The sequence below is a fragment of the Streptomyces sp. CA-106110 genome, assembly GCF_050936285.1.
Classification (GTDB): domain Bacteria; phylum Actinomycetota; class Actinomycetes; order Streptomycetales; family Streptomycetaceae; genus Streptomyces.
This window is the reverse complement of the sequence record NZ_JBNJNB010000001.1, coordinates 6198702-6314044: the sequence shown is the minus strand read 5'-3', so window position 1 is coordinate 6314044 and position 115343 is coordinate 6198702. Positions and strand designations below refer to the sequence as shown.

General features: G+C 68.5%; 102 protein-coding genes, 3 tRNA genes and 2 pseudogenes (2 of these 107 cut by a window edge). 58 read left to right on the top strand and 49 right to left on the bottom strand.

Features of this window, described 5'->3' with window-relative positions; genetic code table 11:
* The 5 genes from ACQEXA_RS29095 to ACQEXA_RS29075 all read left to right on the top strand — a co-directional run.
* Window positions 1–239: the final stretch of a copper resistance CopC/CopD family protein gene (locus ACQEXA_RS29095; RefSeq protein ID WP_433134646.1), read on the top strand. It extends 1813 nt beyond the left edge of the window; the window shows 239 of its 2052 coding nt (coding positions 1814–2052); the start codon falls outside the window, past its left edge; the stop codon is at window positions 237–239.
* An 8-nt stretch (window positions 240–247) separates the two neighbouring features.
* Window positions 248–1612 carry an iron uptake transporter deferrochelatase/peroxidase subunit gene (gene efeB / locus ACQEXA_RS29090; RefSeq protein ID WP_432929991.1) on the top strand — a complete coding sequence of 455 codons (1365 nt, stop codon included), beginning with the start codon at window positions 248–250 and terminating at the stop codon, window positions 1610–1612.
* Window positions 1613–1759: 147 nt separating this feature from the next.
* The gene (pheA, locus tag ACQEXA_RS29085; protein WP_432929993.1) at window positions 1760–2692 is read left to right on the top strand and encodes a prephenate dehydratase; all 933 of its coding nucleotides are present in this window, start codon (window positions 1760–1762) and stop codon (window positions 2690–2692) included.
* A 533-nt stretch (window positions 2693–3225) separates the two neighbouring features.
* A complete protein-coding gene (serS, locus tag ACQEXA_RS29080) occupies window positions 3226–4503 on the top strand; it encodes a serine--tRNA ligase (protein WP_432929995.1) in 1278 nt (425 codons plus the stop codon).
* Window positions 4500–5309, top strand: a complete 810-nt coding sequence (locus tag ACQEXA_RS29075) for an HAD family hydrolase (RefSeq protein WP_432929997.1) — start codon at window positions 4500–4502, stop codon at window positions 5307–5309. The genes serS and ACQEXA_RS29075 overlap by 4 nt, the downstream gene beginning before the upstream one ends.
* 189 nt (window positions 5310–5498) lie before the next feature.
* Here ACQEXA_RS29075 and ACQEXA_RS29070 read toward each other — a convergent pair.
* From ACQEXA_RS29070 to ACQEXA_RS29045, 6 genes are all read right to left on the bottom strand, one after another.
* Window positions 5499–5584: transfer RNA gene (locus ACQEXA_RS29070), tRNA-Ser, on the bottom strand.
* Window positions 5585–5859: 275 nt separating this feature from the next.
* Complete coding sequence (locus tag ACQEXA_RS29065; RefSeq protein WP_432929999.1) at window positions 5860–6099, bottom strand: hypothetical protein; 240 nt, start codon at window positions 6097–6099, stop codon at window positions 5860–5862.
* A 199-nt stretch (window positions 6100–6298) separates the two neighbouring features.
* Window positions 6299–7018: an ABC transporter permease subunit gene (locus ACQEXA_RS29060; protein ID WP_432930001.1), complete on the bottom strand. Its 720-nt coding sequence runs from the start codon at window positions 7016–7018 to the stop codon at window positions 6299–6301.
* 10 nt (window positions 7019–7028) lie between these two features.
* Window positions 7029–7940: an ABC transporter ATP-binding protein gene (locus tag ACQEXA_RS29055; protein WP_360990876.1), complete on the bottom strand. Its 912-nt coding sequence runs from the start codon at window positions 7938–7940 to the stop codon at window positions 7029–7031.
* The gene (locus tag ACQEXA_RS29050) at window positions 7937–8845 is read right to left on the bottom strand and encodes an ABC transporter permease (RefSeq protein WP_432930004.1); all 909 of its coding nucleotides are present in this window, start codon (window positions 8843–8845) and stop codon (window positions 7937–7939) included. Before ACQEXA_RS29050 ends, ACQEXA_RS29055 begins: the two co-directional genes overlap by 4 nt.
* Window positions 8835–9797, bottom strand: coding sequence for an ABC transporter ATP-binding protein (locus tag ACQEXA_RS29045; RefSeq protein ID WP_359390739.1), 963 nt, complete (start codon window positions 9795–9797; stop codon window positions 8835–8837). Before ACQEXA_RS29045 ends, ACQEXA_RS29050 begins: the two co-directional genes overlap by 11 nt.
* A 252-nt stretch (window positions 9798–10049) precedes the next feature.
* Between ACQEXA_RS29045 and ACQEXA_RS29040 the strand changes: the two genes are divergently transcribed.
* The 5 genes from ACQEXA_RS29040 to ACQEXA_RS29020 all read left to right on the top strand — a co-directional run bounded on the left by ACQEXA_RS29040 (window position 10050) and on the right by ACQEXA_RS29020 (window position 15012).
* Window positions 10050–10178 carry a hypothetical protein gene (locus ACQEXA_RS29040; RefSeq protein ID WP_432930006.1) on the top strand — a complete coding sequence of 43 codons (129 nt, stop codon included), beginning with the start codon at window positions 10050–10052 and terminating at the stop codon, window positions 10176–10178.
* Complete coding sequence (locus tag ACQEXA_RS29035) at window positions 10175–11929, top strand: SDR family oxidoreductase (protein WP_432930008.1); 1755 nt, start codon at window positions 10175–10177, stop codon at window positions 11927–11929. Before ACQEXA_RS29040 ends, ACQEXA_RS29035 begins: the two co-directional genes overlap by 4 nt.
* 547 nt (window positions 11930–12476) lie before the next feature.
* The gene (locus ACQEXA_RS29030) at window positions 12477–13037 is read left to right on the top strand and encodes an RNA 2'-phosphotransferase (RefSeq protein ID WP_432930010.1); all 561 of its coding nucleotides are present in this window, start codon (window positions 12477–12479) and stop codon (window positions 13035–13037) included.
* A 78-nt stretch (window positions 13038–13115) separates the two neighbouring features.
* Window positions 13116–14018, top strand: a complete 903-nt coding sequence (locus ACQEXA_RS29025; protein ID WP_432930012.1) for an LLM class flavin-dependent oxidoreductase — start codon at window positions 13116–13118, stop codon at window positions 14016–14018.
* 94 nt (window positions 14019–14112) lie between these two features.
* On the top strand, window positions 14113–15012 hold the full coding sequence (locus ACQEXA_RS29020; RefSeq protein ID WP_432930014.1) for a Cof-type HAD-IIB family hydrolase: 900 nt from the start codon (window positions 14113–14115) through the stop codon (window positions 15010–15012).
* A gap of 56 nt (window positions 15013–15068) precedes the next feature.
* Here the strand turns inward: ACQEXA_RS29020 and ACQEXA_RS29015 are convergent, their stop codons facing one another.
* From ACQEXA_RS29015 to hisC, 5 genes are all read right to left on the bottom strand, one after another.
* Complete coding sequence (locus ACQEXA_RS29015; protein WP_432930015.1) at window positions 15069–16163, bottom strand: M23 family metallopeptidase; 1095 nt, start codon at window positions 16161–16163, stop codon at window positions 15069–15071.
* Between the two features lie 143 nt (window positions 16164–16306).
* Window positions 16307–19849 carry a thiol reductant ABC exporter subunit CydD gene (gene cydD / locus ACQEXA_RS29010; RefSeq protein ID WP_433134644.1) on the bottom strand — a complete coding sequence of 1181 codons (3543 nt, stop codon included), beginning with the start codon at window positions 19847–19849 and terminating at the stop codon, window positions 16307–16309.
* A 55-nt stretch (window positions 19850–19904) separates the two neighbouring features.
* On the bottom strand, window positions 19905–20924 hold the full coding sequence (gene cydB / locus ACQEXA_RS29005; protein WP_432930017.1) for a cytochrome d ubiquinol oxidase subunit II: 1020 nt from the start codon (window positions 20922–20924) through the stop codon (window positions 19905–19907).
* A 20-nt stretch (window positions 20925–20944) separates the two neighbouring features.
* Window positions 20945–22453 carry a cytochrome ubiquinol oxidase subunit I gene (locus ACQEXA_RS29000; protein WP_432930019.1) on the bottom strand — a complete coding sequence of 503 codons (1509 nt, stop codon included), beginning with the start codon at window positions 22451–22453 and terminating at the stop codon, window positions 20945–20947.
* A gap of 300 nt (window positions 22454–22753) precedes the next feature.
* A complete protein-coding gene (gene hisC / locus ACQEXA_RS28995) occupies window positions 22754–23839 on the bottom strand; it encodes a histidinol-phosphate transaminase (protein WP_432930021.1) in 1086 nt (361 codons plus the stop codon).
* Window positions 23840–24294: 455 nt separating this feature from the next.
* Here hisC and ACQEXA_RS28990 point away from each other — a divergent pair, with 455 nt between their 5' ends.
* The 3 genes from ACQEXA_RS28990 (at window position 24295) to ACQEXA_RS28980 (ending at window position 27802) form a co-directional block, all read left to right on the top strand.
* Window positions 24295–25407, top strand: coding sequence for a LacI family DNA-binding transcriptional regulator (locus tag ACQEXA_RS28990; RefSeq protein ID WP_359390640.1), 1113 nt, complete (start codon window positions 24295–24297; stop codon window positions 25405–25407).
* A gap of 244 nt (window positions 25408–25651) precedes the next feature.
* The gene (locus ACQEXA_RS28985; protein WP_432930023.1) at window positions 25652–26743 is read left to right on the top strand and encodes a metallophosphoesterase; all 1092 of its coding nucleotides are present in this window, start codon (window positions 25652–25654) and stop codon (window positions 26741–26743) included.
* 192 nt (window positions 26744–26935) lie between these two features.
* The gene (locus ACQEXA_RS28980; RefSeq protein WP_432930025.1) at window positions 26936–27802 is read left to right on the top strand and encodes a hypothetical protein; all 867 of its coding nucleotides are present in this window, start codon (window positions 26936–26938) and stop codon (window positions 27800–27802) included.
* 130 nt (window positions 27803–27932) lie between these two features.
* On the opposite strand, the gene thiC is transcribed toward ACQEXA_RS28980, so the two are convergent.
* Window positions 27933–29735, bottom strand: a complete 1803-nt coding sequence (gene thiC / locus ACQEXA_RS28975; protein ID WP_432930027.1) for a phosphomethylpyrimidine synthase ThiC — start codon at window positions 29733–29735, stop codon at window positions 27933–27935.
* A gap of 229 nt (window positions 29736–29964) precedes the next feature.
* On the opposite strand from thiC, the gene ACQEXA_RS28970 reads away from it, so the two are divergent.
* Entirely contained in the window at window positions 29965–31407 is a 1443-nt protein-coding gene (locus ACQEXA_RS28970) for a YibE/F family protein (protein WP_432939337.1), read from the top strand.
* A gap of 188 nt (window positions 31408–31595) precedes the next feature.
* Here ACQEXA_RS28970 and ACQEXA_RS28965 read toward each other — a convergent pair whose 3' ends face one another.
* From ACQEXA_RS28965 to ACQEXA_RS28950, 4 genes are all read right to left on the bottom strand, one after another.
* Window positions 31596–32033, bottom strand: a complete 438-nt coding sequence (locus ACQEXA_RS28965) for an SsgA family sporulation/cell division regulator (RefSeq protein WP_432930029.1) — start codon at window positions 32031–32033, stop codon at window positions 31596–31598.
* 100 nt (window positions 32034–32133) lie between these two features.
* Window positions 32134–32991, bottom strand: a complete 858-nt coding sequence (locus ACQEXA_RS28960) for an IclR family transcriptional regulator (RefSeq protein WP_432930030.1) — start codon at window positions 32989–32991, stop codon at window positions 32134–32136.
* Between the two features lie 264 nt (window positions 32992–33255).
* Window positions 33256–33468 (bottom strand): DUF5326 family protein, encoded by a 213-nt coding sequence (locus ACQEXA_RS28955; protein ID WP_359390620.1) that lies wholly within the window; start codon window positions 33466–33468, stop codon window positions 33256–33258.
* A gap of 165 nt (window positions 33469–33633) precedes the next feature.
* Window positions 33634–33951 (bottom strand): cupin domain-containing protein, encoded by a 318-nt coding sequence (locus ACQEXA_RS28950; RefSeq protein WP_433131520.1) that lies wholly within the window; start codon window positions 33949–33951, stop codon window positions 33634–33636.
* Window positions 33952–34010: 59 nt separating this feature from the next.
* On the opposite strand from ACQEXA_RS28950, the gene ACQEXA_RS28945 reads away from it, so the two are divergent.
* The 5 genes from ACQEXA_RS28945 (at window position 34011) to ACQEXA_RS28925 (ending at window position 37851) form a co-directional block, all read left to right on the top strand.
* Window positions 34011–34388 (top strand): phage holin family protein, encoded by a 378-nt coding sequence (locus tag ACQEXA_RS28945; protein WP_359390615.1) that lies wholly within the window; start codon window positions 34011–34013, stop codon window positions 34386–34388.
* 9 nt (window positions 34389–34397) lie between these two features.
* Window positions 34398–34889 carry a low molecular weight protein-tyrosine-phosphatase gene (locus tag ACQEXA_RS28940; protein WP_432930035.1) on the top strand — a complete coding sequence of 164 codons (492 nt, stop codon included), beginning with the start codon at window positions 34398–34400 and terminating at the stop codon, window positions 34887–34889.
* A complete protein-coding gene (locus ACQEXA_RS28935; protein ID WP_433131518.1) occupies window positions 34886–36040 on the top strand; it encodes a cystathionine gamma-lyase in 1155 nt (384 codons plus the stop codon). Before ACQEXA_RS28940 ends, ACQEXA_RS28935 begins: the two co-directional genes overlap by 4 nt.
* Before the next feature lie 259 nt (window positions 36041–36299).
* A complete protein-coding gene (locus ACQEXA_RS28930) occupies window positions 36300–37205 on the top strand; it encodes a LysR family transcriptional regulator (protein WP_432930039.1) in 906 nt (301 codons plus the stop codon).
* Between the two features lie 163 nt (window positions 37206–37368).
* Entirely contained in the window at window positions 37369–37851 is a 483-nt protein-coding gene (locus ACQEXA_RS28925) for an NUDIX domain-containing protein (RefSeq protein ID WP_432930040.1), read from the top strand.
* Window positions 37852–37885: 34 nt separating this feature from the next.
* Here the strand turns inward: ACQEXA_RS28925 and ACQEXA_RS28920 are convergent, their stop codons facing one another.
* Window positions 37886–39328 (bottom strand): globin domain-containing protein, encoded by a 1443-nt coding sequence (locus tag ACQEXA_RS28920; RefSeq protein WP_432930042.1) that lies wholly within the window; start codon window positions 39326–39328, stop codon window positions 37886–37888.
* 703 nt (window positions 39329–40031) lie between these two features.
* Between ACQEXA_RS28920 and ACQEXA_RS28915 the strand changes: the two genes are divergently transcribed.
* Window positions 40032–40901: a GNAT family N-acetyltransferase gene (locus ACQEXA_RS28915; protein ID WP_433131516.1), complete on the top strand. Its 870-nt coding sequence runs from the start codon at window positions 40032–40034 to the stop codon at window positions 40899–40901.
* A 76-nt stretch (window positions 40902–40977) separates the two neighbouring features.
* On the opposite strand, the gene ACQEXA_RS28910 is transcribed toward ACQEXA_RS28915, so the two are convergent.
* On the bottom strand, window positions 40978–42189 hold the full coding sequence (locus ACQEXA_RS28910; protein WP_432930046.1) for an MFS transporter: 1212 nt from the start codon (window positions 42187–42189) through the stop codon (window positions 40978–40980).
* A gap of 163 nt (window positions 42190–42352) precedes the next feature.
* Between ACQEXA_RS28910 and ACQEXA_RS28905 the strand changes: the two genes are divergently transcribed.
* Together ACQEXA_RS28905 and ACQEXA_RS28900 are read left to right on the top strand one after the other, a co-directional pair.
* Entirely contained in the window at window positions 42353–42811 is a 459-nt protein-coding gene (locus ACQEXA_RS28905; RefSeq protein WP_432930048.1) for a MarR family winged helix-turn-helix transcriptional regulator, read from the top strand.
* A 55-nt stretch (window positions 42812–42866) separates the two neighbouring features.
* On the top strand, window positions 42867–43319 hold the full coding sequence (locus ACQEXA_RS28900; protein WP_432930050.1) for an N-acetyltransferase family protein: 453 nt from the start codon (window positions 42867–42869) through the stop codon (window positions 43317–43319).
* A gap of 66 nt (window positions 43320–43385) precedes the next feature.
* Here ACQEXA_RS28900 and ACQEXA_RS28895 read toward each other — a convergent pair whose 3' ends face one another.
* Both ACQEXA_RS28895 and dnaB read right to left on the bottom strand, forming a co-directional pair.
* Window positions 43386–44771 carry a serine hydrolase domain-containing protein gene (locus ACQEXA_RS28895; RefSeq protein WP_432930052.1) on the bottom strand — a complete coding sequence of 462 codons (1386 nt, stop codon included), beginning with the start codon at window positions 44769–44771 and terminating at the stop codon, window positions 43386–43388.
* A 72-nt stretch (window positions 44772–44843) separates the two neighbouring features.
* Window positions 44844–46319 (bottom strand): replicative DNA helicase, encoded by a 1476-nt coding sequence (gene dnaB, locus ACQEXA_RS28890; protein WP_432930075.1) that lies wholly within the window; start codon window positions 46317–46319, stop codon window positions 44844–44846.
* A gap of 458 nt (window positions 46320–46777) precedes the next feature.
* Here dnaB and ACQEXA_RS28885 point away from each other — a divergent pair, with 458 nt between their 5' ends.
* A complete protein-coding gene (locus ACQEXA_RS28885) occupies window positions 46778–48115 on the top strand; it encodes an MATE family efflux transporter (RefSeq protein ID WP_433131514.1) in 1338 nt (445 codons plus the stop codon).
* Between the two features lie 156 nt (window positions 48116–48271).
* Here ACQEXA_RS28885 and rplI read toward each other — a convergent pair whose 3' ends face one another.
* The 4 genes from rplI to rpsF form a co-directional block, all read right to left on the bottom strand.
* Window positions 48272–48718: a 50S ribosomal protein L9 gene (rplI, locus tag ACQEXA_RS28880; RefSeq protein WP_433131512.1), complete on the bottom strand. Its 447-nt coding sequence runs from the start codon at window positions 48716–48718 to the stop codon at window positions 48272–48274.
* Window positions 48719–48736: 18 nt separating this feature from the next.
* The gene (gene rpsR, locus ACQEXA_RS28875; RefSeq protein ID WP_003949403.1) at window positions 48737–48973 is read right to left on the bottom strand and encodes a 30S ribosomal protein S18; all 237 of its coding nucleotides are present in this window, start codon (window positions 48971–48973) and stop codon (window positions 48737–48739) included.
* Between the two features lie 81 nt (window positions 48974–49054).
* Window positions 49055–49642, bottom strand: coding sequence for a single-stranded DNA-binding protein (locus tag ACQEXA_RS28870; RefSeq protein ID WP_402422864.1), 588 nt, complete (start codon window positions 49640–49642; stop codon window positions 49055–49057).
* Between the two features lie 77 nt (window positions 49643–49719).
* On the bottom strand, window positions 49720–50010 hold the full coding sequence (gene rpsF / locus ACQEXA_RS28865; RefSeq protein ID WP_359390571.1) for a 30S ribosomal protein S6: 291 nt from the start codon (window positions 50008–50010) through the stop codon (window positions 49720–49722).
* Window positions 50011–50273: 263 nt separating this feature from the next.
* Between rpsF and ACQEXA_RS28860 the strand changes: the two genes are divergently transcribed.
* The 3 genes from ACQEXA_RS28860 to ACQEXA_RS28850 all read left to right on the top strand — a co-directional run bounded on the left by ACQEXA_RS28860 (window position 50274) and on the right by ACQEXA_RS28850 (window position 53032).
* Window positions 50274–50591, top strand: a complete 318-nt coding sequence (locus ACQEXA_RS28860; RefSeq protein ID WP_433131510.1) for a hypothetical protein — start codon at window positions 50274–50276, stop codon at window positions 50589–50591.
* Window positions 50592–50754: 163 nt separating this feature from the next.
* Window positions 50755–51873, top strand: a complete 1119-nt coding sequence (gene femX / locus ACQEXA_RS28855; RefSeq protein WP_359390565.1) for a peptidoglycan bridge formation glycyltransferase FemX — start codon at window positions 50755–50757, stop codon at window positions 51871–51873.
* Between the two features lie 127 nt (window positions 51874–52000).
* Entirely contained in the window at window positions 52001–53032 is a 1032-nt protein-coding gene (locus tag ACQEXA_RS28850; protein WP_432930083.1) for an alanine racemase, read from the top strand.
* 93 nt (window positions 53033–53125) lie between these two features.
* Here the strand turns inward: ACQEXA_RS28850 and ACQEXA_RS28845 are convergent, their stop codons facing one another.
* Together ACQEXA_RS28845 and ACQEXA_RS28840 are read right to left on the bottom strand one after the other, a co-directional pair.
* Complete coding sequence (locus ACQEXA_RS28845) at window positions 53126–54634, bottom strand: glycosyltransferase family 87 protein (RefSeq protein ID WP_433131508.1); 1509 nt, start codon at window positions 54632–54634, stop codon at window positions 53126–53128.
* A 128-nt stretch (window positions 54635–54762) separates the two neighbouring features.
* A complete protein-coding gene (locus ACQEXA_RS28840) occupies window positions 54763–57420 on the bottom strand; it encodes a transglycosylase domain-containing protein (protein ID WP_432930086.1) in 2658 nt (885 codons plus the stop codon).
* Window positions 57421–57794: 374 nt separating this feature from the next.
* On the opposite strand from ACQEXA_RS28840, the gene ACQEXA_RS28835 reads away from it, so the two are divergent.
* From ACQEXA_RS28835 to ACQEXA_RS28820, 4 genes are all read left to right on the top strand, one after another.
* Window positions 57795–58475, top strand: a complete 681-nt coding sequence (locus tag ACQEXA_RS28835) for a PadR family transcriptional regulator (protein WP_433131506.1) — start codon at window positions 57795–57797, stop codon at window positions 58473–58475.
* Window positions 58476–58519: 44 nt separating this feature from the next.
* A complete protein-coding gene (locus tag ACQEXA_RS28830) occupies window positions 58520–59602 on the top strand; it encodes an inositol-3-phosphate synthase (protein WP_432930091.1) in 1083 nt (360 codons plus the stop codon).
* 97 nt (window positions 59603–59699) lie between these two features.
* Window positions 59700–60962, top strand: coding sequence for an MFS transporter (locus tag ACQEXA_RS28825; protein ID WP_432930093.1), 1263 nt, complete (start codon window positions 59700–59702; stop codon window positions 60960–60962).
* A 116-nt stretch (window positions 60963–61078) separates the two neighbouring features.
* On the top strand, window positions 61079–61606 hold the full coding sequence (locus tag ACQEXA_RS28820) for an LppU/SCO3897 family protein (protein WP_432930095.1): 528 nt from the start codon (window positions 61079–61081) through the stop codon (window positions 61604–61606).
* 105 nt (window positions 61607–61711) lie between these two features.
* Here the strand turns inward: ACQEXA_RS28820 and ACQEXA_RS28815 are convergent, their stop codons facing one another.
* A complete protein-coding gene (locus ACQEXA_RS28815) occupies window positions 61712–63154 on the bottom strand; it encodes a CCA tRNA nucleotidyltransferase (RefSeq protein ID WP_432930097.1) in 1443 nt (480 codons plus the stop codon).
* 222 nt (window positions 63155–63376) lie between these two features.
* Between ACQEXA_RS28815 and ACQEXA_RS28810 the strand changes: the two are divergent.
* From ACQEXA_RS28810 to trxA, 7 genes and pseudogenes are all read left to right on the top strand, one after another.
* Window positions 63377–65822: pseudogene (locus tag ACQEXA_RS28810) on the top strand (DUF6049 family protein).
* Between the two features lie 46 nt (window positions 65823–65868).
* Window positions 65869–68178, top strand: a complete 2310-nt coding sequence (gene murJ, locus ACQEXA_RS28805; protein WP_433131504.1) for a murein biosynthesis integral membrane protein MurJ — start codon at window positions 65869–65871, stop codon at window positions 68176–68178.
* A 118-nt stretch (window positions 68179–68296) separates the two neighbouring features.
* The gene (locus tag ACQEXA_RS28800) at window positions 68297–70021 is read left to right on the top strand and encodes a protein kinase family protein (RefSeq protein WP_432930101.1); all 1725 of its coding nucleotides are present in this window, start codon (window positions 68297–68299) and stop codon (window positions 70019–70021) included.
* A gap of 280 nt (window positions 70022–70301) precedes the next feature.
* On the top strand, window positions 70302–71015 hold the full coding sequence (gene sigM, locus ACQEXA_RS28795) for an RNA polymerase sigma factor SigM (RefSeq protein ID WP_432930103.1): 714 nt from the start codon (window positions 70302–70304) through the stop codon (window positions 71013–71015).
* Window positions 71012–71944 (top strand): anti-sigma factor family protein, encoded by a 933-nt coding sequence (locus tag ACQEXA_RS28790; protein WP_432930105.1) that lies wholly within the window; start codon window positions 71012–71014, stop codon window positions 71942–71944. The genes sigM and ACQEXA_RS28790 overlap by 4 nt, the downstream gene beginning before the upstream one ends.
* Window positions 71945–72158: 214 nt before the next feature.
* On the top strand, window positions 72159–73130 hold the full coding sequence (gene trxB, locus ACQEXA_RS28785) for a thioredoxin-disulfide reductase (RefSeq protein ID WP_432930107.1): 972 nt from the start codon (window positions 72159–72161) through the stop codon (window positions 73128–73130).
* 42 nt (window positions 73131–73172) lie between these two features.
* Window positions 73173–73505, top strand: coding sequence for a thioredoxin (gene trxA, locus ACQEXA_RS28780; RefSeq protein ID WP_359390522.1), 333 nt, complete (start codon window positions 73173–73175; stop codon window positions 73503–73505).
* Between the two features lie 128 nt (window positions 73506–73633).
* Here trxA and ACQEXA_RS28775 read toward each other — a convergent pair whose 3' ends face one another.
* From ACQEXA_RS28775 to rpmH, 9 genes are all read right to left on the bottom strand, one after another.
* Window positions 73634–74251: a GNAT family N-acetyltransferase gene (locus tag ACQEXA_RS28775; RefSeq protein ID WP_432930109.1), complete on the bottom strand. Its 618-nt coding sequence runs from the start codon at window positions 74249–74251 to the stop codon at window positions 73634–73636.
* A 322-nt stretch (window positions 74252–74573) separates the two neighbouring features.
* The gene (locus ACQEXA_RS28770; RefSeq protein ID WP_432930111.1) at window positions 74574–75725 is read right to left on the bottom strand and encodes a ParB/RepB/Spo0J family partition protein; all 1152 of its coding nucleotides are present in this window, start codon (window positions 75723–75725) and stop codon (window positions 74574–74576) included.
* Complete coding sequence (locus ACQEXA_RS28765) at window positions 75722–76795, bottom strand: ParA family protein (RefSeq protein WP_432939339.1); 1074 nt, start codon at window positions 76793–76795, stop codon at window positions 75722–75724. Before ACQEXA_RS28765 ends, ACQEXA_RS28770 begins: the two co-directional genes overlap by 4 nt.
* 414 nt (window positions 76796–77209) lie before the next feature.
* Window positions 77210–77926 carry a 16S rRNA (guanine(527)-N(7))-methyltransferase RsmG gene (gene rsmG / locus ACQEXA_RS28760; RefSeq protein WP_432930114.1) on the bottom strand — a complete coding sequence of 239 codons (717 nt, stop codon included), beginning with the start codon at window positions 77924–77926 and terminating at the stop codon, window positions 77210–77212.
* A 164-nt stretch (window positions 77927–78090) separates the two neighbouring features.
* Complete coding sequence (locus tag ACQEXA_RS28755) at window positions 78091–78603, bottom strand: protein jag (protein ID WP_432930115.1); 513 nt, start codon at window positions 78601–78603, stop codon at window positions 78091–78093.
* A 15-nt stretch (window positions 78604–78618) separates the two neighbouring features.
* Window positions 78619–80016, bottom strand: coding sequence for a membrane protein insertase YidC (gene yidC, locus ACQEXA_RS28750; RefSeq protein ID WP_433131502.1), 1398 nt, complete (start codon window positions 80014–80016; stop codon window positions 78619–78621).
* Between the two features lie 3 nt (window positions 80017–80019).
* A complete protein-coding gene (gene yidD / locus ACQEXA_RS28745) occupies window positions 80020–80373 on the bottom strand; it encodes a membrane protein insertion efficiency factor YidD (protein WP_432930119.1) in 354 nt (117 codons plus the stop codon).
* On the bottom strand, window positions 80370–80744 hold the full coding sequence (gene rnpA, locus ACQEXA_RS28740; protein WP_359390501.1) for a ribonuclease P protein component: 375 nt from the start codon (window positions 80742–80744) through the stop codon (window positions 80370–80372). The genes yidD and rnpA overlap by 4 nt, the downstream gene beginning before the upstream one ends.
* Window positions 80745–80762: 18 nt before the next feature.
* On the bottom strand, window positions 80763–80900 hold the full coding sequence (gene rpmH, locus ACQEXA_RS28735; RefSeq protein ID WP_003956500.1) for a 50S ribosomal protein L34: 138 nt from the start codon (window positions 80898–80900) through the stop codon (window positions 80763–80765).
* 414 nt (window positions 80901–81314) lie between these two features.
* On the opposite strand from rpmH, the gene dnaA reads away from it, so the two are divergent.
* From dnaA to ACQEXA_RS28690, 9 genes are all read left to right on the top strand, one after another.
* Window positions 81315–83180: a chromosomal replication initiator protein DnaA gene (gene dnaA / locus ACQEXA_RS28730; protein WP_432930122.1), complete on the top strand. Its 1866-nt coding sequence runs from the start codon at window positions 81315–81317 to the stop codon at window positions 83178–83180.
* Between the two features lie 1103 nt (window positions 83181–84283).
* Entirely contained in the window at window positions 84284–85414 is a 1131-nt protein-coding gene (gene dnaN / locus ACQEXA_RS28725) for a DNA polymerase III subunit beta (RefSeq protein ID WP_432930124.1), read from the top strand.
* A gap of 166 nt (window positions 85415–85580) precedes the next feature.
* On the top strand, window positions 85581–86456 hold the full coding sequence (gene gnd, locus ACQEXA_RS28720; protein ID WP_432930126.1) for a phosphogluconate dehydrogenase (NAD(+)-dependent, decarboxylating): 876 nt from the start codon (window positions 85581–85583) through the stop codon (window positions 86454–86456).
* A gap of 52 nt (window positions 86457–86508) precedes the next feature.
* A complete protein-coding gene (gene recF, locus ACQEXA_RS28715; RefSeq protein WP_432930128.1) occupies window positions 86509–87630 on the top strand; it encodes a DNA replication/repair protein RecF in 1122 nt (373 codons plus the stop codon).
* Entirely contained in the window at window positions 87627–88160 is a 534-nt protein-coding gene (locus ACQEXA_RS28710) for a DUF721 domain-containing protein (RefSeq protein WP_432930130.1), read from the top strand. The genes recF and ACQEXA_RS28710 overlap by 4 nt, the downstream gene beginning before the upstream one ends.
* A 362-nt stretch (window positions 88161–88522) precedes the next feature.
* A complete protein-coding gene (gene gyrB / locus ACQEXA_RS28705) occupies window positions 88523–90607 on the top strand; it encodes a DNA topoisomerase (ATP-hydrolyzing) subunit B (RefSeq protein ID WP_433131500.1) in 2085 nt (694 codons plus the stop codon).
* A gap of 42 nt (window positions 90608–90649) precedes the next feature.
* Window positions 90650–93244, top strand: coding sequence for a DNA gyrase subunit A (gene gyrA / locus ACQEXA_RS28700; RefSeq protein ID WP_432930134.1), 2595 nt, complete (start codon window positions 90650–90652; stop codon window positions 93242–93244).
* Window positions 93245–93262: 18 nt separating this feature from the next.
* The gene (locus tag ACQEXA_RS28695; RefSeq protein WP_432930136.1) at window positions 93263–93997 is read left to right on the top strand and encodes a DUF3566 domain-containing protein; all 735 of its coding nucleotides are present in this window, start codon (window positions 93263–93265) and stop codon (window positions 93995–93997) included.
* A 306-nt stretch (window positions 93998–94303) separates the two neighbouring features.
* A tRNA-Ile gene (locus ACQEXA_RS28690) sits at window positions 94304–94380 on the top strand.
* A gap of 69 nt (window positions 94381–94449) precedes the next feature.
* On the opposite strand, the gene ACQEXA_RS28685 is transcribed toward ACQEXA_RS28690, so the two are convergent.
* Genes ACQEXA_RS28685 through ACQEXA_RS28660 form a run of 6 tightly spaced genes read right to left on the bottom strand, consistent with a single transcriptional unit; the run spans window position 94450 to window position 98086 of the window.
* A complete protein-coding gene (locus tag ACQEXA_RS28685; protein ID WP_433131498.1) occupies window positions 94450–95607 on the bottom strand; it encodes a tyrosine-type recombinase/integrase in 1158 nt (385 codons plus the stop codon).
* Window positions 95607–95795 carry a helix-turn-helix domain-containing protein gene (locus ACQEXA_RS28680; protein WP_432930140.1) on the bottom strand — a complete coding sequence of 63 codons (189 nt, stop codon included), beginning with the start codon at window positions 95793–95795 and terminating at the stop codon, window positions 95607–95609. The genes ACQEXA_RS28685 and ACQEXA_RS28680 overlap by 1 nt, the downstream gene beginning before the upstream one ends.
* On the bottom strand, window positions 95792–97186 hold the full coding sequence (gene repSA / locus ACQEXA_RS28675; protein WP_433134642.1) for a replication initiator protein RepSA: 1395 nt from the start codon (window positions 97184–97186) through the stop codon (window positions 95792–95794). The genes ACQEXA_RS28680 and repSA overlap by 4 nt, the downstream gene beginning before the upstream one ends.
* Before the next feature lie 26 nt (window positions 97187–97212).
* Complete coding sequence (locus tag ACQEXA_RS28670; protein WP_433131496.1) at window positions 97213–97416, bottom strand: hypothetical protein; 204 nt, start codon at window positions 97414–97416, stop codon at window positions 97213–97215.
* Complete coding sequence (locus tag ACQEXA_RS28665) at window positions 97413–97814, bottom strand: XRE family transcriptional regulator (RefSeq protein ID WP_433131494.1); 402 nt, start codon at window positions 97812–97814, stop codon at window positions 97413–97415. The genes ACQEXA_RS28670 and ACQEXA_RS28665 overlap by 4 nt, the downstream gene beginning before the upstream one ends.
* Window positions 97811–98086: a hypothetical protein gene (locus ACQEXA_RS28660; protein WP_433131492.1), complete on the bottom strand. Its 276-nt coding sequence runs from the start codon at window positions 98084–98086 to the stop codon at window positions 97811–97813. Before ACQEXA_RS28660 ends, ACQEXA_RS28665 begins: the two co-directional genes overlap by 4 nt.
* Window positions 98087–98262: 176 nt before the next feature.
* Here ACQEXA_RS28660 and ACQEXA_RS28655 point away from each other — a divergent pair, with 176 nt between their 5' ends.
* Both ACQEXA_RS28655 and ACQEXA_RS28650 read left to right on the top strand, forming a co-directional pair.
* A complete protein-coding gene (locus tag ACQEXA_RS28655) occupies window positions 98263–98628 on the top strand; it encodes a GntR family transcriptional regulator (protein WP_433131490.1) in 366 nt (121 codons plus the stop codon).
* A gap of 155 nt (window positions 98629–98783) precedes the next feature.
* Window positions 98784–100016 (top strand): XRE family transcriptional regulator, encoded by a 1233-nt coding sequence (locus ACQEXA_RS28650; RefSeq protein WP_433131488.1) that lies wholly within the window; start codon window positions 98784–98786, stop codon window positions 100014–100016.
* 339 nt (window positions 100017–100355) lie between these two features.
* Here ACQEXA_RS28650 and ACQEXA_RS28645 read toward each other — a convergent pair whose 3' ends face one another.
* Window positions 100356–100610, bottom strand: a complete 255-nt coding sequence (locus ACQEXA_RS28645; protein ID WP_433131486.1) for a hypothetical protein — start codon at window positions 100608–100610, stop codon at window positions 100356–100358.
* Window positions 100611–101197: 587 nt separating this feature from the next.
* On the opposite strand from ACQEXA_RS28645, the gene ACQEXA_RS28640 reads away from it, so the two are divergent.
* Together ACQEXA_RS28640 and ACQEXA_RS28635 are read left to right on the top strand one after the other, a co-directional pair.
* Window positions 101198–102373 (top strand): hypothetical protein, encoded by a 1176-nt coding sequence (locus tag ACQEXA_RS28640; protein WP_433131484.1) that lies wholly within the window; start codon window positions 101198–101200, stop codon window positions 102371–102373.
* A gap of 181 nt (window positions 102374–102554) precedes the next feature.
* Window positions 102555–102806, top strand: coding sequence for a hypothetical protein (locus ACQEXA_RS28635; protein WP_433131482.1), 252 nt, complete (start codon window positions 102555–102557; stop codon window positions 102804–102806).
* Between the two features lie 63 nt (window positions 102807–102869).
* Here the strand turns inward: ACQEXA_RS28635 and ACQEXA_RS28630 are convergent.
* Window positions 102870–103103, bottom strand: a pseudogene (locus tag ACQEXA_RS28630) (hypothetical protein); the annotation flags it as partial.
* A 589-nt stretch (window positions 103104–103692) separates the two neighbouring features.
* Here ACQEXA_RS28630 and ACQEXA_RS28625 point away from each other — a divergent pair.
* Window positions 103693–104046, top strand: a complete 354-nt coding sequence (locus ACQEXA_RS28625) for a VOC family protein (RefSeq protein WP_432930151.1) — start codon at window positions 103693–103695, stop codon at window positions 104044–104046.
* A 443-nt stretch (window positions 104047–104489) separates the two neighbouring features.
* Here the strand turns inward: ACQEXA_RS28625 and ACQEXA_RS28620 are convergent, their stop codons facing one another.
* Window positions 104490–104816, bottom strand: a complete 327-nt coding sequence (locus ACQEXA_RS28620) for a PH domain-containing protein (protein WP_432920489.1) — start codon at window positions 104814–104816, stop codon at window positions 104490–104492.
* Window positions 104817–104904: 88 nt separating this feature from the next.
* On the opposite strand from ACQEXA_RS28620, the gene ACQEXA_RS28615 reads away from it, so the two are divergent.
* Window positions 104905–106071 (top strand): IS630 family transposase, encoded by a 1167-nt coding sequence (locus tag ACQEXA_RS28615; RefSeq protein ID WP_433128100.1) that lies wholly within the window; start codon window positions 104905–104907, stop codon window positions 106069–106071.
* A 479-nt stretch (window positions 106072–106550) separates the two neighbouring features.
* The gene (locus tag ACQEXA_RS28610) at window positions 106551–107372 is read left to right on the top strand and encodes a hypothetical protein (protein WP_433131480.1); all 822 of its coding nucleotides are present in this window, start codon (window positions 106551–106553) and stop codon (window positions 107370–107372) included.
* 347 nt (window positions 107373–107719) lie between these two features.
* Here ACQEXA_RS28610 and ACQEXA_RS28605 read toward each other — a convergent pair whose 3' ends face one another.
* Window positions 107720–108118: a DUF6344 domain-containing protein gene (locus ACQEXA_RS28605; protein ID WP_432930154.1), complete on the bottom strand. Its 399-nt coding sequence runs from the start codon at window positions 108116–108118 to the stop codon at window positions 107720–107722.
* Between the two features lie 336 nt (window positions 108119–108454).
* On the opposite strand from ACQEXA_RS28605, the gene ACQEXA_RS28600 reads away from it, so the two are divergent.
* Together ACQEXA_RS28600 and ACQEXA_RS28595 are read left to right on the top strand one after the other, a co-directional pair.
* Entirely contained in the window at window positions 108455–108583 is a 129-nt protein-coding gene (locus ACQEXA_RS28600) for a DLW-39 family protein (RefSeq protein WP_003999697.1), read from the top strand.
* A gap of 201 nt (window positions 108584–108784) precedes the next feature.
* A complete protein-coding gene (locus tag ACQEXA_RS28595; protein WP_433131478.1) occupies window positions 108785–110257 on the top strand; it encodes a hypothetical protein in 1473 nt (490 codons plus the stop codon).
* Between the two features lie 7 nt (window positions 110258–110264).
* Here ACQEXA_RS28595 and ACQEXA_RS28590 read toward each other — a convergent pair whose 3' ends face one another.
* Both ACQEXA_RS28590 and ACQEXA_RS28585 read right to left on the bottom strand, forming a co-directional pair.
* A complete protein-coding gene (locus ACQEXA_RS28590) occupies window positions 110265–111989 on the bottom strand; it encodes a protein kinase domain-containing protein (protein WP_433131476.1) in 1725 nt (574 codons plus the stop codon).
* 86 nt (window positions 111990–112075) lie between these two features.
* A complete protein-coding gene (locus ACQEXA_RS28585; RefSeq protein WP_432930160.1) occupies window positions 112076–112624 on the bottom strand; it encodes a helix-turn-helix domain-containing protein in 549 nt (182 codons plus the stop codon).
* A gap of 181 nt (window positions 112625–112805) precedes the next feature.
* Between ACQEXA_RS28585 and ACQEXA_RS28580 the strand changes: the two genes are divergently transcribed.
* Together ACQEXA_RS28580 and ACQEXA_RS28575 are read left to right on the top strand one after the other, a co-directional pair.
* Window positions 112806–112878: transfer RNA gene (locus ACQEXA_RS28580), tRNA-Ala, on the top strand.
* An 858-nt stretch (window positions 112879–113736) separates the two neighbouring features.
* Window positions 113737–113952 carry an acyl-CoA carboxylase subunit epsilon gene (locus ACQEXA_RS28575; RefSeq protein ID WP_432930162.1) on the top strand — a complete coding sequence of 72 codons (216 nt, stop codon included), beginning with the start codon at window positions 113737–113739 and terminating at the stop codon, window positions 113950–113952.
* 118 nt (window positions 113953–114070) lie between these two features.
* Here the strand turns inward: ACQEXA_RS28575 and ACQEXA_RS28570 are convergent, their stop codons facing one another.
* Window positions 114071–114781 carry a DUF5324 family protein gene (locus ACQEXA_RS28570; protein WP_432930164.1) on the bottom strand — a complete coding sequence of 237 codons (711 nt, stop codon included), beginning with the start codon at window positions 114779–114781 and terminating at the stop codon, window positions 114071–114073.
* Between the two features lie 451 nt (window positions 114782–115232).
* Between ACQEXA_RS28570 and ACQEXA_RS28565 the strand changes: the two genes are divergently transcribed.
* Window positions 115233–115343 carry the start of a peptidylprolyl isomerase gene (locus ACQEXA_RS28565; RefSeq protein ID WP_359390448.1) on the top strand. The gene runs 423 nt beyond the window's last position, so 111 of the gene's 534 nt are visible here — the first part of the coding sequence; its start codon is at window positions 115233–115235; its stop codon lies beyond the right edge, outside the window.

Sequence of the window (115343 nt, the reverse complement as noted above, 5' to 3'; positions counted from 1 at the left end):
ACCTCTACATGGTGCGTCCCGACGGCAAGCCCTTCGACGTCCCCGAAGTGAAGGTGGCCTTCACTCTCGAGTCCAAGAACATCGGCCCGCTGCCCGTCGCGGCCGACCACATCACCATCGGCCACTGGTCCGCGATCGGCGTGCAGATCCCCATGGCGGGCGACTGGAAGATCGCGGTGACCGTGCGGACGTCCGACATCGACCAAGTGACCGTCACCAAGAACGCGAAGATCGGCTGAGACACACCATGGCTGACCAGTCCACACCGGAAGCGCCCGCCGAGGCCGTTCCGCCCCAGAAGGGGAAGGCCGGTTCCGGCGGGAAGCGCGCCCTCGACAAGCCCGCTCCCGGCCCACGCGGCCCCGGGGATGCCGTGCCCGGCGACGCCCCCTCGCACGGGGTGATCTCGCGGCGGCGGCTCCTCGGCACGGCGGGTGCCACCGGGCTCGCGCTGGGTGCGGCGGGCGGGGCGGCCGGTTACGCCGCCGCACCGTCCGAGAAGGCCACGCCGCTGGCCTCGCTCGGCTCGGACCGGGCGATGTTTCACGGGAAACATCAGCCCGGCATCACCGAGGCCCTCCAGGCCCGCGGCCACCTCGTCACCTTCGACCTGGCCGCCGGCGCGGGGCGCCGGGAGGCCGCAGCTCTGCTGCGCCGCTGGTCGGCCACCGCGGAGCGGCTGATGGCGGGCGAGGCGGCCGACCACGGCGACACGGACGTCGCCCGGGACGCCGGCCCGTCCTCCCTGACGATCACCTTCGGCTTCGGGAACAGCTTCTTCTCCCGTACGGGACTGGAGAAACAGCGCCCCTCGGCCCTGGACCCGCTGCCCGACTTCTCCTCCGACCACCTCGACAAGTCCCGCAGCGACGGGGACCTGTGGGTCCAGATCGGAGCCAACGACGCGCTCGTCGCCTTCCATGCGCTGCGTGCGATCCAGAAGGACGCCGGCAGCGCGGCCCGGCTGCGCTGGCAGATGAACGGATTCAACCGCTCCCCGGGCGCGACCGCGCACCCCATGACGGCCCGCAATCTGATGGGCCAGATCGACGGCACACGCAATCCGAAGCCGACCGACGCGGACTTCGACCACCGGATCTTCCTGCCCTCGTCCGGCGACCCGGCATGGATGGCGAACGGCTCGTACGCCGTCGTGCGCCGGATCCGCATGCTCCTGGACGACTGGGAGAAGCTCTCGGTCAAGGCCCAGGAGGATGTCATCGGGCGCCGCAAGTCCGATGGGGCGCCGCTGAGCGGCGGTGGTGAGACGACCGAGATGGACCTGGAGAAAGCCGGCGCGGACGGCAATCCGGTCGTCCCCATGAACGCGCACGCGCGTATCACGCGGCCCGATCAGAACGGAGGCGCAGCGATGGTGCGGCGGCCGTTCTCCTACCACGACGGTTTCGGCCCGGACGGTGCGCCGGACGCGGGGCTGCTGTTCATCTGCTGGCAGGCGGACCCGCTGCGCGGCTTCGTCCCGGTGCAGCGCAAGCTCGACCGGGGGGACGCGCTCTCCCAGTTCATCCGTCACGAGGCGAGCGGCCTGTTCGCGGTGCCGGGCGGCGCCGCGCCAGGGGAGTACGTGGGCCAGCGGCTGCTCGAGGGGTGACCCGGCGCGGCGCTTCCTTCACGGCAGGGCGGCCTCGGCGGTCCGCGGGGCCTCCGGCCGCCTCACCCCGTCGGGAGGGTCCCCCGGGAGGGGCGGCCGTGTCACGACGGTGAGCCGGGTTCCGCCGCGGCCCATTAGGGTGAGGTCATGCCAGCCAGCTATGCGTATCTCGGTCCCGAGGGCACCTTCACCGAGGTCGCCCTGCGTACTCTGCCCGAGGCCGCGACCCGGGAGCTCGTCCCGATGGTGTCGGTCCCGGCGGCGCTCGACGCCGTCCGCAACGGCGAGGCCGAGGCCGCCTTCGTACCGATCGAGAACTCGGTGGAGGGCGGCATCACCACCACGCTCGACGAGCTGGTCGCGGGCGAGCCGCTGATGATCTACCGCGAGGTGCTGCTCTCGATCACCTTCGCGCTGCTGGTCCGGCCCGGTACGAGGCTCTCCGAGATCAAGACGGTCACCGCGCACCCGGCTGCCCAGCCGCAGGTGCGCAACTGGCTGAAGGCCAATCTCCCGGACGCCGTCTGGGAGTCGGCCGCGTCGAACGCAGACGGCGCCCGACTGGTCCAGGAGGGCCGCTACGACGCCGCGTTCGCGGGCGAGTTCGCCGCCGCACGCTATGGCCTCAAGGCCCTGGAGACCGGCATTCACGACGCGGAGAACGCCCAGACGCGGTTCGTGCTCGTCGGCCGGCCTGCGCGGCCGGCGGCGCCGACAGGCGCGGACAAGACGTCCGTCGTGCTGTGGCAGCGCGACGACCACCCCGGCGGGCTGCGGGATCTGCTCGGTGAGTTCGCCGTGCGGGGCGTCAACCTGATGCTGCTCCAGTCCCGCCCGACCGGTGCCGGCATCGGGAACTACTGCTTCTGCATCGATGCGGAAGGCCACATCTCGGATCGCCGGGTGGCCGAGGCGCTGATGGGACTCAAGCGGATCTGTCTGCAGGTGCGGTACCTCGGTTCGTACCCGCGCGCGGACATCAAACCGGACGACGTCCGGACCCCGCTGCCCGGGACGTCGGACGACGAGTTCATGACGGCGGCGGACTGGGTGGCGCGCTGTCAGGACGGCCGCTTCTAGACGGTCGGGACCAGGAGTTCGGTCCTACCTGCAGATTTTCGTTGTCCACAGAAGTTATCCACAGGTTGGCATCTCGATCTGGGGACAAGTCGACAGCGTGGCGTCCGTCAGTCGACAAATCTCTCTACGGATCGCCTTTCGTCCACCCGCGCGTCCGCAACAGTTGTCCACCTGTTTCTTTCGATCACCGCTTTCGAGTGACCTTTTTGAACCCAAAAGGGCAGCTCGTTCGGTTTTGGGCTGGGAATTCTCCTCGCTGGGCGGGCCATTCGGAATGATCACTTCCGAAATCCACAGATCTTCCGCACAGCCTGTGGATAACTCCATGGGGCTGTGGACACCTGTGGACAAGCGCACGCCAAATCCCATGCACCCCAAGGGAATCGAGTCAACGCTCCGCGACCGAAGTGCCCCTTTTGGGCGAGCGGCGCCCCTTTTCTTGACACACAGTGTAATTGACCAATAACGGGACATGACCTGCGGATCCGAATACAGAGTCGTGAGCCGTAACTCCGCACCGGTAGCCTTGAGGGGTGATTGACCTTCGCCTGCTCCGTGAGGACCCCGACCGTGTTCGCGCCTCCCAGCGCGCCCGTGGAGAGGACGTCGCGCTCGTCGACGCCCTGCTCTCTGCCGACGAACGGCGCAGGTCGTCCGGTGTCCGCTTCGACGAGCTCCGTTCCGAGCAGAAGTCGCTCGGCAAGCTGATCCCCAAGGCCTCCGCCGACGAGAAGGCCGAGCTGCTGGAGAAGGCGAGCCGGCTGGCCGCCGACGTCAAGGCGGCCGACGCCGAGCAGCACGAGGCCGACGAGGAGACCAAGCGGCTCCTGCTCCAGCTCGGCAACCTGGTGCACCCCGACGTCCCGGTCGGCGGCGAGGAGGACTTCGTCGTCCTGGAGACGCACGGCACCATCCGCGACTTCGGCGCCGAAGGCTTCGAGCCCAAGGACCACCTGGAGCTCGGCGAGGCGCTCGGCGCGATCGACGTGGAGCGCGGCGCGAAGGTCTCCGGCTCGCGCTTCTACTACCTGACGGGTGTCGGCGCCCTGCTGGAGCTGGCGCTCGTGAACGCGGCGATGGCGAAGGCCGTGGAGGCCGGGTTCACTCCGATGCTGACCCCCGCCTTGGTCCGCCCGCGTGCCATGGAGGGCACCGGCTTCCTCGGCCAGGCCGCGGAGAACGTGTACCACCTGGAGAAGGACGACTTCTACCTGGTCGGCACCTCCGAGGTCCCGCTCGCCGCGTACCACATGGACGAGATCGTGGACGCGGAGCAGCTACCGCTGCGCTACGCGGGCTTCTCGCCGTGCTTCCGCCGCGAGGCCGGCACGTACGGCAAGGACACGCGGGGCATCTTCCGCGTGCACCAGTTCGACAAGGTCGAGATGTTCTCGTACGTGGACCCCGAGGACGCCGAGAACGAGCACAAGCGGCTCCTGGAGTGGGAGAAGGAGTGGCTCGCCGCTCTTGAGCTGCCGTTCCAGGTGATCGACGTGGCGACGGGCGACCTGGGCGCGTCCGCCTCGCGTAAGTACGACTGCGAGGCCTGGATCCCCACCCAGGGCAAGTACCGCGAGCTGACCTCGACCTCCAACTGCGACAGCTTCCAGGCACGCCGGCTCTCGGTCCGTATGCGGGACGGCAAGAAGGTGCAGCCGCTCGCGACGCTGAACGGCACGCTGTGCGCCGTACCCCGCACGATCGTGGCCATCCTGGAGAACCACCAGCTGGCCGACGGCTCGGTACGGGTCCCGGAGATCCTGCGCCCGTACCTGGGCGGCCGGGAGCTGCTGGAGCCCGTGGGCAAGTGAGCACGGCAGAGGTCGCGGGTTTCCCCTACCAGCTGATAGCCACCGATCTCGACGGGACGCTGCTGCGCCCCGACGGGACGGTCTCGCAGCGCACGCGTGAGGCGCTCGCCGCGGCGGGCGCGGCGCATATCGTCGTCACCGGGCGCGCGGTGCCCTGGACGCGTCACATCCTCGATGACCTCGGCTACCGGGGCCTCGCGGTGTGCGGCCAGGGAGCGCAGGTGTACGACGCGGGAGAGCACCGGCTGCTGACGTCGGTGACGCTGGACCGGCGGATCGCGACCCTGGCGCTGGCGAAGATCGAGGCCGAGGTGGGCCCGCTGCTGCTGGCCGCCAGCCGGGACGGCCTGGACGGGGAGGTCCTGGTGAGCCCCGGGTACCGGGTCCATGAGGGGCCGCTTCCGTACCAGCCGATCAGGGACCCAGAAGACCTGTGGTCGGCGCCGCTGAACAAGGTGTACCTCCAGCACCCGAGGCTGGGCGACGACGAGCTGGCCGAGGCGGCGCGGCAGGCCGCGGGCGGCCTGGTCGGGGTGACCATGGCGGGCGAGGGGATCGTGGAGATCCTCCCCCTGGGCCTGACCAAGGCGACGGGACTGTCGCTGGCGGCGCGCCGCCTCAGGGTGACGGCCGCTGACACGATCGCCTTCGGCGACATGCCGAACGATGTCCCGATGTTCACCTGGGCGGCGCACGGCGTGGCCATGGCCAACGCGCACGAGGAGCTCAAGGCGGTCGCGGACGAGGTGACGCTGTCCAATGAAGAGGACGGCATAGCCGTGGTGCTGGAACGGTTGCTCGGATAGCGGGGGAACGCGAAGGCGTGCACGGCGTACGCCGACCGGAAACCCGATCCGAAACCCCATCTGCAACCCGGTCCGGGAACTTCGGCCAGGGAGAACCGTCTGGGGAACCTGCTCGGAAACCGGTCAGGGCAGCCGCTCGGAACCCGGCCAGGACCTTGGAACTTGTCTGGTCGCACTCATGACATCTCGCGGAGGATGCGCGGATCGAACGCGCGCGGGGACTGACCCCGACCACGGCTTAGCAAGCCGGTGCCTTGCCACTCGGCCAATCCTCCGGGTGGGCGGCCCGCGCGAACGTGTCGCGCGCTCGAAGCGGCCGCCCCGGGCAGCTCCCCGTGGGGGCGGGGCTCGACGGAGGGGTAACTACTCCGGAGCCCGCCGCGGGCCGCCCTGCGGGGAGCCCGGCGAACTGTCGTGCATGGACATCACCCGGCTCCTCTCCCAGAACGTGGCGCCGGATCGTCCGGCGTCGTGGACGTCATCACTGTGCCCGTCCGCCGGATCGGGCGCCACTGAATAAAACCCGCCGGCCGCAGGGCGTGCGGGGCCGCTACCGGCGCCGCCACTTACGACGGCGCGCCTTGCTGAAGAACCAGCCGGCGGGCGGCTGGTCGGAGCGCCACGGCTGGGGATCGGGCGCCTGGTCGCGCCACCGCGCGGCGAGCATCCGGGCGCGTCCCGAAGGCTCGGTGGTCGGCGCGGACCGTATGAAGTCCTCGTCGAACACGACACCGTCGAATATGTCTCCGGCCTCGCCCGCCCCGTTTCCGTCTGGTGCCTGCGCTGCCATCCCCGTTCCTTTCCACTGTGTATCCCCTTTGCCCAAGTGTGCCCGGGCAGGCGTGAAACCGCCGTCAAAAAAACCTTCGAACAAGGCAAGAACGACGGCGAGCAAGAACGGCGGCAGGAACGACCGCCGGAAGACGAGACGGCTCCGGTGAAGGCACGGCCGCTTTCGGGACGCACCTCCACCGGAGCTCGGCCCGGGGTTACTCCTCGCCCGTCAGCGTCAGCTTCCGCAGCTTCTGGCCCGCGTACCAGGTGGCGGCGACGGTCACCGCGATCAGCAGCGCCGTCGCGGTGGGCAGCCCCACGTCCGAGGTGACGAGGGAACTGTCGGAGACCTTGTGGGCCACGGCGAGCGCCCACTGCTGAACACTGAGCGTGCGCGCCCCGGAGACCAGCGAGCCGAAGAGTGCCTCCCAGACCAGCGCGTAGACCAGCCCGAAGACCACCGCGTGCCGGCTCACTGTGCCGAGCAGCAGGAACAGCGCGGCGTACGCGATGGAGGCGACCAGCGCGGCGACGGTGTACGCGACCGCGATCTGCTGTCCGTTGCCGTTCAGGATCATCCCGGCGACGAACGTCGGCAGCGCCGAGAACGCCATGGTGACGGCGATCGCCACGATCAGCTTGGTGAAGATGATCGTGGGCCGCTTCACCGGCTTGGCCAGCAGGTACACCACCGAGCCGTCGTCGATCTCCGGCCCGATCGCGCCGGTGCCGGCGATGACGCCGATGATCGGCACCATCGTGGTGAGCGCGAATCCGCCGAGGACGTCATGCGCCACCTGGTCGTCGGCGCCGGTCAGCGACCGGACGACCGCGGAGATCACGACGAGCAGCAGGGGCAGTGCGCCGAGGATGAGGGCCCGGCGGCGGCCGAGCAGGCCCCGGTAGGTGAGCCGGGCGACTGTGGGGTCGTACATCTTCGGCCTCCTACGCCGCGACCAGGTACGAGAAGACGGACTCGAGGGACTCGTCCGACGGTGACACGGTGAGCAGCCGGATGCCGTGATCACGGGCGACCCTCGGCAGCAGGGCCGTGAACCGGCCGAAGTCGACCGCCTGGATGCGCAGCGCACCCTCGGTGAGGTCGACCTCGATACCCGACGTCGACGGGTCGGCGATCAGCGCGGCCGCCAGCGCGCGATCGTCACTGGAACGCACCAGATAGCGGTGCGGGCGGTCGGTCATCAGGCGGCGGATCTTGCGGAAGTCGCCGCTCGCCGCGTGCCGTCCGGCGACGATCACCTCGATGTGCGAGGCGAGTTGCTCGACCTCTTCGAGGATGTGGGACGAGAACAGCACCGTGCGGCCCTCGGCACCCATGCGCTTCAGCAGCTCCATGAGCTGCATCCGCTGGCGCGGGTCCATGCCGTTGAACGGCTCGTCGAGCAGCAGCAGGGACGGATCGTGCACGAGGGCGGACGCCATCTTCACGCGCTGGCGCATGCCCTTGGAGTACGTCGAGATCTTCCGGTCCTGCGCGTACTCCATCTCCACCGTGGCGAGGGCCCGCGCGGCGGCCTTCGCGCCGAGGCCGTGCAACTCGGCGTTGGCGACGACGAATTCCTGGCCGGTGAGGAAGTCGTACATCGCCTCACGCTCGGGGACGATGCCGATGTGCCGGTAGATCTGCTCATTGCCCCACACGGGCTGTCCGTCGAGGGTGACGGTGCCGGTGGAGGGGGCGAGGAAGCCGCCCATCATGTTGATCAGGGTCGACTTTCCGGCGCCGTTCGGGCCGAGCAGGCCGGTCACCCCGGGGCCGACGTTCATGGTGACGTCGTTGACGGCGACCACGTTGCCGAACCAGCGCGAGACGTGGTCGATGGAGAGCGTGGTCACAGTCCGGCCTTTCGGTAGCGGCGCGTCAGCAGGCCGTAGCTGCCCGCGATGAGTCCGAGGACGACGAGGAGGAAGACGACGCCCTGCGCGGCCGAGGGTCCTTCCCCTCCGGGGTAGGAGGAGGTCGCCCCCAGGAAGGCCGTCTGCACGCCGTCGATGAGCGTGACGGGCGAGAACAGTCCCATCCAGACGATGGCGTCGGAGCCGGCCGACTGCACGTGCGCGATGGTTTGGATCGTGAAGACGGCCCCGTACGAGATGGTGAGCACGGCGATGACGGCCGCGATGCCGAACCCGCGCCGGGGGGTGGCCGCGGCGATGACCAGGCCGATGCCGGAGAACAGCAGGGAGAGCAGGGCCACGGAGACCAGTCCTTCCGCGAATCCCTTCGTCTGATGGCCGAAGTCCAGCTTGGCGAGCAGTGCGCCCACGTACAGGACGAGCAGCGGCGTGGCCGTCAGGATGAACATCGCCGAGGCCAGGGCCGCGTACTTGGCGCGCACGTAGTCGGCGGTCTCGATGGGCCGCGAGAAATACAGGGGCACGGTCTTGAAGCGCAGATCCCGGGAGACCGACTGGGGCGCCTGCGAGGCGACGTACAGGCCGATGAGAGCCTGCATGATGATCGCGTAGCGCGTGTACTCGACGGGCAGGTCCTTCGCCTTGGTGGCCACCGCGACCGCCACCATGATCAGGGCCGGTGCGCACATCACCACGAACAGCAGCATCGGCAGCACTTTGGACTTCACCGAGCGGCCGAGGCCGTAGGCGCCGCGCAGGGACTGCGAGTACAGCGAACGGCGCGCGTAGGCACGGCCCAGGCGCGGACCGTCGTACGTGCGGTAGCCGATGTTGTGGATCCGGGTCTGCTCGGCCTCACGGGCCGTGGGCTGCTCAACCGCCATGGCCGACCGCCTCCTTCCGCTGCTCGTCGCTGTCCTTGAAGACCTCGGCGATCTGGTGCCTGCGCTGCTCCATGCGGACCAGGCCGAGACCCAGCTCCGCGACGACGTCCCTGACCGTGTCGTACGTCTGCTCGCCCTCCGCGGTCAGCAGCAGGATGTGCCCGGCGCCCGGCAGACCGCTGCCCTCGTGGGTGGTCACCCCGCGCGCCAGGAGAGCGTCGCGGACCGCGCCGGTGCCGTCCGGGTGCTCGTCGGTGTCGGTGACCTCGACCGCGAGTGTCGTCGTGGTCTGGGTGAAGTCCCGGGTGGAGCTGGACCGCAGGAGCTTGCCGCCGTCGATGACGACGACGTGGTCGCAGGTGCGTTCCAGCTCGCCGAGCAGGTGGGAGGTGACCAGGACCGAGATGCCGAAGTCCGTGTGGACCCGGCGGATCAGGCCGAGCATCTCGTCGCGGCCGACCGGGTCGAGACCGTTGGTCGGCTCGTCCAGGAAGACCAGCTGCGGGTCGTGGACAAGGGCCTGAGCGAGCTTGACGCGCTGCTTCATGCCGGTCGAGTAGCCGCCGATGGGGCGATAGCGCTCCTCGTACAGACCGACGTGGCGCAGGGTGTCCGCGGTGCGCTCACGGGCGGCCGCCGGGGGCAGCCCGGACATCCGCGCCATGTGGACGACGAACTCGGTGGCCGACACGTCGGGCGGCAGGCAGTCGTGCTCCGGCATGTACCCGACGCGCTCACGGATGGCGCCGCCCTTGGTGGCGACATCGAGTCCGAGCACTTCGGCGCGGCCCTCGGTGGCGGGGGACAGACCCAGCAGGATCTTGATCAATGTGGACTTGCCGGCTCCATTGGCACCGACGAGCCCCGTCACACCGGGTCCGACGTCCACGGAGAGCCGGTCAAGCGCGGTCACCCTCGGGAACCGCTTGCTCAGGCTTTCGGTCGCGATCACAGTCACGTACCCGACGGTAGTGACACGCACCACGCCCGTCGTCAGACCCCAGAGCAGTATTCGTGTCCGACTCCAGTCGTACAGGTCCTTAGGGGTCACCCTGAGGTCGAACACCCACCGGGTTTTCCACAGGCCGAGACGGTGCTATTGACGACTTCTCTAACAACTGCGAGATTCGCCGGTGTCACGTTACGGGCACGTAGCGCAGTCGTCGCCGCTGCCGGGAGGCGGTGGCATGGCGAGGGCGATGCCGTGACAACGGAGGTGTCGGCCGAACGCCGCGCCGATCTGCGGGAGTTCCGAACGGTGCGGCGACTCGCGACCGAGTACGCGGAGGAGGAGTGCCTCATGGCCGGCCAGGGGTGGGTGGTGGGCAGGTGACGCTCGCAGGGGCGCGCGAACGCCGGGTGCGCACGGGCGGAATCGAGCTGTGCGTCGCGGAGTTGGGGGACCCGGGCCGGCCCACGGTCATGCTCGTGCACGGGTATCCGGACAGCAAGGAGGTGTGGTCGGAGGTGGCCACCCGCCTCGCCTGCCGTTTCCACGTCGTGCTGTACGACGTCCGGGGCCACGGCAGGTCGACGGCGCCGATGCCGCTGCGCGGCGGTTTCACGCTGGAGAAGCTGACGGACGACTTCCTGGCGGTCGCGGACGCCGTGAGCCCCGGCAGGCCGGTGCACCTCGTCGGGCACGACTGGGGTTCGGTGCAGTCCTGGGAGTTCGTCACGGTCAGGCGCACCGAGGGCCGGATCGCGTCCTTCACGTCGATGTCCGGACCGTCCCTGGATCACTTCGGGCACTGGATCAGGCAGCGGATGAGCCGTCCCACCCCGCGCCGGGTGGGCCAGCTGCTGGGTCAGGGGGCCAGGTCCTGGTACGTGTACCTGCTGCACACGCCCGTGCTCCCGGAACTGGCCTGGCGCGGCCCCCTGGGCAGACGCTGGCCGAGGATCCTGCAGCGAGCTGAGCGGCTGCCGGGCGGCGACTACCCCACCCCGTCGCTGCCCTCGGACGCCGCCCACGGCGCCTGGCTCTACCGCGACAACGTACGGTCCCGGCTGAGCCACCCCCGCACCGACGCCTACGCGCACGCGCCCGTGCAGCTCATCACCCCCCTCGGCGACGCGTTCCTGTCGGAGCGGCTCTACGACGAACTCGAGCGGTGGGCCCCGCAGCTCACCCGCCGCACATCGCCCGCGAAGCACTGGATCCCGCGCACACGGCCCGATCAAGTCGCCGGCTGGATCACGGACTTCGTGACCGCCGTCGAGAACGGACGGCCCGCGCCGGCGGCCCGCGGACGGTACGCGGACCGCTTCGGCGGGCAGCTGGTCCTGGTGACCGGAGCGGCCGGCGGCATCGGACGGGCCACCGCGCTCGCGTTCGCCGAGGCCGGCGCCCGAGTGGTGGCCGTCGACCGGGACGGGGAGGGCGCGGCCCGCACGGCCGGGCAGGCCCGGCAGGGCGGGGCGGCCGCGGCATGGGCCGAAACGGCCGACGTCTCCGACGAGCAGGCCATGGAGAAGCTCGCCGAGAAGGTCGCCACCGAGTACGGCGTGGTGGACGTGCTGGTGAACAACGCGGGGATCGGTCTGGCCGGCTCCTTCTTCGACACGACCGCGGACGACTGGCGCAAGGTCCTCGATGTCAACCTGTGGGGCGTCATCCACGGCTGCCGACTCTTCGGGAAGCAGATGGCCGACCGCGGGCAGGGCGGTCACATCGTCAACATCGCTTCTGCGGCCGCCTATTTGCCCTCCAAGACGCTTCCCGCGTACAGCACGTCCAAGGCGGCGGTCCTGATGCTCAGCGAGTGCCTGCGTGCGGAGCTCGCTGCACAGGGCATCGGGGTGTCGGCCATCTGCCCCGGGCTCGTCAACACCAACATCACATCGACCGCGCGGTTCACCGGCGTTGACGCGTCGGAGGAGAAGCGGCGGCAGGAGAGGGCGGCGCGCTGGTACGGGTTGCGGGGCTACCCACCGGAGAAGGTCGCCGACGCGGTCCTGCGCGCGGTCGTCCGCGACCTGGCCGTGGTTCCTGTGACTCCTGAGGCACGAGGTGCGCATCTGATGTCCCGCTTCACACCGAGGGCACTGCGCGCGTTCGGAAGGATGAACCTGCCTTTGTGAGCGCTCGGTTGGTCATGGGGTGGGCTGTTTCGCCTTTTTGGTCGTGATAATTGGGCTATTTGACCGGCTCTGACAGCAAATGGCTTACGGACGCCATATTTGACTACCCGTTTGCGGCGAGTTACCCGTCCTCTGCGTCTTGCGCTGTCCACTTCGGGAAGATCACCTGAGTCGACGGTGGGTGCGTGGGACAGTGACATCAGTCCATCCTTGTGGGGGCGATGATTGACGACTCATCAGTTCTTCAGCGCCCTACCGCCGCCTCCCGAACACCAGCGCACAAGCACCCGCAGGCTGCCCCACGTTGATCAGTGTGACCTCGCATCACCAGCCAGGACATCAGCTGAACTATGGCCTCACGCAACCCTCTTGCCCCAGGGGGCCACAGACAGCCTAAATGAGGGCAGAGTTGGCTAACCATCCTCAGTCCGGCGTCAGTTGTCCACAGAACTGCCAAGTAGCCTGTGGATAACCCCACTTGCTTGTGGATCAAACATCGGCGTCAAAATCAAGTGCGTGATCCACGTCTCTGCCGCACGCTGGAGAGATGAACGAAGGGAACGACGAGAGACGCACCGTGAAGGTGTCGAAGTACCTCTCGAAACACCTGCGACACCAGCCGGAGCGGATCGGGCTCACGCTCGACGAGGGCGGCTGGGTGGAGATCGACACGCTGCTCGCCGCGACGGCCGCGCACGGCTTCCGGATCACACGGGACGAGCTGGAGCACGTGGTCGCCGACAACGACAAGCAGCGCTTCGCCGTCGAAGGCACCCGGATCCGCGCCAGCCAGGGACACAGCGTCGAGGTGGACCTGGGGCTTCCTCCGGCGACCCCGCCTCCGTTCCTCTACCACGGGACCGTGGCGCGCTATCTGGACGCCATCCGCGCAGAGGGTCTCCGGCCGATGAACCGCCACGACGTGCACCTCTCGCCGGACCGCGAGACCGCCACCCGGGTCGGCGCCCGCCGCGGCCGTCCCGTCGTCCTCACCGTGGACGCCGACGCCATGCACCGCGACGGCCACGTCTTCCACGTCAGCGCCAACGGAGTCTGGCTCACCAAGGCCGTACCGCCGCAGTACCTGCGCTTCCCCGGAACCCACTGACCTTTCACCTGTGATTTCCGGGGTCCTGCCGATCATGCCCGGGACACGACCACCCGGACCTCCCCTTACGCTCGATGCATGAGTCTGCGTCTGAGCACCGTGATCCTGCCGTACCTCCGCTGGCACGAGGGCGGGCGTTCCGCGTGGCAGCGTGCCGAGGAGCTCGGTTTCCACACCGCGTACACCTATGACCACCTGTCGTGGCGGTCCTTCCGCGACGGCCCGTGGTTCGGCGCCGTGCCGACACTGACGGCCGCGGCCGCCGTCACCGAGCGCCTCCGCCTCGGCACCCTGGTGACCTCGCCGAACTTCCGGCACCCGGTCACCCTCGCCAAGGAGCTGATCTCCCTCGACGACATCTCCGGCGGACGGATCACGCTGGGCATCGGCGCGGGCGGCACCGGCTTCGACGCCACCGCCCTCGGCCAGGAGCCCTGGACGCCACGCGAGCGCGCCGACCGGTTCGGCGAGTTCGTCCCGCTGCTCGACCGGCTGCTCACCGAGGACTCCGTCTCGTACGAGGGCACCCACTACTCCGCGCTCGAGGCGCGCAACATCCCCGGCTGCGTCCAGCGCCCCCGGCTGCCGTTCGCGGTGGCCGCGACGGGGCCTCGCGGGCTGAAGCTCGCCGCGCGCCACGGTCAGGCCTGGGTGACCACCGGTGACCCGAAGCTGTTCGAGACGGGCACCCCCGAGCAGTCGGTGCAGGCCCTGCGGGCGCAGGCCGAGAAGCTGGCCGAGGCGTGCGCCGTGGTCGGCCGTGATGTGACGGAGCTCGACAAGGTCCTGCTCACCGGCTTCACCCCGGACCGCGGCCGCCCGCTGGAGTCCCTCGACGCGTTCGTCGACTTCGCCGGCCGGCACCGCGAACTGGGCTTCACCGACATCGTGATCCACTGGCCGATCCCCGACTCCGACTTCGCCTCCGATGTGAAGGTCTTCGAGCGGATCGCCATGGAGGCCCCGGCGCAGCTGCGTTGACCTGCCCGGGTGTGACGCCGCTGGTGAGCAGCGTCACACCCGTCTGTGCGGCCCCTCTCAGGACCCTGTGGGCATATGCGCGAGAATGGGGCCCGTGACCTCAGCGACCAGACAGCCCGAGATCCCGGCCTCCGCAGTTCCGCCCCGGCTCATCGCGACCGATCTCGACGGCACTCTGCTGCGCGACGACAAGTCGGTCTCCGAGCGCACGGTCGCCGCGCTGGCCGCCGCCGAGGCGGCCGGCATCGAGGTGTTCTTCGTCACGGGCCGCCCGGCTCGCTGGATGGACGTCGTCAGCGACCACGTCCACGGCCACGGACTGGCCATCTGCGGCAACGGCGCCGCCGTGGTGGACCTGCACGGCGGCCCGGGCGCCCACCGCTTCGTCAAGGTCCGGGAGCTGCCCCGGGAGAACGCGGTCGACGCCGTAGGACTGCTGCGGGACGCCGCACCCGGGACTGTCTACGCCATCGAGCAGACGTACGGCTTCTACCAGGAGCCGGGGTACCCGAAGCTCCACGTGGAGGTTCCGGATCTGCTCGCGTCCGCCGAGGAACTGCTCGCCCCGGACGCCCCCGGCGCGCACCAGCCGGTGCTCAAGGTCCTCGCCTACCACCCGGAACTGGACCCCGACGCCTTCCTCACCCTGGCGCGGATCGCCGTCGGAGACCGTGCCACCATCACCCGGTCCAGCCCCAGCTCGCTGCTGGAGATCAGCGGTCCAGGAGTGTCCAAGGCCAGCACCCTCGCGCTGTGCTGCGCCGAGCGCGGCATATCCCACGAAGAGGTCATCGCCTTCGGCGACATGCCGAACGACGTGGAGATGCTCACCTGGGCCGGCCAGTCGTACGCCATGGGCAACGCGCACCCGGACGTGATGGCCGCCGCCTCCGGGCGTACGGTCGCGAACAACGAGGACGGGGTGGCCGTGATCATCGAACGGATCCTCGCGGACCGGTTGCGGGAGACGGCCAAGGACGCCCTGAATCACTGACGGGCGGCTCGGCGAAAGGTGCCTGGCGGAGTTCGCCGAGCACACACCTCAACGCCTCACGTCGCGGGTGATCCCAGGCGAGACGCGCCTGACAGCTTCACGCCCCGGGCCGCCAGCCACGGCACCGGATCGACGACCGAGGCCAGCTCCGGGGTGGCCCGCACCTCGAAGTGCAGATGCGGTCCGGTCGAGTTGCCCGTCGTACCCGACTGGGCGATCCGCTGCCCGGCGGCCACTCGGTCGCCCGGTTCGACGGCGACGGCAGCGAGATGGGCGTACTGCGTGCAGTAGCCGCCCGGATGCGCGATCACGACTTCCATGCCGAACGCGCCCCCGCACGTCACCCGCAGCACCTTCCCGGCCCCGACCGCCCGCACCGGCGTCCCGATGGGCACCGCGAAGTCCTGGCCGGTGTGCCGGTGCGCCCAGTGCTGACCGCCGTTGCCGAAGCCCGCGGAGAGCCGATATGTCTCCACCGGCGTCACCCATGGGCGTCCGAGCCTGCCGCGGGGCTGGTCCAGGTGGACAGCACCCCGGCACGTCCTCGCGGCCGCGGCCGCGTTGGCCTGACTCTGCAGTACCCAGCGTGCCTGTTCCAATTGCGCCTCCAGAGTTCGCTTCCGCGCGGCGAGTTCGCCGTTCCGTTTCTGCAGCGCCCGCCACTGCGCCGACGCCCGTGCCCGGTCCGCGGTGAGGCGGGTCTCCGCCAGACGGCTCCTGGCGACCGCGTCCGCGACCACCAGGTCCACCCGTCCGGGCACTTCGTGCCCCTGCGTCAGTTCCTTAGTGCCGTCCGGGAGCGGGGTCTGCGGGACATAGGACAGTCCTCCGCTCTTGCGGTACTGGTCTCGCGCGATCCGGCCGAGGTCCTTGTGCAGGGCCGCGATCAAGGTGCGCTCCCGGACGATGAGTTTGTCGTCCCGCCCCGCTATGGAGTGCTGTTTCTCGGCCTCACGGCGTCCGGTCTCGTACTGTCGGGCCACCACGGCCGTGTCGTCGTACAGCCGTGCCACCCGGGCACTGGCACTGGCACTGGTATCCGCTCCACCACCCCCCGTCCCGCTCTCGGCCGCGGCCGACCTCGCCGGTAAGGCCGCGACGGTGCACAGCAGAAGGGGAATGAGCAGGCGAGAACAATGAGATGAATGCATGTCAATGATCGTCGCCCGTGTCGCGGCCGCCGTCCTGTCGACGTCCTACGGCTGGAGGAAGGGACGGCCACGGATGGCTCAGCGGCGTCCCCCGGCCGAGGGGCCGCCACTGCTCCGTCCGCCATGCCCGCGGGTGTTGGTTCCTAGGCGCCCGCCAAGGCCGGCGCCGACGGACCCGCGTGACCCGTCCGGTCCGCCAGCAGATCCCCCCGCGCTTCCCGCTCCACCATCTCGCGCAGCGGCCCCTCCGTCGCCGCGAGCCGCGCATACGGGCCTCGCTGGACCACCCGCCCCTCCGCGAGCACGATCACCTCGTCGACCGCCTCGAGACCGGCGAGCCGATGGGTGATCAGCAGCGTGGTACGGCCCTGGGTGGCGGCCAGCAGGTCCGCGGTGAGTGTGTCCGCCGTCGGCAGGTCGAGGTGTTCCGCCGGCTCGTCCAGGACGAGGACGGGGAAGTCGGCGAGCAGCGCCCGCGCCAGCGCGAGCCGTTGCTGCTGGCCGCCGGACAGCCGCGCGCCGTGCTCGCCGATCAGGGTGTCGAGGCCGTCGGGCAGTCCCTCGGCCCACTCCAGGAGTCGCGCCCGCTCAAGGGCTTCGCGCAGTTCCTGCTCACTCGCGTTCCTCCGCGCCAGCAGGAGGTTCTCCCGCACCGAGCTGTCGAAGAGGTGGGCGTCCTGGGCGCACAGCCCCACCAGGCGCCGCACATCGTCGCCGTCGAGCGCGGACGCATCGGTGCCGCCCAGTTTGTAGGAGCCGGCGTCCGCGTCCAGGAACCGGAGCAGTATCTGCGCCAGCGTCGTCTTGCCCGCGCCCGACGGGCCGACCACGGCGACCCTGCGGCCCTGTTCGAGGGTGAGGTCGAACCCGCTGAGCGCGTCCCGCCGCTGCCCGTCGTGACGGGCCGTCAGCCTGTCGAGGACGAGCGGGAAGGGCGAGGACGGTGCCTGCAGCGGCCGGTCCGGTTCCCGTACGGGTTCGGGGGCGTCCAGGACCTCGAAGATGCGCTCAGCGCTCCTGTGCACCCGCTGCCGGTGCTGCACCGCGAGCGGTAGCCCGAGGACGGCCTCGAAGGCGGCCAGCGGGGTCAGGACCACGACGGCCATGGCCACGCCGCCGAGCCGTGCGTCGGCCACGGCCTGCGCGCCCACGAGTGCGGCGGCCGCGAGGGTCAGCCCGGTGACGAGCGCGGTGAGCCCGTCGCCGAGCGCGGTGGCGGTGGCGGCACGGGAGGCGATGCGGGTGAGCACGCCGTCGGCCCGTCGCGCTTCGGCGGTCCGCCCGGGCAGCGCACCCGCGACGGTCAGCTCGGCCGTCCCGGTGAGCAGGTCGGTCACCCTGGTCGCCAACTCGCCCCGGGCGGGCGCCAGTCTCCGCTCGGCGCGACGGGCCACGGCACCTGTCAGCAGGGGTACGCCGACTCCGGCAGCCAGGAGGCCGACGGCCAGGACGGCGCCGGCCTCGGGGAGCAGCCAGGCGGTGAAGCCGACGGAGCAGGCGGACACCACGAACGCGGCGCCCGCGGGCAGCAGCCAGCGCAGCCAGTAGTCCTGCAGGGCGTCCACGTCGGCGACGAGCCGCGAGAGCAGGTCTCCGCGCCGGGTCGTCCGCAGCCCGGCCGGTGCCAGCCGCTCGAGCCGCCGGTAGACCGCGACCCGCGTGTCGGCCAGCATCCGCAGTACCGCGTCGTGCGACACGAGCCGCTCCGCGTAGCGGAAGACCGCTCGGCCGATCCCGAACGTCCGCGTGGCCGTCACCGCCACCATCAGATACAGCACGGGAGGCTGTTGGGACGCCCGCGAGATGAGCCATCCGGAGGTGGCCATCAGCCCCACGGCGCTGCCCAGCGCCAGACTGCCGAGCAGCAGCGCGAGGGCGAGCCGTCCGCGCCGAGGACCGGCCATGGCACGGACCCGGGTGAGCACACGGCCATGCCGCGCCGGAGCTACGGCGGGCGTCCGCTCGTCGAGGGCTTGGGCCGGGTCCTCCGCCTGGCGGGGCCGGGGGACGGCCGCGATCCGTGCGTGAGCGCCCGTGGTGACGGGCTCCTCCGCGTCGAGCCGGACGACCCGGTCCGCCACCTCGAGCAGCGCCGGGCGATGCACGACCAGCAGTACCGTCCGTCCGACGGCCAGGCGGCGGACCGCCTCCACGATGTCCGCCTCGGTCGCCCCGTCCAGGGACGCCGTCGGTTCGTCCAGCAGCAGCACCGGCCGGTCCGCGAGGAACGCCCGGGCCAGGGCGAGCCGTTGCCGCTGGCCGGCGGACAGCCCCCACCCGTCCTCACCGAGCACCGTGGCCGCACCGGCCGGCAGCGCGTCCACGAACTCCAGCGCCCCGGCGTCGGCCAGCGCCTCCCGTACCGCCGCGTCGTCCGCATCCGGCCGGGCCAGCCGTACGTTCTCGGCGATGGTGCCCGCGTACAGGTGCGGTCGCTGCGGCACCCAGGCGATCCCCGAGCGCCACTGCTCCAGGTCGGCCGAGGCAAGATCGACTCCCGCGACCCGTACACGCCCCTTCGTGGGCGCCACGAACCCGAGCAGAACGTTGAGCAGCGTCGACTTTCCGGCACCGCTCGGCCCGACGAGGGCGACCGTCTCTCTGGGTGCCACCGTCAACGACACCCCGGACACCGCGTCCGACGACCGCCCGGGGAACCGTACGGTCACATCGTCGAAGACGACCTCCCCGTCCGGCACGCGCTGCGTTCCGAACGGCGGTACGGGCGTCTCCAGTACCGCGAAGATCTCCTCGGCGGCGGAGAGCCCCTCAGCCGCAGCGTGGTACTGCGCACCCACCTGCCGCAGCGGGAGATAGGCCTCCGGGGCGAGCACAAGAATGACCAGGCCGATGTACAGGTCCATGTCCCCGTGGACGAGCCGCATGCCGATCGTCACCGCGACGAGCGCCACGGAGATCGTGGCGAGCAGCTCCAGCGCGAAGGACGACAGGAACGCGATCCGCAACGTCCGCATGGTCGCCTGCCGGTACTCGCCGGTGATCCGTTTGATGGACTCGGCCTGAGCTTTGGCCCGGCCGAACACCTTGAGGGTCGGCAGTCCGGCGACGACATCGAGGAAGTGCCCGGAAAGCCGTGACAGGAGCCGCCACTGACGGTCCATCTGGGACTGGGTGGCCCAGCCGATCAGCATCATGAAGAGCGGGATGAGCGGCAGCGTGCCGACGATGATCGCGGCCGACACCCAGTCCTCGGTGACGATCCGCGCGAGGACCGCGACAGGCACGACGACCGCGAGCCCCAACTGGGGCAGATAGCGTGAGAAGTAGTCATCGAGGGCGTCGACCCCCCGTGTGGCCAAGGCGACCAGCGATCCGGTCCGCTGCTCACCCAGCCACCCGGGGCCAAGAGCTCCGGCCCTGGCAAGCAACCGCCCCCGCAGCTCGGACTTCACTGCCGCGCTGGCCCGGTGGGCGGCGAGTTCGACGAGCCATGAGACCACCGCCCGGCCGACCGCCATAGCCACCAGGAGGGTCAGGGGCGTGCGCAGTTCGGTGACCGAGTGGTGGTGCTGGAAAGCACCGACCACCACCTCGGCGATCAGCATGGCCTGAGCGATGACCAGAGCCGCTCCGGCGGCACCCAGCCCGATGATCGCCATGAGGAAGAAGCGTGTGGTGCGGGCGTAGCGGAGCAGTCGCGGATCGATCGGTTTCACGTGAAACATGCCTTTCCGGTCGGGGGAGTGGCGTTCCATGTGAAACGCCCCTCCCCACCAGAACTCAGTGCACGGCTCCGGCAGCGGCGTCGGCGGCGATGTGGTGCGTACCGATGCGCTTACGGAAGACCCAGTACGTCCATCCCTGGTAGAGCAGGACCAGCGGCGTGGCGATCCCGGCGCACCAGGTCATGATCTTCAGGGTGTAGGGGCTCGATGAGGCATTGGTCACCGTCAGGCTCCAGTCCGCATTGAGCGTGGACGGCATGACGTTCGGAAAGAGCGTCAGGAAGAGCATCGCCACGGCGGCCACGATGGTGATGCCGGAGAACGCGAACGACCATCCCTCGCGGCCGGCCTGGTTCGCCGCGAGCGCCGCCAGGAGCGCGACCACCGCCACGATCATCGCGACCAGGCTCTTGCCGTCACCCTGGTCGATCTGGGCCCAGGAGAGGAAAAGCAGCGCCAGCACGGCGGTCACCAGACCGACCCGCAGGGCCAGCTTCCGGGCCCGCTCCCGGATGTCGCCGAGGGTCTTGAGTGCGGTGAACACCGCGCCGTGGAAGGTGAACAGGGTCAGCGTCACCAGACCGCCGAGGAGTGCGAACGGGTTGAGCAGATCCCAGACGTTCCCCACGTACTCGAGATGCTGGTCGATCTTCACGCCCCGCACGATGTTGCCGAAGGCCACACCCCACAGGAACGCGGGGATCAGCGAGGTCCAGAAGATCGCGGTCTCCCAGTTGCGCTGCCAGTTCTCCTCGGGCCGCTTCACCCGGTACTCGAAGGCGACACCGCGCACGATGAGACAGACCAGGATAACCAGCAGTGGCAGATAGAACCCTGAGAAGAGGGTGGCGTACCACTCGGGGAAGGCGGCGAAGGTGGCGCCGCCCGCAGTGAGCAGCCAGACCTCGTTGCCGTCCCAGACCGGCCCGATGGTGTTGATCAGCACCCGCCGCTCGGGCCGGTTGCGGGCCAGCAGCTTGGTGAGGATGCCGACCCCGAAGTCGAAGCCCTCCAGGAAGAAGTAGCCGGTCCACAGGACCGCGATCAGAACGAACCAGACGTCGTGAAGATGCATGATGTGAGCGCTCCCTCGGCCTAGTACGAGAAGGCCATCGGCTTGTCGGCGTCCTGGGAGTCGCCGCCGATCCTGGTGGGCGGGTTGAGATCGGACTCGGTGAGCTCCGGCGGTCCGGCCTTGACGTACTTCACCAGCAGCTTGACCTCGATGACCGCCAGTACCGCGTAGAGCAGGGTGAACACGGTCATCGAGGTGATGACCTCGCCCTGGGAGACACCGGGGGAGACCGCGTCACGGGTGCGCAACACGCCGAAGACGACCCACGGCTGACGTCCCATCTCGGTGAATATCCAGCCCCAGGAGTTCGCGATCAGCGGGAAGGCCAGGGTCCAGACGGCGATACGCCAGCACCACGGGGTGAGCTTCGGGCCGAGTGCCTTCTTGCGGAAGAGGACCAGATGCGGCACCTCGTCCTCACCGACCCGCAGATGCGTGGGCAGCATGAACTTCTTGCGGGTGAGCCAGAGGCCGGCCAGCCCGATGACGAAGGACGTCATACCGAAGCCGATCATCCAGCGGAACCCCCAGAAGGTGACGGGGATGACGGGCCGGTAGTCGCCCGGGCCGTACTTCTGCTGCTCGGCCTTGTTGGTGTCGTTGATGCCGGGGACATAGGAGCTGAAGTTGTCGTCGGCGAGGAAGGACAGAAGCCCCGGGACGGACAGTTCGACGGTGTTGTGCCCCTTGCTGACGTCTCCGTAGGCGAAGATCGAGAAGGGCGCAGGGCTCTCGCCGTCCCACAGGGCCTCGGCGGCGGCCATCTTCATGGGCTGCTGCTTGAACATGACCTTGCCGAGGAGGTCGCCGCTGACCGCGGTGAGCATGCCGGCGATGACGACGGTGACCAGGCCCAGCCGCAGCGAGGTCTTCATCACGGCCACGTGCTTCTTGCGCAGCAGGTGGAAGGAGGCGATGCCGACCATGAAGGCGCCGCCCGTGAGGAAGGCCGCGGACAGGGTGTGGAAGACCTGAGTGAGCGCGGTGTTCTGGGTCAGGACGTGCCAGAAGTCGGTGAGTTCGGCCCGCCCCCTCTGCTTGTTGATCCGGTAGCCGACGGGGTGCTGCATCCAGGAGTTGGCCGCGAGGATGAAGTACGCCGACAGGACGGTGCCTATGGAGACCATCCATATACAGGCGAGGTGGAGCCGCTTCGGCAGCTTGTCCCAGCCGAAGATCCACAACCCGATGAAGGTGGACTCGAAGAAGAAGGCGATGAGGGCTTCGAACGCGAGGGGGGCGCCGAAGATGTCGCCGACGAAGCGCGAGTAGTCGGACCAGTTCATGCCGAACTGGAACTCCTGGACGATGCCGGTGACGACACCCATCGCGATGTTGATCAGGAAGAGCTTGCCCCAGAACTTCGTGGCCCTGAGGTACTTCTGCTTCTCCGTACGCACCCAGGCGGTCTGCAGTCCGGCCGTCAGCGCGGCCAGCGAGATGGTCATCGGAACGAACAGGAAGTGGTAGACGGTGGTGATACCGAACTGCCATCGCGCCAGAGTCTCCGGTGCCAAAGCCATGTCCACGTCGTCTTCTCCCTTACATCGCCGTGGTCAAGCGGCAGTTTGTCCAGTTTGTCCCACACATCACGGAACAATCAGGACGAGCTTGTGAACGCGTTCACATTCACAAGCAATTATGGCGCATAGGGGTTCGAGACCGGATGGGCGGGGGGTCCCTAAGAAGCTGGACGCAGGGTCCTCAAGCCGGGACCGTCGGGCCCCTGGCGTACTTCGGCCATGCTCCGGAGGTTCCGGGCACGCCTCGCGCACCCTCGCCCATGCGGGCCGGCGAGGGTGCGCGAGGCCGCGATGGCGGCTACTGCTCTACTGCTCCCGGGGGAAGCCTTCCGCGACCTTCAGGAAGATGTCGTTCGCCTCTTCCTCGCCGATCGTCACGCGCACCCCTTCACCCGAGAAGGGCCGCACCACCACGCCGGCCTGCTCGCAGGCGGTCGCGAAGGCCGTCGTCCGCTCCCCCAGACGCAGCCACAGGAAGTTCGCCTGGGCCTCGGGCACCGTCCAGCCCTGGGCGCGCAGTGCCTCCACCACGCGGCTGCGCTCGCACACCAGCGAGCCGACCCGGCCGAGCAGTTCGTCCTCCATGCGCAGTGACGCGATCGCCGCCTCCTGCGCCAGCTGACTGACTCCGAACGGCACCGCCGTCTTGCGCAGCGCCGCGGCGACCGGCTCATGAGCGATGGCGAAGCCGACGCGCAGTCCCGCGAGTCCGTACGCCTTGGAGAAGGTGCGCAGCACGCAGACGTTCGGCCGCTTGCGGTACAGCTCGACGCCGTCGGGCACCTGGATGTCGCGGATGAACTCCCGGTACGCCTCGTCGAGCACCACCAGCACATCGTCCGGCACACGGTCGAGGAAGCGCTCGAGCTCGTCCCGTCGCACCACCGTGCCGGTCGGGTTGTTGGGGTTGCAGACGAAGATCAGCCGGGTCCGGTCGGTGATCGCGTCGGCCATCGCGTCCAGGTCGTGCACATCGCCCGGGGTCAGGGGCACCTGAATCGAGGTGGCACCGCTGATCTGGGTGATGATCGGATACGCCTCGAAGGACCGCCAGGCGTAGATCACCTCGTCACCCGGGCCGCTCGTCGCCTGCAGCAGCTGCTGGGCGACACCCACCGAGCCCGTACCGGTCGCGAGGTGGGTCTGCGGCACCCCGAAGCGCTCGGACAGCTCGGCCATCAGGCCCGAGCACGCCATGTCCGGGTAACGGTTGAAGGAATGGGCCGCCGCGGTCACGGCCTCCATCACGCCGGGCAGCGGGGGGTAGGGATTCTCGTTCGAGGACAGCTTGTAGGCCACCGGCCCCTCGGCCGCGGCCGCGGCGGGCTTGCCGGGCTTGTAGGTGGGGATACCCTCCAGCTCGGCACGCAGCTTCGGGCTCGTCTCGCTCACCGCAGTCCTCCTCGCGCACATCACCGGCTCCATGACCGCCACCGGCGTCCAATGCTTCTCACCTTATGAGGATTCGGCGCCGCTGCGAACGGGCTGTGGACAACAGTCTCCGCCACCTTCCGCGTCACCGTCGGAGCCCGGCCGCATCGGCGTACGAACCCGGGCGCATCACCGCAGGATGGCGCACGCTTCGGGGGGCGCGTCGCCTCCGCGTATGACACGCCGGTGGCTCACTCCGTGGCGCGCATCCCTCGTGCAGGTGAGTTGAGACCTCTTCGAAATATGGCGACCTCGGCAGGCCCATGCGTGCAGACAAGGCACGTATTGGGGATGGATCGTTCAAATCCCTTTACATCTAAGGCACTTGACTCTATTGACCATGCAGAAACGTGTCTGTCAACGGGTGCATATGCGTCCGCACTACCCCACCGCATGAGCCCTACTATCGGCTCGCCATGACAGCAGCAGGGAAGCACCAGGTGAGCCGGGCGGAAACCTCCCGCCGCGGAAGCCGGCCGGGCCGGGCGGGCATCAGAGACGTGGCCGCCGCCGCCGGGGTCTCCATCACGACCGTCTCCGACGCCCTCAACGGCAAGGGCCGGCTGCCGGACGCCACCCGACGCCATGTCCGCGAGGTCGCGGACCGGCTCGGGTATCGCCCCTCGGCCGCGGCCCGCACCCTCCGTACGGGCAAGTCCGGCCTGATCGGCCTGACGGTGACGACGTACGGGGATGAACCTTTCACCTTCACCGAATTCGCGTACTTCGCGGAGATGGCCAGAGCAGCGACCTCGGCCGCGCTCGCCCGGGGCTACGCCCTGGTCATCCTGCCCGCGACATCGCGCCACGACGTGTGGTCGAACGTCGCCCTCGACGGCACGGTCGTCATCGACCCCTCCGACCAGGACCCGGTGGTCAGCGAGTTGGTCCGGCAGGGGTTACCCGTCGTCTCCGACGGCCGGCCGGCCGGCTCCCTGCCGGTCACCGCCTGGGTCGACAACGACCACGAGGCCGCGGTCCTCGGCATCCTCGACCATCTGGCCGAGGCCGGCGCCCGCCGGATCGGACTGCTGACCGGGACCACCACGGACACCTACACGCATCTGTCCACGACCGCGTACCTGAACTGGTGCGAGCGCGTCGGGCAGGACCCGGTCTACGAGGCCTACCCGGCCCACGACCCGTGCGCGGGCGCCGTGGCCGCCGACCGGTTACTGGCCCGCCCCGACCGCCCCGACGCGGTCTACGGACTCTTCGACCCGAACGGCACCGACCTGCTGGCCGCCGCCCGCCGGTACGGGCTGCGCGTCCCCGACGACCTGCTGCTCGTGTGCTGCAGCGAGTCCGCGGTGTACGCCAACACCGAGCCGCCCGTGACGACGCTCTCGCTGAAGCCGCGCCGGATCGGCACGGCCGTGATCCAGCTCCTCATCGATGCCATCGAGGGTGTCCAGTCCGACCAGCCGGTCGAGCAGGTGATACCGACGGAGCTGATCGTCCGTACGTCGTCCGAGCGGCGGCCGCCCCGTACGACGGTCAGCCCGCCCCGGTCGCCCGAGCACGGGTGACCCGGTGATGATCCGCGGGCGGCGCGCAGGTTGCCCGCGGACGGCCGACGGCCGGGACCCCGCCCGGGGAAACCTCCGCCCATTTGGGGCGAATGCCGCGGTGAACTGGAGCCTTCCCGGATTCACCACCCCTGGGTCATCACATGGCGCGACCCGCATTCCTATGATGGGCGCACGACAGCGCGGGCCGCTGCGACCAGGCAGTCCGAAGCGGTGCAGATGCGGCGGGATGGTGGAGGGGTCGATGACTCAGGGGGCCGGTCAGGGACCCGAGGTGGAGCGCACGGCGACGATGCGCGACTTCCGGGTGCCCGCGTACGTCCACGAGACCGGTCCGTATGCGCAGAGCACGTCCCCCGGCGAGCTCGCCCAGCCCGTCGCCGCGCCCGAGGGACACGCCCACGAGTACTCCGACGCCTACACGCCCACCGAGCGGGACCTCCCGGTCATCGACCGCGGTGCCACCCTGCTGAGCGCCGACCCCGCGTCCGCACCCGCGCCGCAGCCCACCGACGGTCCCGGTCCGCTCTTCGTCGTCGGGGACGTCCACGGCTACCTCGACCAGCTCGTGGCGGCACTCCAGGAGAAGGGCCTCATCGACGCCGCGGGCAACTGGTCCGCGGGCACGGCGCGCCTGTGGTTCCTGGGCGACTTCACCGACCGCGGGCCCGACGGCATCGGCGTCATCGACCTCGTGATGCGGCTGTCCGCGGAGGCGGCCGCAGCCGGCGGCTACTGCAAGGCGCTCATGGGCAACCACGAGCTGCTGCTGCTCGGCGCCAAGCGGTTCGGCGACACCTCGGTCAGCTCCGGCGCCGGGACCGCCACCTTCCAGGCGGCCTGGCTGCTCAACGGGGGCCAGAAGACGGACATGGACCGCCTGCAGGACCACCACCTCCAGTGGATGGCGCGTCTGGACGCGGTCGAGGAGGTCGACGGACATCTTCTGGTCCACTCGGACACCACCGCCTACCTCGACTACGGCGACTCCATCGAAGCGGTCAACGACACCGTCCACGAAACGCTCACGCGCAACGACGCGGACGAGGTGTGGGACCTGTTCCGGAAGTTCACCAAGCGCTTCTCCTTCCGCGACGAGGGCGGCGCCGACGCCGTGCGGTCCCTGTTGGAGACATACGGCGGCAGGCGCATCGTCCACGGCCACAGCCCCATTCCGTACCTGCTGGGCGAGGTCGGCTCGGAAGAGGGCGAGGACGCCACCGGTCCGGTGGTCGAAGGCCCGCACGTCTATGCCGACGGGCTGGCGATCGCGATGGACGGCGGAGTGACCATGGCCGGAAAGCTGCTCGTCCAGCAACTTCCCCTGAACGCATAGGCGTTCACCGGGCACGCGTCCGCCGCCCGTGACCCCTCGAAGGTCGCGCGACCCAGGGCCAATTTCTGGAAACCCCCTGTCACCGTGTGCCGTCGCCGCTCTACCATCGCCTTATCCGTAGCAGGCTCCCCTCCGTTTCTGCCCGACGGCTCGTCAGCATGCCGAGTCCCAAGCCCTACGGAGCATCGGGGGATGCACATGAACAGCGTTCCGCAGCACCTGCTGAGCGAGGACCGCCAAGACTATGAGCGGGTCCTCGATGAGGCGCTGCGCTCCGCACCACACCGCCCGGAACTGGCCGCTGTGGGACAGCGGCTCAACCCTGAACAACTGCGCACCATGGCGCTGAACGCCACCGCATTCATCACCGCGGCGGCGACAGCCGAGTACCACCGCTATGTGAAGGTCCGCGAGGAACTGCGCCGGCCGGCGCCGTCCACCCCGTCCGTCCATGAGAACACCGCCGGTTCCGTGGATCCGGAGATGGACGGCCTGGGGCTCGCGGCCAGTGTGGGAGAGGCCGCCGCGAGCGCCGGAGCCGGTGCCGTCGCCACGGTCCTCGCTCCCTTCCTCGCCGGTGCCGCCGCGGCGATCTTCCTGCTCGTGGGTTACATCCTCAAGGTGGTCGACCCCGACCAGGCGTTCGCACGGACCCTCCTGACCACCGGGTGGGTCTTCGGCGCGGTCACCGCGGCGGCGATCCTGATCGCCGCGGTCGGCTTGCTGCTCACCGCTCTGCGCAACAGTTCCTCGGAAAGGGAGGAGGTGGCACGGAGCGAGTTGACGGTGGAAGTGGCCAGGGCTCGAGAAGCCTGGCACGAGGCCCTGCTGGAGCGCGGCATCCTGCCGTTCCTCCGTGATGCGCTCGCCGACCCGGGGGCGGCCGCGATGAGCCGGAAGGCACCGGAAACGGCCCCCAGCCGCATCCCGCATCTCGGCTATGACCGTCCGGGGTTCAGCAGTCCCGACGGCGGTCCGGCCGCGGGGCCACGTCCCAGCTTCACCAGCCCGGACTTCACCAGCCCAGACTTCGGGGGGCCCGAACATCAGCCGGAGTGACGGCCACCGGCCGACGGCCCGCCGGCAGCAGCGGCGAGCGTGGCCACTGGCCCCCTCCGGCCCGCACCGCCCGCCGAAGTCCGGCCCGCGCTCCATAGCGCGGGCCGGATCTTGCATCCGGGCCGGAGCATCAGTCGGCGAGCGGGAGGTAGACCCGGTTGCCGTGGGCTGCGAACTCCTCGGACTTGGCCTTCATGCCCGCGAGAGCGGCTTCGTCGTAGTCGGGTTCGGCCGCGATGGCGCCGTACTTCTCGGTGATGGTTCGGCTGATCTTCATCGAGCAGAACTTCGGCCCGCACATCGAGCAGAAGTGGGCCGTCTTGGCCGGCTCGGCCGGGAGGGTCTCGTCATGGAACGCGCGGGCCGTGTCCGGGTCGAGGGCCAGATTGAACTGGTCCTCCCAGCGGAACTCGAAGCGGGCGTCGGACAGCGCGTCGTCCCAGTCCTGAGCGCCCGGGTGCCCCTTGGCGAGATCCGCGGCATGAGCGGCGATCTTGTAGGTGATGACACCCGTCTTGACGTCGTCGCGGTTGGGCAGGCCCAAGTGCTCCTTGGGTGTGACGTAGCAGAGCATGGCCGTGCCCCACCAGGCGATCATCGCGGCACCGATGCCGGAGGTGATGTGGTCGTACGCCGGGGCGATGTCCGTCGTCAGCGGCCCGAGCGTGTAGAACGGTGCCTCGTCGCAGATCTCCTGCTGAAGCTCGATGTTCTCCTTGATCTTGTGCATCGGCACATGGCCCGGGCCCTCGATCATCGTCTGTACGTCGAAGCGCCGGGCGATCCGGTTGAGTTCCCCCAGAGTGCGCAGTTCAGCGAACTGCGCCGCGTCGTTGGCGTCCGCGATCGAGCCCGGCCGCAGGCCGTCTCCCAGCGAGTACGTGACGTCGTAGGCCGCGAGAATCTCGCAGAGCTCCTCGAAGTTCTCGTACAGGAACGACTCCTTGTGGTGCGCCAGGCACCACGCGGCCATGATCGAGCCGCCCCGCGACACGATGCCGGTCGTGCGGTTCGCGGTCAGCGGCACGTACGGCAGCCGTACGCCCGCGTGCACCGTCATGTAGTCCACGCCTTGCTCGGCCTGCTCGATGACCGTGTCCTTGTAGATCTCCCAGGTCAGCTCCTCCGCTTTCCCGTCGACCTTCTCGAGGGCCTGGTACAGCGGCACCGTGCCGATCGGCACGGGGGAGTTGCGCAGCACCCACTCGCGCGTGGTGTGGATGTTGCGGCCTGTGGACAGATCCATGACCGTGTCCGCGCCCCAGTGGGTCGCCCAGGTCATCTTCTCGACCTCTTCCTCGATGGAAGACGTCACCGCGGAGTTGCCGATGTTGGCATTGACCTTCACCAGGAACCGCTTGCCGATGATCATCGGCTCGGTCTCCGGATGGTTGACGTTGGCGGGGAGAACCGCACGTCCCGCCGCGATCTCCTCACGGACGACCTCGGGCGACACGTTCTCCCGGATCGCCACGAACTCCATCTCGGGCGTGATCTCGCCACGTCGCGCATAGGCCAGTTGCGTGACCGCCGTGCCGGCCCGGCCGCGGCGGGGCTGACGCGGACGGCCCGGGAAGACCGCGTCGAGGTTGCGCAGCCCGCCCCGCGGCGCGGTGTGCTTGATCCCGTCGTCCTCGGGACGGACCGGGCGACCCGCGTACTCCTCGGTGTCGCCACGGCCGATGATCCAGTTCTCCCGCAGCGGCGCCAGCCCCCTGCGGACGTCCGTCTCCATGAGTGGATCGGTGTATGGGCCGGAGGTGTCGTACAGGGCGACCGACTGCCCATTGGTGAGGTGCACCTGACGGACCGGCACTTGAAGATCAGGGCGTGAACCCCCGACATACGCCTTGTGCCATCCGATGGACCTTCCGGCCTCCGGTGACGGTTCCCCCTGATCGGAGGCAGGCGTGTGTACGTCCTTGTTGGCCATAAGACCTACTCCCTACGCCGGCATTACCCGGTAACAGGTTCAGCGGTCGACGCAGCGGTTTCCGCCCGGCGATGTTCCACGTGAAACATCGCGTCAACGGAGGTCAGCGCCCTCTCAGCCCGGTGCTCCGAGCTCCCGCGTGTGCAAAGGTCCTCTCACGCTAGCGTCTAATTGCACGGGCTGCACAGTGCGCCTCACGCCTTCTTGCGATGATCGGTCGGTGACCACGATGCAGCATCCGCCCTCCTATCCGCCTCCCGGACCACCCCACAACCATGGCTCCGGCGAGACCCACGGCCATGGCCCCGGAGGCGGTCACGGCTCCGGCGAGGGACCCGGGGACGGTCATGGAGGTGGCCACGGACCTGGATCCGGCGACGGCCACGGCCATTCGCATGGGCACAGTCATGGGCCCGCGGCTCCCGTCTCCCGGCATCTGCGCAGGGTCATCGCCGCGATCCTCATTCCCTTCACCGCGGCGGTCATCGTGGGCCTGGTGGTGCTGTGGCCGGGCGGCGTGCCCTCGCACAAGCGCACCGGCGTCGGCTTCGACCGGCAGACCCAGCAGGCCACGGTGACCAGGGTCGTGGACGTGGACTGCAAGTCCGTGAACGCCTCGGGCGACACCCCGACCGGTGACACCTCCACCGCCGAGGGCTCCTCCGCGGTGCAGGAATCGAGCGACACCTGCAAGAAGGCAACGGTTCGCGTCGACACCGGCAATGACATCGGTCGTACCTTCACGGAGATCGTCCAGCCGGACCAGTCGCGCCAACTGCATGAGGGCGAGAAGGTCGTGGTGGCGTACGAACCATCCGCTCCGAAGGACCTGCAGTATTCGGTCACCGATGTGAACCGCAAGTTCCCCATGGCTCTGCTCGCGGGCATCTTCGCCGTCGCCGTGGTGGTCGTGGGCCGGTTGCGTGGTGTCATGGCGCTCATCGCGCTGGCCGTGAGCTTTATGTTCCTGAACCTCTTCGTCCTGCCGGCGATCCTTCAGGGGTCGAATCCGCTGCTCGTGGCCGTGGTCGGGGCGAGCGCCATCATGCTCGTCGCTCTGTATATGTGCCATGGACTCTCGGCCCGTACGTCCGTGGCGGTGCTCGGCACGCTGATCTCGCTGTCACTCATCGGCCTGCTGGGCTCGGAGTTCATCGACTGGGCCGCGCTGACCGGCAACACGGACGACAACACCGGTCTGATCCACGGCCTGTATCCGCACATCGACATGAGTGGTCTGCTGCTCGCCGGCGTCATCATCGGCTCACTCGGTGTCCTCGACGATGTGACCGTGACGCAGACGTCGGCCGTCTGGGAACTGCATGAGGCGAATCCGTCGATGGGCTGGCGTGGCCTGTACCGCGCGGGCATCCGCATCGGGCGCGACCACATCGCCTCGGTCGTCAACACGCTGGTCCTGGCGTACGCGGGCGCTGCCCTCCCGCTGCTGCTGCTCTTCTCGATCGCGCAGAGCAGTGTGGTGTCGGTCGCCAACAGCGAACTGGTCGCCGAGGAGATCGTGCGCACCCTTGTGGGCTCGATCGGACTGGTCGCCTCGGTACCGGTCACCACGGCCCTGGCCGCCCTTGTCGTCTCCGCCGACCGCCAGGAGGCCGTCGCACCGGCCATGGCAGCGGCTCGTGGCGGCAGGGGACGCCGCCGCAAGCGCTGAGTCCGCCCAAGCCGTGCGAGGGTCGCAGCGGTGTTGTCGCGTCCACGGCCCGTGCGGGCGACTCCGCGGCCCTGTCACTCCCGCCCCTCGCGAAGGGGCGCCAAGAGCCCGTCACGGCGCCGGGGAACCGTTACGGCACCTGCTGCGCCCCGCGTCCACGAGGAACCGTTACAGCGCCGCAGGCGGCTTCAACCCGCGCTCTGCTCCTCGGCCAGAATCCGGTCGAGAGCCTCGTCCAGATGCGCGTCGAAGTCGGCCAGCGAGCCTTCCTGCCCGAGCGGCACCAGCTTGTCGGTGCGATCGAGGAAGGCCACGAGCGGCACCGCGCCCGAGCGGAACACAGCCCGGTCCGTGCCCACTTGGAGCCGGATCAGCACATCGCCGAAGGTGTCCGGCTCGGCGGGGGCGATGTGCACATCTCCGTCGCCACACGGCCTGCCCACCCCGTCGACCAGCAACTCGCGTCCGAAGACCCACGTCACGGGCGCGTCGCCGGGCAAGTGGAAGGTAAGCCGTACGGCATACGGATCAGACGTCTCATAGGACAACTCCACCGGAATGCGGAAGGAGAGCTCCTCCGAGACGAGAAAGCTCATCATGACCTCTGCCTGTACCGACTCACGCATCGCCTACCCCGTCAATAGCCGTGGACTGGCCAGGAATGATCCCCCTGACACATGCAGGAAGTTTGCTGAACGTGTATGGCAGATCACAAGGAGTGAGTTTTCAGATGCTGATAGAGAAGGTCAGTCTCCCTGGAAGCCGTCCGATCTCGGCCTGCAACTGAAGTGCCGCCGGCAGCAACCGGTCGGCCTGGTGCGAGGGCAGGGAGATGGCAACAGCCGCCGCCGTCGTCCCGGCGGTGAGGGGAATCGCGGCGCAAGCCGTCCCGAGCGCGTACTCCTGGCGCTCGATGACGGGGTCCATCCGCCCCAGAAGTTCCAGTCTCCGCAGGAAAGTTCGCTCGTCGCGCACGGTGTAGCGGGTGATCGACTGCACGGGGTAGCGGTCGAGGTGGTCCCGCCGGGCCTCTTCGTCGAGCTGCGCGAGCAGGCACTGGCCGAGCGCATGGGCGTGGGCGGTCTCACGGAAGTCGGCCCACTCGGCGACGGCCGGACTGCCCGGGCTGTCGGCGACGCTGAGGACGTCGATCTCTCCGTCGCGATAGACCGCGTAGTAAACAGGAGCACCGATCGAATCACGCCATTGTGCGAGCGCGTCGTCCATGGCGCTGCGACGTTTCTGCTGGGCCGCACTGCCGCTCAGCCGCTCGGCGGCGTCACCGAGGAAGAACAGACCCTTGTCCCGGCGCAGATAGCCTTCGTGGGTCAGGGTGCGCAGCAGGTGGTAGGCCGTGGGGAGGGCCAGGCCGACCTCGCGGGCCAGCTGCTTGGCGGGGGCTCCGTGCTCACGGTCGGCGACGGCCTCCAGCAGCCGCATCGCCCGCTGCACCGAACCGATGAGAGTGGTGGACTGCGGTTGCACGGGCGGGAGACGCTCCTCCGCCGGTGATGCGCGCCGCTGCGCGGGCGGGGCGAGCGGCGCGGGTGAGTAGTCTGCGCGTGCGGTGCCAACCGTGGCCAAGGATCACTCCCGGAGCGCGAGGAGGGCCTCCCGTGCGGGGACACGGGAGGGGATGCGCCGCGCGCGGGGCCTGCCGCGCGTCGAACTCCGGACTCTAACGCTCCAACGGTGCCCTGGGACGGCCTCACCGAGGAAACTTCCCCCGCCCGAGCGAACCTCAGATTCCTGTTACCGGCCGTCTGTTCCGGTCTGCCCACCCCGGCACGTGTCCGGCGGCGATCCGTACCGTTGCCCGCCCCGCCCGCTCGGCATGCTCCGGTCTGCTCACCAGTCGCCGCGCGACGACGAGCCCGACAGGAACTTCCGCACGATGTAGATCAGGCCGCCGACCAGTGCGACGAAGAGCAGCACCTTGAACAGCAGCCCGATGACGAAGCCGATGACGGACGCGATCAGGCCGCCGAAGACAACCAGGGCGATGACCGGCACCGCGATCCACTTCACCCACCACGGCAAACCCGCGAAGATCTCTCGCATCGCCTTGTCCTTGTCTCTCCGCCCGTTGCCCCACGCACAGTTCGGGGGCCCTGCTTCCGGGATCCTTGTCCTGCTCTCGATGCTAGGGCCGCCGAGGGCCGGAGCGGAGGCCTGGTGTCCCCCGTCCTCCCCTGACCGTTCCCCTAGGGAACCCTGAGACCGGCCTCAGCTCTCGGGGGGAGAGAACTCCACCAGAACCCTCAGGTCCTCGGTGATGTGATGGAACTTGTGTGCGACGCCGGCGGGCACATAGACGACGCTGCCGCGTGCGACCGGCGTGGTCTCCATGCCCACGGTGATCGAGGCACGTCCGCTGACCACGAAGTACACCTCGTCCTGCTGATGCGGCTTCTGCGAGTCCAGGTCGCCCGCATCGAGTGCGTACAGGCCCACGGACATGTTCCGCTCCCGGAGGAACTGCAGATAGGCACCGTCGTTGGCAGCCCGCTCCGCCTCCAGTTCGTCCAGCCGGAATGCCTTCATCGCAGTTGACCGCCCTTGCTCGCTACTCGCCGGTGATCCCGTCTGCCACGATCAGACACATGAAGAATTTCGTAGTCAAGACGATCGCCAACGCCGGGGCCCTCGCCGTCGCCGTGTGGCTGCTCGACAAGATCACCCTGACCGGTAACAGCACCGGCAAGAAGATAGGCACGCTGATCGTGGTGGCGCTGATCTTCGGCCTGGTCAACTTCCTGGTCAAGCCGATCTTGAAGGTGCTGACCTTCCCGCTGTTCATCCTGACGCTCGGCCTGATCACCCTGGTGGTCAACGCCCTGATGCTGCTGCTTACCTCGTGGGTGGCGGGCAAGCTGGATCTGAGTTTCCATGTCGAGGGCTTCTGGACCGCCGTCCTCGGCGGCCTGATCATCTCGATCGTCTCCTGGGCGCTGCACGTGGTGCTGCCCGACAAGGACTGAGTGAACCTTATGACCTTTTCCGTCTGCTTTGTCTGTACCGGCAACATCTGCCGGTCGCCGATGGCCGAGTCCGTCTTCCGTGCGCGGGTGGAGGAGGCCGGTCTCGACGACCAGATCCAGGTCGACAGCGCCGGCACGGGCGGCTGGCATGAGGGGGACCCGGCCGATCCGCGGACGGTCGCCGTCCTGGAGGAACAAGGCTATGGCAGCGATCACATCGCCCGGCAGTTCCAGCCCTCCTGGTTCTCCCGTCTCGACCTCGTGATCGCCCTGGACACCGGCCACCTCAAGGCCCTGCGCCGTCTCGCGCCCACCCCGCAGGACGCCGCGAAGATCCGGCTGCTGCGCTCGTACGACCCGGCCGCCGACGACGACCTCGACGTACCGGATCCCTATTACGGGGGGATGGACGGATTCGAGGCGTGTCTTGAGATGGTGGAAGCGGCGAGCACCGGTCTGCTCGCCGCGGTACGCGAGAACTTGGAGGGACGGGCAGCATGACATCAGGGGATTTCGGCACATCCGGCGCGGGAATCGGTGACGGCACCCGCGCGGTACGGGCGGGACTGCCGGAGCCGGTCAAGTACGAGCCGACTCTGCCCGGGCCCGTCTTCGCGGCGCACTTCCACCTGCCCGGCGAGCCGACCGGCCCGTACACCTACGGACGTGACGAGAACCCCACGTGGACCCATCTGGAACGGGCCATCGGCGAGCTGGAGGCGCCCGGCGAGGACGGCGTCGAAACGCTCGCCTTCGCCTCCGGCATGGCGGCGATCTCGGCGGTCCTCTTCTCCCAGCTGCGCGCCGGCGACACCGTCGTGCTGCCGGCGGACGGCTACCAGGTGCTGCCGCTGGTGCGCGAGCAGCTGACCGCGTACGGCATCGAGGTGCGTACCGCACCGACCGGCGGCGATGCCCAGCTCGACGTCCTCGACGGCGCGAAACTGCTGTGGGTGGAGACCCCCTCGAACCCGGGGCTCGACGTCTGCGACGTGCGGCGCCTCGTGGCGGCGGCCCACGCGCAGGGGACGCTCGTCGCCGTCGACAACACCCTGGCGACACCCCTCGGCCAGCGCCCGCTGGAGCTGGGTGCCGACTTCTCCGTGGCCAGCGGCACCAAGATGCTCACCGGGCACGGGGACCTGCTGCTCGGGTACGTGGTGTCCCGGAACGCGGGGCTGATGGCCTCCGTGCGCCGCTGGCGCAAGATCGTCGGGGCGATCCCCGGTCCGATGGAGGCCTGGCTCGCCCACCGCTCGCTGGCCACCCTGCACCTGCGCGCCGACCGCCAGACCGCCAACGCGCTCGCGGTCGCCGAAGCACTGCGCGCCCGCGCCGAAGTGACCGGTCTGCGCTATCCGGGGCTGCCCGACGATCCGTCGCACAAGACCGCGGCGCAGCAGATGCGGCGTTTCGGGTGCGTGGTGTCGTTCTCGCTGCCCACACGGGCGCATGCCGATCGTTTTCTGGACGCACTGCGCCTCGTCGACGACGCGACGAGCTTCGGAGGCGTACGGTCGACCGCGGAGCAGCGTGGACGCTGGGGCGGTGACGCGGTGCCCGAGGGCTTCATCCGTCTCTCGGCCGGCGCCGAGGATCCTGAGGACCTGGTGGCCGATGTGCTGCGGGCGCTCGACGAGTCGGCGGGATGACCGGTTCCTGAGCGGCATCCACTGCTTCGGCTACGTACATACACGGAGGCGACGGGCCGCCCCCGAAACCTCGTATACGGACGACGGACGGTCCGAGCCTCCCCCCTCGTGGCTCGGACCGTCCCGGTTCTGCGCGCGAAGAACCGTGCGAACAAGGCTAGTTGACTCTGTGTCAGTGTCCAATCACAGTAGCGACAGAGACCTATCGACTTATTTATAGTTGGGCCCGGTCGCGGGTGTGGGGAGGCAAGGTAGCACCATGGATCTGGCCCTGCTGCGCACCTTCGTGACCGTGCACCGGGCCGGCTCGTTCACCCGTGCCGCAGCCCTGCTCGGCCTCTCCCAGCCGGCGGTCACGTCCCAGATCCGCACCCTGGAACGGCAGCTGGGGCGTCCTCTCTTCCTGCGCCAGGCCCGCGGTGTGACTCCCACGACCATCGGCGACGAACTCGCGCACAAGGCCGCGCCCCATCTCGACGCCCTGGTGGAGATCACCGAGACCGGACTCGACGAGCAGTCCTCACCGCGCACCCTCCATCTCGCCGGACCGCCCGAGTTCACCGCCGAGCGTGCCCTGCCCGCGCTCGCGGCACTGGCCGAGGACAGCCAGGGGATCGCCCTGCGCGCCACCTTCGGAAACGCGGACGAGACTCTCGAGGGTCTTGCCGCCGGACGCCACGATCTGGCCATCAGCACGGCCCGACCGCGCGGGGCCCTGCTCACGGCGACCCCGCTGTGCGACGAGGAGCACGTTCTGGTCGCGGCGCCGCGCTGGGCCTCCCGCACCGGCGGCCCCGGAACACCACGCCACACGGACGCACACGGGCTGGAGAACCTCCCGGTGGTCGAGGTGCACGAGTCACTGCCGTTCGTCTCCCGCTACTGGGCCTCCGTCTTCGACTCCCGCCCGACCGCCTCCGGCACAGTCATCGTCCCCGATCTGCGTGCGGTCCTCGCCTGCACCACCACGGGTGCCGGGCTCGCCGTGCTGCCGCGCTACCTCTGTGCCGCGGCGCTGGAGCGCGGTGATGTGGTGGCACTCCATGAGCCGGCCGTCCCTCCACTACGGACGTACTTCCTGGTCGTCCGCACGGGGACGCTGGCCATGCCGCACATCGCCCGAGCCCATGAGTGGCTGCTGCGGACGGCGGCCGACTGGGGATGAGGCCGACCAGGAGCGAAGGCGATACGAACCCTGCGAACGGAAGCGACGGGGCCGGCCCCTGGGCCAGATCCGCCAGGCGACGCCACCGTGTGTTCACATCTGGTTCCACCTCGTGTGGGCTCCACGATGTTTCACGTGGAACGGGTTGGGCCACATTCCACCCATGACCGTTCGCCCCGTGGTCAAACGCACCGCCCGCGCCATCCTGCTCGATGGCGACGACCTGATTCTCATCAAGCGCACCAAGCCCGGAGTCGATCCCTACTGGGTGACACCGGGCGGCGGGGTCGAGCCGTCGGACGCGACCGTCGTCGACGCGCTCCACCGCGAAGTACACGAGGAACTCGGCGCTAAGATCAGCGACGTGGTGCCCTGCTTCGTGGACACCGTCGAGCACATCGGCGAAGACGGCGGCGCGACCGGAGTCAAGGTCCAGCACTTCTTCGTCTGCCGCCTGGAGTCCATGGACGAGCGTCTGCGGCACGGACCCGAGATCGAGGAGCCCGCCGGCGAGTACGAGATCGTACGGGTGCCCTTCACCAGGGTCGGCATCGCGTCCGTCCATCTGGTGCCGCTGTCCCTGCGCCACTACCTCGACGGCAACATCGAGGGCGTACGTGCCATGCACGCACCCGACCTGGGCTGATCTCCGGACCGAGAACGGCACTCCCGTCCGGCACTCAGCGTTCGGCCACGGCCAGTTCGTCCACGGAGTCATGGCGGATGCGCTCGGACGGGATACCGATGTTCCGGAGCGCGTCCACACCACTGCGGATCATTCCGGGCGGGCCGGAGAGATAGGCGTCGTACTCGTGCCAGGGCCCGTACTCGCGAATGACGTCCGGTAGCTGGACATGCGCCAGTGCGTCGACGACCGGACGGACCGAGAGCCAGGGATGGCTCTGCTGCAACCGCAGCATGGTGTCGATGTCGTACAGGTCGTGGTCGGTGCGGGCACCGTAGAAGACCTCCACGGGGCGCCGATCGCCGTGCCCGGCGACATCCTCCACCAAGGCCTTGATGGGCGCGATGCCGGTGCCGCCACCGAGGCAGAGCAGTCCGTTGTCCTTGGTGTGGTCGACGGTCATCGTGCCCGCGGGCGGGCCGAGACGAATGACGTCACCGGGCCGGGCGCGGTGCACCAGCGCATTGGAGACCCAGCCCGCCGGGACCGCCTTCACATGGAACGAGAGCAGTCCGTCGGAGCGCGGCGCCGAGGCGAAGGAGTAGTGCCGCCATATCCGCGGCCACCACGGGGTCTCCACGCTCGTGTACTGCCCGGCCAGGAACGGGTAGGGCTGGTCGGGGCGCATCGTGATCACCGCGACGTCCGGGGTGCGGAGATCGTGTGACACGACCTCCGCGTGCCACCAGGCCGGGGCGCGCAACTCGTCCGCCGCCGCCGCGTCGATCATCACCTGGGAGATCGTCGTGTACGCCCGCACCCAGGCGGCCTCGCTCTCCCTGTCCCAGATCGCGGAGGCGTACTTGCTCAGCGCGCCGATGAGGCATTCGCCGACCGCCGGGTAGTGCTCGGGCCGCGTGCCGTACTTGCGGTGGCCGCGGCCCAGGTTCTGCAGATAGGCGACGAGGACCTCGGTGTTGTCGATGTGCTCGGCAGCGGTCAGCAGTGCTGTGAGCAGCCGGTCCCGCTGGGTGTCCATCGCGGCGGGGAACAGCGACCGCAGGTCGGGATAGCGCACGAAGAGAAGTGCGTAGAAGTACGAGGTGACCTTGTCCGCGATGGGCCCGATCTCCGACATGGTCCGCCGGATCAGCACGGCGTCCGGAGACGCCTGAGGCTCCGGGGCAGAGGGCTGGACGGGGGTGCGGGGCTCGGGGCGGATCCCTTGATGGGCGGGTTCCGGCTCGCTGTGCCGGTGCTCCGGGGTGCTCGCCGTCGGCTGTATTCGTCCCTGGTGGGTACCGTCGCCGACGGGCGAACGGCCGACGGGGCGCATCGCTGCGAGACGGCCGCCCTCCGGCGTCGGGGGCTCCCCGCCCGGAGGCATCGGGGGCTGGCTGTGGGGTGTGAACCAGCCGCCCCCGCCGCTGTCGCCGGAGGTGCCGTTGTCGGCCGACGCGGTGGTCGGAGCGTTCATGGTGTGCCTCGCCTCGAACATCTTCCGGTCGGTCTGCGCACTTCCCCGGTCGGAGGGTGTTTCCTTCCCCCCGCCGACAGCCCTGCTTTCCCCGTTCGGTCGCTTTGACGTCCAATGCGGCACAGTCAACCCGGAAACCGCTGCGTACGGACAAGTAAGGGGGGAGTGTGACATAGGCCGCAGTAACCTCACCGCAGCTTTCCACCCAGCCTTCGCGCCCGGTCGTTCAGCGGGAAATGCGGGTCTTGGATCTCTCCGTCTCGTTAGGCTGCATTGGCTTGCGTTCGCGCCCTGCGGAACGTGCGCACATCACACCGGAGGCGAACCGGACTCGACCATACCGGTCGCCGTGCCATGCACAAGTCCCCCCTCGGTCCGCCATGAAGTGTCGGTCGAGCGAACCGGAATCTGCGTCAATTACCGGGCACGGCATACTCATTCACCAGCATCCCGGAGATCCTGCTCGGCTCCTTGATGCGATGAAGTCTCGCCAAGTGCGAGAACGTCTGCGCTCTCCCTTTCTCACCGTCGCATGACTCATCCCCGTCGTCTGAGTCATGACGAGTCATCAGTCCATTACCGATCAGTCGTGATCAGGTCATTGCCGTTTCACGTGAAACATCTGATCCGGTCCTGTGCGCTCCGGCATGACATAGCTAAAAGCGTGTGCGTTCGACCGCAAAATGGTGGACGCCGGTGCCCCGAGTCGGACAGCCTGACCTGCGTGTCGACACCTCCCCTCGCCGCTCTGCCCATCCGCCGTCTGACGCCCCGCGATCTCATCGCCTGCGCCGACTTGTCCGAGGACCGGGGCTGGCCCCGCGAGGAACACAAGTGGGGGCTGCTCCTTGCCGCCAGCAGGGGGTACGGCATCGACGACCCCGCTGGCGGGCTCGTCAGCGCCTGTGTCGTGACCGAGTACGGGTCTCGCCACCGTCCGGACCTCTGCGCCATTGGTATGGTGCTCGTCGCCCAGCGCCACGCGCGCCAGGGCATCGGCCGTCGACTGATGCGGCACGTGGTGGCCGAGACGGACACGACCACCCCGCTGACGCTGTACGCGACTCCGTACGGTCGCCCCCTCTACGAGGAACTCGGCTTCAAGGTCACCGGCAGCTCCGAGATGGTGCGTGGCCCCTTCCGGGCCGGAGGCCCTCCGCCGACCGTCGCCACCCGTCCGGCCACTGGGGAAGACCTGGCCCATCTGGTCCGGCTCGATGAGGAAGTGTTCGGCGTCGACCGCACGCATGTGATCACACGGCTGCCGGCTTTCGCGGATCAGTTGCATGTCGCCGAGGAGGGCGGGCGGATCATCGGGTACGCGGCCCTCTGGCCCAACATGGACACCCATGTCGTGGGCCCTCTCATCGCCCGCGACACAGAGACGGCGAAGGCACTCGTCACATCGCTCGCCGCCTGCACCGACCGGCCGCTGCGCACCGACGTCGACGTACGCCACGAGGGCCTGCTCACCTGGCTGAAGGAGTGCGGGCTCACCTCCGTGAGCTTCAACGCGGTCATGACGTACGGCGTCCCGGACCTGCCCGGTGACTGGACGCGGCGCTTCGCTCCGGTGACGGTGGCCGCGGGCTGAGTCCGCAGTGATGCGAAACGCGTGCTTCCGGAGTCTCGGAGACACGCGTTCGCGTCAACGGCCGTGAGCGGCCCGCTCAGCGGTGCACGGCCAGGTGAGGTTCGCCGGAGACGGCACCCTCCGCCGCAGGCCCGCCAGGAGCCGTCTGCCGGCGCTCCAGCGCGGCCGAGAAGAACGCCAGCAGTAGAGCGGACCCGGCGAGCGCCGCGCCCACCCAGTTGGGAGCGGTGTACCCGAGGCCGGCGGCGATCACGATGCCGCCGAGCCAGGCGGACAGGGCGTTGCCGAGGTTGAAGGCGCCGATGTTCGCGGCCGAGGCGAGGGTCGGAGCTCCATGGGCGTGGTCCAGGACCCGCTTCTGCAGCGGAGGGACCGTCGCGAAGCCCAGGGCGCCGATCAGCACGATGGTGGGCGCGGCCAGGACCTTGCTGTGCGCGGTGAGGGTGAACAGCGCCAGCACGAGGGCCAGGCCGCCGAGCGACACGTACAGCATCGGCATCAGGGCACGGTCCGCGTACTTGCCGCCGATGAGGTTGCCGCCGACCATACCGAGGCCGAAGAGAACCAGCAGCCAGGTGACCGAGCCCTCCGCGAAGCCGGTGACGTGGGTCATCATCGGCGCGATGTAGGTGATGGCCGCGAAGACACCGCCGAAGCCGAGGACGGTCATCGCCATCGCCAGCAACACCTGCGCGTTCTTGAAGGCGGCCAGCTCATGGCGCAGGTGCACACCTGCCGGCTTGGGCATATCGGGTACGAGCTTCGCGACACCGAGCAGTCCGACCACGCCGAGCCCGGCGACGAGGCCGAAGGTGACCCGCCAGCCGACGGACTGACCGACGAACGTGCCGACGGGGACGCCGATGACATTGGCGACGGTCAGACCGCTGAACATCATGGATATGGCCCCGGCCTTCTTCTCCGGGGCGACCAGCTCGGCGGCGACCACCGAGCCGATGCCGAAGAACGCGCCGTGGGCCAGGGAGGCGACCACCCGGCCCGCCAGCATCAGACCGAAGGTCGGGGCCATCGCCGAGAGCAGGTTGCCGAGCCCGAACAGGCCCATCAGCAGCATCAGCATCCGCTTGCGGGAGACCTTGGTGCCGAGCGCGGTCATGATCGGGGCGCCGAACATCACGCCGAGGGCATAGCCGGTCACCAGCAGTCCGGCAGTGGGAATGGAGACTCCGAAGGAGCCCGCGACCTCGGGCAGCACGCCCATGATCACAAACTCCGTGGTTCCGATCCCGAAGGCCCCGATCGCGAGGGCCAGAAGCGCGAGAGGCATAGGGAAGACCTTCCAAGCGATTGCATGAGCGCCTTGCGTGCTCTCACAATAATTGCAGACGCTTGATATATGCAAACGCGGTCTATTGCGCACGTGGTCTATCCTGGGTGGATACCACCTCTGGGACGGGTGGATACGACCTCTGGGACGGAGGAAAGACGCCATGACAGCGACGGACCCTGCGCTCACCGCCCTTGCCCAGGGCTGGTGCGCCCTCTCCTTGCTGCACGGGAGGATCGAGGCCCGTATTGAGCGCGCCCTGCAGAGCAAGCACGGGCTCAGCGTGCGGGAGTACTCCCTACTGGACGTGCTCAGCCGCCAGCACGACGGCGAGGGGGGACATCTGCAGATGAAGCAGGTGGCCGACGCGGTGGTCCTCAGCCAGAGCGCGACGACCCGGCTCGTCACCAGGCTTGAGGACCGCGGCCTGCTGGAGCGCTACCTCTGTCCGACCGACCGTCGTGGCATCTACACCGACGTCACCGCCGCCGGCCTTCAACTGCTCGAGGCGGCCCGTCCCACCAATGACGCCGCTCTGCGGGAGGCTCTGGACGACGCGGCCGAGAACCCCGAGCTGGCGCCCCTGGTCCGCGCGGTCGAGTCATTGCACGTATCTGCGTAGGTTGCGCCAGCGCCCTGGACACGCGGCAGCCAGGGCACCTGCATAGGGTGCGAGCATGGGAGACCTTGAGATACGCCCCTGCGTCGCGGAAGACATTCCATCGGTCGTCGCCATGCTGGCCGACGACCCGCTCGGTGCTCAGCGCGAGTCGCCGGACGATCTGGCGCCGTATCTGAGCGCGCTGGAGCGGGTGAGCAGCGATCCGAACCAGCACCTTGTGGTCGGCGAACGGGACGGACGTGTCGTCGGCACCCTTCAGCTCACGATCATCCCCGGACTGTCCCGCAGGGGTGCGACCCGGTCGATCATCGAGGCCGTACGCATCCACTCCGACGAACGCGGCAGTGGACTCGGCACGCAGCTCATCGAGTGGGCGATCGACGAATCCCGGCGCCAGGGCTGTCAGTTGGTCCAGCTGACCTCCGATGCCACCCGCACCGACGCCCACCGCTTCTACAAGCGTCTGGGCTTCGAGGCCTCGCACATGGGCTTCAAGCTGGTGCTCTGACAGGGCCGTTCAGGACGCAGGGGCGCGTTTCACGTGAAACACACCCCTGCGGCGCCACAGCGGCGTCTAGCCGATGCCGTTCCACCCCTCCGGGTCCACGCCCCCGGGCACGGGAGCGCCCTCGTCGTATGGCTGGCGTGTGAACACGAACGAGCCGAGGTCCAAGTGGCTCACGGATCCGTCCGTTCGCCGTACTGGCCGCAGAACCTCTCCCGCGTAGTAGCCGTCAAGCCCGGTCCACGTCCCGTCACCGTTGGACCGCAACTGTGAGCGGCGGCCCACTCCGGACAGCGGTTCCAGCGCGACACCTCCGTCGGCCATGAGCCGCAAGATGAAACCCTGCGTTCCCCAGTACCACTGGCCCGTCAACTCCAGTACGGCCGGATCGACCTCCGGCAGCGGCCGCCATGGCTCGGGGATCCTGGGTTCCGCCTCGGCCACGATGCCGATCAGATCGGCGGCGACGGCGGTCACCTGCGGACCCGATGTGCAGTTGGCCAGCACCACGGCCGCCATGTCGTCCTCGACGCTGAAGGTGAGGTTGGCGAGGAACCCGGGCAGCGAGCCCGAGTGCCCCGCGAGAAGCCGGCCGTCCCGGTGCTGGAGCTGCACACCGAGGCCATAGCCGGTACCGGCCGCCAGGTCCGCGGTCTCGGCCGGAGCAGCGGGTGTCCGCATCTCCTGTACGGACTGCGCGCTCAGCACCCGGTCGTCGCCACGGGACAGGAAGACGGCGAAGCGGGCCAGATCGTCGGTGGTCGACCAGAGTTGGCCGGCCGGTGCCATCCGCCCGAGGTCCTCGGCGGGCTCGGGGAGCATTACGTCCGCCCAGGGGTGCACGGCCCATCCGCCCGCGTGCGGTGCCCGTGATCGGCCACTTGTCCGGCGCAGCCCCAGAGGTTCGAGCACCTCACGCCGCAGCACGTCCTCCCAGGCGGCTCCGCGCACCTCCTCGACCAGGGCGCCGAGCAGCGTGTAGCCGGGGTTGGAGTAGTGAAATCTACGGCCGACGGGATGCCTCAGCGGCTGCTCGCCCAGCACGTCCACGAGCTCGGGGCGCAGCGAACCGGGCGTGCGCTCCCACCACGGCGCGGGCGACTCGGCCGCCAGGCCTCCCGTATGGGCCAGCAGTTCGGCGATGGTCGCCTCCCCCGCGCCGGTGCCGGGCAGGTACTTCTCCAGCGGGTCGCCGAGATCCACGAGGCCCTCGTCACGGAGCCGCAGCACAAGGACCGCGGTGAAGGTCTTGGTGATGGATCCGATCCGGTACTGCACGTTCTCGTCCGGGGCGTGGCCGTCCACGGAGGTGCGCGCGCCGTGCCACACCGCCTGCCCGTCCCGGACGACCGCGGCGACCAGCGACGGCGCCCGTCCCTCGGACTGCGCGACCGCGATGCGGTGCGACAGGGCCCGGCGCGTGGCAGGAAGCAGCTCTGCTTGAGATGTCGTCATGGCTACAGTCCACCTGGCCCGGGATTCCGCGTCGAGTGCATATGTGCGGCAGCACCGACGACGGAGAGCGGATCAGGTCTGCGCCATGTCCACAAAACGGGAGTAATGCCCCTGGAAGGCCACGGTGATGGTCGCCGTGGGGCCGTTACGGTGCTTGCCGACGATGATGTCCGCCTCGCCGGCGCGCGGTGACTCCTTCTCGTACGCGTCCTCGCGATGCAAGAGGATCACCATGTCAGCGTCCTGCTCGATCGACCCGGACTCACGCAGGTCCGACACCATGGGCTTCTTGTCCGTCCGCTGCTCGGGGCCACGGTTGAGCTGCGAGAGCGCGATGACAGGCAGCTCCAGCTCCTTGGCGAGCAGTTTCAGGTTTCGCGACATCTCCGAGACCTCCTGCTGCCGGCTCTCGGACCGCTTGGAGCCGGACTGCATGAGCTGCAGATAGTCGATCACGACCAGCTTCAGGTCGTTCCGCTGTTTGAGGCGGCGGCACTTGGCGCGGATCTCCATCATCGACAGGTTCGGCGAGTCGTCGATGTACAGGGGAGCGGCCGAGACGTCCGGCATACGCCGTGCGAGACGGGTCCAGTCCTCGTCCGTCATCGTGCCGGACCGCATGTGGTGCAGGGCCACACGAGCCTCGGCGGACAGCAGACGCATCGCGATCTCGTTGCGGCCCATTTCGAGCGAGAAGATCACGCTGGGCAGGTTGTGCTTGATGGACGCCGCCCGCGCGAAGTCCAGCGCCAGCGTCGACTTACCCATGGCGGGACGGGCGGCGATGATGATCATCTGACCGGGATGCAGACCGTTGGTGAGCTGATCGAGATCGGTGAAGCCGGTCGGCACGCCGGTCATCTCCCCCGATCGGGAGCCGATCGCCTCGATCTCGTCGAGCGCGCCCTCCATGATCTCGCTGAGGGGCAGATAGTCCTCGGCCGTGCGCTGCTCGGTGACCGCGAAGATCTCGGCCTGGGCGCTGTTGACGATCTCGTCGATGTCGCCGTCGGCCGCGTATCCCATCTGGGTGATCCGCGTGCCGGCCTCGACCAGGCGGCGCAGGACCGCGCGCTCGTGCACGATCTGCGCGTAGTACTCGGCGTTCGCCGCGGTGGGCACCGTCTGCACCAGGGTGTGCAGATAGGAGGCGCCGCCGACCTTGGTGATCTCACCGCGTTTGGTCAGCTCGGCGGCGACCGTGATGGGGTCGGCCGGCTCGCCCTTGGCGTACAGGTCGAGGATCGCCTGATAGATCGTCTCGTGCGCGGGCCGGTAGAAGTCATGGCCCTTGAGGAGCTCGACGACGTCCGCGATCGCGTCCTTGGACAGAAGCATGCCGCCGAGGACGGACTGCTCGGCGTCCAGGTCCTGCGGAGGCACGCGTTCGAAGGAGGAGCCGCCACCGTCCCACGCACCGCTGTCCGGCCCGCGTTCGTGCTGCTCGTCGCGACCGGGGCCGCCGTCTCGGCCGCGGCGGGAGGCGGGGACACGATCGCCGATACCGCTGTCGGCCCAGGGGTCGTCCAAGGGCTCGGAAATGCTCACGAGCCGCCTCCTCCCGTCCGCCCCGCGGACCTCGCCGTGCCTCTCTTTTCTAGGGCACGGCACTGACAAATCGAGAGGCCCGGCTCCGTTCAGACGCGTCGGTTTTGCACGTTTTCCGAGGCCGGAGGAGAGAGCGGGCGCCGGACCACGGTAGGCCCGTCGGCACCTTCAGCCAATCTGGTTATCCACAGGCCATGTGGACGAGCGCCCGGATGCTGTGGAGAACTCCGCAAAACCTGTGCACAACCCGGTGGACAAGCCTGTGAACAAGCACTCGGGTGCTTCGCTCAAACGCCTCTGACCTGCGTCTTTCCCGTCCACCGGCTGTGTAGAAGAAAAACTTCCCCAGCAGGGTCAAGATCCCCGCGAACGGTACACAGCGCCGTGTCCCACCGTAACCAAAGTAAGGGGCGCAATTGCTTTGTATCTCTTACCTGTGGACGACTAGATTGGTGGCCATGACACAGGCTCCCGCAGCATCCCGCGCCGTCCGACGCCGACCCGACCGGGAGATCCTCGGACTGGCTGTTCCGGCCTTCGGCGCACTGGTCGCGGAGCCCCTTTTCGTGATGGCCGACAGCGCCATCGTCGGTCATCTCGGTACCGCCCAACTGGCCGGCCTCGGCATCGCCTCCGCCCTTCTGACCACCGCGGTGAGCGTGTTCGTCTTCCTCGCGTACGCCACCACGGCCGCCGTCGCCCGCCGGGTCGGCGCGGGAGACCTGCGGGCAGCCATCCGCCAGGGCGTGGACGGCATCTGGCTGGCGCTGCTGCTGGGGGCGGCCCTCATCGTCGTCGTTCTGCCCACGGTCCCCGGAATCGTGGACCTCTTCGGCGCCTCGCAGACCGCCGCTCCCTACGCGACGACCTATCTGCGGATATCCGCCCTGGGCATCCCGGCGATGCTCATCGTGCTCGCGGCGACCGGTGTCCTGCGCGGACTCCAGGACACCAGGACACCGCTGTACGTCGCCGTCGCGGGCTTCGTCGCGAATGCCGCCCTCAACGCGGGGCTCGTCTATGGCGCCGACCTGGGGATCGCGGGCTCGGCCTGGGGCACCGTCATCGCCCAGTGCGGCATGGCTGCCGTGTATCTGCGTGTCGTCGTCCGGGGCGCTCGTCGCCACGGCGCCTCGCTGCGACCGGACTCGGCCGGGATACGTGCGAGTGCGCAGGCGGGTGTTCCCCTGTTGGTCCGTACGCTCTCGCTGCGGGCCGTCTTGATGATCGCCACTGCTGTCGCCGCCCGGCTCGGGGACGCCGACATAGCCGCGCACCAGATCATCCTGTCGCTGTGGAGTCTGCTCGCCTTCGCCCTCGATGCGATCGCCATCGCCGGGCAGGCCATCATCGGGCGCTACCTCGGCGCGAACGATCCGCAGGGAGCCCATGAAGCGTGTCGGCGCATGGTGCAGTGGGGTCTCGTCGTCGGGGTGGTGCTGGGACTGCTGGTCCTTGCCACCCGTCCGCTCTTCCTGCCTCTTTTCACCAGTGACGCGGGCGTCCATCGTGCGGCCCTGCCCGCTCTGGTACTCGTGGCTGTCTCACAGCCCATCTGCGGCGTCGTCTTCGTACTGGACGGCGTACTGATGGGAGCGGGCGACGGGCCCTATCTCGCCTGGGCGATGTTGCTGACGCTGGCGGTCTTCGCTCCCGTGGCTCTCTTCGTCCCGGTCCTCGGCGGGGGACTCACCGCCCTGTGGGCGGCGATGACGCTGATGATGACCGTGCGGCTGCTCACCCTGTGGCTGCGCTCCCGCTCGGGCCGCTGGATCGTGACGGGTGCGACCCGCTGACGCCGGCCGAGCCGACCACCGTGGCTTGATCCGTTTCACGTGAAACACACCGCCGTGGGCACCGCCCCGCACGCGTGTTGCATTGCCTCAAGAGCCATGAAGAAGGGCCGCACCCCGGGGGGTACGGCCCTTCTCTCAGCTGTGCCGAGTACGGCGTCAGGCCGAGATGACCTCGATGTTGACCTTGGCGGCAACCTCGGGGTGCAGACGCACGGACGTCTCGTGAGAGCCCAGCGTCTTGATCGGCGAGCCCAGCTCGATGCGGCGCTTGTCGACCTCGGGGCCACCGGAGGCCTTGATCGCCGAGGCGATGTCGGCCGGAGTGACGGAACCGAACAGTCGGCCGGAGTCGCCGGAGCGGACGGCCAGGCGGACCTTCACACCCTCGAGCTGAGACTTGACCTGGTTGGCCTGCTCGATGGTCTGGATCTCGTGGATCTTGCGAGCACGACGGATCTGCTCGACGTCCTTCTCGCCACCCTTGGTCCAGCGGATCGCGAACTTCCGCGGGATCAGGTAGTTGCGAGCGTAACCGTCCTTGACGTCGACGACTTCGCCCGCGACACCGAGGCCGGAGACCTCGTGGGTCAGGATGATCTTCATTGGTCGGTCACCCTTCCCTTAGCGCGCGGTGGACGTGTAGGGCAGCAGCGCCATCTCACGGCTGTTCTTGACGGCCGTGGCGACGTCACGCTGGTGCTGCGTGCAGTTGCCGGTCACGCGGCGGGCACGGATCTTGCCGCGGTCGGAAATGAACTTCCGCAGCATGTTCGTGTCCTTGTAGTCCACGTACGTGACCTTGTCCTTGCAGAAAGCGCAGACCTTCTTCTTCGGCTTGCGCACAGGCGGCTTCGCCATGGTGTTTCTCCTGTGTGATCAAGAAGTGTGGGGTACGGCCCACCCTCGACCGGTCCAGGTCCGGGGACCCGGAACCAAGGCCTAGAAGGGGGGCTCGTCTGAGTAGCCGCCACCGCCGCCAGAGCCGCCGGAGCCGCCGCCCCAGCCGCCACCGCCCTGGCCACCGGCAGGAGCGCCGGTCGCCCACGGGTCGTCGGCCGGAGCGCCGCCCTGCTGACCGCCGCCGGGGCCGCCGCCCCAGCCGCCGCCACCCTGGCCGCCACCGCCGCCGTAACCACCCTGGCCACCCTGGCCACCGCGGCCGGCGGCGGTCTTGGTGACCTTGGCCGTCGCGTTGCGCAGGCTCGCGCCGACCTCGTCGACGTCCAGCTCGTAGACCGTGCGCTTGACGCCCTCACGGTCCTCGTAGGACCGCTGCTTCAGCCGGCCCTGCACGATGACGCGCATGCCTCGCTGGAGCGACTCGGCGACGTTCTCCGCCGCCTGACGCCAGACCGAGCAGGTCAGGAACAGGCTCTCGCCGTCCTTCCACTCGTTCGTCTGGCGGTCGAAGGTGCGGGGAGTGGACGCGACGCGGAACTTCGCGACCGCCGCACCGGACGGGGTGAAGCGCAGCTCGGGGTCATCGACAAGGTTGCCGACGACCGTGATGACGGTCTCGCCTGCCATTGGGGGAACCTCTCGGCGGGTTTGCTGCTGGCTGCTTGTGCTGCTACTCGAATCCCGGGATCAGCTGAGCGGGAGGCTCAGTGGGTCTCGGGACGGAGGACCTTGGTCCGGAGGACCGACTCGTTCAGGTTCATCTGGCGGTCGAGCTCCTTGACGACCGCAGGCTCGGCCTGCAGGTCGAGGACCGAGTAGATGCCCTCGGGCTTCTTCTTGATCTCGTAGGCGAGACGGCGACGACCCCAGGTGTCGACCTTCTCGACCTTTCCGCCACCGTCACGGACGACGGAGAGGAAGTTCTCGATCAGCGGGGAGACAGCGCGCTCCTCGAGATCGGGGTCGAGGATGACCATCACCTCGTAGTGACGCATGTGGAACCCACCTCCTTTGGACTCAGCGGCCACGGTCGTTCCGTGGCAGGAGGGTTGTGATGCGTACGCAACGGTATCGGCCGCCACTGACAATCGGGGCCAGTCGACGGTTGACCCGGCTCGGCCTGGGCAGACACCGGTGCAGACGCTACAGAGTACCCGCACACGAGCTTCCGGTTGAAATCCGACCGCGTAGCCCGTCAATCTGTACACATCGGGTGTGTAAGGCGCTACGATGCGCCGCCTTCCGCAGGAGGTGCCCCATGGCACAGGTATTGCGACCCAACACCACCGGTTCTCTCTTCGCCACGGACGGAAAGGCCCATCCCCTCCAGGACACACTTCTTGTGGTGACCCTGGTGCTCGGTATCACGGCCTTCGTCACGGCGATGTTCCACAGCCTGCATCTGATCAGCTCCTGGACCGGCCTGGTGGGGATCATCACCGGTGCCTACGGACAGTTCGTCTCCATCACGACCCGGCAGCGCTTCGGGTTGATCCTGGGCCTCGGGGCCTCGGCTATCGGACTCTTCCTCGGCATGGCCCACGGCGGGCTCTTCGGCGGGATCGTCGGCGGTTGAGCGCGGGGTCGTCCGACGGCTCCTGGCAGGGCCGTCGGACGACCCGGATGGGCACACAGGTTCCGTACGGCCATTCGGGGCGGCGACAGGGCGCAGTAGGCTTCGGCGCGAGAGCCGGAGCCCCTGTACCCATGGGGACACACCAGCCCGAGGAGCGCCCCGAATGAGCCTGACCCTGAGGACGATCAGCCGCGAGCAGCATCTGGCGTACATCCAGAGCCTGCCGTCGGCGAGCCACATGCAGGTCCCGGCCTGGGCAGACGTCAAGGCGGAGTGGCGGTCGGAGAACCTCGGCTGGTTCGACAAGAACGGCGAACTGGTGGGCGCGGGACTGGTGCTCTACCGCCAGCTGCCGAAGCTCAAGCGCTACCTCGCGTACCTGCCCGAGGGTCCGGTCATCAACTGGTTCGCGCCGAATCTGGACGACTGGATCCGGCCGATGCTGGCCCACCTCAAGCAGCAGGGCGCCTTCTCGGTGAAGATGGGCCCGCCGGTCATCATCCGGCGCTGGGAGGCCACCTCCATCAAGCAGGGCATTCAGGACCCGGACGTGAAGCGCCTGCGCGACATCGAGGCGGACTTCATCGAGCCGCGCGCCTTCGAGGTGGCCGACAAGCTACGCCGTATGGGCTGGCAGCAGGGCGAGGACGGCGGAGCCGGCTTCGGCGACGTGCAGCCCCGCTACGTCTTCCAGGTGCCGCTCGCCAACCGTTCCCTGGAAGAGGTCCACAAGAACTTCAACCAGCTGTGGCGCCGCAACATCAAGAAGGCCGAGAAGGCCGGTGTCGAGGTTGTCCAGGGCGGTTACCACGACCTCGAGGAATGGCAGCGGCTCTACGAGATCACGGCCGTGCGCGACCACTTCCGGCCCCGCCCGCTGTCGTACTTCCAGCGCATGTGGACGGCCCTCAACACCGAGGACCCCAACCGCATGCGGCTCTACTTCGCGCGGCACAACGGCGTGAACCTCTCGGCGGCGACGATGCTGATCGTCGGCGGGCACGTCTGGTACTCCTACGGGGCGTCCGACAACATCGGCCGTGAGGTCCGTCCCTCGAACGCGATGCAGTGGCGGATGCTCCGCGACGCCTATGCGCTCGGTGCCACCGTCTACGACCTGCGCGGCATCTCCGACTCGCTGGACGAGACCGACCACCTCTTCGGTCTCATCCAGTTCAAGGTGGGCACCGGCGGTCAGGCGGCCGAGTACCTCGGCGAGTGGGATTTCCCCCTCAACAAGCTGCTGCACAAGGCGCTCGACATCTACATGTCGCGCCGCTGAGGCCGTAGTTCCCGTGCCGGGGCGCCCGTGCGGCCCGGCATGATCCCCGTCGGTCCGGCGGATCCGTCACAATTCCCTTTCAGACCTCTGACACACCCCAGCCACGAGAAAGGTTCCGGGACCGGCCATGGCGCTCACGCTCTACGTCGACACCGCGCGCTGGCGGGCACACCACAAGCACGTGCAGGAGCAGTTCCCGGGGCTCGTCCCCGTCTGCAAGGGCAACGGCTACGGCTTCGGCCACGAGCGGCTGGCGGAGGAGGCCACGCGGCTGGGCTCCGACGTGCTCGCCGTGGGCACGACGTACGAGGCGGCCCGGATCAAGGACTGGTTCGGCGGTGACCTGCTGGTGCTGACGCCCTTCCGGCGGGGCGAGGAGCCCGTACCGCTGCCCGACCGGGTCATCCGCTCGGTGTCGTCCGTCGACGGCGTGTACGGGCTCGTGGGCGCCCGTGTGGTGATCGAGGTGATGTCCTCGATGAAGCGGCACGGCGTCAGCGAGCAGGACCTGCCGCAGTTGCACTCCGCCATCGAGAACGTCCGCCTCGAGGGCTTCGCCATCCACCTCCCGCTCGACCGCACCGATGGCTCCGACGCCGTCGAGGAGGTCATCGGCTGGATGGACCGGCTGCGCGCGGCCCGGCTGCCGCTGCACACGATGTTCGTCAGCCACCTCAAGGCCGAGGAGCTGGTCCGGCTGCAGCAGCAGTTCCCGCAGACGCGCTTCCGGGCCCGTATCGGCACCCGGCTGTGGCTGGGGGACTACGAGGCCACCGAGTACCGCGGGGCGGTCCTGGACGTCACACGCGTCTCCAAGGGAGAGCGCTTCGGGTACCGGCAGCAGAAAGCGGCCTCGGACGGCTACCTGGTCGTCGTAGCGGGGGGAACGTCGCACGGTGTGGGTCTGGAGGCCCCCAAGGCCCTGCACGGCGTCATGCCGCGCGCCAAGGGTGTCGCCCGCGCCGGCCTCGCGACGGTGAACCGGAACCTCTCGCCCTTCGTCTGGGCGGGCAAGCAGCGCTGGTTCGCCGAGCCCCCGCACATGCAGGTCTCGATCCTGTTCGTTCCCGCGGATGCGACGGAGCCCAAGGTCGGTGACGAGCTGGTGGCGCATCTGCGGCACACCACCACGCAGTTCGACCGGCTCGTCGACCGCTGAACGGCACAGCCTGAAGCGCCCAGCAGCTACGACAGGGGCCGCACACGGATTCCGTGTGCGGCCCCTGTCGTAGCACCTCTGCGTCCCGTTCGCTCAGGGCGAACACTTGCCCGTGGGCTCGACAGACTGGCTGCCCCACTCCACGTGCGGCCCGTCGAAGTGCGCCGCGTGCCGCGGCGGATGAGCGGCGGCTCCCAGTACGAACGCATCCGGCGCCCCGTCCAGGACACCGCCCGACGGGTCGTCGTCGCCGGCCTTGCGCACGACGTCCCGTTCCGGCATGAGGATGTCGCGGACGACGACGGCGCACAGGTAGAGCGTCCCCAGCAGATGGACGACGATGGCCACTTGGTACCCGTCCGTCGGTAGACCCTTGTGGGCATCTCCACTGGTGGTGTATGCGAGGTATGTCCAGATCCCGAGGAAGTACGCCACCTCGCAGGCCTGCCAGATCAGGAAGTCACGCCAGCGCGGGCGGGCCAGTGCGGCGAGGGGGACCAGCCACAGTACGTACTGGGGCGAGTAGACCTTGTTGGTGAGGATGAACGCCGCGACGATCAGGAAGGCAAGCTGCGCGAAACGCGGGCGCCGCGGGGCCGTGAGCGTCATCGCGGTGATACCCGCACAGGCCAACAGCATCGTGATCATCGCGCTGGTGTTGGCCGTGTCCTTGGTGATCTCGATGTTCATCCAGCGCGAGATGAACAGAAAGACGGAACCGAAGTCGACGCCCCGCTCACGGCTGAAGCTGTAGAACTTCAACCAGCCCTCGGGAGCCAGGAACATCACCGGCAGATTGACCACGAGCCAGGCCCCCACGGCCCCCAGCACGGCGGTCGCGTACTCACGCCACTTGCCAGCTCGCCAGCACAGCAGAAGAAGCGGCCCGAGCACCAGGAACGGATAGAACTTGGCTGCCGTGGCGAGACCGACCAGAACCCCGAAAGCCAGCGCCCGGCCCCGCGACCACATCAGCATCGCGGCGGCCAGCAGGGCCACGGCGAGCAGATCCCAGTTGATGGTGGCCGTCAACGCGAAGGCGGGCGCGAGGGCCACCAGGAGGCCGTCCCAGGGGCGGCGCCGGTGAATACGCGCGGTGCACACGGCGATGACCACGGCGCACACCATGAGCATCCCCGCGTTGACCATCCAGTAGGTCTGCTCCCGGGCCTGCAGGGCGCCGCTGCCCGGGGTCAGCCATGAAGCGACCTCCATGAACACACCGGTGAGCACTGGGTACTCGAGGTAGCTCATGTCGCCGGGAAGCTTGTCGAAGTAGGGCACGAGCCCATCGGCGAAACCGCGCCCCTGGTAGAGGTGCGGGATGTCCGAGTAGCAGGCGTGGGTGTACTGCGAACTGGCGCCGAAGAACCAGCCGCTGTCGTAGCAGGGCAGCTTCTGGACCATACCGAGGGCGAACATGCCGATCATGACGAGCGCCACGACCCGCACGGGAGTCCACCAGGACGTCCCGAGCAGCGCGCGCCGTCCGACAGGACCGCCGATCAGCTCGCTGCCGGCCGCGGCGACCGCGTCCTCCCGGGTCGGCCGCACGACGTCCGGCTCGTGGACGCTGGCTCGCGTCGTCTCTGCACTGGGCATGGGGCTCATCCTGCCGCATCCGGCTAGGAAAACGGCGAGGGCCGCCACACCTGCCCGGTGTGACGGCCCACTCCGGCCGATGTTTCACGTGAAACGGAGCGTTTCACGTGAAACACATGGAGTGACGACTAGCCGTTCGTTCCTGCGAAGAGGCCGCCGTTGCCGTTGCCTCGACTGCCTCCGGGGCTGGTCGACCCCGTGGGCGACGGCGTCACTCCGCCCGTGCCGCCGGTGCCGGTACCGCCGTTGTTGCCACAGCCCCAGCCGAACTTGCCGCAAGTGTCGCTCGGCGTCGGCGTGGGCGAGATCAGCGACTCACTCGGCGTCGGGGTCGGCGTCGGGCTGTCCGTAACGCTCTGCGTGGGCGTCGGCGTCACGCTCGGGCTCGGGGTGTCGTTGATGACCGTACCGATGGGCTCGGGCGTCGGGAACTGCACCGAAGGCTGGCCCTGGAGCGCCTGCTCCATGTAGTCGTGCCAGATCTCGGCCGGGAACGAGGCACCGTGGATCTTCTTCTGACCGCCCGTTCCATACATCTTCAGGAAGGTGCGGTTCTTGTTCGCCGCGTTGTCGTCCATGCGGTACATGCCGATCGCGGTCGACAGCTGCGGGGTGTATCCCACGAACCAAGCAGACTTGTTGTCGTCTGTCGTACCGGTCTTGCCGGCCACGTCGCGGCCGGTAAGCCGCGCCGCTGTACCGGTGCCCTTGTCGACCACGGTCTTCAGGACGTCGGTCACGTTGTCGGCGACCTTCGAAGTGAAGGCGTCCTTGGTCTTCTTGACGTGCTGGAAGACCGTTCCGTCCTTGCTGCTGACCTTGTCGACCGAGTAGGGGTCGTTCTGCTGACCGCTGGCCGCGAAGGTCGCGTAGGCACCTGCCATACGGATCGCGCTCGGGTCAGAGGTACCAATGGAGAACGAGGGGAAGCTGGAACTGGCCAGGCTGGACTTCAGGATGCCGGCGTCCAGGGCCGACTGCTCGACCTTGTCCAGGCCGACGTCCATGCCGAGCTGGACGTAGACGGAGTTGACCGAGTACTGCATCGCCTCACGCAGGTCGATCTTGTAGTCAGGCGCTTTTCCGACCGACTCGTTGCCGTCGTTGGTCTGCAGCCACTCCTTGTTGTCCTTGTCAGTCCAGACCGTCCCGTCGTATTTCTTGATCTTGAGCTTGTTCTTGCCGCTGTACAGGCTCTTCGGAGAGGCGACCGTACGCTCGTCCTGCGCCTGCTCCTCTCCGAGATTCTTGTTGCGCACCCCCCACTCCATCGCGGCCGCCAGCACGAAGGGCTTGAACGTCGAACCCACCTGGGCGCCGGTCGAGTCGGCATTGTTGGTGAAGTGCTTGGTCGCGTCCTCACCGCCGTAGATCGCCTTGATGGCGCCGGAGGCGGGTTCCACGGAAGCGCCGCCGAACTGGACAAAGGTGTCCGTATTCGGGCGCTCCTTCGGTTTGATGTTCTTGTCCTGGACGTTCTTGACCGCGTCGTGGAGCTCCTTGACCTTCGTCTTGTCGAAGGTCGTGTAGATCTGGAGTCCGCCCTGCTGCAGCTTCTGCTGGGTGATGTGGGTCTGGTCGCTGTGGGTGACCAGGTAGCTGTTGGCCAGATCGACGAGATAACCCGTCTGACCGCTCAGCCGGGTGTTCGACCGCGGGTTGTCGACATGGGGCAGGGTCTTGTACTTGGCCCGCTCCGTGGCGCTCAGATGGCCGTACTGAACCATCTTGTCGAGGGTGTCCTGCATTTGCAGCGTGGCCCGCCGCTGGTTGGCCTCAGCATTCGCGGACGGGTCGATGGATGGGTTACCCGCCGGGTCGTAGTACGTGGCGCCCTTCAGCATCGCCGCGAGGAAGGCGCACTCGCCCGGGTTCAGCTTGATGGCCTGCTTGTTGAAGTACGCACGTGCGGCCGCCTCGATGCCGTAGGCGTTCCGGCCGTAGTACGCGGAGTTCAGGTAGCCGGCCAGGATGTCGTCCTTCTTGACGGTGGCGCCCACCTTGATGGAGATGAAGATCTCCTTGAACTTCCGGGTGATCGTCTGAGACTGGTCGTCCAGCCTCGCGTTCTTCACGTACTGCTGGGTGATGGTGGAGCCGCCCTGGGTCTGACCGCCCGTGGCCATGTTGAAGACGGCGCGCGCGATGCCGTTCGGGTCGATGCCGCTGTCGGTGTAGAAGGTCTTGTTCTCCTGGGAGATGACGGCATACCGCATCGCCTGGGGGATCTGCGAGAGGTTGACGATCTGGCGGTTCGTCTCACCGCCCGTGGCCACCATCTGGGTGCCGTCCGACCAGTAGTAGACGTTGTTCTGCGCGGTCGCGGTCTGCGCGACGTTCGGGACGCTCACCATCGCGTACCCGATGCCCGCGACCGCCACCAGGCCTCCTATGAAGCCGATGAACATCCCGGTCACCAGCTTCCACGACGGCACCCAGCGCGCGGCTCCGTACTTGCCCGCCCGCGGGTAGTCGATGAGGCGCTTCTTGGCGGGAGGAGCGCCTCGCCCTCTGCCGCGCCCGGGTCCGTTCGGGCCGCCGGGGTTTCGTCCGGGGCCGTCGGGCGCTCTGCGCCGACCGCCCCCACCACTTCTCTGTGCCGCCCGCCGGGCCTCGGCACGGCCACCGTACGGGCGTTCTTCACCCCCCGCTCCATAGGAGTCGGAAGGGGACCCGGTGGCGCCTCGCGGTGCCGCGCGGCGGCTGGAGGGCGCCGGCTGGCCGCGTCGGGCCGCGGCACGTCCGCCTTCCTGCGGCTGCTGCGGTTTGCGACGGTGCTCGCTCATCGAACGATTACTCCTCGGGCAGGCGCATCCTGACGCGCCTGGAAACGGCGGCTGGTTTCCGGTCCCCCCGAAGTACGGATGCGGTCGTTTTGTCATTCACCCGTACTGCACCAAGGACGAGGACGTCCCCCGGCGTCACTCGGTTCCCGGTGATGTGCATGCCGCACAGACTACGCACCGCCAAAACCCCCCTAGCTCCGAAGTTCATCCCAAAACAGGCAACTTGCCTCCTACGAATTGGTGATGTGACCCCGTTCACCGTGCCCCCTCTTGTCGCATCGCGAGGCGCGTTCTATCGTCTTGATGTATCGAGCCGATACATCAGCTCGACATAAAGGCCGTGCGGACAAGACAGTGACCGAGAGGAGGCGCGGATGAGCCGGCGTTCCGGGATCCTCGAGTTCGCCGTTCTCGGCCTGCTCCGCGAGTCCCCGATGCACGGCTATGAGCTGCGCAAGCGACTCAATACGTCACTGGGCGTATTCCGCGCGTTCAGCTACGGGACGCTCTACCCGTGCCTCAAGACGCTGGTCGCCAACGGCTGGTTGATCGAGGAGTCGGGCGGCGGCCCCGACGACGCCCTCGCCGCTCCGCTCGCGGGGCGCCGCGCCAAGATCGTCTACCGGTTGACGGCGCAAGGTAAGGAGCACTTCGAGGAACTGCTCTCGCAGACGGGTCCCGACGCATACGAAGACGAGCACTTCGCCGCTCGTTTCGCCTTCTTCGGACAGACCTCCCGTGACGTGCGCATGCGCGTCCTCGAGGGCCGCCGCAGCCGACTGGAGGAGCGCCTGGAGAAGATGCGCGCCTCGCTGGCACGCACCCGGGAGCGCCTCGACGACTACACCCTTGAGCTCCAGCGCCACGGAATGGAGTCCGTGGAGCGCGAAGTGCGCTGGCTGAACGAGCTCATCGAGAGCGAGCGGGCTGGCCGGGACCTCAGGGGGTCCGCTGCCGACGGCTCTGCTCCGAACAGCACATCGGGAGAGACGGGCGGCCTGCCCCGGCACCGGGACAGCACCCGGCCGGATCCGTCCGACGACACCACCACGTGAGGTCCATTCGGGGCTTCACCCAGTACACACAGGGAGCAACCGGAATGGGTTCGGTTCGCGTAGCCATCGTCGGCGTGGGCAACTGCGCCGCGTCGCTGGTGCAGGGAGTCGAGTACTACAAGGACGCCGACCCGGCGTCCAAGGTCCCGGGTCTGATGCACGTCCAGTTCGGCGACTACCACGTCCGTGACGTCGAGTTCGTCGTCGCCTTCGACGTGGACGCCAAGAAGGTCGGTCTCGACCTGGCGGACGCCATCGGCGCCTCGGAGAACAACACCATCAAGATCTGCGACGTGCCGTCCACCGGTGTGACGGTCCAGCGCGGCCACACTCTCGACGGTCTCGGCAAGTACTACCGCGCCACCATCGAGGAGTCCGCCGAGGCCCCGGTCGACATCGTCCAGGTCCTCAAGGACAAGCAGGTCGACGTCCTCGTCTGCTACCTGCCGGTCGGCTCCGAGGCCGCCGCGAAGTTCTACGCCCAGTGCGCCATCGACGCCAAGGTCGCCTTCGTCAACGCCCTTCCGGTCTTCATCGCCGGCACCAAGGAGTGGGCCGACAAGTTCACCGAGGCGGGTGTCCCGATCGTCGGTGACGACATCAAGTCCCAGGTCGGCGCCACCATCACGCACCGCGTCATGGCGAAGCTGTTCGAGGACCGGGGTGTCATCCTGGACCGCACGATGCAGCTGAACGTCGGCGGCAACATGGACTTCAAGAACATGCTCGAGCGCGAGCGCCTGGAGTCCAAGAAGATCTCCAAGACGCAGGCCGTCACCTCTCAGATCCCCGACCGGGATCTCGGCGAGAAGAACGTCCACATCGGCCCGTCCGACTACGTTGCCTGGCTCGACGACCGCAAGTGGGCGTACGTCCGTCTCGAGGGCCGCGCCTTCGGCGACGTTCCGCTGAACCTGGAGTACAAGCTCGAGGTCTGGGACTCCCCGAACTCCGCGGGTGTCATCATCGACGCCCTGCGCGCCGCGAAGATCGCCAAGGACCGCGGCATCGGCGGCCCGATCCTCTCCGCCTCCTCGTACTTCATGAAGTCCCCGCCGGTCCAGTACTTCGACGACCAGGCCCGGGAGAACGTCGAGAAGTTCATCAGGGGCGAGGTCGAGCGCTGACGACGGCGCCACCCCCGCGTCCGGACCGCACCACCGGTCCTCCTCGGGTCCCCGGGCCATGTGCCCGGGGACCGACGCGTATGTGAGGCTGTGCACCATGTCCGTCGTGCGCGACCTGCGCGTCCTCCTGCGCTTCAGGGACTTCAGACGCCTTCTCGCCGTGCGTCTGCTGTCTCAAGGCGCCGATGGCGTCTACCAGGTCGCACTCGCCACCTATGTGGTCTTCTCCCCCGAGAAGCAGACCTCCGCCGGAGCGATCGCCGCCGCCATGGCCGTGCTGCTCCTGCCGTACTCCCTCGTCGGCCCCTTCGCGGGCGTGCTGCTGGACCGCTGGCGGCGCCGCCAGGTGTTCCTCTACGGCAATCTCCTGCGGACCCTGATGGCCTGTGTGACGGCCGTGCTGATGCTCGGCGGTGTCCCCGACTGGCTGTTCTACGTCTCCGCGCTCTGCGTCACGGCGGTCAACCGTTTCATCCTCGCGGGACTGTCCGCGGCACTGCCCCGCGTGGTCGACGACGAGCGTCTGGTGATGGCCAACTCGCTCTCCCCTACGGCCGGCACGCTCGCCGCGACGGCGGGCGGCGGACTCGCCTTCCTCGTCCGTCTGGTGGCCGCGGACTCCGACGCGGCGGTGGTGCTTCTGGGCGCCGCCCTGTATCTGGGGTCGGCCGTGGCCTCGCTGAGCCTGGCGCCGGAACGGCTGGGCCCCGACCGGGAGTCGGTGCCGCCGAGGCTCGGTACGGCTCTCGCCGACGCCACACGCGACTTGGTGGCCGGTGTGCGGCACCTCGCGGCACCACAGCGTCGGGAGGCTGTCCGGGCGCTCATCGCGATGGCGCTGATGCGGTTCTGCTACGGCGCGCTTCTCGTCCTGGTGCTGATGCTGTGCCGGTACGCCCTGTCCTCGGACGCCGACCACGGACTGACCCTGCTGGGGCTGGCATTGGGGATCTCCGGCGCCGGGTTCTTCGCTGCCGCCGTGGTGACCCCGTGGGCGGCGGGACGGCTGGGCCCCGGCGGCTGGATCGCCGTGTGCGCTGCGGCCGCCGCGGTGCTGGAGCCCGCGCTCGGCCTTGCGTTCGCCACCGGCCCCATGCTGGTGGCCGCCTTCGTCCTGGGGCTGATCACGCAGGGCGCGAAGATCTCCACGGACACGATCGTCCAGCACACGGTCGACGACGGCTTCCGTGGTCGGGTCTTCTCCGTCTACGACGTGCTCTTCAACGTCGCCTTCGTCGGTGCGGCAGCGGTAGCCGCCCTGATGCTGCCTCCTGACGGCCGCTCAGTCGCCTTGGTGGTCACGGTTGCCGTGGTCTACGCGGCCGTTGCTGTGGCTATGTACCGCTTTGAACGCCGGTAAGTGTCACATGAAGGCTACGGAGCCCCATCCAGCTTCAGAGTTGACACTGCGGACCGGTAACTTACGGGCGTCTTACTTCGCGCCATGCGCATTCACGTTCGAGGGGGACCCCCAAAGTGACTACTCCGCCGCCCCAGGGCCCGAATCCATACGCTCAGCAGCCCACGGCGCCCATGGGGCAGCAGCCTGGCCAGCCGGGTTTTCCGCCGCAGCAGGCCGGCTACCCCGGAGTCCCCCCGCAGGGTGCCCCGTACGCCCCGTTCCCGAACCAGGGAGCTCCGGCCCCGATACCGCCGCAGGCCGGCCCCAGCAAGCGTGGGGGCAAGAAGGCTCTCCGGATCGTCGGGATCATAGCTGTCATCGTCATCGGCGCCGCCGTCAAGTTCGGCATCGGCTTCTGGTTCAGCGAGACCGACGCGGAGACGACGTCGGTCGGCTCATGCATGCACAACGACGGTACGGACAACAACGCCGACCTCAAGGAAGTCGACTGCTCCTCCAGCGGGGCCCAGTACAAGGTCGTCCAGAAGTTTGACGGCAGCAGCGACGAGAACAAGTGCCAGAACGTCAAGGACGCGGCGATCTCCTATATTCAGTCCGGCGGCGGCCACGACGTCGTGCTGTGTCTGCAGGAAACCAAGTAATACGGCGACCTAGACGGCGAAGGGGCGATGTTTCACGTGAAACATCGCCCCTTCGCATGTCCACGGGGTCATGTTTCACGTGAAACATGACCCCGTTCCCATGCCTCAGCCCTGCTCGGCCCACCACTCCTTGAGTGCGGAGACCGCAGCGTCACGTTCCATGGGACCGTGCTCCAGACGGAGCTCCAGCATGTGCTTGTACGCCCGACCGACGACCGGGCCGGGACCGACACCCAGGATCTCCATGATCTCGTTGCCGTCGAGGTCGGGGCGGATCGAGTCCAGCTCCTCCTGCTCCTGGAGCTCGGCGATGCGCCGCTCCAGGCCGTCGTACGCACTGGACAACGCGGCCGCCTTGCGCTTGTTCCGGGTCGTGCAATCGGACCTGGTGAGCTTGTGGAGGCGGTCGAGGAGAGGGCCCGCGTCGCGCACATAACGGCGTACCGCGGAGTCCGTCCACTCGCCGGTGCCATAGCCGTGAAAGCGCAGATGAAGCTCGACCAGGCGCGAGACGTCCTTCACCAGGTCGTTGGAGTACTTCAACTCCGTCATCCGCTTCTTGGTCATCTTGGCGCCCACCATCTCGTGGTGGTGGAAGGAGACCCGGCCGTCCTGCTCGAACCGCCTGGTCTTCGGCTTCCCGATGTCGTGCAGCAGAGCCGCGAGCCGCAGGGTGAGGTCCGGACCGTCCTTCTCGAGCGCCATCGCCTGTTCCAGCACGATCAACGTGTGGTCATAGACGTCCTTGTGCCGATGGTGCTCGTCACGTTCCAGTCGCAGTGCGGGAAGCTCCGGGAGGACATGGTCGGCCAGCCCCGTCTCGACCAGCAGCCTCAGTCCCTTGCGGGGGTGCGAGGACAGGATCAGCTTGTTCAGCTCGTCGCGGACACGTTCGGCGGACACGATCTCGATCCGTCCGGCCATCTCCTTCATGGCCACCACAACCTCGGGAGCGACCTCGAAGTCGAGTTGAGCCGCGAAGCGCGCGGCCCGCATCATCCGCAGCGGATCGTCCGAGAACGAGTCCTCAGGGGTACCGGGGGTGCGCAGCACACGGGCGGCGAGGTCCTCGAGCCCGCCATGGGGGTCGACGAACTCCTTCTCCGGCAGAGCGACGGCCATCGCGTTGACCGTGAAGTCGCGACGGACGAGGTCCTCCTCGATGGACTCGCCGTAGGACACCTCCGGTTTGCGTGAAGTCCGGTCGTAGGACTCCGACCGGTAGGTCGTCACCTCGATCTGGTAGCCGTCCTTCTGCGCGCCGACCGTTCCGAAGGCGATGCCGACGTCCCATGTGGCGTCCGCCCACGGCCGGACGATCTTCAGAACGTCCTCGGGGCGGGCTTCGGTCGTGAAGTCCAGATCATTGCCGAGCCGGCCGAGGAGGGCATCCCGCACCGAGCCGCCGACCAGGGCGAGCGAGAACCCGGCCGCGTGGAATCGGCGGGCGAGGTCGTCGGCGACAGGGGACACCCGCAGCAGTTCACTGACCGCGCGGCGCTGTACCTGACTCAGGGCACTGGGATTGTCTTCATTGGCATTCGGCACAGCAGAAAAGGGTACGTGGCCTTGGCCCGGACGGACGCCTCCATTAAACGTGCACAAGTGCCCGGCATCACACTTCCCTGAATAGGGGAACATCTGGGACATATCAACGCCGGGCCCCGATCTTCGAGCATGGACCGCGGCACTTCCGTTCCGCGCATCTCGTTACCATGCGGGGACGCACATTCCGACGACCACTGACGACGACGAGGGACGGGCGAGCGCGTGGCCGAGGCGGCAGACTTTCAGGGGATGAATCCCTCACCTGCCCGTCGGTGGCTCCGGCGTACCGGAGCGCTGATCGCGGGCGCGCCTCTGCTGGCCGGCCTGTTGCAGCTGCCCGCCGGCCCGATGGCGCACGCCGCGGAGAAGGGCTCCCCGACGGATGCCGGCGGTTCCCGTACGGCCAGTGTCTCCCTCGACTCGCTCACCCCGAGCGCGCCGAGCGACGGCGACACGCTGACCGTCTCGGGCACGGTCACCAACAACAGCAAGCAGGCCGTCACAGGGGCCCATGTGGGACTACGGGTCAGCCCGACGCGTCTGACCAGCCGCTCGGCCATCGACGACGCCGCCGGCCGCACCGGCTTCCAGCAGAGCGCCGACGGTGCCGAGATCGGCGACAAGTACACCGAGAAGTTCGACAAACTTCCCCCGGGTATCGCACAGGCCTTCAACATCTCCGTGCCGGTCAAAGATCTGGATCTCGGCTCCGACGGGGTCTACCAGCTCGGCGTCTCGCTTTCCGGCCAGACCGCCGCCGAGCCGTACGAGCACGTACTCGGCATCCAGCGGACCTTCCTGCCCTGGCAGCCCGACGGCGCCTCAGTGAGGACGAAGACGACGTACTTGTGGCCGGTGATCTCCCCGGTCCACATGACCGCCGAGACGCTGCCCAACCAGCAGCAGACACCCGTGTTCCAGAACGACGACCTGGCCCAGGAGCTCTCTCCGGGCGGCCGTCTCTCCCAGCTCCTGTCGCAGGGCAGTGGCCTCGACGTCACCTGGGTGATCGACCCCGATCTTCTTGCCTCCGTGGACGCGATGACCGGCACCTACAGCGTCAAGGGCGAAAGCGGCAGCGTCACGCCGGGCAAGAACCAGGGGGTCGCCAAACAGTGGCTCGCCGACCTGGAGAAGGCGGTCCAGAACAAAGAGGTCGTCGCTCTCCCCTTCGCCGACCCCGACCTCGCCTCGTTCGCGCACGACGGCAAGAACGTCACCGGCTCCCTGAGTCACCTCAAGGACGCCACGGACGTCGCGGGGAGCACTGTGGAGACCATCCTCCACGTGAAACCCGAGACGGACTTCGCCTGGCCCGTGAACGGCGCGATCGACCCCTCCATCGTCAAGGTCGCCACCTCTGCGGGCGCCGACAAGGTGATTGCCCGCAGCGACAGCCTCCAGGACAACCAGCTGTCCTACACGCCCACCGCCGCTCGCCCCATCGGCGGCGGGACGACGGCCGTGGTCGCGGACGCCGGCCTCTCCACGGCGTTCGAGGGCGACATGACCTCTGCCGGCGGCTCCACGCTCGCCGTGCAGAAGTTCCTGGCCCAGAGCCTGATGATCAACCTGCAGGAGCCGGACAAGGAACGCAGCATCGTCGTGGCCCCCCAGCGGATGCCGTCCGGCAGCCAGGCGCAGTCGATGGCACAGGCGCTGACGGCCCTCCAGAGCACCCGCTGGTCGCAGTCCGCCGGGCTGTCCGAAGCGGCCAAGGTCAGGCCGGATCCGAGTGCCACGACAAAGGTGCCGTCCGCGTACCGCTACCCCTCCTCACTGCGCAAGGCCGAGCTTCCGCAGTCGGCCTTCCAGCAGATCGAGGACACCCAGGACAAACTCGACAACTTCAAGGTGATCCTCAGCGACCCCTCGCGGGTCGTCACTCCCTTCGGCCGCGCCATAGATCGCGCCACGTCCACCTCCTGGCGCGGGCACACCACCCAGGCGTCCGTGTTCCGCCTGGACGTGGGGTCCTACCTCCAACTGCTCACCAACCAGGTCCGGCTGATCGACAAGTCCGAGACCAAGCTCTCGGGCCGCAGCGCCACGATCCCCGTGACCGTGCAGAACAACCTGATGCAGGGGGTCGACCATCTGGTGCTGCGGCTCACCTCGCAGCAGCCGACCCGGCTGAAGGTCGGCAACGGCCCCTACTACGAGCAGCCCATCACCGTCTCGGGCGGCCACAGCCAGTCCGTGAAGTTCACCACCACGGCCAACGCCAACGGCCGGGCCGCCGTGGTCGCCCAGCTCTTCACACAGGACGGACAGGCGTACGGCCCCCCCATCACCTTCGATGTGAACGTAACGGAGATCACGCCCACGGTGATGCTGGTCATCGCCGGCGGTGTCCTCCTGCTGGTGCTCGCCGGATTCCGCATGTACACCCAGCGCAAGCGGATCGCCGCGCGCCAGGCCGAGGAGGAGTGCGAGTCCGGCCCGCAGGGGCCGGACGCCGATTCGGAACAGAGGGGTCTGAACAAGGGTGCGGACGGCCCCGTAGACACTGGGGACACCGGAGGTTCCGCCATGGCGCCCGAACAGGAGTCGGACGCTGAGACCGGGGCAGACGCCCCGGAGCAGCCGAGTGACCCGACACCCGACACCGGACACCGCACCGGAAAGCGCCGACCCGTCCGGCGCGGGTGAGAGAGTGGACCGTTGAGCGATGTCGTGGCCGGTGGGCCTGGTGACAATGAGGTGGGGTAACCATGAACGCGCCGTACGACGGTGACCGCGGCCAGAGTGCCGCGGGCAGCCAGGGCCACCCCGGGGGCCCGCCGCCGCACGAGCCCGGCCAGATGCCCTCGCAGCCGCCGGCGGACATGTACCTCCAGGACGCCTACGACCAGGACCCCTACCGCGCACAGGACCTCTCTGCCCAGGACCCGGTGGCCGAAGCGCTCTACGATCGCGCCGCGCACCCCCCGCCGCCCCCCGGCAGCTACCAGCCGCAGCAGCCCCTGTACGCACAGCCGTCGCCACCGCAGTACGCCCCCGACCCGCGCGTGTGGGTACAGCCGCCCACACCGGAACCCGAGGGGCCCTCGCAGTACCTTCCGTACGGCGACGACCCGCGCACGACGCAGTTCGTGGGAGTCGACGACCTGGTCACCCGAGCCGGCGAGGAACACCACGAGCCGGACGCCTTCGCTCATCTCTTCCGTGACCAGCAGCAGGGTGGCGGCCATCCCGCCCATCTCTACATGGAGCAGCCGTCCGTGCCCGGCCCGGCTCCGGCGCAGTCCGCCCACCACAGCCCGGCGGGACAGTACCCGGGGCCCTCGTACGCTCCGCCGGCCCAGGACACCCGGGCATACGCTCCCGTGCCTCCCTCGGCCGCCGCGCCGGCGGCGGCGCCTGCCCCGGCACCCGTGGCCGCGCCGAAGGGCGGACGGGCCTCAGGCCTGCTGAAGTCCAGCGCCGTCATGGCCGCGGGCACCATGGTCTCCCGCCTCACCGGCTTCATCCGCTCCGCGCTGATCGTGTCGGCGCTGGGCCTCGGGCTCCTGGGCGACTCGTTCCAGGTCTCCTACCAGCTCCCGACGATGATCTACATCCTTACCGTCGGCGGCGGTCTCAACTCCGTCTTCGTGCCCCAGCTCGTCCGTGCGATGAAGGAGGACGAGGACGGGGGCGAGGCGTACGCCAACCGCCTGCTGACGCTCGTCATGGTGGCGCTGGGCGTGCTGACCGCACTGGCGATGCTCGGCGCACCCCTGCTGGTCCGGTTCCTGTCCGTCCCCGTGGCCAACGACCCGGCCGCCAACGACGTCGCCGTCACCTTCACCCGCTACTTCCTGCCGTCGATCTTCTTCATGGGCATCCATGTGGTGATGGGGCAGATCCTCAATGCGCGCGGGAAGTTCGGCGCGATGATGTGGACCCCGGTCCTCAACAACATCGTCATCATCGTGACGCTCGGTGCGTTCATCTGGGTCTACGGCACTGCCGCGGACTCCGGGATGACCGTCCACACCATCCCGCCGGAGGGCGAGCGGCTCCTGGGCATCGGTGTTCTGCTGGGACTGGTCGTCCAGGCCCTGGCGATGATCCCGTACCTCCGCGAGACCGGCTTCCGGCTCCGGCTGCGCTTCGACTGGAGGGGCCACGGCCTGGGCAAGGCCGCGATGCTCGCCAAGTGGACGGTCCTGTTCGTCCTCGCCAACCAGGCGGGCGCCATGGTCGTCACCCAGCTGTCCACGGCTTCGGGCAAGGCTTCCCCCGTCAAGGGCACCGGCTTCGCCGCCTACGCCAACGCCCAGCTGATCTGGGGCCTCCCTCAGGCGATCATCACCGTGTCCCTGATGGCCGCTCTGCTGCCGCGGATCTCACGCTCGGCCGCCGAGGGCGACGACGGGGCCGTCCGGGACGACATCTCCCAGGGACTGCGCACCACCGCCGTCGCGATCGTGCCCATCGCCTTCGGGTTCCTCGCGCTCGGCATCCCCGTGTGCACCTTGATCTTCGGTTCCTCCGGTATCAACGACGCGACCAACATGGGCTTCATGCTGATGGCCTTCGGCCTCGGCCTGATCCCGTACTCCGTGCAGTACGTCGTGCTCCGCGCCTTCTACGCGTACGAGGACACCCGGACCCCCTTCTACAACACGGTCATCGTGGCCGTCGTGAACGCGGGCGCCTCGGCGGTCTGCTACTTCGTGCTCCCGGCCCGCTGGGCCGTGGTCGGGATGGCGGCCTCCTACGGCCTGGCGTACGCGATCGGTGTCGGCGTCGCCTGGGCCCGGCTGCGCAACCGGCTGGACGGCGACCTGGACGGCTCGCGGGTGGTGCGTACGTACGCACGGCTGGGGATCGCCTCGGTGCCGGCCGCTCTGCTGAGCGGTGCGGCCTGCTACGAAATCGGCCACACGCTGGGCCAGGGCGTGGGCGGCTCGCTCGCCGCCCTGGTCTGCGGTGGCGCACTGCTTCTCGGTGTCTTCTACGTCGCCGCACGGAAGATGCGCATCGAGGAACTCAACTCAATGGTCGGCATGATCCGCGGGCGTCTCGGGCGCTGAGGCGGGGGTAGGCGCACAACCATCGCCCGCTGCTGTGTGTCGTGCATAGCGACGGAGTGTGGGCACAATTGGTTTCTGCGTCGGTCAGTGCGCAACGGATGGGGAGGCAGGAACGACGGTGGCGGAACGGAGCACGGCTGCCGTCGACGTGGCAGACAACAGCGGTGACGAGCCGCTGACCGCCAAGGCGGACCAGACCACGTCCGACGGGGTGGCCCAGGACCGGGAGCGGGATACGGACGGCGACGAGGCACAGGGGAGTGGCGGGACCGAGGGTCCCGGAAAGGCTTCGTCTCCCGAGTTGCACAGCGGCCACAAACTCGCCAGACGCTACCGCCTCGAGGAGTGCGTCACCCGTCTGGACGGATTCAGTAGTTGGCGTGCGGTGGACGAGAAACTCCGGCGTGCCGTCGGCGTTCACATCCTGCCGGCGGACCACGTACGGGCACGTTCCGTGCTGGCCGCGGCACGCTCCTCCGCACTGCTCGGCGACCCCCGCTTTGTGCAGGTCCTGGACGCCGTCGAGGAGAACGACGTCGTCTATGTCGTGCACGAGTGGCTGCCCGACGCCGCCGAGCTGACCACCCTGCTCGCCTCCGGGCCACTGGAAGCGCACGACGCCTACCAGATGGTCACGCAGGTCACCCAGGCGATGGCCGCCGCCCACCGCGAGGGCCTGGCCCATCTGCGCCTGAACCCGGGCACCATCCTGCGGACCTCCTCCGGCCAGTGGCGCATCCGCGGTCTCGCGGTGAACGCGGCGCTGCGCGGCATCGGCTCCGACACCCCGCAGCGCACCGACACCGAGGCCATCGGCGCGCTCCTGTACGCCGCCCTCACCCAGCGCTGGCCCTACGAGGACGACGCCTACGGACTGTCCGGGCTGCCCAAGGGCGTGGGCCTGATCGCGCCCGACCAGGTGCGCGCGGGCGTCCACCGCGGTCTGTCCGAGCTCTCCATGCGTGCGCTGGTCAATGACGGTGCCACCGCCTCCCGGCACGAGTCTGCGTGCACCACGCCGGAGGAGCTGGTGAAGGCGATCGGCGAGATGCCCCGCATCCGGCCGCCGGAGCCGGCGTTCACCGCGCCGCCCGAGTACCAACGCACCACGTACCAGCAGGGCACCTACGGCCGCCCCTCGGCGCATCCGGGCGCCACCGCACCCGTTCCGGCCCCGCCGCCCCCGCTGCAGAGCCCCACCGGAAAGGCGCTCAAGTGGGTCGTGTCCGCCTTGCTGATCGCCGCCTTGGGGCTGGGGAGCTGGCAGCTGGCGGAAGCGCTCATGGACCACGGCGAGAAGTCCAACGACACGCACCAGACGCAGACGACGGACGGGAACGACAAGAACGGCGGCAGCCCGGCCACGCCGGTCAGGACGCTCAAGATCCAAGGCGCTCAGGAGTTCGTGGCCAAGGGCGACGCCCAGCACCCCCAGGACGTCGGCAAGACGTACGACGGCGACAGCTCGACGTACTGGAAGAGCAACACCTTCATAGAAGGTCCCGCGCTCGCTCCGTACAAGCCGGGCGTGGGCATCGTCTACGACCTCGGCTCGGCTCAGGAACCCGCCAAGGCGACCATCGGGCTCCGCTACGCAGGCGATCACACGACGGTCGACCTGTACACAGCCGACTCGCTGACGCCGGCCTCGATGGATTCGATGCGGAAGATCGGTTCCGTCACGACGAGCGGCACCACGGCCACCGTGAAGGTCGCCGCATCGGCGAAGACGCGGTACGTCCTCGTCTGGATCACCGCTGTGCCGTACTCGGGAAGGGATGCGAGTGCCTACAGCGACCCGGGCTACAAGCAGGCCATCACCGAAGTGAAGTTCACGGGCTGACGTCCACGTCGAAGGCAGGGAGCGATCAACGCCCTGTTGCCCGAGGCTCGGCTCCTGGGTGGTCTCGCAGGACACCCAGGGGCGCGACCGGTACCGCACGGCTTGGAGGGCTCGCCGATTTCGGTGGGCCCTCAGCCAAATCATGGAGGCGTCGGGGGCATAGCCGGGAAGATCCGGCACCACCGCGTTGACCGTCCTGACTCTGTGGCATCCTGTTGGTCAGTTTCCGAGTCGGGTAACAGCGTCACGGTTGCCTCCCCTAGGGAGTCGGGGGAAATGCGTGGATAGCGGGCGGGGCCAAGCCGATCTCTCAGATTCCGATCTCCTCGCCCGTCATGTCGACGGCGATCCCGACGCCTTCGGCGAGCTCGTGCGCCGGCACCGCGACCGGCTCTGGGCCGTCGCTCTGAGGACGCTCGGGGACCGCGAGGAAGCCGCCGACGCCGTTCAGGACGCCCTCGTCTCCGCCTACCGGGCCGCCCACACTTTTCGTGGCCAGTCGGCCGTCACCACGTGGCTGCACCGGATCACGGTGAACGCCTGCCTCGACCGCGCCCGCAAGGCGGCCTCCAGGAAGACCTCGCCGGTCGACGACACAGAGCGGCTGGAGCAGCTCCTGGAACCGCATGAATCCGCGTCCGCTCCGGCCGAGCGCAATGACCTGCACCGTGAGCTGCTGGAAGCCCTGGGCACTCTGCCGGCGGATCAGCGGGCTGCGCTTGTCCTGGTGGACATGCAGGGATATCCGGTCGCGGAGGCCGCCCGCATCCTCGATGTGCCGACCGGGACGGTGAAGAGCCGCTGCGCCCGCGGCAGAGCCAGACTGCTGCCGCTGCTCACTCATCTCCGGGCGGAAAGTGGCGGCGGGGACGGCAAGAAGTCGGCCGGTGGACGGAACCGGGCGGAGGGGACGTCCGTCCCACCCGCAGCAGGACCACAGGATGTAGGGCCAAGCGATTCAGCTGCTGTGAAGGGCGGAGGTGGGCGAGCGTGACATCCACGACCGGCACAGCCGGACACCCGGAAGTCGAAGAGCTTTCCGACCTCAGTGAAGGTGTTCTCCCGCCCTCCAGGAGCGCGGACGTACGGCGGCACCTCGACGACTGCGCCCTCTGCCGCGACGTGTACGCCTCCCTCGAGGAGATCCGCGGTCTCCTGGGCACGTTGCCAGGACCCGAGCGGATGCCGGACGACGTGGCCGGGCGCATTGACGCGGCACTTGCCGCGGAGGCTCTGCTCGACGCGACAGCGCCCAACGCCACGGAGGGCCCCTCTCCAGCGACTGCCGACGCTGATGTTTCACGTGAAACATCGCCCTCTTCCCCGACCGTCCGCCCGCCGGGTCACGGTCGTGCCACCACCGGGCCCGGTCGCATCAAGCGCTCTCGTCGCGGCCGCCCCAGGACTGTGGCTCTGGCAGCCGTCTTCACAGCGGCCGCTGTGGGACTGGGGACCCTACTGGTACAGACGCTGTCCGACGACTCCGCAAAGGCTCCGCAGGCGACCCCCCAGGCGCACACCGACGCGGCACACACCTACGCCGAGGGCACCCTGCAGAGCCAGGTGGCGAACATGCTCGCCGGGAGGAAGAAGACGGGAGACGGCCGGTCCGGCAGCTCCAAGCCGTGGGGCCTCGAGTCCGACGGCGGCACGACGGAGTCGTCCGGCATGCAGCCGAACACGACGCTCCAGGGCACCACCGTCAGCGTCCCGGAGTGCATCGAGCGGGCCGTACCGACGAACCTGGTCGTGCTCGCCGCCGACACGGGCGTCTTCCGGGGCACCGCGGTCTATCTCGTGATCACTCCCAACTCCACCGACAGCGACAAGGTCACTGCGTACATCGTCGACGCCGCGTGTGTGAAGCAGGTTCCTGTGTCGCCCGGCAAAGTGCTGCTGTCCCACTCCTACACCCGCTCCTGAGGCCTTGCCGTCCCACTCGCCCGCCCACTCCTGAGGCGTTCCGGCCGCATGGCCGGAGCCCAGGTACCGCTTGGCATCTGTGTGCGGAGCCCTCTCCTCGTGTGCCCGGGCACACCGGGAATGCGGGCCCCTTAGGATCCGTTGGGTGGGGTGAGAGTACAGAGAGAGCCTCCACGAGTAGCAGCAGCAGTCTCGAGAGACGAGGAACCAAGCCGTGAGCGACGTCCGTAACGTGATCATCATCGGCTCTGGGCCCGCCGGCTATACGGCGGCGCTCTACACCGCCCGTGCGTCGCTGAAGCCCCTGGTGTTCGAGGGCGCCGTCACTGCCGGCGGTGCGCTGATGAACACCACCGACGTGGAGAACTTCCCCGGCTTCCAGGACGGCATCATGGGCCCCGAGCTCATGGACAACATGCGCGCGCAGGCCGAGCGCTTCGGTGCCGAACTCGTCCCGGACGACGTTGTCACCGTCGACCTCAGCGGTGAGATCAAGACCGTCACGGACACCGCCGGTACGGTGTACAAGGCAAAGTCCGTCATCGTCGCCACCGGCTCTCAGCACCGCAAGCTGGGTCTGCCGAACGAGGACGCTCTCTCCGGGCGCGGTGTCTCCTGGTGCGCCACCTGTGACGGCTTCTTCTTCAAGGACCAGGACATCGCCGTGATCGGCGGCGGCGACACCGCCATGGAGGAGGCCACCTTCCTCTCCCGGTTCGCCAAGTCCGTGACGATCGTCCACCGCCGGGACACCCTGCGGGCGTCCAAGGCGATGCAGGACCGTGCCTTCGCCGACCCGAAGATCAAGTTCGTCTGGGACAGCGAGGTCGCCGAGATCAAGGGCGACCCGAAGCTGGAAAGCCTGACGCTGCGCAACCTGAAGACCGGAGAACTCAGCGAGCTGCCGGTGACCGGTCTGTTCATCGCGATCGGGCACGACCCTCGCACTGAACTCTTCAAGGGCCAGCTCAACCTTGACGAGGAGGGCTACCTCAAGGTGGACGCCCCCTCTACCCGGACCAACCTGACCGGTGTCTTCGGCGCCGGCGACGTGGTCGACCACACCTACCGCCAGGCGATCACGGCGGCCGGTACCGGTTGCTCCGCCGCCCTCGACGCCGAGCGCTTCCTCTCCGCTCTGGCGGACAGCGAGCAGCAGGCCGAGCCTGAGAAGACCACCGTCTGACCCCCTTCCGCCCGACCGCACCACCAAGTTAAGGAGCCCGCCGTGGCCGGCACCCTGAAGAATGTGACCGACGACTCCTTCGACCAGGACGTCCTCAAGAGCGACAAGCCCGTCCTGGTGGACTTCTGGGCCGCCTGGTGCGGTCCCTGCCGCCAGATCGCGCCGTCGCTCGAGTCGATCGCCGCCGAGTACGGCGACAAGATCGAGGTCGTCAAGCTCAACATCGACGAGAACCCGGCCACTGCCGCCAAATACGGTGTCATGTCGATCCCGACCCTGAATGTCTACCAGGGCGGCGAGGTCGCCAAGACGATCGTCGGCGCCAAGCCGAAGGCCGCGCTCGTCCGCGACCTTGAGGACTTCATCGCCGAGTAAGACGGCGGTCGCCGCTGAACCAAAGCGGCGATGTTTCACGTGAAACACGAATGGGCCAGCCCTCCGGGGCTGGTCCATTCGTATGGCGCAGGTACAAGGTTGCTGAAGCAGAGGAGGAGCAGCGTCGGTCACAGCGGCCGCAGGGCCGGCTCCTTCTGAACGGCTCCCAGAAGGCGGTCCAGCGCCAGCTCCACATCTTCCTTCCACGACAGCGTCGTGCGCAGCTCCAGCCGAAGCCGGGGATACGTCGGATGCGGACGCACCGTCTTGAAGCCCACCGCCAGGAGATGCTCGGCAGGCAGAAGACAGGCCGGCTCCTTCCAGCGGGCATCGCTGAACGCCTCGATCGCCTTGAAGCCACGCCGCAGCAGATCCTTGGCGACTGTCTGGACCATCACACGGCCCAGGCCCTGGCCCTGGTAGCCAGGCATGATGAAGGCGGTGACCAGCTGGACCGCATCCGGCGACACAGGGCTGGTGGGGAAAGCGGAGGAACGGGGGACGTAGGCCGGTGGCGCGTACAGCACAAAGCCCACGGGTACCTCGTCCACGTACACCACTCGGCCGCACGATCCCCAGTCCAGCAGGACGGCGGAGATCCACGCTTCCTTCTCGAGCGCGGACGTCCCGGTCCTTACCGCGGCTTCACCACTGACGGGGTCGAGTTCCCAGAAGACGCACGACCGGCAGCGGTTGGGAAGGTCCTGAAGGTTGTCCAGCGTGAGCGGTACGAGCCGACGGCCCATGAAGCCTGTTCCTCGCTTCCTTCGCCCGCAGCGCCGCGGGCGGCTGTCAGAGTGCCTCGCTCCATGAGCAGGCTGCCGACGAACCCGCCGACCGCTCCCAGGCCCAGGCCTGCGGTCATCAGTCCGGTGCGGCTCATGGTTCGCATGACCCCGCCTCCCCGATAAAGGTGTCGCCAGGTGGATGCGCCATACCCGAACGCATCGTATCCATGATGCGATTCCATCGATACCGACTGAAAGCAAAGAGCGGACCGTGTTCCGGTACACACCGGACACGGCCCGCTCTGATGGTCGGGCGCTTCCTATCTCGCCATCCGGCGCCTCAGCTCTCCGGCACCTCGGCGTGCTCGAGGTCCTCGGAGTGCTCAGTTTCGTCGGAGTCCTCGACGAACTCGGAGTCACCGTCCACATGGCTCGGCTGGAAGACCGGTCCTTCGCCCGGTGCAAGCGTGCCCAGGATCCGCTCGAGGTCGTCTATCGACGCGAACTCGACGGTGATCTTCCCCTTCTTCTGTCCGAGGTCGACCTTCACCCGGGTCTCGAAGCGGTCCGAGAGCCGGGTCGCCAGCTCACTGAGCGCCGGAGAGACCCGAGTGCCGGCGCGCGGCCCTTTGGAGCGCGGGGCACTCTGCGGCCGTGATCCCATGAGGGTGACGATCTCCTCAACGGCTCGCACGGACAGCCCCTCCGCCACGATCCGGTGGGCCAACCGGTCCTGCTCCTCCGAGTCCTCGACGGACAGCAGGGCGCGCGCATGCCCCGCGGACAGCACCCCGGCGGCAACCCGCCGCTGGACCGCCGGCGACAGCTTCAGCAGTCGAAGAGTGTTGGAGACCTGAGGGCGGGACCGGCCGATACGGTCCGCCAGCTGATCGTGGGTGCAGTTGAAGTCCTTGAGGAGCTGGTCGTAGGCGGCTGCCTCTTCCAGCGGATTCAGCTGGGCACGATGCAGGTTCTCCAGGAGCGCGTCCAGGAGAAGCTTCTCGTCGTCCGTGGCTCGCACGATCGCCGGAATGAGGTCGAGACCGGCTTCCCGGCAAGCCCTCCAGCGCCGCTCGCCCATGATGAGCTCATAGCGCGACGGGCCGGTCTGCCGCACCACGACGGGCTGGAGGAGCCCCACTTCCTTGATGGAGGTGATCAGTTCGGCGAGCGCATCTTCGTCGAACACTTCACGGGGCTGCCGCGGGTTCGGGCTGATGAAGTCCAGGGGCAGCTCGGCGAAGTGGGCGCCAAGCGGAGTCGCGGGCATCTCCACGACCTCGCTCGTCGGCTGCTCCTCGGTCTCCTGTGAAACAGCCGGAAGCGTGGCCAACCTTGCGGCTGCCACCCCTCGATCCGTCGTCAGCACGGGGGACGTTGCGGGGGAGCTGGGTGCACCGCCCGGAGCCACCGTCTTCTCCCCTGCCGGGGTCGGGGCAGCCGGGATCAGTGCACCGAGACCACGACCCAACCCCCTCCGTCGCTCGCTCACTGGATCCCCTCCACCATGTTCTGTTCCGTCTGGGTGCCGACATGGGCCTGCTGCGCGTCGTAGTGGATGCCCACACCCCTCAGCGCGATCTCACGTGCCGCCTCAAGATAGGAGAGGGCACCGCTCGAACCTGGATCGTAGGTCAGCACCGTCTGTCCGTAGCTAGGCGCCTCGGAGATGCGGACCGAGCGTGGAATGCTCGTCCTCAGCACCTCATCACCGAAGTGGGTGCGCACCTCTTCCGCTACCTGGGACGCAAGGCGTGTCCGTCCGTCGTACATGGTGAGCAGGATGGTCGACACATGCAAGGCCGGGTTCAGATGACCCCGTACCAGGTCGACGTTGCGCAGCAGTTGGCCCAGGCCCTCCAATGCGTAGTACTCGCACTGGATCGGGATGAGCACTTCCTGTCCGGCGACCAGCGCGTTGACGGTCAGAAGACCGAGCGAGGGCGGGCAGTCGATGAGGACGTAGTCCAGTGGCTGCTCGTAGGACTGAATCGCTCGCTCCAGCCGGCTCTCCCGGGCCACCAGGGACACCAGCTCGATCTCCGCACCGGCGAGATCGATCGTGGCGGGTGCACAGAAGAGACCCTCGACATCGGGGACGGGCTGGACGACCTCCGAGAGCGGCTTGCTCTCGACCAATACGTCATAGATGGAGGGAACTTCGGCGTGATGGTCGATCCCCAGCGCCGTGGAGGCATTGCCCTGAGGATCGAGATCGATCACCAGGACGCGGCCGCCGTGCAAGGCGAGAGAAGCGGCGAGATTGACCGTCGTCGTGGTCTTGCCCACCCCGCCCTTCTGGTTGGCAACCACCATGACCCGGGTCTGTTCGGGCCGCGGTAGTCCCTCGCCGGCGCGCCCTAGTGCCTCCACCGCAAGTTGGGCAGCACGACCGATGGGAGTGTCGTCCATCGGGGGCGGTGTTTCACGTGAAACATCCTCCCCCATCGACTCGGTACGGGGACCAGGGACCGGATCGGTCATCGGTCCCGCGATGTTGGCGTCGGACCGCAAGGATTCACTCTCCTCAACTTCAGGCTCGCTATGAACAGAGCCTCCCATGCCTTCGGGGTCGTGAACCAGTGAGGTCTGGTCTTCTGAGGAGAAATCCACCTCTGTGGACAACTCCATACCCTCCACGGGGGACGAAATGCCGGTTGTGGGCGGTTAACTGAGGAACCCAAGGGGCTTGCGGTCCCGAAGCTCGGCCGCGGCCCGACGCGACTGATGATGCCGTGCAGCAGTGAGCGACGTTTCACGTGAAACACGATGACAACAATTTGCCCTTTTTATGAGCGACACTCCGCCGAGGAACCCCTCTTGAGAAGGGCGTTCGCCACCCGCAGCACTGGGGCGACCCGCTTCCCCCTCCCGTCGGATGCCCCTAGAAGCCACATAAAGGGCCCATAGGCGGAGCCGGAGGTGCTCTCCCATTGCGGGGAGGGCACCTCCGGCTCTATGCGCGACGCGGCGCCGTCAGCGACGCCGTCGGGTGCGTCCCGTGCGGGCGGCCTTAGCCCGCTTGGCCGCGAACCGAACGCCACCAGGGCTCTCTCCGACCTCCACCCGCACCACAGTCGACGTGGGATCCACCACACCCTCACCGACATGCAGGATCGACGTCTCCACGGCGCCGAGCTTGCTCAGCGCCGTAGCCGCGCTCTTCAACTCCTCCTCCGCGGTATCGCCCTTGAGTGCGAGCATCTCCCCGTAGGGACGCAGCAGCGGAATGCCCCAGGTGGCCAGTCGGTCCAGTGGGGCCACAGCGCGCGCCGTCACCACATGAACCGGTGGCAGCTTGCCCATGACCTCCTCGGCCCGGCCGCGGACAACGGTCACATGATCCAGGCCCAGGAGTTCGACGACCTCCGTGAGGAAATTGGTCCGCCGCAGCAACGGCTCAAGCAGCGTGATCTTCAGGTCGTCCCGTACGAGGGCAAGGGGGATACCGGGCAGTCCGGCGCCGGAGCCCACGTCGCACACGGTCACCCCCTCGGGCACGACCTCCGAGAGCACCGCGCAGTTCAGCAGGTGTCGCTCCCACAGCCGCGGCACTTCCCGTGGGCCGATCAGACCGCGCTGCACACCCGCCCCGGCAAGCAGCTCCGCGTAGCGGACCGCGTCCGCGAAGCGATCGCCGAACACCTCGCGTGCCTGCTCGGGCACAGGGGGAAGCTCTGCTGCCTCCGTCACGGGGACCGTCCTTCCGTACCGCATGAGCGCACTGGGCGCCGTCCACCAGGACTATCAGGGACTACCTACCGGCTGCCTCAACCGCAGCAGTGAGGGAGTACAAGGCTGACAAAGTTCGGCCCCGTCTGCGTAACAGACGGGGCCGGGGAGACGTACGGACCGAATCAGGCGGGCAGCACGACGACGAAGCGCTCGGGTTCCTCGCCCTCCGACTCGCTGCTCAAGCCGGCGGCCTTCACCGCGTCGTGCACGACCTTGCGCTCGAACGGCGTCATCGGCTGGAGCTTCACGGGCTCCCCGCTGCTCTTGGCCTCCGCCGCCGCCTTGGCACCGATCTCCAGGAGTTCCGCACGCTTCTGGGCGCGGTAGCCCGCGATGTCCAGCATCAGCCGGCTACGGTCCCCGGTCTCCCGGTGCACGGCCAGGCGCGTGAGTTCCTGGAGCGCTTCCAGCACCTCACCGTCGCGGCCGACCAGCTTCTGCAGCTCGCGGCTGCCCGCGTCGCTGATGATCGACACGGACGCACGGTCGGCCTCGACGTCCATGTCGATGTCGCCGTCGAGATCGGCGATGTCCAGCAGGCCCTCGAGGTAGTCCGCCGCGATCTCGCCCTCCTGCTCCAGGCGGGTCAGGGTGTCTGCACCCTCGGCAGCGGCGGAGGTGGTGCCTTCCGTCACGGGATGGACTCCTTCTTACTTCTTGGTCGGGGACTTGGGCCGCTGCGGACCCTTGCGGCCGGACTGAGCCCTGCTGCGGCTGCTGTTGCCCGGCTGCGACGTCGCCTTCTTGGCGGCTCCGCCCGGCTTGGCACCCTCAGGCTTGGCACCCTCAGGCTTGGCGCCCTCAGGCTTGGCACCCTCAGGCTTGGCGCCCTCAGGCTTGTCATCCTCAGGCTTGTCATCCTCAGGCTTGTCATCCTCGAGCTGGGCATCCTCAGGGTCGTCGGACTTGCTCAACGACGGGGAGGAGGAGCCGGAATCGCCCGCGGCCTTCGGACCGCCCGACTGGCGCTGGGCCTTACTCTGCCGCTTGGGCTGCTGGCGCTTCGGGACACCGGCGGTCGTCACACCGTCCTCGAGGGTGGCGACAGACGCCACGGCTTCGCTCTTCGCCACGGTTCCGTCAGCCTGAGCCGCGAGGCCCGCCTTGCTCAGACCGTTGATGAACTTGCGCTCGAACTCATTGCGCTCACGGCCCTTGGCGACGATCGCCTTGACGATGACCTTCTCGCTCCGCCGGCGGATCCTGCCGTGGTGCGTGACGTGCTTGGTCAGACGCTCCAGGTAGGCGGCCTGAGCCTTGGAACCCGGGGTCGGGTTGTTGTGGATGACGTACATCTGCTGGCCCATGGTCCACACGTTGGTGGTCAGCCAGTAGACGAGGACACCGACCGGGAAGTTGATACCGAAGACGGCGAACATGACCGGGAAGACGTACATCAGCATCTTCTGCTGCTGCATGAACGGCGTCTTCACCGTGGTGTCGACGTTCTTCGTCATCAGCTGGCGCTGCGTGTAGAACTGCGACGCCGACATCAGGACGATCATGATCGCGGTGACGACCCGGACGTCGGTCAGCGAGGCGCCGAGCGCCGCGACCTTGTCCCCGCCGTCGGTGAACTTCGCGGCCAGCGGTGCGCCGAAGATGTGCGCCTTACGGGCACTGGCGAGCAGCGGCTCGTTGATGACGCCGATCGTCTTGCCCGTCGCGATGCCGTTGAGCACGTGGTACAGGGCAAAGAAGAACGGGGACTGCGCCAAGATGGGAAGGCACGAGGAGAGCGGGTTGGTACCCGACTCCTTGTACAGCTTCATCATCTCTTCGGACTGGCGCTGTTTGTCGTTCTTGTAGCGCTCCTGGATCTTCTTCATCTCGGGCTGCAGCGTCTGCATCGCCCGGGTCGCCTTGATCTGCTTCACGAAGAGCGGGACCAGGCAGATACGGATCAGGATCACCAAGGACACGATGGACAGGCCCCAGGCCCAGCCCGTGTCAGCGCCGAAGAGCGCGCCGTACACCTTGTGGAACTGGACGATGACCCAGGAGACGGGTGTCGTGATGAAACTGAAGAGGCTGGCAATCGTGTCCACTAATCATGCTCCTTGGGCATGGGACGAGGTCTCTGCGGCCGGGCTCGAGGAGATCGACCCATCGATGGCCGGTTCGGCGGCGGAGTGCCCGCCCTTGCGTGCACGCCATGCGTCGCGCAGCATTTCGTGCCACCGCGGACGCTTGCGCGGGGGGACATGGTCCACGCCGCCCAGCGACCACGGATTGCACCGCAGGATGCGCCAGGCAGTGAGTGCCGTGCCCTTGATCGCACCGTGCCGGTCTATGGCCGTGTAGCCGTAGTGGGAACACGATGGGTAGTACTTGCACACCGGCCCGAGCAGTGGACTGATGGTCCACTGGTAGAACTTGATCAGAGCGAGCAGTGGGTATTTCATCGCGCGCCCCCTCCTCCCAGCAGCCGCTCGAGGGCGGCATCCAGGTCTCGGGCCAGCTGTGCTTGGTCGGCGTCACCCGCACCGGGTAGCGCTCGTACGACTACCAGGCTACCGGGGGGCAGCAGCGCGACTCGGTCACGTATCAGATGGCGAAGCCTGCGCTTCACCTTGTTGCGTACGACCGCTCCACCCACAGCCTTGCTCACGACGAAACCCGCACGCGTCGGGGGAGCGCTCTCCCCAGGCGCATGCGGGTCCGTGGCACCGCTACGAAGGTGGACGACGAGAAGCGGGCGTCCGGCCCGGCGTCCTCGGCGTACCGCGGTCGCGAAGTCCTCGCGCCGCCTCAGCCGATGCTCGGTAGGCAGCACGACACAACCTGTACGTGATCAGGCGGACAGGCGGGCGCGACCCTTGCTGCGGCGGGACGCCAGGATGGCGCGGCCGGCACGGGTGCGCATACGCAGCCGGAAGCCGTGGGTCTTCGCGCGACGACGGTTGTTCGGCTGGAAGGTGCGCTTGCTCACTCGGGGGCTCCAGTAATGATTCGATGGTTGGCGGGGTGTCGCCTAGCTGTCACCGTGCGCCCACGAGTAGCTCGCATTACGCCCGAGTGCACCGCTTTCCGATCACCGAAATGTGTCCTGGTCAGGACACTGGTGCGTGATCTGTGCCCATCGGAGGCAGGCGGCAGCAGCCATCGACAACTCGACCTGGTTACGGTACGCGGGGCTACGCCATCCGGTCAAACCAACGACCCGCGGGAGACACTTGTCCACAGGCTGGGGACAACAACTTGAACCACACCGGCCGCCCTGACTACCGTGGCTGGACTCCGATTCGTTCCCCTGCCCCAGCAGGGCTGCCCCCGACCGACCCGAGTTACATCCCGACCCGTCCTGCAACCACACGTTCGTGGGACCCGTGAGAGAGCGTGCCCCGTGGCTGACGTACCTGCCGATCTTGCCGCAGTATGGCCACGAGTACTCGAGCAGCTTCTCGGTGAGGGCCGCGGGCCGGGTGTCGAGGCGAAGGACGAGCACTGGATCAAGCGCTGCCAGCCACTGGCACTGGTGGCGGACACCGCGCTGCTCGCCGTACCGAACGAATTCGCGAAGGGCGTGCTGGAAGGCCGGCTCGCGCCGATCGTCAGCGATACCCTGAGCCGCGAGTGCGGCCGCCCGATCCGTATCGCGATCACCGTCGACGACTCGGCCGGCGAGCCGCCGGTACCGGCCCAGCCCGTACCGCCGCGCTATGAGGAGCCCGAGCTTCCGCCCGCACAGGGCCGCGATGTCTACGACGGCCGGCGCGGCTACGAGGGATACGGCCGCCACCGGGCGGACGACCACCGTGCCGTCAGGCCCGACCAGCTCCCCACCAACCCCGGTGACCAACTGCCCACCGCCCGCCCCGCCTACCCGGGCGAGTACCAGCGTCCCGAGCCCGGAGCCTGGCCGCGCCCGGCCCAGGACGACTACGGCTGGCAGCAGCAGCGCCTCGGCTTCCCCGAGCGCGACCCGTACGCGACGCCGGCGCGCGACTACCGCACGCCGTCGATGGAGCGGTCGCCCTACGAGCAGCAGCGTCAGGAGTACGAGAGCACACGCGCCGACTTCGACCAGCAGCGCCCCGACCGACGCGAGCTCCCCGAGCCGCCCTCCGGCGGCGGCCATGTGCACCGGGGCGGTCCGGTGGGCCCCGTCCTGCCGACCACCGGCGCGCCCGGCCCACTGGCCGCGCAGCCCGCGCCGGCGACCGGTCCGGGCGAACCCACCGCGCGCCTGAATCCGAAGTACCTCTTCGACACGTTCGTCATCGGCGCCTCCAACCGCTTCGCGCACGCGGCCGCGGTCGCGGTCGCCGAGGCGCCCGCCAAGGCGTACAACCCCCTCTTCATCTATGGGGAGTCGGGGCTCGGCAAGACCCATCTGCTGCATGCGATCGGCCACTACGCCCGCAGCCTCTACCCGGGCACCCGGGTGCGCTACGTGAGCTCCGAGGAGTTCACCAACGAGTTCATCAACTCCATCCGCGACGGCAAGGCGGACGCGTTCCGCAAGCGCTACCGCGACATGGACATCCTTTTGGTCGACGACATCCAGTTCCTGGCGCAGAAGGAGTCGACGCAGGAGGAGTTCTTCCACACCTTCAACACGCTCCACAACGCCAACAAGCAGATCGTGCTGTCCTCGGACCGGCCTCCCAAGCAGCTGGTGACCCTGGAGGACCGGCTGCGGAACCGCTTCGAGTGGGGTCTGATCACCGACGTCCAGCCGCCAGAGCTCGAGACGCGCATCGCGATCCTGCGCAAGAAGGCGGTGCAGGAACAGCTCAACGCCCCGCCGGAGGTACTGGAGTTCATCGCCTCCCGTATCTCGCGCAACATCCGCGAGCTGGAGGGCGCGTTGATCCGGGTGACGGCGTTCGCGTCACTCAACCGGCAGCCCGTGGACCTCGGTCTGACGGAGATCGTCCTCAAGGACCTGATCCCCGGCGGCGAGGACACCGCCCCTGAGATCACCACGACCGCCATCATGGCGGCCACCGCGGACTACTTCGGGCTGACGGTGGAGGACCTGTGTGGCACCTCGCGCGGCCGCGCCCTGGTGACCGCCCGCCAGATCGCGATGTACCTGTGCCGTGAGCTCACTGACCTGTCGCTGCCGAAGATCGGGGCGCAGTTCGGCGGTCGCGACCACACGACGGTGATGCACGCCGACCGCAAGATCCGCGCGCTGATGGCCGAGCGGCGTTCCATCTACAACCAGGTGACCGAGCTGACGAACCGCATCAAGAACGGCTGACCGCCGCTCGCACGCGGCACCGAGGGCGCCCCGGGGACTTTCCCCGAGGGCGCCTTCCGCGTTTCTGCGCGCTTCCCCTGTGTCGCTCTTCTCCCGTGCGTCGGAAGGCGCGGCGCCTCGGCCGCGTACGGGGGGCTCAGCCTCACGGCCACGCGTCGCAGGGCTCAGTCCATCGCGGCCGGGGCACTCGGGGCGGCCCAGGGCCCGACAGACGCGTGCGAGGGCGACCCGGGGCCCTGCCCGGCGATGCGAGGACGCCGCCGTCCGCCATCCCGCGGACCGCATGCAGGACCGTCCCGCAGGCCGCGTGCATGACACCCGTTGTTCGAATACCTGCCGGGTTACGGCCGCTCTCCACAGATCAGGCGACTTTCTTCCGTCCACATCCTGGGGACTGCGAAGTTGTCCAGACCGCGTCCACAGGCAGTGCTGTGGAATGACGATCAGGCCAGCTCAGCCACCTGTGGATTGGTGGACGAACGATCTCCACAGACTGTGGACGACTTGAAGATCCACAAGCTGTGGGCGGAGTTGTCCACCGTCGGCCCACAGGCTGTGGCCGGTTGTCCCCAGTGATCGGGCACTTCTCCACATCCCTGTCCACTGTTCGGCAACGCGGCACGCCTTCTCGCCGGCCCGAGTGAAAGGCGTCACACCAAGGGGCTGGGTTGGCCTGTGGGAAAGGCGGGTAAAGCTGGGGACGGCACTGGGGAGAAGTGCCCTGGAGCTGTGCACGGGGTGTGCAGAACTTTCCGTTCTCCACAGAGACACCTGGTTGTCCACCGCCTGTGCCCACAGGGCCCGTGGACAAAATCTCGCGTCTGACCTGGGACAACGCGGTTATCCACGGTATCCACAGCCCCTACTACTACTCCTAACTAGAGAGACCCTGGAATTCGCTTCGAAGCGGGTGCTGTGCACAACTCGCTCTCCGGCCTCCGACTGTCCCTCGTCACGACTTGACCCCGAGCGGCACCTACTGTCGGTGCGGTGCGTCAGACTGTTCCCCGGTGTCCTTCCCCTCACAGAGGTCAACGACACCGAGTCAGACGACGAAGGCCAGGCAGGGCGAGAACGCCGGCAACAGCAGGAGGCGGCTTACGGTGAAGATCCGGGTGGAACGCGACGTACTCGCGGAGGCAGTTGCCTGGGCGGCACGCAGCCTCCCGGCCCGTCCGCCGGCGCCTGTCCTCGCCGGCCTGCTGCTGAAGGCCGAGGACGGTCACCTGAGCCTGTCCAGCTTCGACTACGAGGTCTCCGCGCGGGTGTCCGTGGAGGCGGAGGTCGAGGAGGAGGGCACGGTCCTCGTCTCCGGCCGGCTCCTCGCCGACATCTCCCGCGCCCTCCCCAACCGCCCGGTGGAGATTTCCACAGACGGTGTACGGGCGACGGTCGTCTGTGGCTCCTCCCGGTTCACCCTCCACACACTGCCTGTGGAGGAGTACCCGGCTCTGCCGCAGATGCCGAACGCGACGGGCACCGTCCCGGGCGAGGTCTTTGCCTCCGCGGTGCAGCAGGTGGCCATCGCCGCGGGCCGCGACGACACGCTGCCCGTCCTCACCGGTGTGCGCATCGAGATCGAGGGCGACACGGTCACGCTGGCCTCCACCGACCGCTACCGCTTCGCGGTCCGCGAGTTCCTGTGGAAGCCGGAGAACCCGGAGGCGTCCGCGGTCGCCCTGGTGCCCGCCAAGACCCTCCTGGACACCGCCAAGGCGCTGACCAGCGGTGACAGCGTGATCCTGGCGCTGTCCGGCTCGGGCGCGGGCGAGGGCCTGATTGGTTTCGAGGGCGCCGGCCGCCGAACGACCACCCGTCTTCTCGAAGGCGACCTCCCCAAGTACCGCACGCTGTTCCCGACGGAGTTCAACTCCGTCGCCACCATCGAGACCGCCCCCTTCGTGGAGGCCGTCAAGCGCGTGGCCCTGGTCGCCGAACGCAACACCCCGGTGCGGCTGAGCTTCGAGCAGGGCGTGCTGATCCTGGAGGCCGGTTCCAGCGACGACGCACAGGCTATGGAAAGGGTCGACGCGAACCTGGAGGGCGACGACATCTCGATCGCCTTCAACCCGACCTTCCTGCTGGACGGTCTGAGCGCGATCGACTCCCCGGTGGCCCAGTTGTCCTTCACGACGTCCACGAAGCCCGCGCTGCTCGGCGGCAAGCCGGCTGTGGACGCCGAGGCGGACGACGCGTACAAGTACCTGATCATGCCGGTGCGGCTCAGCGGCTGAGCGCCGATCGCCGTCCACAGCCCCCGTCCGTCCGGTGGACGAAGCCGCAGGTCGGGGGCCTACGGGTGAGCGCGTAGGCCCCCGAGTGGGCAGGAGAGCCCGGGTCTAGGCTCGGACGCAGGCACGGAAGTGCCCTCCTGCCACACCGCAACCTAAGGAACAACTGATGGAGCTCGGTCTCGTCGGCCTCGGCAAGATGGGCGGCAACATGCGCGAGCGGATACGCCGCGCGGGCCACACCGTCATCGGATACGACCGCAACCCGGACCTCGCCGATGTCCACAGCCTCGAAGAGCTTGTGGGCAAGCTCGAGGGCCCGCGCGTGGTGTGGGTGATGGTCCCGGCCGGCCGCCCGACCCAGTCCACGATCGACGAGCTCGCCGAACTCCTGGAGCCCGGTGACGTCGTCGTGGACGGCGGCAACTCCCGTTGGACGGACGACGAGAAGCACGCCGCGGAGCTCGCGGTCAAGGGCATAGGCTTTGTGGACTGTGGCGTCTCCGGCGGCGTCTGGGGCCTGGAGAACGGCTACGCGCTGATGTACGGCGGCGACGCCGGGAACGTCGCCAAGGTGCAGCCGATGTTCGACGCACTCAAGCCCGAGGGCGAGTTGGGCTCCGTGCACGCGGGCAAGGTCGGCGCCGGCCACTTCGCGAAGATGGTCCACAACGGCATCGAGTACGCGATGATGCAGGCCTACGCCGAGGGCTGGGAGCTGCTGGAGAAGGCGGACTCCGTGGAGAACGTCCGCGAGGTGTTCCGCTCCTGGCAGGAGGGCACCGTCATCCGTTCCTGGCTGCTGGACCTCGCGGTCAACGCCCTGGACGAGGACGAGCACCTCGACAGGCTGCGCGGCTGGGCGGCCGACTCCGGCGAGGGCCGCTGGACCGTCGAGGCCGCCATCGACAACGCCGTGCCGCTCCCGGCGATCACGGCGTCGCTGTTCGCCCGCTTCAGCTCGCGGCAGGACGACTCGCCGCAGATGAAGATGATCGCGGCGCTGCGCAACCAGTTCGGTGGCCACGCGGTCGAGAAGAAGTAATCCACAGGACCGCCCGGCGGTCCACAACCCTGGGGGAGGTCGGTGAACGACCATGCACGTCACGCATCTGTCGCTGGCCGACTTCCGCTCGTACGCCCGGGTCGAAGTCCCGCTCGACCCGGGCGTCACCGCGTTCGTCGGCCCCAACGGACAGGGCAAGACGAACCTCGTCGAGGCGGTCGGCTATCTGGCCACCCTCGGCAGCCACCGCGTCTCCTCCGACGCGCCCCTCGTCCGCATGGGCGCCGAGCGTGCGATCATACGGGCGCAGGTCAGGCAGGGCGAGCGGCAGCAGCTGGTGGAGCTGGAGCTGAACCCCGGCAAGGCCAACCGCGCCCGTATCAACAGGTCCTCGCAGGTCAGACCGCGTGACGTGCTCGGCATCGTACGGACCGTGCTGTTCGCGCCCGAGGACCTCGCGCTGGTCAAGGGCGACCCCGGCGAGCGGCGCCGCTTCCTCGACGAGCTGATCACCGCGCGCTCCCCGCGGATGGCGGGCGTCCGCTCCGACTACGACCGGGTCCTCAAGCAGCGCAACACCCTGCTCAAGACGGCCGCACTGGCCCGCCGCCACGGTGGTCGCTCCATGGACCTGTCGACCCTCGACGTCTGGGACCAGCACCTCGCGCGCGCCGGCGCCGAGTTGCTCGCCCAGCGTCTCGACCTGGTCGCCGCGATCCAGCCCCTCGCCGACAAGACGTACGAGCAGCTGGCACCCGGCGGCGGTCCGACCGCTCTGGAGTACAGGCCGTCCGCGCCCGGTGAGGCCCACACGCGCGAGGCCCTGTACGAGCAGCTGATGGCCGCCCTCGCCGAGGCCCGCAAACAGGAGATCGAGCGCGGCGTCACCCTGGTGGGACCCCACCGGGACGATCTTCTTCTCAAACTCGGTCAGCTGCCCGCCAAGGGATACGCCTCCCACGGCGAGTCCTGGTCCTACGCGCTGGCGCTGCGCCTGGCGTCGTACGACCTCCTTCGCGCCGAGGGCAACGAGCCGGTTCTCGTCCTCGACGACGTCTTCGCCGAGCTGGACACCCGTCGTCGCGAGCGCCTGGCCGAACTGGTGGCGCCCGGCGAGCAGGTCCTGGTGACCGCGGCGGTCGACGACGACGTACCGCACGTACTGACGGGGGCGCGGTACACCGTGTCCGACGGCACAGTGGAGCGAGCATGAGCACCGACGACCCCCTGCCGGAGAAGACCCCCGAGCTCTCGGGCGTGGACCTCGCGCGCGTGGCGCTCAGGGCCGCCAAGGAACAGGCACGCGCGCGCGGGGACGCGGCGCAGCAGAAGAAGCAGGCGCGGCGGGGCGGACTGCGCTCCGGCGCCCGCGCCGACGGGCGGGACCCCATGGCCCTCGGCGCCGCGATCAACCGGCTGATCACCGAGCGTGGCTGGGAGACCCCGGCCGCGGTGGGCGGTGTGATGGGCCGCTGGCCCCAGATCGTCGGCGAGGACCTCGCCAAGCACTGTGCGCCGGAGCGCTACGACGAGGACGAGCGGGTGCTGACCGTCGGCTGCGACTCCACGGCGTGGGCGACCCAGCTGCGGCTGCTGGCCCCTCAGCTGGTCGCACGCCTGAACGAGGACCTCGGCCATGGCACGGTCCGGTTGCTCAAGGTCCACGGTCCCGGCGGTCCCGTCCGCCGCTACGGTCCCCTGCGCGCCCCCGGCAGCACGGGACCCGGTGACACCTACGGGTGACCGACATCACTCGAAGCCGCTCGGAGCAGGTGCCGGCGGCTGTTTTGCCGTACCCGCACGCGGTTGCGAACACCGACCTGACTCTCAAGTAGCCAAGGGTTGACAGCCGGAAGCGCTGAGTGCCTCGTAGAGCCTCTTGGAGCCCCGCTCCGCATATGGGGAGTCGGGCGAGACCGGTTGAGGGCGGCACATGCGGACTCAGGTACCGGCAAACCCCCATCACTGTCGGCGCTACCGGTAGACTGGAAGGCAATCCCGCCCCATACGTGGGGACCGTCCGGGAAAAGCTGAGCAACGCTGATCAAGGCTTACCAACGCAACATGCCGCAGCCGCTCCGGCAACCCGCCGACGAGCCTGGCTCGTGCTGTGCCAGAAAGGGCGCTTCGTGGCCGATTCCGGCAACCCCAACGAGAACATCCCGTCCACCGACGCCGGCCTGAGCGGCGCGGGCACCTCCTCGAACGGCGAGGTCACCGCCTCGTACGACGCGAGCGCCATCACCGTCCTCGAGGGACTGGACGCGGTCCGCAAGCGACCCGGCATGTACATCGGCTCGACCGGTGAGCGCGGTCTGCACCACCTCGTGTACGAGGTCGTGGACAACTCCGTCGACGAGGCTCTGGCCGGCCACGCGGACACGATCGACGTGACGATCCTGGCCGACGGCGGCGTACGCGTCGTCGACAACGGCCGCGGCATCCCCGTGGGCATCGTCCCCTCCGAGGGCAAGCCGGCCATCGAGGTCGTGCTGACCGTTCTGCACGCGGGCGGCAAGTTCGGCGGCGGCGGCTACGCGGTCTCCGGCGGTCTGCACGGCGTCGGCGTCTCCGTCGTGAACGCCCTGTCCAGCAAGGTGTCGGTCGAGGTCAGGACCGACGGCCACCGTTGGACGCAGGACTACAAGATGGGCGTCCCGACGGCCCCGCTCGCCCAGCACGAGGAGACCGGCGACACCGGCACCTCGGTCACCTTCTGGGCCGACCCGGACATCTTCGAGACCACCGAGTACTCCTTCGAGACGCTCTCGCGGCGCTTCCAGGAGATGGCGTTCCTCAACAAGGGCCTGACGATCAGGCTCACCGACGAACGGGAGTCGGCGAAGGCCACCGCAGGGGCGGACGAGGCCGGTGCCGACGAGAAGGACGAGGTCAAGGCCGTCACGTACCACTACGAGGGCGGCATCGTCGACTTCGTGAAGTACCTGAACTCCCGCAAGGGAGACGTGGTGCACCCGACGGTGATCGACCTTGAGGCCGAGGACAAGGACAAGAGCCTGTCCCTCGAGGTCGCGATGCAGTGGAACAGCGGATACAGCGAGGGCGTGTACTCCTTCGCCAACATCATCCACACCCACGAGGGCGGTACTCACGAGGAGGGCTTCCGTGCGGCGCTGACCTCGCTGATCAACAAGTACGCGCGCGACAAGAAGATGCTCCGTGAGAAGGACGACAACCTCACGGGCGACGACATCCGCGAGGGCCTGACGGCGATCATCTCGGTCAAGCTGAGCGAGCCGCAGTTCGAGGGCCAGACCAAGACCAAGCTCGGCAACACCGAGGCGAAGACCTTCGTCCAGAAGGCTGTCTACGAGCACCTCAACGACTGGCTGGACCGCAACCCGAACGAGGCGGCGGACATCGTCCGCAAGGGCATCCAGGCGGCCACCGCGCGCGTTGCGGCCCGCAAGGCGCGTGACCTCACCCGCCGCAAGGGCCTGCTGGAGAGCGCGTCCCTGCCAGGCAAGCTCTCGGACTGCCAGTCCAACGACCCGACCAAGTGCGAGATCTTCATCGTCGAGGGTGACTCCGCCGGCGGCTCGGCCAAGTCCGGCCGCAACCCGCAGTACCAGGCGATCCTCCCGATCCGGGGCAAGATCCTCAACGTCGAGAAGGCCAGGATCGACAAGATCCTGCAGAACCAGGAGATCCAGGCGCTGATCTCCGCGTTCGGCACCGGCGTGCACGAGGACTTCGACCTCGAGAAGCTCCGCTACCACAAGATCATCCTGATGGCGGACGCCGACGTCGACGGCCAGCACATCAACACCCTGCTGCTGACGTTCCTCTTCCGCTTCATGCGGCCGCTGGTCGAGGCCGGGCACGTGTTCCTCTCGCGCCCCCCGCTCTACAAGATCAAGTGGGGTCGGGACGAGGTCGAGTACGCGTACTCCGACCGCGAGCGCGACGCACTGCTGGAGATGGGCCGCCAGCGCGGCAAGCGGGTCCGGGAAGACTCGATCCAGCGCTTCAAGGGTCTCGGCGAGATGAACGCCGAGGAACTGCGCGTGACGACCATGGACATCGAGCACCGCGTCCTCGGCCAGGTCACCCTCGACGACGCAGCCCAGGCCGACGACCTCTTCTCGGTCCTCATGGGTGAGGACGTGGAGGCACGCCGCGCGTTCATCCAGCGCAACGCCAAGGACGTCCGCTTCCTCGACATCTGAGTCGGTCCCAGCTGACCGCACCAGGAAGGATCTTCACCAGCAATGGCCGACGAGAACACTCCCGTGACGCCTGAAGAGGCCGGCGACACCACTGTACGCATCGAGCCCGTCGGGCTTGAGACGGAGATGCAGCGCTCGTACCTCGACTACGCGATGTCCGTCATCGTCTCGCGTGCGCTGCCCGACGTGCGGGACGGTCTGAAGCCCGTGCACCGCCGCGTCCTGTACGCGATGTACGACGGCGGCTACCGGCCCGAGCGCGGCTTCTACAAGTGCGCCCGCGTCGTCGGCGACGTGATGGGCAACTACCACCCGCACGGCGACTCCTCCATCTACGACGCTCTGGTGCGTCTCGCGCAGCCGTGGTCGATGCGGATGCCGCTGGTGGACTCCAACGGCAACTTCGGCTCCCCGGGCAACGACCCCGCGGCCGCCATGCGCTACACCGAGTGCAAGATGGCGCCGCTGTCCATGGAGATGGTCCGGGACATCGACGAGGAGACCGTCGACTTCACGGACAACTACGACGGCCGCTCCCAGGAGCCGACGGTCCTGCCGTCCCGTTTCCCGAACCTGCTGATCAACGGCTCGGCCGGTATCGCGGTCGGCATGGCGACCAACATCCCGCCGCACAACCTCCGCGAGGTCGCGGCCGGCGCCCAGTGGTACCTGGAGAACCCGGAGGCCACGCACGAGGAGCTGCTCGACGCCCTCATCGAGCGGATCAAGGGCCCCGACTTCCCGACGGGCGCCCTCGTGGTGGGCCGCAAGGGCATCGAGGAGGCCTACCGCACCGGCCGCGGCTCGATCACCATGCGCGCGGTCGTCGAGGTCGAGGAGATCCAGAACCGCCAGTGCCTGGTGGTCACCGAGCTGCCGTACCAGGTCAACCCCGACAACCTCGCGCAGAAGATCGCCGACCTGGTGAAGGACAGCAAGATCGGCGGCATCGCGGACGTCCGCGACGAGACGTCGTCGCGCACCGGCCAGCGCCTGGTCATCGTCCTCAAGAGGGACGCGGTCGCCAAGGTCGTCCTGAACAACCTCTACAAACACACCGACCTGCAGACGAACTTCGGCGCCAACATGCTGGCGCTCGTCGACGGCGTGCCGCGCACGCTGTCCCTGGACGCGTTCATCCGCCACTGGGTGACGCACCAGATCGAGGTCGTCGTCCGCCGTACGCGCTTCCGGCTGCGCAAGGCCGAGGAGCGTGCGCACATCCTGCGCGGTCTGCTGAAGGCCCTGGACGCCATCGACGAGGTCATCGCGCTGATCCGGCGCAGCGACACCGTCGAGATCGCGCGGGACGGCCTGATGCGCCTCCTGGAGATCGACGAGATCCAGGCGAACGCCATCCTCGAGATGCAGCTGCGCCGGCTCGCGGCCCTGGAGCGTCGGAAGATCGTCCAGGAGCACGACGAGCTGCAGGCGAAGATCCAGGAGTACAACGAGATCCTGGCCTCGCCCGTCCGCCAGCGCGGCATCATCAGCGAGGAACTCGCCGCGATCGTCGAGAAGTACAGCGACGACCGCCGCAGCCAGCTGGTGCCCTTCGACGGCGACATGTCCATCGAGGACCTCATCGCCGAGGAGGACATCGTCGTCACGGTCACCCGCGGCGGCTACATCAAACGCACCAAGACCTACGACTACCGGGCCCAGAAGCGCGGCGGCAAGGGCGTGCGCGGCACGAAGCTGAAGGAAGACGACATCGTCGACCACTTCTTCGTGTCCACGACGCATCACTGGCTGTTGTTCTTCACCAACAAGGGCCGCGTCTACCGCGCGAAGGCCTATGAGCTGCCGGACGCCGGCCGGGATGCGCGCGGTCAGCACGTCGCGAACCTGCTGGCCTTCCAGCCGGACGAGTCGATCGCCGAGATCCTGGCCATCCGCGACTACGAGGCCGCGCCCTACCTGGTGCTTGCCACCAAGGGCGGTCTGGTCAAGAAGACGCCTCTGAAGGATTACGATTCGCCGCGTTCCGGCGGTGTCATCGCGATCAATCTCCGGGAGACGGCGGACGGATCCGACGACGAACTGATCGGGGCCGAGCTCGTTTCACCGGACGACGATCTGCTTCTGATCAGCAAGAAGGCACAGTCGATCCGGTTCACGGCGACCGACGAGTCCCTGCGCCCGATGGGCCGCGCCACCTCGGGCGTCAAGGGCATGAGTTTCCGTGGGGGCGACGAGCTTCTCTCGATGAATGTTGTTCGACCCGGTACGTTCGTGTTCACTGCCACAGACGGCGGGTACGCGAAGCGGACCGCTGTCGACGAGTACCGCGTCCAGGGTCGCGGTGGCCTCGGTATCAAGGCTGCCAAGATCGTCGAGGACCGCGGCTCGCTTGTCGGCGCACTGGTGGTCGAGGAGACCGACGAGATCCTCGCCATCACGCTGTCGGGCGGTGTGATTCGTACGCGAGTCAACGAGGTCAGGGAGACGGGCCGTGACACCATGGGCGTCCAACTGATCAATCTGGGCAAGCGCGATGCCGTGGTCGGTATCGCACGTAACGCCGAGGCGGGGCGCGAGGCAGAGGAAGTCGACGGCGGCGAGGCCGTGGACGAGATCGCCGAGGATGCCGCGATCACCGGCACGGACGAGGGCGAAGCGCCCTCGGCCGAGTAGCACGAGGAGTGAGTCAGCGTGAGCGGAGCCACCGGCCCCGGATCGACCGGTGCGGAAACGGACGGCGGCCGTGGCTCCGCCGCGGAATCGACCTACTCCCATGAGTCTCATGGATCCCAGGGGGGAACTGTGACGGACACCCGAGGCCCGCAGACCCAGCAGCCGGCTGGAGCGGGGCCGGCCGCTCCCGGCGCCACGCCGCCCGCGCCGGCAGTGCCGCCGACCGCTGCGCCGGGGGCCACCGCGCCGCCCGCGTCTCCCCTGCCGGGGGAGCGCCGGACCCAGCAGCAGGCGGGGCCCTACTACCCGCCGCAGGCCTATCAGGCACAGCCGCCGACGGGCGCCATGCGTCGGCCGCGCACGGGCGCGAGCACCACTCCGCGCACCCGCAAGGCGCGTCTGAGGGTGGCGAAGGCCGATCCGTGGTCCGTGATGAAGGTCAGCTTCCTGCTCTCCATCGCGCTCGGCATCTGCACCATCGTGGCAGCGGCGGTGCTGTGGATGGTCATGAACGCGATGGGCGTCTTCTCGACGGTCGGCGGCACGATCTCGGAGGCCACCGGCTCGACCGAGTCGAACGGTTTCGATCTGCAGTCGTTCCTGTCCCTGCCGCACGTCCTGATGTTCACGTCGATCATCGCGGTCATCGACGTCGTCCTGGCAACCGCCCTCGCCACACTGGGCGCGTTCATCTACAACGTTTCCGCGGGCTTCGTGGGCGGTGTCGAGCTGACGCTGGCCGAAGACGAGTAGGCGCCGTTCCGGAACGCCCGTGGCGTCAACGGCCGAGCGCGCTTTTCCTGCCGGACGTTCGCCGCATCGCCACGGGCGTCCTTGCCGGCGCCCGGCCGTCGATACACCACGTCGGCGGCCTCGGCGGTGAGAGCGCATCCCCGACGGGATGCGCTCTTCTGTTTCCGGGCGGGCCACCGTGCGAGCAGCTCCGGCTGGGCCCTGGGAGACGGGCAGAGCGGGGCCCCGGTATCGATTTTGGGACTTCCCACCTCGTGCGCTAATCTTCAGGGGTCAGCGCGCGGGACACACACCGCAAAGCGCGGCGGGGCTATAGCTCAGTTGGTTAGAGCGCATCCCTGATAAGGATGAGGCCACAGGTTCAAATCCTGTTAGCCCCACCAGCGAAAAGACCCCCAGTCCATAAGGGCTGGGGGTCTTTTGACACCAACGGTTGACACCAACAGCAACGGTCAGCCGATGAGCGGATCTTCTAGAAGCTCGGCGAGCAGCGCGACAGCCTCTCGCTCATCCTCGCCGACCACGTGCGTGTACACGTCCATGGTCATGCTGATCTGGCTGTGCCGGAGGATCGCCTGAGCCACCTTGGGATGCACCTTCAAGAAGGCGAGCAGGGTCCCGCAGGTGTGCCGGGCGAGCCGCACCGTGATGCGTCGCACACCGGCCCGCTTCACGAGTCGATCAAAGGTCCGCGAAAAGCCGACCGGGTCGATCATGCCGCCATGCGCCGACGAGAAGATCAGATCCTGATCAGGCTCCTGTAACCAGTGATCACCGGCGATCTTCCGTTCCAGCTCTTGCAGCTCCCGCCGCTCTTCCAAAGCCCGGGCGCAGAACTTGGGCAGGGGGAGCACCGCCTGTGAGGACTCGGTCTTGAGGTCTTTGAGGACCAGGCCGACGCCCTTGACCCGCTGCACTTGCTTGACAGGGGTGAACTGGCGCGCCTCAAAGTCGATGTCCTGCCAGCGCAGGCCCAGCACTTCACTGCGGCGCAGCCCTAGCACGAGGACGAGCACACAGGCCGCGTAGAGGCGGTGAGAGCGAGCCGAGCGAAGGAACGTGATCGCCTCACGCGCGCTCCACGCACTGCCCTTGTCCTTGGCCACTTTGGGCATGTCGACCAGCAGCGCGACGTTGCGCGTCAGCAGCTCTTCACGGATGGCCCGGTTGAGCGCGTTCCGGAGGACGCGGAGCACCTCGAAACGGGTGGCCGCGCCGACCTTCTCACGCTTCAGCGAGGCCATGAACGGGCGGAGCTGGGCAGGCGTGAGCTTCGCCAAGGGCTTCTTGCCGAGGTGTGGCAGCAAGTAGAGCCTGATCTTGGACTCGTACTTGACGTAGGTGTTGTGCTCGCGCTCCGGCTTCACGATGTGCTCAAGCCAGTAGGTCAGCCACTCCTCGAGCGACCAGGCACGGGAAGGCACCGGGACGCCGTTGCGCTCCTGGTCCTGAAGCTTGCCGAGCTTCTCGTTGGCTTCGTCCCAGGTGGCGCCATAGACGGTCTTGCGGACACGGTTGCCGTCTGTGTCGGTGACGTACGCGCGTCCCATATATCGTCCGTCCGACCGCTTTGAGATCGTGCCGCCGCCGTTGGGGCGCCTCTTGGCCATCAGGCACCCCTCTCGATCTGCCGACGGATGAAGTCCCCGACTGAGTCCGCAGGGATACGGCGGCATCCGTCGACCTTGATCGAGGTGAGGCGGTGCGTGCGGATCAGGTCGTAGACCTTGGTCCGGCCGACTTTGAGCCGCGCCATGACTTCCGGCACCGTCAGGAGTTCGGCGGTAGCAGTGCTCATGCGTCGGCTCCTTCCTGGGTCAGTTGGTCTTGCAGGGCTTCGCGTGCTGTCTCCCGGTTGAGCCGGAGCTCCCGGGCGATCGATTGAGCGAGCCAGGATTCGCCGGGGGTGTGGCCCTGTCCGGCGTAGGTCCAGTGCGCGAGCACCAGCGTGGAGCCCTCCAATTCGTCGAGATCTTCCGAGAGCCCGCGCTCGCGGCGTTCCTGCCGGGCGCGGTAGTCGGCACGTACCTGACGCAGCGCGCCGAGGGTGGTCGAGTAGCGGCGGGACTTGGTGGAGAAGTGGCCCCGGAAGCCGAGCATGTGAGCCCAGCGGGCCAGTAGCCGATCCGGGTAGGCGTCGTCCAGGTCCCAGCACGCCTCGATGAGCCGCCGGGTGTGTGCGGGCAGACCGGGCAGCTTGTCCAGCTCCGAGAGCTCCCCGATCCGGCGGTCGACCGTGCCGGTGGTCTCGGCCGCCTTGGTGGCGTACTTGGCCACGTACGAGGCCACGGCCTGTTCCGTCAGCTCCTCGTGCCCCAGGGCGCCGATGGGTTGCACGTCGACCTGCGTACCCCACCGCAGCGTGCGCGCGGGGAAGTCCCCGGCAGCGGGCACCGGCACGGAGGCCCGAGCGGCGGCGGCGCGGATCGCGTCGTCCAGGAGCGCGACCGTGGCCCAGGCCGGCGGGGAGCTGTCGGGACCGTCGGGTCCGTCCAGGCGCACCACGGCGTGGAAGTGCACAGCGCCGCGCTTTTGGAACTCGGCGACCTTGCCGAAGGAGACCCGGCACACCTCTTTGAGCGCGGACTGCGTGAGGCCTGCGCGGGTGGCGATCTCGCGGCGGAGGTAGATGGTGAAGCGCCGCCACAGGTCCCCGGCGTGGTTGTTCCACAGCACGGCCCCGGCGTAGTCGTACCGCTCCGGGGCGAGCGCCGTGCCCAGCGCCGGGTCATCGTCGACGTGCTGGGCGCCGCACCGGCAGCGGCTGGAGTCAGGCCGGTTGTGGACGGGGCCGAACGAGGGCGCGGTGAGAGTGGCAAAGACGCGGGGGTGATCCCGGACCGTGGCGGGCACGTCCTTGCGTTCATCGCCGGTGATCCCGGCACGGATCAGGTGGTAGGTGTCGCCCGCGTACGTCCAGGCACACGCCGGGCAGCGGGAGGCGCGCCGGTTGCCGCAGGCGACGCGGAGCCGTCCGCCCGGCTCGTGCTCGGTGCTGTAGGAGTACAGGACGTCGCCGGTCTTGGCGTCACGGGTGACCGTCTGGCCCACCAGGTGGATCGGGTTGGAGCAGCCGCCCGTGCGGCGGACCTGTTCCTGCCAGCGGTCGAAGCCGGGCGCGTTGGCCACCCGGAGGAGGTCGGCGAGGGTGAGGGGGTCGGTGCCCAGGGAGGCCGCAGCATCGGCCACGGCCTCCGGGGCGACGGGGAAGACCGTCACGCGGCCACCTCCACCAGGACCACGGGCAAGGCGGCCGACGCGCCGAAGGTGGGATCGGCCGGGCAGATCAGGTCACCGTCATGGGTCAGAACGCGCAGCCCGTCCACCGGGACCCGGTCCCAGCCGGGCGCGTGAGCACGGCAACCGGGGCACGTGGCCGGGCGGTCCAGGAGATCCAGGCAGGAGGGGAAGAGGCTCATGCCGCCACCGCCGCTTCGAGCTGGGCCGTCAGGTCGGACACCAGGTGTTCCAAGGCGTCGATGCGGTCGGCGAGCGTCGCGTTGCCAGTACCGGTGAAGCCGAGCGCATCGGGCGTGGCCCGGAACAGGGCACAGAGGAGAACCTGGTAGGTCTGGCTGGGCCGGTTGACGCCGTTCTCCCAACGGGACATCTGCACCTTGAGGGAGGTCTCGGCAGCCACCTCCCAGCCCCAGCTCTCGGCCAGCAAGCGCAAGGCCCGCACGACCTTCTGCTGCGACCAGCCACGAGCCACCCGAGCACGGCACAGCGGAGTGTCCGTGGCCCGGAGCGCGGTGCGCGAGGGCTGTACCGGCGGCACGGTCACGTCAGTCAGCGGTGTGATCACGGCGGGGCTCATACCTCCACCCCCGCTTCCACGACCTTGGCGCCGCCGCAGGTGGGGCACCAGATCTGAAACTCGCTGGTGTCGTAGCCGGTGCCGCCGCAGTCCAGGCAGTTGATCCAGTCCCGATCCGCGAAGTAGGCACGGCAGAACTCGGTGTCAGCGCAGCGCGGTTCCGCGCACACCGGGCAGCAACGGCCCGACGTGGAACGGCGGATGAGCTCGGAGCGCGGGACCGGTAACGGCAATACCGGCGCCATGTGCGGGGCGGTCAGCGTTGCGGGCATGATGGAGACTCCCTTCGTGGGACGAAGGAGGGCGGCGGCTTGCTTGGCGGTAGGTGCGCCGCCCTCCGGAGTACGGCCAATGGCCGTATGACTTAGGTTGCTATAGAGCAGACTAGATCACAAGTGATAGTGCGGCATACGCTGTGCTATGTCGCTGTGCTCGGTACTCTCGGCGCATGACGGTTGAAGCCCACGACCCCAGGCCCAAGAAGGTGCAGATCGCCGACGCCTTGCGCGAAGAGATTGCAGCGCTGCCGGCGGGGCACCGGCTCGCGTCGCTGCGCGAGCTGGCCGACCGGTTCAAAGTCACCACGGTGACGGCGGGCAACGCGCTCAAGGTGCTCGCGGATGAGGGCGTGATCGTCTCGGTCCCGACCCGGGGGTACTTCGTGCAGTCCCCGCCGAGCGCTGGCGAAGCCGGGCAGACTGCCGGCGGGCCGGTTAACCGAGATGAGATCAACGCCATCCACTCCGAGATTCAGCAACTTGCTGCCCGAGTGGCTGAGTTGGAGAAGCGCGCCCAGTTCCCGAGCAGTGCCTGACTGTTGATCCACCATGCGTGGCGAGCCGTGGAGGCACTAGGGACAGGCCTGGTGTCACCGGGGGACAGCCTTGGTGCCACCCCCCTGTCACCCCCCGTGTCACCAGCTCTCTGAATGCCAGACTCGAAGGCAGGCACCCGACGGGAGGGCAGCACATGAGTGACGAACGGCCAGCATGGGCACGACGGCTTTCCTCGGAGCGCGAGGCCCGGCAGTGGTCACAGGCCGAAGTGGTGGCCGCGCTGCGGGCGCACGCACCGAAGCCCCTGCCCGAAGGCTCCAGCATGGTCCGACAGTGGAAGCGCTGGGAGTCTGGTGAGGTCATGCCGAGCGACTTCTACAAACCGATCATCGCCGCCACCTTCGGCACCGTCACCCACGCGATCTTCCCCGTAGCCGGGCAGCGAGACGGAAATGCCGAGATCGTTGCCGTCAGCGGCATGGAAACGCTCGACATCATCAGCAGGTTGCAGGCGTCCGACGTTGACAACGCCACTCTGGACGCGCTCCGCATCACGGCCGATCGGCTCTGCTCCGAGTACGCCTATCTGCCAGGTGCTCAGCTGGCTGCCGAGGGCAGGCAGTGGCTCAAGCGAGTCGCCGGACTCCAGTCCCAGAGGCTCACGCTCGCGCAGCACCGCGAAGTCCTCACCCTGTCCGGGTGGCTCGCGCTCCTGATCGGCTGCGTCGAGTACGACATGGGCGACCGGGGCGCAGCCGAGAGCACGCGGAAGGCAGCCCTGTCTTTAGCGGATGAGTCCGGTAACGCAGAGATCGCCGGTTGGGCTCACGAGATGCGCGCCTGGTTCGCACTGACGACGGGCGACTACCGCGGAATCCTCGCGGCCTCGCAGGCCGGGGCGGAAGCCGCGCCGCGTCATGGCGTAGCCGTGCAGCTCGCCGCCCAGGAGGCGAAGGGATGGGCACGGCTGGGAGACCGACGACAGACCGAGGTGGCACTGGACCGAGGCCGAAAACTCCTCGAAGGGATGCCGTATCCCGAGAACCTCGATCACCACTTCGTGGTGGACCCAGCCAAGTTCGACTTCTACGCCATGGACTGCTACCGACTGCTCGGAGAGGACCGGTTCGCCGAGAACCTCGCCCACGAGGTGATCCGAGCGGGCACCGACTTCGACGGCTCCGAGCGATCACCGATGCGCATGGCAGAGGCAAGGATCACCCTCGGTGTAGTCGCAGCACGACAGGGCGACTTGGACCAAGCGGTGAACTACGGCGAGTGGGCCTTGAAGGGCGATCGGCAGTCGCTGCCGTCCCTGCTCATGGTCAGCCGCGAGCTTGCAGCCCTCGTCAACCGAGACTTCCCCACCGAGCCGACTGGCCGTGAGTACCTCGATCACCTGACCGCGCTGAGCCGCGCAAGCTAGAGCCCGTTACGGGTTTCTCTACCTCATCAAGCACCCGTCGTCGCTTCGCTCCTCCGGGCGGGCGCGGGCGGCCGGCGGCGCCCGCGCTCATGTCTCCGCCCCGCTCGGCGCCGCCGGCCGCCCGCTCCCGCCCAAGAGGCAGGCACACGGAGCATGAGGTCAGAACACGTCGTGGCTGGGGCGGTCGGCTCCACGACTTTAGCCAGCCACTTTGGCGCGAGCCTCGAAGATCATGGCCCCAACGTCGTGCTTTACCGGGCAGGTCCACAGACTGCCCGACGCGCCGGAAGCTTACGGGGCCATGATCACTCGCGCCAAAGCAGCTCCCGGCCAAAGTCGCTACGCCGACCTAGGACCTGTCCGACGCGACCAGAGCGGTCTCAGGACGATGCCCAGTGCGACCAGGTCTGCGGCAACGAGGATTGTGACGTTGGCCCAGTTGTAAGGCAAGGCCTTGGCGACCGGAAGGGCCACAAGCGAGGCGACCCCCTGCAGCTGCGGGACGTACACGTTCAGGTACATCCGGTCGATGCACTCGATCTCGAACAGGGTGTGCTCACCCAGGACATCGGCCACGGTGCGCGGTAGCGTCATGACGGGCTCCGGTGGGACGGCGGCCGCCGACGCGGCCAACGACTGCCTTGAGCAGTACAACTCCGGTGACCTCGTGTCACCGTCTACCGTCCACCGGAGCCTCCACGCGCCCCGGCGCGCACCACCGGACATGGCTCGTCGGGCTGGGGCAAAGCCCCGTTAGGGCCTGTCGTTTGGATCATGCCGCAGACGCGGGGCCTGGCACGCGCATCTGCATCGAAACAGCGACGACCCGTCCGTTACCTGCGACCTGATCCAAACGACAGGCCCGGCTAGGGCCGTGCCACGCGCGGGGGCGTGCGGTCCGCCCCGCCGCCCCCGCACGGTCCGCCGGGTCGGCTGTCGCGGGTATGAGCCGGGCGCTGGGGCGGCACTGACCTGCCGCGCGGTGCCCGTCCGGTGAGGGGTGAGTCCCACGACGGGCACGGCCCGTCCCGGCGCGGTGAGCACACCTGAGCGGACCCGGACGCGCGCCCCGTGTACCTCCGCTGTCTGCCCCCGGGCTTGCCCCCCCGATCCTTCCCCGCGAGCCGCCAGGGGTGGAAGGTTCTGCTTCTCTGCCCTGGCGGACATGAAGGAGAAGTGGCGTGCGCGCGCAGACACGGCCCGGCGCGGTCGAGGAGACCGGGGCCGGGCGGCAGCGGTCCGGAGCGGCGACCGTCCGGCCGCCCGTGCGGGACCTGAGCCCCGCGGGCGTCCTGGACCTCCAGCGGACCGCCGGCAACGAAGCGGTGGCCCGGACGGTCCAGCGGCACCGGGACCCCGTCGCGACGGTGCAGCGGACCAGGACGGCCGACCTGGAGATCCAGCCCATCGTCGACGCGGTGGAGGAGATGCTGGGGACCGCCCGGTCCTTGATTGCCACGGCCCAGGGGTTCGGGTTCCGGCTGCGGGGCAGGGAGAGCCAGCAGAAGCACTGCGACGACCTCGGCATGTCTCTGGACACCGCCGAGCACATGGTCTACGGGCAGTTCCGCGCCGACGGCCCGGCCGGCCGGACGACCAACCCGCGCACCACCGCGTTGAAGGCCCTGCTCGACGAGATCCAGCAGCAGCACATCGAGTACGTGGGCATCGTGCGCCGGTTCAACCTGCGTCCCGTCGGCGCCGACATCGGCCCCCAGGACACCGAGGGCCTGGCGCAGCTGTCGAACACCTGGTCGCGGGTGGTCGGCGGGCAGGGCATCAGGACCTCGTCGACCCCACGGCCGTTCGGCGAGGACCGTACGCCCGCGCCGCTGCCGGGCTTCGAGGACCAGATGCTGTCCCACCACGCCCGGCTGCTCTCCCGGCAGCACGGCCGGGACCTGGTCGGCGGTCTGACCGCCGGGGTCGCGGGCGCCGGCGCGGCCATGGTGGGCGTGGTGCCCTTCCACCCCGATCAGATCGAGTTCATGGGCGGCAACAGCGTGGTCGGCGCGGAGGCGGCCGTCGACACGCCCGAAGGGCTCGCGTCCGCCCCCAACGCCCCCGGCAGGGGCAGCACCAGCGTCGTCGCCGTGCCGCACGGCCTGCGGGACAGCGAGGGTGCGCACGAGGGCGAGGCCGTCTCGCCCGCCTTCCTGGTCTACGGGCACGAGCTGATCCACGCGCAGCACAACATGCACGGCATCAACATCCGGAACATCGGTGACGAGGAGGCGGCGACCGTCACCGGCAACGAGACCTCCACCGCCCTGCACGAGCAGCGGCGGGTGCCGGTCACCACGGAGGAGATGCTGCGCGACGAACACGGCCTGCCACGCCGCGGCGGCTACACGTAGCCCACGGCCCCCGTCGGCGTCACCGACCGGGGGCTCTCATACGCCGAGCCTGCTCGGGTCGGGCCCCCTAGAACTGTCCGGCTGATCAGGAGGGTCGTGGGATACGCGCGTGGACGCGGCGTGCGGTGAGTGTGATGATCACCGGAGCGTCCGGAGCGAGTCCGACGTGCAGGGAGGGACCATGAGGCTCTATCTCTATCTCGCCATGTCTTCTGCTCTCGTGGCTTTGTTCATCGCCGCCTCGGGCGTAGCGGCGGTTACCCGTGGCTGGGTGCTCCCCGTGAACCGGAGTCGAGTTCGCCGCATTCGCCTCTACGGCTGGGGTCAATTGCTGATTGCCTTCGCCCTGTGCTGGCATGTGGTCTTCGGGCTGGTGATCAGCGGCCCCGGCATCCGGGAGTGGGGGGCCTGTCCGGCAGCGTGCTTCTACTGACCGGCATCATCGCGACGATGTTGAGCCAGCGCATGGGTCGTGATCGACAAGGCAGCGACGCGCTTAGCGACGGAAGTGGTTGCGTTTGATCACGGCTTTGCGGATGTTGATCGTCGTCCTGGCACCGTGTCGGTTCGCGCTGAACACCTGCACGGCGATCCATCCGCCGAGGATGACGGTGGCCAGGGTGATGAGCTGAGTGACCAGCGCCGTGAGCGCGGTGATCAACGTGGAGCAGTCCGCCACAGATGGCGAGGATCCGAGGGCGACGTTCACCGCTGCGCTGGAGACGGGCGGCGCCTCCAGGCGTCGCCCGCATACGGCGTCTTCCAAACTGGTGCCGTGGAGCGGCAGGGCAGTCCCTGTCAAGATTGCGTGCGACGGCTGACACCAGCGGCTGACACCAACAAGCACGAACAGCAGCGGTCGACGCCGGACCTCAGTGGACGATCGACCGAGGCGCAGGGGCCGTTGGTCGACGTTGACAGACCCCCGTGATCGACCTGATAAGGATGAGGCCACAGGTTCAAATCCTGTTAGCCCCACCAGTGAAAAGACCCTCAACCGATTGTGGTTGGGGGTCTTTGACATCTACGACTGACATCAGCCGATGAGCGGATCTTCCCGAAGCTCAGCGAGCATCGCGACGCTTCCCGTGATCCTGAGGACGCCGGCCCGCTTGACGAGTCGATCGACGGTTCGGGAGAAACCCAACGGATCGATCATGCCGCCGTGCTCGAAGGAGAAGATCAGGCCCCGGCTGCGCTCCGCTCTGCCGGGCAGCCTTCCCGGCTTCGCTCGGGGCGCCGGTCAGCCCCTGCGTGGCCTCCCTCCAAGCGTTTCAAGCGCCTGTTTTTCGAAGCCCCGGTACGCCTAGACTCGGCAGATGACCTTGGAATGGGAACAGGTAATTGTTCACTCGGTGGATCCGGTGGCCTTGGGGCAGTGGTGGGCCGAGGCTCTTGGTTGGGGTGTGGTCCACTCCTCCGATGAGGAGTTCGAGATCCGTCCGGAGCCGGATCGCCTGCCAGGGTTGGACTTCGTCCGGCTCGATGAGAGCAAGAAGGTCAAGAGCCGGCTGCATCTCGACTTCAGGCCCGATGACCAGGACGCCGAGGTGGCTCGCCTTGAGGCTCATGGCGCGAAGCGTGTCGACATCGGCCAGGGCGACCAGTCGTGGGTTGTCATGGCAGACCCCGAAGGCAACGAGTTCTGTGTCCTGGGCCAACGGCGTCAGTGAGAACCCCTGAGAGCCCGCGTGTCCAGCCTGGCGGGCTCATTGGCAGGTCAGAAGCCCGGTAGACCATCAGCGTCTACCGGGCTTCCGCATATGCGGGCCGGCGAGATCCACCCGATCGCCGCCCAGTGGCGTGCGGTACCCCAGGGGGTCGCGTAGGCAGGCTCACCAGTTGGATTAGCGAAGCGTAGTGAACCTGTGGCAGAGTGCTATGTGCACGCCCGGCGCCCAGGCGACGTCGGGCACCCTCCTCGGTCGGGTCTTGCGGCCCGGTCGACCAGCGTCCGGAGGGACGTGCCACGCGGGCTGGCGGCTCCTGTCGTTCAGTACCAGGGCACGAAGGCGATTGGCTCCCAAGGCTGAGCAACGCTCAGGCTCGCTAAGTGGTCCGTGCCGGAAGTCCTTCGGGGGTTGACGCGGGAGCCGACGTTGTGTGTATCGCCTGGTCAGGTGCCGAGTGCGGCGAGGTGGAGGTGGCAGGCGCAGTCGAGGGCGTCTTGGGGGGTGCCGGCGAAGCCGCCGGTGGGCAGGAGGGAGTCCTCGTAGCGGTCGCTGCTGGCGTAGTAGAGGGCGAAGCCCCACCTGCTGGCGGTTCCGCCGTAGCGCAGGCGCATCAGCGTGACCCGTTCGCCGTCCGCCAGTTCCGCCTCCACGTAGGCAAAGGCTCCGCGGTGACGGACGTGCAGCCGCCTGATCTGCGGCCAGGTGGTGCGGGCATGCTCGCCAAGGCGCTGCTCGAGCGAGAGCCGGGTGGACTCCGAGGGTGTGGGCATGGCAGCCATCCTGCCCGAGGGGCCGCAGGGCGGGGCACGGCAGGATACGGGCTGTCGTGATCCACTTCTCCCGATCGGCCGTCGTTGCATGCCCGTTGCCCTGGCCCGCCCGATAACCCTGACCGCCGCCGAGCGAAAGCGGCTGAAGAAGATGGCCTACGGCCACAAGACCGAGTACCGGCTGCGGATGCGCACGCACATCGTCCTGCACGCGGCACGCGGACGCTCCAACGCGCGTATCGCCCGAGAGACGGGCCTGCACCTGGACACGGTGCGCCTCTGGCGGAGCCGGTTCGCCGAACACGGCCTGCCTGGGCTGTCCGACCGTGAACGCAGCGGCCGTCCGCCGGTGTTCACCGCGCTGCAAGTCGCCGAGGTCAAGGCCCTGGCCTGCCATCTGCCCGCCGAGACCGCCACGCCGTTATCGCGCTGGTCATGTCCGGAACTGGCCCGCGAGGTGGTCGCCCGGGCCATCGCCGGATCGGTCTCCGCCTCCACCGTGCGGCGCTGGCTCAAGGACGACGTGCTCAAGCCCTGGCAGCACAGGTCGTGGATCTTCATCCGCGACCCGGACTTCCGCACCAAGGCCAGCCGCATCATGGACCTGTACGCCCGCGCCTGGGACGGCGTTTCACTGCGCGAGGACGAGTACGTGATCTCTGCGGACGAGAAGACCTCCATCCAGGCCCGCTGCCGCTGCCACCCCACCCTGGCCCCCGGCCAGGCCCGGGCGATGCGCGTCAACCACACCTACGAACGCGGCGGCGCCTTGGCCTACCTGGCCGCCTACGACGTTCACCGGGCGAAGGTGTTCGGCCGCTGCGAACCCACCACCGGCATCAACCCGTTCATGAATCTGGTCACCCAGGTCATGAGCCAAGAGCCGTACGCCAGCGCCGAACGCGTCTTCTGGATCGTCGACAACGGCTCCTCCCACCGCGGACAGAAGGCCATCGACCGTCTGACCCGCGCCTTCCCCAACGCTGTCATGGTCCATACCCCAGTCCACGCCTCCTGGACGAACCAGGTGGAGATCTTCTTCTCGATCGTCCAGCGCAAGGTCGTCTCGCCCAACGACTTCACGGACCTCAATCAGGTCCGGGATCGGCTCCGATCTTTCGAAGACCGCTACAACGCCACGGCACAGCCGTTCCAGTGGAAGTTCACCACCTCCGACCTGGACAATCTGCTGGCCAGACTCGACCGGCATACCGCCGATCACCAGGAAGAATCCTCCGTCGCCAAGGCAGCGTGATCAACCCCCGAAGGACTTACGAACTCGACCACTAAGCCAATCAGAGACGCTCCATGGGCGAAGAGGTTGAGAAGGTCTATCACCCCGGGGAGATCGTTCCCGCTCCCGGAATGTACGAATGCGACTGTGGGCAGCGCCACAAGTACCACACCGGCGTGCGTGAGCGCTTTCCGTCGTTGGCCGAGGGGTGCAGGGGCAGCGGATGGCAACTGAAAGCCATTGGGCAACCCAACCCCTGACCTCGCGGGAGGGGCGGGCTTCCGGGCGGATCCACACCCACGCGGCCGCGGACTACGCGGGCCAGGTCCTCCGCGCCCGAGGGCGGGAAGCCGGGCGCCGTGTCGCGGCCGCCGAGACGCCGGTCGCGGGCGGTGCCGGCCGCGTGAGCCACACCGGAAATCCTCAGGAGAGGTGTCGCTAGAGTCGGCGTCCACAGCAGAATCACACAGTGGGGTGGGACAGATGAGACTGTGGCGCTGATGGTGACGTCCGCGTGCGGCACGGAGGGCGCGAAGACGGCCGCCAAGGCCGTCGACAACGGCGACATGATCGTGGCGGCGCTGGCGCGGGCTACCGACCGGACCGAGAACGTGGGGTCCGCCCAGGTCAGGATGACGACCGAGACGCATAGGTCCGGCCCGATCACCCTGGACGGCACGTACTCCTGGGGCCAGGGCCTCGCGTTCGACGTCATGATGGACACCAAGGCCGTGCGGGCGCCCGGGGAGCGGCCCGCCGCCGCCAAGACCCACACGGTGTTCGTGGACGGCGCCTACTACTACGACATCGGCCCGCGGCCTTCCGGCCCGCTCAAGGGCAAGGAGTGGATGAAGATCGACGCGTCGGCGGTGTTCGGCGACAAGGGCGCCCAGGCGTTCCAGGGGAACTCCGCCGCGGGCAGCCCCGCGTTCGCGATGAAGGGCCTGAAGTACGCCAACAACGTCGACGATCTCGGCAAGGAGACCGTCGACGGGCAGAGTGCGGCCCACTACCGGGCCGTGGTCGACAAGGAGCACATGGGCACGTTCAAGAAGGCCTACGGCGACCCGAACTACCTCTTCGGCGCGATGACCGGCCATGGTGACTCGATCACCATGGACATCTGGGTCGGTGCCAAGGACTTCCCGGTCCGGATGAAACAGCGGTTCGGCAGGGTGACGGTGACGATGGACTTCGAGAAGTTCGGCGCCACGGCCGCGATCAAGGCCCCGCCCGCCGCACAGACCGGTGATGTCACCGAGCAGCTGAAGAAGGCCGTCGCGCAGCAGCAGAGCATCGAGCAGGGCCGGACAAGGCGATGAAGGGCGGCCACAGGTTCACATCCTGTTGGCCCCACCAGTGAATAGACCCCCGATCCAGCAGGATCGGGGGTTTTTGCATCTACGGCTGACATCGGCCGAAGATCGCGTCTCCGTAACCGCGTGGCCATGAGCTATGGCCGTAGGTGCGATGCCGCCGTGAACAGGACGGGCACGCCCTTGTCGGCCATGGCGGGTTCTCGCATGGAGGGTCGTGGTCAAGGCTGTCCGGAGACGGCCGCAAGGCCCGGCACCTGGGAGCGGGTGCCGGGCAGACTGCCTGAGGCGTACGCAATTCGCCTGTGGGCCCACGATGTGCCGTGGGCGGTGGTGGTGCGGCGGGGAGAGGGTCAGTGCGCGAGGTGCGCGGGAAGCTCGGCGGAGGCCACGAGGGGGTCGAAGCGGGACTCCAGGGCCGAGCGGGCGAGGGGGATGGCCGGGCTGGTGTCCGTGAGCGGGCGGTGGCGGCAGGACGGGGAGGAGCCGTGGGCCTCGGCCCTGATGCGTTGCTTCATCGTGGGGGGTAGCCGTTTGTGGGACCAGTCGGCGGTGGACTGTCTTGGCACCATCTCGTCGGTGCTGGTGCCGACGCCGGCGCTGTCGCAGCCGTTGCTGTTGCTGTTGCGCTCCGGCTGGGCCTGGGGTACCGCCGCGGCGGCGGTCCTGGTGGTCAGTCCGAGCGCGGTGCACAGTGCCAGGAAGGCGGTGACGATGGCGGTCCACAGCTTCATGACCTTGTTCCCGGTCATGTCCCCTCACTTTCGGGTCGGGCGATTTGCGTACTTTCCTCATGATGTGTAAGGAGGTCGCGAAGTGGTGGACCGACGGCCGTGGCGCGTCGTTCTTCGGATGAACACCACCCGGATGGGCGCAAGACGTCCGTAAAGTTCGGGAAAGGCGGGGACGGCAGCGAACGTCACGGTCTGCGACATATGGTCACGTGGAGGCAGGGACCGTGTGGGCACGCCGTACTGCGGTACCCCGGGCCCGAGTTGAGGACCGACTCAGGTCGCCGACCGATATCGGTCGGTGTGTATAGTCGGGCGCCAGAGGTCCCCTACGTCAAGGAAAGACGAGGTCGCGCGGTGAAGAAGCTTCTCCTGGTCGCACTGGCCGCCATCGGCGGGCTCCTCGTGTACCGCCAGATCCAGGCGGATCGCGCCGAGCAGGATCTGTGGACGGAGGCGACTGACTCCGTGCCCACGGGTTCGTGAGGTCCGACAGACAACAGATTCGGAGCAGGCCCCGACCGCCGGAGCGGTCGGGGCTTTGTGTTGTGAAGAGGTGAGGCGCCGGATCGCGAGCGGATCGTTGCGGCCGGTCCTGCGCAAGGGGCGGGTGCCGCCGTGGCCTGCGGGGCAGGATGGGCGGCGGTTCGGGCGGCTACGGCGAGGGGGCGCGTGATGGGGTGGCGCATGGGTGCGGTACGCGGGGCGCTCGCGTACGGGCGGGTGCCGGCGCGGGCGGCGGTGACCCTGTGCGCCACGGCGCTCGCGCTGATGACGCCGGTGCTTCCGGTGCATGCCGCTCCGGTCTCCGCGTCCGCGGACGGAACCCGGACCCCGTACGCCTTCGCCCGTGACGCCCGGACGATTGAGGGCGCCGGCGGCACCACGGACGCGCTACGGCTGGATCCCGGGCGGACGTACAGGAGCACCCTGCCCGCCGCCGGCAAGCGCTACTACCGCCTGGAACTCGACTCCGCGGCCGACGCCTATGTCTCCGCGACGGCGGTCCCCGGGGCGGGAGCACAGGTCTCCTCTTCCGACGGTCTCAAGCTGTCCGTCCAGGACGCCGACGGCACCACCTGCTCCACCGGGACCGCGCACTTCGGCCCCACCCAGAGCCCGCACCCGATCACCGCCTCGGCCTCGCGCGAGACGGGTCCCGGTACGTACGGATGCAGGGGAGCGGGCGTCTACTACGTCGTGATCGAACGGCGCGGTGGGACCCCGACCGTGCCCTCGTCCGGCGACTGGGACCTGGAGCTCGACTACGTCTCCGAGCCCGCCCTGCGGCAGCCCGGTACGACGACCCCGCCCGGAGGCTGGAACTCCGCGCCGCCCGAGGCCGTCCTCGGGGACGCCACGCGGCGTGCGGGCGGCGCCGGATTCGCCGGTGCGAGCGCTGTGGGCCAGGGCGTCTGGCAGGACGCGGTCCGGCCCGGGCAGACCCTCTTCTACAAGGTGCCCGTCGACTGGGGGCAGCAGCTCTCCGCCACCGCCGAGCTGGGCAGCTCCACCGGGGGCGACGGCTATGTCGGCACCGCGGTCGCCATGTCCCTGTACAACCCCGTGCGGGCCCATGTCGACGACGCCGACGCCGGTTACAGCGGCGCCCAGACCTCGGCCGCGCTCGACCCGTCTGCGCCCGTCGACTATGCGAACCGCCACGCCGTGGGCGACCGTACGGGCGCGATGCGGTTCGCGGGCTGGTACTACCTCGCCGTGCACCTCGCGGCGTCCGTGACGGACAGGTTCGGGGACGGCCCGTTCGGGCTGACTCTGCGCGTGCGGGTGAGCGGGACGCCGAAGTCCGGGCCGGCGTACGCAGGGACGTCCGCACCCCGCGATGTGTTCACGGTGTCGGCGGCGGACCGGGAGGAAGCGGCGGCAAGGGTGTCCGAGGGGGCCGTTCCGGGCGGCGGTGCCACCGGTTCCGGCGGGCCGGGCGGTTCCACGGGATCCGGCGAACCCAAAGGGGGTGCGGCGGCAGGCTCCGGCGGACCGGGCCGGAGCGGCGCCGGGGACAGTGGAAAGGACGAGAGCTCCGGGACGATGAGGCTGGTGGCGATGGGCGGGATCGGCACCGGCAGCGCCCTGGTCCTGTGGCTCGCGCTGTGGACGGTGTTCGCCCGGTGGCGGGCGCGCAGCCGGTGGGCCGGGTGACCGACGCTCAGATGCGCGTCAGGGCCCAGAACCCCACCGCGAAGCAGACGAGCGCGAGCAACAGAACCGGTACGGCGATCTTCGCCGGCGGGCCCGGGCGCCGGACGGCCGGTTTTCCGCCGCGCCGTGCGATCTCCTGCGGCCGCGTGACGGCGTGCGGGGACTGGACGGCATACGCGTAGGCGGGCCGGCGCAGCACCGGGGCCGCGGAAGGGCCGGAGGGCACATGCGTGGGCTCGGGGCGCGATGCGTGGACCGGAGCCGGCGCCGGCGGCTGCTCTGGTGGGCGCGTCACCGTCCGGAGCGCCTCTCGCGGCAGCGGAGGCGGTAGATGGAAGCTCCCGGTGTCCGACATCGTCGGGGGCCGCTGGGACGGCGTCGGATCGACCGTGGGGCGGGGTGGTACGGCCAGGTGTGCGGCCTCGGGGGGTACGGCGGGGGATAGGGGTGAACCGGGCTGTACGGCGGAGGAAGGGGTCCCGGGAGCCGCCGACGGTGAGGGGGTGCCGACGGGCGCAGCCGGTGCGGGCGTACTGGTGCCGGGTTGTGCGGTCGCGGCGCTGCTGGTGCCGGCGGCTGTGGTCAGGCCGTTGTGGGGAGCGACGGATGACGACGTGCCGGTGCCGGGAGGCGGCGGCGTGGACGGGCCGGTTCGGGGGCCTTCGGCCGCGGACGTGCCGAGCCCTGTGGACGCGGCGGCGGACATACCGGTGCCGGAGGCGCTGGGCGCGGTGGTCGGCCGCGGCGGTATCGCGCCGGACATGAGCCCCGCGGGGCCGTTGCCCGTCCCGGGGGCTGTGGGCGGCCGGGACGTGGCGGAGCCGTTCACCCCGGCGGACCCGCTCTCCTCCGTCCGCGGTCCGTCGGGCCCGAATCCCTTCGGCAGCGGCCCGAGTTGGTCGAAGATCTCGACCTGCTCGTCGTCCGGGCCGGGTTCGGGCAGCAGCTCCGCGGCGGCGGCCAGGGCCTTGCGTGCTCCCGTGGCGGTACGGAACCGGGCGGCGGGGTCCGGCTGCAACAGCGTCGCCACGACCTCCCACAGGGGCGCGGGGACACTGCGGGGCGCTCCCGGTGTGCCGTGTGCCATGAAGTGCTCGATCAGCGCCCTGGTGTCCGGCTTGGCGCCCTCCAGCAGATACAGCGCGACCAGACCGACGCCGAACAGGTCGGCCGTGAAGTCCGGGTCGGCGCCCATCATTTGCTCGGGTGCGAGATAGCCGGGCGTACCCACCACATAGTCGGTCTCCGTCAGCCGCGGCTCGCCCAGGCGCATGGCGATGCCGAAGTCGGACAGCCGCAGCCGGGGCCGGGCGGTGCCGGTGGCTTCGAGAAGTACGTTGGCGGGCTTGATGTCCCGGTGCACCACTTTCTCCGCGTGCACGGCGGCCAGTCCGGACAGCAGCTGGTCCAGCAGGGTGCAGACAAGGGCCGGGGGCAGCGGGCCGTAGTCCCCGACGAGGTGGACCAGCGAGCCTCCGGCGACGAGATCCATGGTGAACAGGACCTTGTCGTCGTCCGCGGCCCAGCTGGCGGGAGCGAGCACATGGGGATGGTCGATACGCAGCGCTTGCTCGCGCACGAACCGCAGCAGCGCATGGGCGTCGCTCTGCTGCAGGACCTTGGCGGCCACATAGCGGCGCCGGCGTTGGTCCCAGGCGCGCCAGACCGCACCGACTCCCCCGCGCCCGATGGGATCGACCAGCTCGTACCGTCCGGCGAAGACCTCACCCATGGTCGTGCGTCGTGCCCCCTTCCGGACGGTGGTCAGGACTCCCGCGCACCCCCCGGCGCGAGAGTCCCCGGCAGTGCAGGTGTCGCTCAGTTCTGGTGGGCCTGGTAGTGCGCGACCGCGTCGGAGGTGCGGCCGGCGCCGTACACCCGGAGGAACTCTGCCAGTTCCGGGTGGGTCGGTGCGAGGGTCTCCGCGGCCTCGATGATGTCCCCGGCCGCCGCCACCGAGCGCAGCAGCGACTGGATCTCGCGGACCACGCGCTTGACCGTGGGCACGCCCGAACTGTTCGTCGTCTGTGTCGTGTTGTTGAGCACGGAACCCCCCTGCGACTTCTTGATCTCGTCCATCCGCTCGGTCGCCTCGGCGGCGCTCACGGTGCCGTCGGCGACCTGCCCCGCCAGGTCCCGAAGCAGCTGCACCCGCTGGACCACCGCGGGATTGCCGATCTTGGCGCGCTGACCGCTCATCAGCTGTGACAGCATCGGCGCGGACAGCCCCAGCACGCCAGCGAGACGCGCCTGGTTGAGCCCGAGATCGTCGATGAGCTTACGGAAGAGCGCCCCCAACGGCTCTCCGTACCAGTTCCGCTGCAGCTCCCGCGCTCTTGCGGTGGCTTCCTGCTGTGCGGCGTCCATTGCGTCTCCCCATCGCTTCCCCAAGTACCGCGGTTCGCTGTCGCGAACCACGACGAGCATCTTACGGAGAGCGGTTGTCCACGGGGAGCCCCATCTTTTTGTGAGATACGGGGGGTGACCCGGTACGCTGGTTTGCAGCGCCCGCCGGTCTCAGTTCGTACTGGTCGGACGCGCCTCCTCCGGGGCCTTAGCTCAGTTGGTAGAGCGCTGTCTTTGCATGGCAGATGTCAGGGGTTCGACTCCCCTAGGCTCCACACCCCGGACCGGTCAGACGCCCCTCGCGGCGGCTGGCCGGTTCTGTTGTGAGGGTGAGTCGCGCCACACCTGTGGATTTGCATTCATTGCATTTCTTTGCGCAAACACTTGCAAGGGGCACGGGTTCAGCGGCCCCCGCCCGGGTGGCGACTCCGGCTGCTTGGCAGCATGAGGTGATATGGACTGACTTATCCCGGCGTGATGCCCAAAGGTGGGTGAGTGGAGGGGTGCGCTCGGTGAGGGGGGTCTCCACGGAACTTGCACAGATGGTGCGTTGCAAACGTCATGGAACGGGGAAGGCGTAAACGCTCCGACGGGGACTCCACGGTTCGTTCCGATGTTCGGCGGCCGGCGGCCGGCGACCGGCGCCCCGCACCTCCGGTCCCCGCACCCCTGAGTACTGGTGCTGGTCCTGTCGCGCCCCTGCTGGGAGGGCCGGCGACCCATTTGGCGGACCATCAGGTCATCTGCGGATCCATTGGCGACGAACGCCGGCGGCAGGTCCTGGGCGGCGCGGCTGACCAGCGCGGTAGCGCCGAATGCCGCGCCCGCCAGGGTCGGCGGGGTGCCGGGCAGCGGCGCCGTGACGTGCTCGGATCGGCTCCACGGGGCAAGCATCGGGCGTCGGAAAAGCTGCACGCTTTGTCAGGGTATGTAACGCTTTTTAGCATTCCGTAGGAGAGTCTTCCCGGACCCTTCCGGGGTTCCCGCCCGGCGCCGACCAGGGGCACGGCGGGGGTCATGCGCCGCGGCGCGAAGCTGCCGAACGCCTACTGCACGCACAGCACCGCAGCAAGCCGCGATCCACATCCTGCGGAGACCACCCCCACGGGGACCACCACTGGATGGGACGATCCATGACCTCTGCCTCTGAAGACCTCCTCGACGTCCTCCGTATAGAGAAAGGCCATGCCGAGCCCGAGGAAGTGGCCGCCATCACGGCCGTCCTGCTGGCTCGTGCCGCGGCCCGGTCGTCCACGTGGGCCGCGGCCCACAGGGGCCGGAGCAAAGCCGGCTGGCGTCGCCCGGAGCGCTCCCATGGATTCTCGGCACCCCATAGTTGGCGGAGTTGAGGCCGCCACGAAGCCGAGGCCCCCACGGTGGCGTTTCACGTGAAACGCCACCGTGGGGCAGGAGACCCTCAAGTCTCCTGCCCCACGGTGCTGTTGCCGCCTGGTTGGACAGGCGGTGTCAGCGTCGGTCGTCGTTGTCCGAGTCCTCCTCGGCCTGCTTCGCCTCCACCTCGGGGTCCAGCACGCTCGGTCCGCTGCCGTCCACCGATGTCAGACGGTCGCTCTGCGGGACCTCGGTCGCGGCGGGCGGCTCGACGAGCCAGTCGGGGTTCGCCTGCCTGTCCCACCACTTCCAGGCGGCGAAGGCGCCGCCGGCCAGTACGCCCAGTACCGCCAGACCCTTGGCGATGCGGCCGGCCTTCGCCCGCCGCTGCTGCTTGCGCACCAGCTTCTGGATCTGTCGCGGCGAGATCTGACCGCGCAGCGCGGCCAGCGCCGCAACACTGCGGGCCGCCGCCTCGTCCCGTGCCGGGCCTGCCGCGGCGACCGCCTGCTCGAACCGGGGACGGGAGTAGTCGGCGGCCTGCCGAGCAGCCTTGCGGGTGTAGGCCGCGGCATCCTGTGCGGCCTGGTCGACCCTGGGCGGCACATGGGTGCGGGCCTGTTCCAGGGCTTGTTCCAGGCGCGGGGCGAGATAGGCGTCGTACTGGACGCGGGCCTGTCCGGCGGCCTGCGACACCTTCGGCGCGAGTCGGACGCGCGCCTCGTGTGCGTAGTGCGCGGCCTTGTCCTTGGCCGTGTCGGCGTAGGGCGCCACCACTTCCGCGGCATGCAGCACGCTGTCCTTCGCCGAACCGGTCGCGGCGCGCACGCTGTCGATGCGGGTCACGGGTTCCTCCTCCTCGGTGGCGTACGGTAATTCGACTTTCCAGCCTTTTACGGATCATGCCTCTCGAAGAAGCGCCGGGCATGCGAGCAGGGGCATCCGGGTCATGGGACTCATAGCGGACGGCCCCGGTCCGCGTCCGGGGTCGGTGACGAGGGGAATGATCATGCGCATCGGCCGATCACATGCAATAGCGGATGAATACGGGGCAACAGGAGCTTGACGACGACAATGCCACGGATCTCCGCTCTGCGCCCCCGCGACGGGACGACTCGGCTTGTTTTCCAAGCGCCCGGAGCACGGGACAGGGCCCCAGAGCCGCCCGCGACCGCTCCGGCACGCCCAGATGACGGTGGAGCGACGCGCGGATGTCCACACAGAGGTGGGGCCGGGCGACGTGGGGCGCATACCGTGCGAGGATCGGGGAGTCACAGAGGACAACGGAAGGCAGATCGTGGCTGAGCAGCTTTACGCCACCCTGAAGACCAACCACGGCGACATCCAGGTCCGGCTTCTGCCGAACCACGCGCCCAAGACGGTCCGGAACTTCGTCGAGCTCGCCAAG

Bases quoted from the DNA above. Each gene is read 5' to 3' on its own strand.
- efeB (WP_432929991.1), top strand. From the start codon at position 248: ATGGCTGACCAGTCCACACCGGAAGCGCCCGCCGAGGCCGTTCCGCCC.
- pheA (WP_432929993.1), top strand. From the start codon at position 1,760: ATGCCAGCCAGCTATGCGTATCTCGGTCCCGAGGGCACCTTCACCGAG.
- ACQEXA_RS29065 (WP_432929999.1), bottom strand. From the start codon at position 6,099: ATGGCAGCGCAGGCACCAGACGGAAACGGGGCGGGCGAGGCCGGAGAC.
- ACQEXA_RS29060 (WP_432930001.1), bottom strand. From the start codon at position 7,018: ATGTACGACCCCACAGTCGCCCGGCTCACCTACCGGGGCCTGCTCGGC.
- ACQEXA_RS29050 (WP_432930004.1), bottom strand. From the start codon at position 8,845: ATGGCGGTTGAGCAGCCCACGGCCCGTGAGGCCGAGCAGACCCGGATC.
- ACQEXA_RS29030 (WP_432930010.1), top strand. From the start codon at position 12,477: ATGAACGAAGGGAACGACGAGAGACGCACCGTGAAGGTGTCGAAGTAC.
- ACQEXA_RS29025 (WP_432930012.1), top strand. From the start codon at position 13,116: ATGAGTCTGCGTCTGAGCACCGTGATCCTGCCGTACCTCCGCTGGCAC.
- ACQEXA_RS29015 (WP_432930015.1), bottom strand. From the start codon at position 16,163: ATGCATTCATCTCATTGTTCTCGCCTGCTCATTCCCCTTCTGCTGTGC.
- cydD (WP_433134644.1), bottom strand. From the start codon at position 19,849: ATGTTTCACGTGAAACCGATCGATCCGCGACTGCTCCGCTACGCCCGC.
- cydB (WP_432930017.1), bottom strand. From the start codon at position 20,924: ATGCATCTTCACGACGTCTGGTTCGTTCTGATCGCGGTCCTGTGGACC.
- ACQEXA_RS28990 (WP_359390640.1), top strand. From the start codon at position 24,295: ATGACAGCAGCAGGGAAGCACCAGGTGAGCCGGGCGGAAACCTCCCGC.
- ACQEXA_RS28985 (WP_432930023.1), top strand. From the start codon at position 25,652: ATGACTCAGGGGGCCGGTCAGGGACCCGAGGTGGAGCGCACGGCGACG.
- ACQEXA_RS28980 (WP_432930025.1), top strand. From the start codon at position 26,936: ATGCACATGAACAGCGTTCCGCAGCACCTGCTGAGCGAGGACCGCCAA.
- thiC (WP_432930027.1), bottom strand. From the start codon at position 29,735: ATGGCCAACAAGGACGTACACACGCCTGCCTCCGATCAGGGGGAACCG.
- ACQEXA_RS28970 (WP_432939337.1), top strand. From the start codon at position 29,965: ATGCAGCATCCGCCCTCCTATCCGCCTCCCGGACCACCCCACAACCAT.
- ACQEXA_RS28965 (WP_432930029.1), bottom strand. From the start codon at position 32,033: ATGCGTGAGTCGGTACAGGCAGAGGTCATGATGAGCTTTCTCGTCTCG.
- ACQEXA_RS28955 (WP_359390620.1), bottom strand. From the start codon at position 33,468: ATGCGAGAGATCTTCGCGGGTTTGCCGTGGTGGGTGAAGTGGATCGCG.
- ACQEXA_RS28950 (WP_433131520.1), bottom strand. From the start codon at position 33,951: ATGAAGGCATTCCGGCTGGACGAACTGGAGGCGGAGCGGGCTGCCAAC.
- ACQEXA_RS28945 (WP_359390615.1), top strand. From the start codon at position 34,011: ATGAAGAATTTCGTAGTCAAGACGATCGCCAACGCCGGGGCCCTCGCC.
- ACQEXA_RS28940 (WP_432930035.1), top strand. From the start codon at position 34,398: ATGACCTTTTCCGTCTGCTTTGTCTGTACCGGCAACATCTGCCGGTCG.
- ACQEXA_RS28935 (WP_433131518.1), top strand. From the start codon at position 34,886: ATGACATCAGGGGATTTCGGCACATCCGGCGCGGGAATCGGTGACGGC.
- ACQEXA_RS28930 (WP_432930039.1), top strand. From the start codon at position 36,300: ATGGATCTGGCCCTGCTGCGCACCTTCGTGACCGTGCACCGGGCCGGC.
- ACQEXA_RS28925 (WP_432930040.1), top strand. From the start codon at position 37,369: ATGACCGTTCGCCCCGTGGTCAAACGCACCGCCCGCGCCATCCTGCTC.
- ACQEXA_RS28920 (WP_432930042.1), bottom strand. From the start codon at position 39,328: ATGTTCGAGGCGAGGCACACCATGAACGCTCCGACCACCGCGTCGGCC.
- ACQEXA_RS28910 (WP_432930046.1), bottom strand. From the start codon at position 42,189: ATGCCTCTCGCGCTTCTGGCCCTCGCGATCGGGGCCTTCGGGATCGGA.
- ACQEXA_RS28905 (WP_432930048.1), top strand. From the start codon at position 42,353: ATGACAGCGACGGACCCTGCGCTCACCGCCCTTGCCCAGGGCTGGTGC.
- ACQEXA_RS28900 (WP_432930050.1), top strand. From the start codon at position 42,867: ATGGGAGACCTTGAGATACGCCCCTGCGTCGCGGAAGACATTCCATCG.
- ACQEXA_RS28895 (WP_432930052.1), bottom strand. From the start codon at position 44,771: ATGACGACATCTCAAGCAGAGCTGCTTCCTGCCACGCGCCGGGCCCTG.
- ACQEXA_RS28885 (WP_433131514.1), top strand. From the start codon at position 46,778: ATGACACAGGCTCCCGCAGCATCCCGCGCCGTCCGACGCCGACCCGAC.
- rplI (WP_433131512.1), bottom strand. From the start codon at position 48,718: ATGAAGATCATCCTGACCCACGAGGTCTCCGGCCTCGGTGTCGCGGGC.
- rpsR (WP_003949403.1), bottom strand. From the start codon at position 48,973: ATGGCGAAGCCGCCTGTGCGCAAGCCGAAGAAGAAGGTCTGCGCTTTC.
- ACQEXA_RS28870 (WP_402422864.1), bottom strand. From the start codon at position 49,642: ATGGCAGGCGAGACCGTCATCACGGTCGTCGGCAACCTTGTCGATGAC.
- rpsF (WP_359390571.1), bottom strand. From the start codon at position 50,010: ATGCGTCACTACGAGGTGATGGTCATCCTCGACCCCGATCTCGAGGAG.
- ACQEXA_RS28860 (WP_433131510.1), top strand. From the start codon at position 50,274: ATGGCACAGGTATTGCGACCCAACACCACCGGTTCTCTCTTCGCCACG.
- femX (WP_359390565.1), top strand. From the start codon at position 50,755: ATGAGCCTGACCCTGAGGACGATCAGCCGCGAGCAGCATCTGGCGTAC.
- ACQEXA_RS28850 (WP_432930083.1), top strand. From the start codon at position 52,001: ATGGCGCTCACGCTCTACGTCGACACCGCGCGCTGGCGGGCACACCAC.
- ACQEXA_RS28845 (WP_433131508.1), bottom strand. From the start codon at position 54,634: ATGCCCAGTGCAGAGACGACGCGAGCCAGCGTCCACGAGCCGGACGTC.
- ACQEXA_RS28840 (WP_432930086.1), bottom strand. From the start codon at position 57,420: ATGAGCGAGCACCGTCGCAAACCGCAGCAGCCGCAGGAAGGCGGACGT.
- ACQEXA_RS28835 (WP_433131506.1), top strand. From the start codon at position 57,795: ATGAGCCGGCGTTCCGGGATCCTCGAGTTCGCCGTTCTCGGCCTGCTC.
- ACQEXA_RS28830 (WP_432930091.1), top strand. From the start codon at position 58,520: ATGGGTTCGGTTCGCGTAGCCATCGTCGGCGTGGGCAACTGCGCCGCG.
- ACQEXA_RS28825 (WP_432930093.1), top strand. From the start codon at position 59,700: ATGTCCGTCGTGCGCGACCTGCGCGTCCTCCTGCGCTTCAGGGACTTC.
- murJ (WP_433131504.1), top strand. From the start codon at position 65,869: ATGAACGCGCCGTACGACGGTGACCGCGGCCAGAGTGCCGCGGGCAGC.
- ACQEXA_RS28775 (WP_432930109.1), bottom strand. From the start codon at position 74,251: ATGGGCCGTCGGCTCGTACCGCTCACGCTGGACAACCTTCAGGACCTT.
- ACQEXA_RS28765 (WP_432939339.1), bottom strand. From the start codon at position 76,795: ATGGGAGGCTCTGTTCATAGCGAGCCTGAAGTTGAGGAGAGTGAATCC.
- yidD (WP_432930119.1), bottom strand. From the start codon at position 80,373: ATGAAATACCCACTGCTCGCTCTGATCAAGTTCTACCAGTGGACCATC.
- gnd (WP_432930126.1), top strand. From the start codon at position 85,581: ATGGAGCTCGGTCTCGTCGGCCTCGGCAAGATGGGCGGCAACATGCGC.
- recF (WP_432930128.1), top strand. From the start codon at position 86,509: ATGCACGTCACGCATCTGTCGCTGGCCGACTTCCGCTCGTACGCCCGG.
- ACQEXA_RS28710 (WP_432930130.1), top strand. From the start codon at position 87,627: ATGAGCACCGACGACCCCCTGCCGGAGAAGACCCCCGAGCTCTCGGGC.
- gyrA (WP_432930134.1), top strand. From the start codon at position 90,650: ATGGCCGACGAGAACACTCCCGTGACGCCTGAAGAGGCCGGCGACACC.
- ACQEXA_RS28685 (WP_433131498.1), bottom strand. From the start codon at position 95,607: ATGGCCAAGAGGCGCCCCAACGGCGGCGGCACGATCTCAAAGCGGTCG.
- ACQEXA_RS28680 (WP_432930140.1), bottom strand. From the start codon at position 95,795: ATGAGCACTGCTACCGCCGAACTCCTGACGGTGCCGGAAGTCATGGCG.
- ACQEXA_RS28670 (WP_433131496.1), bottom strand. From the start codon at position 97,416: ATGAGCCTCTTCCCCTCCTGCCTGGATCTCCTGGACCGCCCGGCCACG.
- ACQEXA_RS28665 (WP_433131494.1), bottom strand. From the start codon at position 97,814: ATGAGCCCCGCCGTGATCACACCGCTGACTGACGTGACCGTGCCGCCG.
- ACQEXA_RS28660 (WP_433131492.1), bottom strand. From the start codon at position 98,086: ATGCCCGCAACGCTGACCGCCCCGCACATGGCGCCGGTATTGCCGTTA.
- ACQEXA_RS28655 (WP_433131490.1), top strand. From the start codon at position 98,263: ATGACGGTTGAAGCCCACGACCCCAGGCCCAAGAAGGTGCAGATCGCC.
- ACQEXA_RS28650 (WP_433131488.1), top strand. From the start codon at position 98,784: ATGAGTGACGAACGGCCAGCATGGGCACGACGGCTTTCCTCGGAGCGC.
- ACQEXA_RS28645 (WP_433131486.1), bottom strand. From the start codon at position 100,610: ATGACGCTACCGCGCACCGTGGCCGATGTCCTGGGTGAGCACACCCTG.
- ACQEXA_RS28635 (WP_433131482.1), top strand. From the start codon at position 102,555: ATGAGGCTCTATCTCTATCTCGCCATGTCTTCTGCTCTCGTGGCTTTG.
- ACQEXA_RS28625 (WP_432930151.1), top strand. From the start codon at position 103,693: ATGACCTTGGAATGGGAACAGGTAATTGTTCACTCGGTGGATCCGGTG.
- ACQEXA_RS28620 (WP_432920489.1), bottom strand. From the start codon at position 104,816: ATGCCCACACCCTCGGAGTCCACCCGGCTCTCGCTCGAGCAGCGCCTT.
- ACQEXA_RS28615 (WP_433128100.1), top strand. From the start codon at position 104,905: ATGCCCGTTGCCCTGGCCCGCCCGATAACCCTGACCGCCGCCGAGCGA.
- ACQEXA_RS28610 (WP_433131480.1), top strand. From the start codon at position 106,551: ATGGTGACGTCCGCGTGCGGCACGGAGGGCGCGAAGACGGCCGCCAAG.
- ACQEXA_RS28605 (WP_432930154.1), bottom strand. From the start codon at position 108,118: ATGACCGGGAACAAGGTCATGAAGCTGTGGACCGCCATCGTCACCGCC.
- ACQEXA_RS28595 (WP_433131478.1), top strand. From the start codon at position 108,785: ATGGGTGCGGTACGCGGGGCGCTCGCGTACGGGCGGGTGCCGGCGCGG.
- ACQEXA_RS28590 (WP_433131476.1), bottom strand. From the start codon at position 111,989: ATGGGTGAGGTCTTCGCCGGACGGTACGAGCTGGTCGATCCCATCGGG.
- ACQEXA_RS28585 (WP_432930160.1), bottom strand. From the start codon at position 112,624: ATGGACGCCGCACAGCAGGAAGCCACCGCAAGAGCGCGGGAGCTGCAG.
- ACQEXA_RS28575 (WP_432930162.1), top strand. From the start codon at position 113,737: ATGACCTCTGCCTCTGAAGACCTCCTCGACGTCCTCCGTATAGAGAAA.